The sequence below is a fragment of the Streptomyces sp. NPDC096013 genome, from assembly GCF_044763565.1.
GTDB lineage: Bacteria > Actinomycetota > Actinomycetes > Streptomycetales > Streptomycetaceae > Streptomyces.
The window spans coordinates 540099-654494 of record NZ_JBIWGK010000002.1 but is presented as its reverse complement, the minus strand read 5'-3'; the positions used below and the strand labels follow the sequence as shown (position 1 = coordinate 654494).

Sequence of the window (114396 nt, the reverse complement as noted above, 5' to 3'; positions counted from 1 at the left end):
TGGAGCTGGGCTTCCGGTCGATGGTGACCCGGTTGCCGGCGATGCTGGGGTCGAGTTTCCGGCTGGCGTGGCAGGCCGATCCGAAGGCCGCGCGGACCGTACTCGCGGCGGAGGCCGGCCGGGGCGCCACCCAGGCCGTGAGCCTGCTCGCGGTCAACAGCGTGCTCGCCCGCCTGATCGCCGGCGGTGCCATCGGCGAACGGCTGCGCGAGGCCGTACCCGCACTGGTCACGGTGGCCGCCGTGATGCTCGTAGGGGCACTGCTCCGGGCGGCGTCGACCTACGCGACCGGGCGGCTGGAGCCGAAAGTCGAGCGCGTCGCCACCGAGCTGTACCTGGAGCGCGCGGCCTCCGTGGAGCTGTCCGCGATCGAGGACCACGCGTTCCACAAGCTGCTGGACACCGCGAGTTACGGCGCTTCCTCGGCCCGCCGCATGATCTCGCAGGCCACCCGTGTGATCAACGCGCTGATCTCCCTGATCACGGCGGCGGGCGTCCTGACCGTGCTGCACCCGGCGCTGCTCCCGCTGCTGGCGACGATGACCCTGCCCAGCGCGTGGGGCGCCCTGACGAACGCGCGCCGGCAGTACGAGTCGTTCCACACCTGGGTGCAGCACGCCCGCGCCGGTCATCTCCTGAGCGATCTGCTGACGCAGCCGGAGGCGGCCCCGGAGATCCGCGTGCACGGTGTGGGGCCGTTCCTGCTGCACCACTTCCACGAGATGTCGGAGAGCGCGGAGGCGGAACAGGCCCGGCTGGCCCGCCTCGCGGCCCGCACGGGCCTGATCGCGGCGACCTGGACCGGCCTCGCGACGACGGCGACGTACGCGACGCTCGGCGGGCTGCTGCTGTCCGGTGCGATGGCGCTCTCCGTGGCGGGTACGGCGGTGATCGCGATCCGCACCGGTTCGGCGAGCCTTGACAACCTCGTCCTGGCGGTCAACCAGCTGCATCAAGAGGCCCTGTTCGTGGGCGACCTCCAGAAGCTGTACGGGGAGGCGGCCGAGCGGGCGATCCCGGTCGGCGGGGCCGCGCTGCCGGAGGAGCCACGCGAGATCCGCTTCGAGAACGTCACGTTCAGCTATCCGGGCGAGGCCACCCACCCCGCGCTCGACGACGTCACCCTCGCCCTCCCGCTGGGCCGGATCATCGCCCTGGTCGGCGAGAACGGTTCCGGCAAGACGACCCTGGTCAAGCTGCTGGCCGGGCTGTACCGCCCGGACCGGGGCCGCATCCTGTGGGACGGCGTCGATGCGGTGACCGCCGACCGGCGCCAGCTCGCGGACCGGATCGCGATGGTGGCCCAGAACTTCAAGCGCTGGCCGTTCACCGCCCGCGTCAACGTGGCCGTCGGCCGGTCCGCGGCGCCGCTCACCGACGAGCGGGTGGCCGACGCGGTCGCCGAGGCCGGCGCGCAGGACGTGGTCGCGGATCTGCCGCGCGGTCTGGACACCCTGCTGGCCCGCAACTTCAGCGGCGGCCACGAGCTGTCCGGCGGCCAGTGGCAGCGGCTGGGCATCGCGCGGGCCGCCTACCGGAAGGGCCGCATCCTGATCGTGGACGAACCGACGGCGGCCCTCGACGCCCGGGCCGAGCTGGAGGTCTTCGAGAAGATCCGGGCGCTGGCGGGCACCGGCCAGACGGTCGTGCTGATCACGCACCGGCTGGCGTCCGTACGCCACGCGGATGTGGTGCATGTGCTCGATCAGGGGCGGCTGGTGGAGTCCGGGACGCCCGACGAACTGCTCGCGAGCGGCGGTCTGTACGCGGAGCTGTACGCGCTCCAGGCGGACCAGTTCACGGTGAAGCTGCCCGCCCCGAAGGCGGGCTGACTTCTCAGGCGGCGGCGTCCACGACCTCGCCGCCGCGCACGATGACCAGGAACGCGTCGGTCGCTATGTCCATGACGACCTCAGCCTGCAGGCCCTCCAGACGGCGCGCCTGCGCGAATTCCTCCGCCGGCCACGAACCACGCGGCCCCCCGGCGGGAAAACGCTCAAGCACCATTCGCCCGTTCACCTTGTACCTCCCTGTCGTGCTGAACTCCGAGCGCTTCGTGAAGTCTCGTAGAGGAGACCGCTGAAGCCTCACTGAGTTAAACGCCGACAGTACGGTGAACGGCTCGCGAAGTGACGGTACTGAGACATAGTCGACACCCGGTCGCGTACTTTCTCCGTACTTTCCGTATCAGTCCTGGTACTCGTCGTAATAAAGCACGCGTGCGCTGCCGGCGGGCGCCCCCAGCGCCGACGCGCGCCCCTTGGGCTCCTCCCACTCCTCCTGCCGCCCCAGCGCGGTCAGGTCCAGGAAGGTGGTGGTCGAGCCGAGGCCGTCGAGCCCGCGCTCATAGGTCGAGTAGGTGTGGAAAACCCGGTCGCGGTCCCGGAGGAAGCAGCTGACACCGGGCCGCTCGACGGGCTCCCCGTCCCCGACGAGCGTCACCTCGAAGTCCCAGTTGAAGTCCCCGGCGAAGGACGAGTACCAGGGCAGCGTCCATCCCATCCGGGCCTTGAACGGCAGGATCTTCGTGTACGGCGCCCTCGACACGGCGGCGAAGGTGGTGCCGCGTGCCTTCAGATGGGAGAGGTGTCCGATCTGGTCCAGGAACGCCGAGCAGCTGCGGCAGCCCGCGTCCCACTCGGGCGCGAACATGAAGTGGTAGACGACGAGTTGGCCGCGTCCTTCGAAGAGGTCGAGCAGGGAGGCCTTCCCGTCGCCGCCCTCGAAGAGGTACTCCTTGTCGATCTCCACCATGGGCAGCCGGCGCCGCTCGGCGTTGAGCGCGTCACGCGCGCGCGTGGCCGCCTTCTCCTTGACCAGCAGTTCCTCGCGCGCCGCGCGCCACTGCGCTCGCGAGACGATCTCCGGAAGCGACATGGGCCCTCCTGTGACAACGGTCCGTTGAGGGGTGGACCGGAGGGCGGACGGGAACTCATCGCTGCCACCGAAAAAAACTTCAGAAGGACTTCCCGTACGTCACCGGGAGCGCGGCGAGTCCCCGGGCGCGCAGCGAGGGGCGCCACCGCACCTCGTCCTCCGCGACGCCCAACTCCAGCCGCGGGAACCGCTCCAGCAGCGCGGCCAGCGCGATCTCCGTCTCGGCGCGGGCGAGCGGCGCGCCCAGGCAGTAGTGGATGCCCTGGCCGAGCGCGAGATGCCCGGAGGTGTCGCGGGCGAGGTCGAACCGGTCGGGGTCGGGGAAGCGGTCCGGGTCCCGGTTGGCGGCGGACGCGGAGACCCAGACCGTCTCACCGGCCGGGATCGTGACCCCGCCGATGGTGACGTCCTCGACGGGGAAACGCCGGATGGCGAGCAGCGCGGGCCCTTCGTAGCGCAGGAACTCCTCCACGGCGGCGGGGAGTTGGGCGGGGTCCGCGCGCAACGCGGCCAGCTGCTCGGGGTGTTGGAGCAGGGCGAGCACGGCGTTGCCGATGAGCTGGACGGTGTTCTCGTACCCGGCGAAGAGGATGAGGAAGGCGAGGGACATCAGCTCGTCCTCGCTGAGCCGGTCGCCCTCGTCGCGCACGGCGATCAGGTCGGAGAGGAGGTCGTCGCCGGGCTCTTCCCGTTTGTCGGCAAGGAGCCGGGTGAAGAAGCCGAGCATCGCGACGACGGCGTGCTTGCCGGCCTCCGGCGGTGTCCCGGGGGCGGGTGCGACGAGGGTGTCGGTCCACACCCGGAAGTCCCGCCGGTGCCGGTCGGGCACGCCGAGGAGGTCGCAGATGACGGTGATGGGGAGGGGCGCGGCGTAGGCGGCGATGAGGTCGGTGTCGCCCGACTCGCCCAGCGCGTCCAGGAGTTGGTCGGCGGTGCGCCGGATCGGCTTGCGGAGCTGCTCCGTTCGGCGCGGGGTGAACGCGCGGCCGACCAGGCGGCGGATGCGGGTGTGGTCCGGCGGGTCCATGTTGAGGAGGTTCGCATCGAGCGCGGGCGGCAGCGAGAACCCCTTGTACGTCCCGGCCGTGGCATGCCTCTTGTCCAGCGAGAGACGGGGGTCGGCCAGCGCCGCCCGCACGTCGTCGTACCGGGTGACGAGCCAGGCGGGGGTGCCGTCGGGGCCGGCGATGCGGTGCACGGGGGCGCTGTCGCGCAGGCGCCGGTACACGTCGTACGGGTGGTCGAGGAGGCCGTCCGCGAGATCCATGGGACCAGCCTAGAGGCGCGGCTCAGGTGTCGTATTCCTGGATTCGCCGGCCATGGCTCCGGTCGACGAGGGCGGGCAGCCGGTCCCCCAACTCCCGCACTACGGCGGGTACATCGAGTGTGAGCAGCTCGCGGTCGCGCATGAGGACCGGCCGTCGACGATCGTGGTGCGGACGTCGGCGGAGCGGGCGCTGTGCACGAGGGTCGCGGCGAGGTCGTGCACGGGCTGGGTGTGCGGGCCGGTGAGGTCGACCAGGATGATGTCGGCCCGGCGGCCCGGTGCGACGGCCCCGATCGAGTCGCCCAGTCCGACCGCCCGCGCGCTCTGGAGGGTTGCGTGGTGCAGGGCTTGACGGGACGTCAGCCAGCGCGGGTCGCCCTCGGTGGACTTCTGGATCAGCGAGGTGAGCGTCATCGACTCCCATACGTCGAGAGAGTTGTTGGAGGCGGCGCCGTCCGTGGCGAGTCCGACGGGGATGCCGAGGGCGCGCAGGGCGCGGATCGGAGTGGTGTCCGGCCAGGCGAACTTGAGGTATCCCCGGGGCGCGGTGGCGACCGCCGTACGGCCGCTCGCGCGTTCCAGGACGGGGAGGTCGCGGTCGATGATGCCGGTGCCGTGGGCGATGAGCAGGTCGGTGGCCAACAGGCCCGCGCGGTCGAGGACTTCGATGGGGGTGAGGCCGTGGCGGGCGAGGCTGGCGTCGGTCTGGTCGCGGTTCTCGGCGGCGTGGAGGTGGACGGGGAGGCCGTGTTCCAGGGCGAGGAGGGCGGTGGCGGCGAGGTCGGCGTCGGTCACGGTGTAGGGGGCGTGCGGGGCGAGGGCGGTGGTGATGCGGCCGTCGGCACTGCCCCGGTGCCGTAGCGCGAACTCCAGTGATTTCTCCCGGCCTTGGGGACCCTGGGAGGAGAAGTAGGCCTCGCCGAGGTGGGCGCGCATCCCGCACTCGGCGACGACGGCGGCGACCGTGTCCATGGAGAAGTAGTGGTCGGCGAAGCAGGTGACCCCGGCGCGGATCATCTCGGCGCAGGCGAGCCGTGCCCCCAACTCCACGTCCTTCTCGGTGAGGTTGGACTCGACGGGCCACACGACGTCGTTGAACCACTCCTCCGTCGGCAGGTCCTCGGCGAGTCCGCGCAGCGCGACCATCGGCGCGTGGGTGTGGCAGTTGACCAGCCCCGGCAGGGCGACCTGGCCGCGCGCGTCGATGTGTTCGAGGGCCGCGAGCCCGGTGGCCGTCGTCTCCGCCGCACCGCTGACGGACTCGATGCGCCCGTCCCGTACGACGATCGCCGCGTCCCGTTCGAAGGCGATGCGCTCCTGGTCGTCGTGGACGAGGACGGTGCAGCCGGTGATGAGGAGGTCGGCGGGAGAGTGGCTCACACTCCCAACGTACGACGCCGTCCTCGCGTCGTGTGAGCCGAACCGCGCATCCGGGCGTGGCGCTGTCGCGAGCCGCCCCGGACCAGCACGCTTGCCTCACGACCAAGGCTTCTGGCGCACAGGACAGAGCCTCACGACCAAGGCTTCTGGAAGGGGCCCCGCATGCTCCTCGGCACCTGGAATCTGGAGAACCTGTACCGCCCCGGCGGTCCGTCCGGCCCCAAGGACAAGGCCACCTACGAGACGAAGCTCGCCTCCCTCGCCGCCGTGATCACGGAACTCGACCCGGTGCTGCTCGGCGTCCAGGAGGTCGGCGACCCGGCGGCGCTCGACGACCTGGCCGGGCTGCTGGACGGCGAGTGGCACACCGCCCTGTCCACGCGTCCGGACGTCCGGGGCATCCGGGTCGGCTTCCTCAGCCGTACGGAACCGCGGGTCGTCGCCGACACGAACGCGTTCCCGGCGCAGCTGCGTCCGGTGCAGTCCGACGACGCGGGCGCCGAGGAACCGGGCGCGGGCCGCGGCCTGCTGGCGGTGGAGGTGGAGACGCCGGCCGGCCCGCTGACGGCGGCGGTAGCCCACCTGAAGTCGAAGCTGCTGTCGTACCCGGGTGATCGTTTCTTCCCACATGACGAGGGCGAACGGGCCCGCTACGGCGCCTACGCCCTCTACCGCAGGGCCGCCGAGGCGGCGACCCTGCGCGCGCTGGCCGACGACCTGCTCGCCGGTGAGGGCCGCACCCGGGACGTGGTCGTCCTCGGCGACATGAACGACGAGGTGCAGGCCGCGACCACGCAGATCCTGCTCGGCCCGCCCGGTTCGGAGATCGGCACGTCCGGCTACGACCGACCCGACCAGGGCGACGCGGTCCGCTTGTGGGACGTGGCCCCGCTGATCCCCGCCGACCAGCGCTACTCCCGGATCAACTCCGGGCGCCGCGAGCTGATCGACCACATCCTGGCCAGCCATCACCTGGTCCACCGGGTGACGGCGGCGGGGACGGGCCTGCCGGGCGCGGGAGCGCCTCAACTGCCGTCGGTGGGACCCGATCCGGCGGCGCGGCGGGAGGCGCCGGGGTCGGATCACGCGCCGGTGTGGGTGCGGGTGGAGTGATCCGGCTGTGGGCCCAAGTGCCGTCCGGGGCGGCCCGGTTGCCGACCGCACCTGTTCACGTTCCTATACGGCGACGGGCAGTTCGATCGCCCGCAGTCCGACCCGTCCCCTCCCCCGCTCGAACTCCTCCAGCAGCTCGGTGAGTTGCTCGCTGTGCCGACGCGTGAGCCGGCCCGTGTCGTCGAGGTGGACGGCGCAGGCGGTGGTCGTGTCGACGAGGCGTTCGAGGACGGCGGCGACCTCGTCCGTGCCCTGCGTGTGCCGGGCGAGGGCGGGGAGTTCGGCGGCGGAGACGGCGATGGCGCCGCGGGCCTCGGCGAGGGTGCGGTAGGCCTCGCGGCGCAGGGTCCAGCGTTCGGCGCGGTCGCCGGACTCGCCCAGGACGTGCACGAGGTAGGCGTGGGCGGCGGCGCCCGCTGCCGCGAGCCGGGCGCGTACGCCTCCGCCGCGCTCCCCCGGCATGGGCAGATGCCCGACGATCAGCACGATCGCGCAGGCGAGCAGTGTCTCCCCGATCCGGCCGGCGGAGGCCTGCGGTTCCCCGCCCACCATCACCAGCGACAGCACGAGGACGGTGACGACGGCGGTCTGCGCGGCGAAGTGCCGGGTGGCGACGGGAATGAGCGCGCCGCTGAGCGCCACCAGCGCGACCAGCCCCTCGGGCCGGGGCAGTACGGCGGCCAACCCGGCGAAGAGCAGCGCGCCCAGCACGGTTCCGGCCGCCCGGCACAGCACCCGCGAGGCGAGCGGCCCGAGGTCGGGCTTGACGAGGAAGACGGCGGTGGCGGGCAGCCAGTACCAGTGCTCGTGCTGCCCGTACCAGCGGGCCTGGTGCAGCGCCTGGGCGACGGCGACGCTGGCCCCGAAGCAGAGCGCGACCCGCAGCCCGTACTCCCGCCCCCCGGCCCCAAATGCCGTACGGAACAAGGAGGTTACGGTCCTTCGGCGCGCGTGCAGATCACTCCCCCGCGCCTGGTCGAAGGCGTCGGCGGCGTGCAGCAGGGCGTCGTCGAGGGCGCGCAGCGCGGGGGCGGAACGGTTGGGCGCGGGCAGCGGTCCGGTGTGCGCGTTGTCGCGTACGGCGGCGGCCAGCCGGCGCGGCCCCTCACCGGCCCGCGCGGACACCGGCTCCCCGGCCCAGGCGAGCGCGGTCGCGGCCTCGGCCAGCGGCAGCGCGGCGGCGTACTGCCCGTGCAGCCGCCGCTCGGCCGCCGAACTGGCGTACCGCCGCAGCCGCGGCCCGGCGAGCGCGTCCTGCGCGTGATCGAGCGCGGCGGTGAGCGCGGCGCGCCGCTCCGTCGCCCGCGGCCCGCCGGTGGCGTCGAGCAGCGCGGCGATCGCGTCGTAGACGGCGGCTACGGCGTGCCGCTCGCCGTCGAAGCGGTAGTCACCGGCGATGGCACCGGGCGTGGGCAGCGCAAGCCGCAACAGGACGAGCCACGCGGCCCCGGCGAGGAAGGCGAGGGCCCGCTGCCACCCGGCTTCGGGCAGCGGCATCCCGGCGCCGATGGCGGAGGCGACGAGCAACTGCGTACCGGCACCGGAGGCGACGGGCCCAATGGCACTGAACCCGCCTGCGACCAGCCCGATCCCGGTGAGCAGCAGGGTGAGCGCGACGGCCCCCGCGTGATCCCCGGCATACGTCCCGACCAGCAGCCCACCGGCTCCCGCGAGCGCGGGCCCACCGAGCCGCTTGACCGAGGCCCGTCGGCTGCCGGGCCGGTCGTTGATCCCGGCGAACATCGCCCCGAGCGCGGCCAGCACCCCGAGAGAGGTCCGCCCGGCCAGCACGGCGGCGAGGAGCAACGGCCCGGCGGCCAGCGCTCCCCGCGTGACCGCGCTCCACGGAACCGGGCCGCGCTGAGCACGCAGCGCGTGGGCGAGCCAGGGCGGAAGCGAGAGGGCGACGGTACGACGGGACACAGGGCTCCTGTCTTGACGAGGGCGGGGTGTGCCTTCGGGCGACGGTGGCCGGGGCGGAGCGGGTGGAACGGAAGCCGGCGGCCGGGGTGGTGGCCGCGATCTCCACGGTAGTTCGCGACCTTGTGCGGAACGGGCCGGTCGTATTTCGAGGGTGTGAAGGTTGGCCGTAGCGGCGCTTTCTTTATGAACGCAACGCCGGGAAGAGCCTCGGTCCGGCGAGTTCAGGCAGCTTCTCTCCTCCGCCGTCGGTCGATTGTCAGTGGCGCGCGCTTCAATGGAGTCGTCACTGAGAGTCACTGCGGGGGTGGGGTCGATGGCGGTGTGCGAGGCGTGCGGGAGCGGGCCGGAGCCAGGGCGGTCGCGGGGGGTGTATCTCTCCGTGGCCGGGTTGCGTGCGCGGGGGTGGTCGGGCCGGATGGTGCGTCATCTGCTCGGGGAGCCCGATCTGTTACGGGTCAGTCCGCGGGTGCGGGCGGTGCCGCCGATTCGGCTGTACTGCGTCGAGCGGGTCGTGGCCGCTGAGCGGAGTGCGGAGTTCCGGGCGGTGGTGGGGGCCGCGGCGCGGCGGACGGGGGCGGCGCGGACTGCCGCTCGGCGCGGGCGGAGGGAGGTGTCGGCGCGGCTCGCGGCCGAGGAGTTGCCGCGGTGGCGGGTCTGCGCGGCTGTCGCCGGGGCGTGCCCGGAAATTCGGGTGCGGACGCCGTCGTGCGTGTGGTCGGCTGACGCCCGCGCCACGCCGCCGACCGGCTGCCTGCGCCGGCCTCCGGCCTCCGCCGTCCGCTCGAACCGACACCTGGGAGAGCCTGTGCTCGAACGCGTCACCGTCCCCACCCTCTTCCCGCCACCCACCTACTCCCACGCCACGGTCGTCGAGGCCGGCACGAAGCTCGCCTTTCTCGCCGGGGCGGTGCCGCTCGACGCCGAGGGCAAGGTGGTCGGTGCGGGGGACGCGGTGCGGCAGGCCGAGCAGGTGCTGGCGAATCTCGGGGAGCAACTGCGTGCGGTCGGGAGCGACTTGGGGCAGGTCGTCGCGTCGGACGTGTACGTCGTCGGCAGTGAGCCCTCGGTGCTGGCCGCCGTGTGGGAGGTGGTCGAGGCGTCCGCGCTCAGCACCGGGCCGCATTCGTCCACGCTCATCGGCGTCGCCTGCCTCGGCTACACCGGGCAGCTCGTGGAGATCACGGTGACGGCCGTCGTACCGGAGGAGACCGTGTCCGGAGAGCCGGGCGAGGTGGCGCGGCCGTGAGCACCGAATCCGAGGCGGCCGTCACGATCCGCCGGGCCACCGGGCCCGACGCGCGGGCCGCCGCCGATGTGTGGCTGCGGTCGTTCGCCGCCGCGCTGCCGACCGTCGTCAGCCCGCGGTCCGACGACGACATCCGGGACTACTTCCGGGACGTCGTCGTGCCGTTGCGGGACATATGGGTGGCCGACGCGGGGGACGGCGGCGGGATCGTGGGGCTGATGGTGGTCAACGGGGACGAGCTGTCGCAGCTGTACCTCGACCCGGACTGGAGGGGGCGCGGGCTCGGGGACCGGTTCGTCGAGCTGGCCAAGGAGCGGAGTCCGGAGGGCCTGGAACTGTGGACGTTCCAGGTGAACAAGCCGGCCCACCGGTTCTACGAGCGCCACGGCTTCGTCGCCGTCGAGTTCACGGACGGCAGCGGCAACGAGGAGCGGGAGCCGGACGTGCGGTACGTGTGGTCGCCCACCTCGTAGGTCAGGGGCGGGCGTTGCGCGCCAGTTCCAGGGCGTACGACGGCCACCACCGACCCGCCGCCGGGCCGCCCCGGCAGGTGCCGTCGGACTCGCCGGGGCGTTTGATCCACAGGTAGGCGTCGAGGAGGGGGTTGTCGGTGCGGGTCGTCGGCGGGGTGCCCAGGGCGCGGCCGGGCGGGTTGCACCAGGTGTCGGTGCCGGTGAGGGGGCCGTTGCCGTTGCGGCTGGTGTCGATGACGTAGTGCTTGCCCGCGAGGTCCTTGGAGAGTTGGTCGCCGTACGTCGAACTCGCCTGGTTCGTCTGGAAGTTGGAGACGTTCAGGGCGACGCCGTCGGCGCGGGCGACGCCGGACGCCTTGAGCGCGGCGACCAGTCGCCCCGCCTCGGGGATCCAGCCGGAGTTGCCAGCGTCGAGGTAGACCCGGGTGTGCGGTTGGCGTTTGAGGCGGTCCACGGCGTGGGCGAGCAGGGCGTAGCGGTCGCTCGCCGTGACCCGGGTGCAGCCGGCGACCACCTGGGCCACGGCGTCCGGTTCGACGATCACGTAGGCGCCGCGGTCCCCGAGTGCGTTCGCGAACTCGTCGATCCAGGCGCGGTAGGCGGCGTCGGTGGGGGCGCCGCCGAGCGAGTACTGGCCGCAGTCGCGGTTCGGGATGTAGTACGCCACGAGCAGCGCGGTGCGGCCTGCGCGGGTGGCGGCGGTGGTGCGGGCGCGGACGGCCGGGCCGGGGTCGGGGCCGTTGAGCCACTCCGCCTGGGGCGGGTGGCGATGCGGTCCATCAGGGTGGCGTCAGCGGTCCGCCCGGCCTCCCGCCAGGCGACCGCCTGCTGTGCGGCGCGGGAGTCGGGGGCGGTCCAGAAGGGGTCGTCCGGTACGTCGCGGGTCGCCCCGGCGCAGCAGACTCCTGCGAGGAGGGCGGCAAGGAGAACTCGGCGGGCCGGTGTCGACAAGGTGACTCCGTAAGGGTGGGTGTCCTTCCCGGAGTCTGCGGGGCGGCCGGGGTTGGCCCGGTACGTGACGTGGCTGGGCGGGGGAAGATCACCCCGACGGGGGGTTGGGGGGGGGCGGCGGGGGTGCGGTGCGGTGTGACGGGGTGGCGGCATAACAGGGGCCCGGGGCGACGGGGGCCCGGGGTGACGAGGGGCCCGGGGTGACGAGGGCGTGGCGTGGCAAGGGGGCGAAGTGTTGTGCGGCGAGGAATGCGGCGCGGTAGGGGGTGCCGGGATCTGTCATTTCGCGGGTGCTGCGCCGTCGTGGCTGGTCGCGCAGTTCCCCGCGCCCCTTGAGGCCGGACCAGCCAAGGCGCCTTTAAGGGGCGCGGGGAACTGCGCGAGCAACCCCCACGCACCCGCACTCCGAACTCAACCGAACAACCCCACCCCCACCCTCACCCACCCGCACTCCGAACCCACCCCACCAACTCCGGTCGACCTCCACACACACCCGCGCCTCCGACCTCACCCCACCAACCCCACACACCCGCACCCCCCGCCCCCCTCAACGCCCCCACCCCCTCCTCTTATCCACCGGCTTCGCGAAACTCCCCACCCGGCTCGTCGTCAACCCCAGCCCCACCAGCGACTCCGCCAACTTCACCGCCGCCCCCACCCCGTCCACCACCGGAAGTCCCAGCTTCTCCCCCACCACCCGCTGCAACCCCGTCATGCCGGCGCAGCCGAGGACCAGGACCTCCGCCCCCGCCGCACACGCGCGTTCCGCCGCCGCGAGGAACGCCGCCTCCGTGCGGGACCCGTCGCCGCTCAGGTCGAGCACGCTCAGGCCGGTGCCCACGACCGCCGCGCAGTTGCGACCGACCCCGGCCAGTTCGAGGCTGTCCTCGATCTGGCCGCAGGACCGTTCCAGCGTGGTGACGACCCCGTACCGCCGGCCCAGCAGACACGCCAGGTGGGCCGCCGCCTCGGTGATGTCGACGACCGGTACGTCCACCAGCTCCCGGACGCCCTCCCGCCCGTGCTCCCCGAAGCCCGCCATGACGACGGCGTCGTAGGCCGGACCGTCGTACGTGCGCAGCACATCCATGACCGCGGCAGCCGAGAGGTAGCTGTCGAGCCAGCCCTCCGCCGACTCGGGACCCCACGCGGGGGTCAGCCCGGTCACGGTGGTGCCCGGGCCTGCGGCGGCCCGGGCACCTCGTACGATCTCCTCGGTCATCTCCTGCGTGGTGTTGCAGTTGGTGACGACGATGCGCACTCCGCTCAGACCTCCACCGGCTCGGGGACGGACTCGGCCGACGCCCGCTCGGAGCGGCAGATCACCACGTACAGGCCCGCGCCCAGTGCCGTGCCGATGAACCAGGAGTACGGGGCCACGTCACTGAACGTCTTCACCAGTGCCAGCACCGCCGCGACCGCCGCCGAGGGCAGGAACGCCCACAGCGCCTTGGGGTTGACGCCCTTGCGGTAGTAGTAACGCGAGCCGGGGGTCGCGTCGAAGAGCTCCTGCACGTCGACCCGGCCGCGCTTGACCCAGTAGTAGTCGACCATGATCACGCCGAACAGCGGGCCCAGGAACGCGCCGAGGCCGCCGAGGAAGTAGTTGACGACGGTGGGGTTGGAGAAGAGGTTCCACGGGGTGACCACCAGCGCGGCCACCGTGCTGATCATGCCGCCGATCCTGAACGTGATCTTCTGCGGCCAGACGTTGGCCAGGTCGTACGCCGGGGAGACGAAGTTGGCGACGATGTTGACGCCCATGGTGGCGACGGCGAACGTGAACGCGCCCAGCACCATCACCCAGGTGTTGCCGACCTTGGCGACCAGCTCGGCCGGGTCGGTGATGGCCTGGCCCCAGACCTCCAGCGAACCGGCCGTCACGATCACCGAAACGACCACGAACGCGGTGGAGTTGATGGGCAGACCCCAGAAGTTGCCGCGGCGGACCGTCTTGTAGTCCGGTGCGAAGCGGGAGAAGTCGCAGAAGTTGAGCATCAGCGTGCCGTACGTCGCGAGGATCAGCCCGATCGCGCCGAACCACTGCCGCCACTGCTCGCCGAAGGAGACCGGGTGCGGGGTGGACGTGAGGGAGATCGACCAACCGGCCTTCGCCAGTACCCAGATGGCCAGCGCGATCATCACCAGCCAGATCGCGGGACCGCAGAAGTCCTGGAACTTCCGTACGGATTCCATGCCCTGACTGATGATCACCGCCTGGATCAGCCAGAGGGACACGAAGGAGACCCAGCCGAGGGCGTCAAGTCCCAGGAAGGAGTGGTGAGTCCAGGATTCCAGGCCCGGCCACGCGGCCAGCAGCATCACGTTGACGGCGACGGACGCGAGGTAGGTCTGGATGCCGTACCACATGATGGCGATCACGGCCCGGATGAGGGCGGGGATGTTGGCGCCCCAGACGCCGAAGCTGATGCGGCTGACGACCGGGAACGGGACGCCGTGCGCCTGTCCGATGCGGCCCATCCAGTTCATGCCGATGTAGATGAGCACGAAGCCGACGAGCAGGGAGGTGAAGACCTGCCAGACGTTCATGCCGAGGACCAACAGGCCTGCGGCGAACGTGTAGTTGCCGAGGTTGTGGACGTCGGACATCCACATGGCGAAGAGGTCGAAGACCTTCCAGTTCCGCTTGTCGGCGGGGGCGAGGTCTTCGTTGGTGAGCCGGGGGTCGGGGACGAACGCTGGTGTGCCGGTGGCTTCGGCATGGTCGGCGAGGGACACGGGGCCTCCAGGGCGAGGGGACGGAAGGCTGCGACCGTTTGGTATACCAAACTGCCGTCATGGTCCCGCCGTCAAGCGTTCCGACCGATGTCACGATTGTTAACGCTCGGTAAAAGACCCACGGAGTCGGCGAAGATTGTTCCATGAGCTCCATGACGAAGATCGAACCCCTGGGCGCGGTCCGCGAACGCGTCCTGGCGAACCTGCGCCAGGAGATCATCGCGGGCCGCCTCGGACCCGGCGACCGGCTGGTCGAACGCGAACTCGCCGAGCGGTTCGGCGTCTCCCGGGTGCCGGTCCGCGAGGCGATCCGCGCGCTGGTCGCCGAGGGCTTCGTCCACTTCGAGACCCCGCGCCGCGCGGTCGTACGCCCTCTCACCCCGAACGACGTGCGGGAACTCTTCGAACTGCGCGAGGCCCTGGAGGTCTACGCGGCCGGGCTCGCCGCGTCCCGCGCGACCCCGGAGGAACTGGCCGAGGTGGCGGAACTCCTCGACCGTGCGGCCGCCGCGACCGAGGCGGGAGACGCCGAGGTGATCACGGACATCAACAGCCGCCTGCACGACAGCATCGTGACGATGGCGGGCAACACGCTGCTGACCGCCGCCCTGGAACCCGTCGCGGGCCGACTGCGCTGGATGACCCGGCGGAACGAGGAGTGGCCCCAACTCCTCGTGGAACACCGCGAGTTGTACGAGGCGATCGCGTCCGGCGACCCGGACCGCGCCCGCGCGCACGCGCTGGCCCATGTGCGGACCAACTATCGTTCCACGGTCCGGCATCTGTTCGGGGACGCGCAGCCGTAGGCAAGGGGAGTCAAATGGTCAGCAGACGTGGCCTGTTGGGCGGAGCCGCCGCCCTGGTGGGGGTCGGCACGGTGGCCGGGGCGGGGGTGGCCGTGGCGGACGAACGGCTGGACACCCCGTTCACGCCGGTCGGCACGCCGCATCTGGCCCAGGCCGAGCAACTGGTCGGCTATCAGCGGCTGTTGGCGGCCGGATATCTGACGGACGGGCTGGTCGGGCACTGGGCGCTGGACGGCTCGGGCGCGGACCGCTCCGGCCGCGAGCATCCCGTCATACTCGGCTCCGGCGCGAGCTGGTCGGCGCTGCGCGCGGGCGGCGAGCTGAGTCTCGATGGGACGTCCGGGGCGTACGCGGCCACGGACTCCGTCCTGGACACCACCGCCCCCTTCTCCGTCTCCGCGTGGGTGCGGCTGGCGTCCGACGCCGACCCGGCCACCATGTACACGGCGGTGAGCCAGGACGGCTCCACGACCAGCCGCTTCCTCCTCCAGTACGACAACACCGTCTCCACCTGGGCCTTCAAGGTCCGCAGCGAGGACCAGACGGCCAAGGTGTCCGCGGTCGCCACCTCACCGGCCGGTCTCGGCAGCTGGACCCATCTGACCGGAGTCTGGGACGGCACGCAGATCCGGCTGTACGTCGACGGGCAACTGCGGGGCAGCGCGGCGACCGCCCTGTCCTGGGCGGCGACCGGCGGTTTCTCCATCGGCCGGGCCCGCTTCGACGGCGCGCCCGTCAACCGCTTCAAGGGCGCGATCGACGACGTGCGGGCATACGCCCGCGCCCTGACCGCCGATGAGATCGGCCTGGTCAGCGGCCGTACGGCCCGCCAGAACAACGTGTATCTGACCGGTTCGGCCGCCGCCCTCGCCTGGGGCACGCCCGACGACCCGGCGAGCTGGGTGGCCCGCGCCCGGTGCGCGTCCTTCGTCACCGGCGTCCTCAAGCACACCTACGGCTGGGCGGGCGACGACTACTTCCTCCAGTACTTCCAGGAGAAGGTCCCCGAGGCCGCCGACTACTGCGCCGCCTTCCTGAACGGCACCGCCGGCCCCCGCTTCCGGCGCATCCGCAAGGTCGCCGACCTCCGGCCCGGCGACATCATCGCCGTCGACTACAAGGGCAGCGACCCCGACAACACCGGCCACATCGTCATGGTCCGCGAGGTCAAGGGCGTCTTCAGCGGCACCGCCGACTTCCCCGGCGAGACGCAGTACGCCGTGGAGATCGTCGACTGCACCTCCGACCCGCACGGCGTCTACGCCCTGACGAACTACCCCGCCTACCCCGACACCCGCCTGGTCGGCGACGTCACCGGCGAGAACCTCCAGGGCGTCGGCATCGGCCACATGATGTTCTACGCCTCCGACGCGACCGGCGAGTTCTCGCGGTACCGGTGGAGCGTCAACTCCGCGAAGAGCACCGGGACTTACGACGTGACGGCACGGCCGGTGGCGGCGGCGCGGGTCGCCTGAACGCCGGGCCGCGGGGGTCGGCGGCGGGCGTACCCGTCCGTCGCCGCCACCACCGCCTCCGCGACACCGGGCGCGCTCGCGTTGTGCCCGGCCTCGTCCACGAGCACCAACTCGCTCTCGGGCCAGGCGTGATGGAGCCGCCAGACGACACCGGTCAGGTTGCCGAGGTCGAGGCTCCCCTGGACGAGGGTGCCGGGGATGCCGTTGAGGAGGGGCGCGTCCCGCAGCACGACACCTTCCTCGTTGCCCTCCCCAAGGAAGTGGTCGTTGCCGAAGTAGTGCGTGACGGTCCGCGCGAAGCACATCCTGAACTCCGCGTCCTCGTAACGGGGTTCGGAGCGCGGCGGGGCCGGGACGATCGCCGTCTCCCAGTCGGTCCAGGCACGCGCGGCCCGCTCCCGCACCGCCCGGTCGGGCGAATCGATCAGCCGGTTGTAGGCGGCGGCGAGGTTCCCTTCCCGTTCCGCGGGCGGGAGTTCGGAGACGAACGCCTCAAAGGCGGCCGGGAAGAGTTTCCCAAGTCCCCTGGTCAGCAGGGCGACTTCGGGGTTCGACCCGGTGGCGACACACGTCAGCACCAGCTCCGACACCGCGCCGGGATGCGTCTGCGCGTACCGCAGCCCGAGCACCGAGCCCCACGACGCGCCCCACACCAGCCACCGTTCGATCCCCAACTCCGCCCGCAGCAGCTCCAGATCGGCGATGAGGTGAGCCGTCGTGTTCACGCTCATGTCGGTGTCGTAGGCGCTCGCGTGCGGGGTGGACCGTCCGCACCCGCGCTGGTCGAGCAGCACGATCCGGTAGGCGGCGGGGTCGAAGTACCGCCGGGGATACGGCGAACAGCCCGACCCCGGCCCGCCGTGCAGCACGACGGCGGGCTTGCCGTGCGGGTTTCCGCAGGTCTCCCAGTAGACACGGTTGCCGTCCCCGACATCGAGCATGCCGTGGTCGTACGGTTCGATCTCCGGATACAGGCCCATCCGACGACCCTAACCTCGCCACGACACCGGCGCCCCTGCCCTCGCACACGGCTCCGGCACCCCGCTTCCGGCCTCGCTACGGCGTCGTCGGGAGCCCCGCCGCCCCGGCCGCCGTGCGCAGCACGTCCCGCAGCATCGCCGGGGTGAGCTTCCCGGTGAAGGTGTTGCGCTGGCTGACGTGGAAGCAGCCGAAGAGGTCGAGGCCGTCGAGGGGGACCCGAGTGCCGTGCCCGAACGCGGGCCGTGGGCGCGGGACGGGCCAGCCCGCCGCCGCGAACGCGGGCAGCGCCGCCTGCCAGCCGAAGGCGCCGAGCACGATCACGGCCCTCAACGTCGGCCGCAGCAGGGTGAGTTCCTCGACGAGCCAGGGACGGCAGGTGTCCCGCTCCTCCGGGGTGGGCTTGTTGGCGGGCGGGGCGCAGCGCACCGGCGAGGTGATGCGGACGCCGTACAGCTCCAGGCCGTCGTCGGCGCTCACGGCGGTCGGCTGCGAGGCGAGCCCGACGTCGTAGAGGGCCTGGTACAGGACGTCACCGGAACGGTCGCCGGTGAACATGCGGCCGGTGCGGTTGGCGCCGTGCGCGGCCGGGGCCAGGCCGATGATCAGGAGCGATGCGTCGGCGGGGCCGAAGCCGGGTACCGGGCGGCCCCAGTACGTCCAGTCGGCGAAGGCGGCGCGCTTGGTGCGGGCGACCTCCTCGCGCCAGGCGACCAGCCGGGGGCAGGCCCGGCAGCCGGTGATCCGCTGGTCGAGGTCGGACAGGTTCATGCCGCCACCGTATGCGTCCCCGCTCTGTCCCCCATCCCTCCCGGCTCAGGTGAAGACCGCGCCGAACGCCACGAACCCGCAGATCATCAGGAACAGCAGCGCCAGCAACGGCCAGACGAACCGCAGGTACTTGTCGTAGCCGACCTTCGCCAGTGCCACCCCGCCGATGGTGACGGCGGTCGTCGGCACCCACAGGTTCATCCAGCCGCTGGCGGCCTGCCAGGCGGTGACGACGACCGCGCGGGAGACCCCGGCGAAGTCGGCGAGCGGGGCGAGGATCGGCATGGCGAGGGTCGCGTGGCCGGAGGTGGAGGGGATCAGGAAGGCCAGCGGCAGGTTCACGACGAAGACGATGATCGCGAAGACGCCGGACGAGGTGCCCTTCACGACGCCCTCGATGGAGTGCAGCACGGTGTCCGTGATCTTCGAGTTGTTCATGATGACGGTGACCCCGCGCGCCAGCACGATCACCAGTGCCGGCGAGATGAAGTCGGCGGCCCCCTGGATGATCATCGAGCTGAGCTTCTGCTCCCCCAGCCGCGCCACCAGCCCGACGAGCACGGCCGCGCACACGAACAGCGCCGCCAGCTGCGGGAAGGACCAGCCGAGTTCGAAGCCGTACGGCCTGGCGTTCGCGTCGCCGGTGAGCGCGCTCGCCCAGGGCACCACCGAGAAGATCATGAAGGCGAAGACCAGGCCCATGGTGACCAGGACCGCCTTGTGCAGCCCGGTGAGTTCGGGTTCCTCGGCCTCCGAGGCGGCGTCCTGGTCCCGGTCGCCCGGCAGGAACCCGGTGAGCGACAGCTCGGGATTCCGCCGCACCCGGCGCGCGTACCGGACGACGTACGCCACCGTCACCGCCGTCAGCACCACCCACATCACGAAGCGCAGCACGATGCCGTCGCCGAGCGAGATGTCCGCGGCGGAGGAGGCGACGCCGGTCGCGAAGGGGTTCACCGTCGAGCAGAGCACGCCGATCCCGGCGCCGAGGATGATGGTGCCGACGGCGACCATCCGGTCGTAGCCGAGTGCCAGCATCAGCGGCACGATCAGGCCGTAGAAACCGAGGGTCTCCTCGGCGAAGCCCTCGACCGTGCCGAGGACCGAGAAGACCACCATGATCCCGGCGATGAGCAGCGCGCCGCGCTCGCGCAGCCGGTGGGCGAGCCGGCCGATGCCCCGGTCGAGGGCGCCGGTCGCGAACACCACGGTGATGAACGCCCCGATGGCGAGCACGAACAGGAACACACCCGCGCTGCCGTACAGGTCGCCGGCCAGATCCGGTCCGACCTGGCCACTCTTCTGGTCCTGGATGCCGTAGAGACCGTTGACGGGCGCGAGGAACAGGTCGTTCAGCCGGTCGACGAAACTCTGGCCGGAGTCGACGCGGTGGTACGTCCCCTGGATCGGGGCGCCCGACTCATTCCGGTCGTAGAGCCCGGACGGGACGAGGAACGCGAGCAGCCACACGGCGATCGTGACGGTCGCGAGGACGGTCAGCGCGCTGGGGAAGGTGAACTTCAGCTTGTCCGGCGGCTGTTCGGTGGTCCGCTGGGTGTCGGTGGTGCTCATAGGGCCGTCGCCGTCCCGCCCCGGCTCCGGAAGTCGGCCGCGTACTCCTCGACGAACGCGCCCATCGCCACGACCGTGCTCCCCAGCTCCGAGAACAGCACCCGCAGGTCGTGCGCCTCGATCACCCCCTCCTCCGGACACCCGGGAAAGGCGACGGAAGCAATCGCGGCCGACCGCACCAGGTCGCCCCGCGACCCGTCCATCAACGCGTCGACCCTCGCCGCCCAGTCCGCCACGTCCGACCCCTCGCTCCTACGGCCGCCACGGCCCCGATGACCCCTACGACCTCGACGACCTCGACGACCTCGGAAGACAGCCTCTGCGGTACGGCGAGGGGGTGCATCCGGGGTGACCCAGCGGGGTGCCTGCCGTGAACCGCCGTGGGCCTTCGCGATCAGGTCGGGGGCCGAAATCCGCCGGAGCCGACCGAAGGGAGGAACTAAAGTCGGGGCCATGGCTTCCGAGGCGATCGACGACACCGGCAAGGACGACGGAACCGGCACGTCCGCTGCCGCGCCCGCCGCCCGGCCCGCCGCAGAACCTGACAGCGACGCCGTGGCCGCCGCCAAGGCCGCCGGGCCCTCCAACGGCGGGAGCGTCCGCGTCGACAGCTGGATCTGGTCCGTCCGCCTGGTCAAGACCCGCTCCATGGGCGCCGCCGCCTGCAAGGGCGGCCACGTCCGCGTCAACGGCGAGCGCGTGAAGCCCGCGCACTCCGTCCACGTCGGCGACGAGGTGCGCCTGCGCCACGAGGGCCACGAACGCGTCGTCATCGTCAAACAGGTCATCCGCAAACGGGTCGGTGCCCCCGTCGCCGTCCAGTGCTACGTCGACAACTCCCCGCCGCCCCCGCCCCGCGAGGCCGTCGCCCCGGCCGGCATCCGCGACCGCGGCACCGGCCGCCCCACCAAGCGCGACCGCCGCGACATGGAACGCCTCCGCGGCTTCCCCGGCGCCACCCCGGACACCGCTCCCGATCCCCACAAGGACCGGGACCGAGACCGCGACCGGAACCGGGACACCCGCCGCGACACGCCACGGTGACATCCGGCCCGGACCCCCCGGCCCACCGGATGCCACCGCCGCCCTGCGCTCAGCGACAGCGTCAACCATCGCCTCGGCCGGAGCCGTAGCTATAGCTGTAGCTGTAGCTGTAGCTGTAGCTGTAGCTGTAGCTGCACGCAACGGTCACGCCCGTCGTCGTACCACCCGCAGCAACTCCGCGTTCTGCCCCCGCCGTGCCCAGGCGATCAGGGCGAGCGGGATGATCAGGATCAGCGGTGTCGCCGCGTTCTCCCCGTGGAACGCGGTCATCTGGACGACGAACGCACCCACCATCAGCGCGCTGAGCGCCGTCGCCGCGACGGACTGCAACAGCGGGACCAGCAGGGCGATCCCACCGGCCAGTTCGAGCGCGCCGATGGTGTACATCGCCCCGCTGCCCCAGCCGATCTTGTCGAAGGACTCCACGGCCGCCGGGTACGCGATCAGCTTGGGCAGCGCGCTCGCGAGGCCGTAGAACAGCGCGAGCAGCACCTGGAGGGCACGCAGCGCGATCCGGGCACGGCGACCGCGGGTGGTCGCGGACTCGGCGACGACGGTGCGGGAGGTGGCGGAAGCGGCGGAGGCTACGGAAGCGGCGGTCTCGGACATGGGGTTCTCCTGTGGGAAGCGGTGCGGAGCGCCGGCAAGCGGTCCGTGTTGCTGTCACAGGGATAGACCGGCCCTCGCCCTCGAACTCATCGCTGCCGCAGGGGATTTCCTCCACCAGTCGCCGCGGTCACCGGCACCGCCCGCACCCATATCCCGTCCGGTGTCAGATAGCTGTCCACTCTCAGTCCCGCCTCCGCCAAGGCCTCCTCGAACTGGTCCTGGGTCAACGGCCGGGCCAGGAACGTCTGGGTCCAGACCGCGTCCGGGAACACATACTCCGCGCGCACCGAGTTGACCCCGTCCCCGACCGGCTCCGACGACACCATCCGCACGGTGAAGCCGGTGGGGCCGCCGCTCCCCCAGCCTTCGGCCGGGGGGACCCCCGTCTCGCGTCGCTCGCGCGGCAGGTTCGTGTGGTAGTTCTCGCCCTCCCGCTGGATCAACACGCAGCCGCCCGGCGCGACATGGCGTACGCAGGTCCGCAGCAGCCCGCGCCGCACCTCGACGTCCCCGGCGTGCACCAGGAACGACGCGAGCATCACCACGTCGAACGTCTCACCCAGATCGAGCTGTTCGATCGGGCTGCGTATCGTCCGCGCACCCTGGACGCGCTCCAGCATCTCGGCGGACTCGTCGACCGCCGTGACCGTGAACCCGCGGTCCAGGAGGGGGTGGGTCATCCGCCCCACCCCGCTGCCCAGTTCAAGAATGTGCGCGCCCGCCGGCACGGCCGCGGCGATGATGTCCGGCTCCTGGCCGATCGGCAGCCGCGAGTACAGCTCGACCGCGCAGCCGTCCGGAGTGATCGCCCCGGGTCCTGTCCCCTCGTACCCCTCACGCATTTCGCTTCGCATGCCCGTCCAACGGACCGCGTCCGCACGCCCGTTCCCGACTCGCACTGGTTCACCCGTACGAGTCAATTCCCTTCGGAGAGGCAACGGTTGGAGCCGTGGCCGTCGGCGTGGCGGCTGTTGAGCCGTGGCCGTCGGAGGGGCGGCAGTGGGAGCCGTAGCCGTCAGCGCGACGCCTGCTGGAGCGGGAACCACCCGTGCCCGAGGTACCAGTGCCCGCCCGCCCGCAGATGATCTCCGACGGCCCGCTCCACGGACGTACGCCGAGGCAGGCTCTCCGCCGGCCGACCGGGGTGCCCGAACACGAACTGCACGGGCTCGGTGTCGGCCGGCTCCGTGTCCTCGCGGATCACCCGGAACCGCTCCTGAAAGCGGACGATGTTGGAGTCGGCGGACAGGTACCGCTTCAGCTGCGGGTCGAGCAGCCAGGAGTGGCAGGTCGCGACCTCGTGGTGCTCCTCGGGAAAGTGCCGGGCGAAGAAGGCGCGGGCCAGGTCCAGCGAGCGGTCGCACGCGGCCGGGGTGAGCGGGCCGGAGCAGTCGGGGATGTGCAGGTTCAGGCAGGGCGTCCCCGGACCGGCGTCCAGCCCGGCCTCCGTGAGCGCCACCGCGGTGCGCTCGCCGAGCCGGGCCCGCTCGAACTGGAGCCGCCCCAGCTGGTACAGCTCACCGCGGAAGTGCGGGACGAGCCACTGCGGGAACGGCAGCCCCGGCTCGCCGTACCGTCTGCGGTGCACCGCGATGTTGCGTCCCAGGTCGGCGAGGGTGCGCCGGGAGACGTCGGCGGGGATGCCGCGTTCGCGGTGGTACGCGCGCGTGTGGGGCAGCGCGGCGGCGAACACGTACACGGGGAAGTAGCCGCCGATCTCGGGCGGGGCCTCGGGCAGCCGGGCCAGAAGCAGCTCGGTGAGCCGGTCCCAGTGGCCGTGCTCCCCGATGTCCTTCACCAGCTCTCCGACGCACTCCTCCAGGAGCCGCGCCGCGTCGGTGTTCCGCGTCAACTCCCGGCGCAGTCGCACCAGTTCGTTGATGTCCTCATGGGGTACGGCGAGGTCGAGCAGGACCTCGGGCAGTTCGTCGGCGTCCGGCAGCACGGTGCGCTTTCCCCTCCCTGTGGAGAACGTCCGCCCCGAAGAGTACGTTGCAGGAAGGAGCGGTGATCCTGATGCGTACGGGCAGTGAGCCGACGACAGCGCGCAGTCCCCTGCGGGCGCGCTTCTGGCTGAGCGTGTGGGGGCTGGTCTGGTCGGTCTTCGGCACGGCGGCGTTCGCGCTCGCCGGTCGCCCCGGGTGGGCGGCGGCCTGCGGGGTGCTGTGGCTGGTCGTCACGATCGACATGACCATGATCCTCAGACACATGCACCAGGGCCCGCACTACCAGCCGGGCCGCGACATCCCGCCGTACCGTCCCCCGGAGCACCGCCATCCCTGACCGGGCGTAAACGCGCCCTAGGGGGATGCGGCTACGCGTCGAAAGAGAGGTGCGGCTACGCGTCGAACCGGGCCGCCTTCAGGTAGTCCGGATTGGGGTCGAGCGCGGCGGCCAGCCGGAAGTGGCGTTTTGCCTGGTCGGCGCGGCCCTGCCGTTCGTAGGTGCGGGCGAGCGCGAAGTGCGCGAAGGCGTTGTCCGGCTCCCGCTCCAGGACGATGGTGAACTCCAGCTCGGCGGGGCGCAGTTGCGCGGCGGCGAAGAAGGCACGCGCGCGCAGCAGCCGGGCCGCCGTGTTCTCCGGGTGCGCGTCGATGACGCCGTCGAGCAGCTTCACCGCGCCCCGCGGGTCCCGCGCGGCGAGCAGATGCTCGGCGGCGCGGAAGTCGATGACATGCGTCTCCGGAGTACGTCCGGTCGTTCCGCTGTTCTCGGGCACGGCACAGTCCTTCCCTCACTCGGACGTTTCAACGCCCGCGCGAAGGGCCGCTATTCCTGGGGTGGCTGCTGGGGCGCGTGGGCCCGGCGAACGAGTTCGGCCCATACGTCCTGGACGCGTCGCTCCAGCGCCTCCAGGGGTACGTCGTTGTCGATGACGATGTCCGCGACGGCGAGCCGCTTCTCGCGCGTCGCCTGGGCGGCCATACGCGCGCGTGCGTCGTCCTCGGTCATCCCGCGCAGCCGGACCAGCCGGTCGAGCTGGGTCTCGGGGCTCGCGTCCACGACGATCACCAGGTCGTACAGCGCGGCCAGGCCGTTCTCGGCCAGGAGGGGGACGTCGTGGATCACCACGGAGTCCTCGGCGGCGGCCGTTTCGAGCTCCCGGGACCGCCGGCCGACCAGGGGGTGGACGATCGCGTTGAGGACGGCCAGCTTCTCGGGGTCGGCGAAGACGATGGAGCCCAGCTTGGGGCGGTCCAGGGAGCCGTCCGGGCCGAGCACGTCCTCCCCGAAGGCCTCGACGACCGCCGTCAGCCCGGGAGTTCCGGGCGCGACGACCTCGCGCGCGATGCGGTCGGCGTCGATCAGCACGCCCCCGTGGCTCACGAGCAGCCGTGACACTTCACTCTTACCGGCACCGATGCCCCCGGTGAGGCCGACCTTCAGCATGGACCGAAGCCTACGGCCTGTCACCGACAGGGCACCGGGTGACCGGTGGCCGTCGCCTAGCCGTCTCCCTCGCGCTCCGCCAGGAAGCGCTCGAATTCCTGCCCGATCTCGTCGGCCGAGGGGATCTCGACCGGCTCGGCGAGCATGTTGCCCCGGCTCTCGGCCCCCGCGGCGGCGTCGTACTGGTGCTCCAGGCCCTGGACGAGCGCCACGAGCTCCTCGTCGCCCTCCTGGATCTGGCGGTCGATCTCCGTCTGGGTGCGGTGGGCCTCGGTGCGCAGCGAGTGCGCGATGCCCGGGAGGACCAGTCCGGTGCCCGCCGTGATGGCCTCCAGGACGGTCAGGGCCGCGTCCGGGTAGGGCGAGCGGGCGATGTAGTGCGGGACGTGCGCGGCGACGCCCAGGACGTCGTGACCGGCCTCCATGAGGCGGTACTCGACGAGCGCCTCGGCGCTGCCGGGGACCTGTGCCTCGTCGAAGGGGCTGCGGTGTCCCGGGACGAGGTCGTTCCGGTTGCCGTGCGGTGTGACGCCGACGGGCCGGGTGTGCGGGACGCCCATGGGGATGCCGTGGAAGTTCACGGACAGGCGGACGCCGAGCCGCTCCACGATCTGCTGGACGGCCGCGGCGAAGCGCTCCCACTCCACGTCCGGCTCGGGGCCGGAGAGGAGCAGGAAGGGGGCTCCGGTGGCGTCCTGGACCAGGCGTACGTCGAGCGTGGGCTCCTCGTACTCGGTCCACCGGTCCCGCTTGAAGGTCAGCAGCGGGCGGCGGGCGCGGTAGTCGACGAGCCGGTCGTGGTCGAAACTGGCCACGAGCTGATGGGGCAACGTGTCGAGCAGACGTTCGACGATCTGGTCGCCCGTCTCGCCCGCGTCGATGTATCCGTCGAAGTGGTAGAGCATGACAAGACCGGCCGACTCCTGTGCGAGCGCCATGTCGACGACTGCCAGGCCCTTCGGCTCCCATGCGTACAAACCCTGCGGATCAAGCACAGTGACCGCTCCTCCTCGTGTTCGTACTGCACAACGCCCTCCAGGGCATGGGCATTCCCACCCATGCCCCTGATCAGGCACCTCTTACGGGCTTTTCATGCGCCGCTCCACCGAGTCACCAGGTGGGAGTCCGCGTCACGAGGACAGCACGCGCGCGTGGAGTGCGGTCACGGCCTTGCGCGCGGAGGAGAACGCGCCGTGCTGCCAGGCGTCGGTGTAACTGAGCCAGTCGCCGGCGAAGTAGACCCGTCCGGTGGGGTCGTTGAGCGGCTTGTAGCGGGCGTCGTCGGGGCCACCGGGGGTGTCGTGCCACGCGGCCTCCAGGTGGGGCGTCTGACGCCAGTGGTGGGAGAAGGACGAGGCCAGCTCGCTGCGGTACTTCTCGCCGTAGATCTTCACGCCCGCGGCCACCGCCCGCTCTTCCCGCCCCTTGGGGGTGAGCTTCGCGTAGGAGTCCGCGTTGTCGCCGTAGTTGTAGTACCCGATCAGGACGCCCCGCTCACCGTGGAAGCCGTACGAAGGGTGCCAGATGTGGGTGACGTCCTGGTCGGTCTCGGTGATGCCGCCGTAGATCCGGTGATCCAGCTCCCACCAGCGGGACCTGTACTCCAGGCCGATCTTCGCGGCGGACGAGGGGGTGATCGCCTCCAGTGCGGTCTGGACGCCGGTGCCGAGGTTGTGCGGGATCTTGGCGAGGATGTTGGGCGGCAGCGCGCCGACGCAGTAGTCGGCCTCGATCACCCTCGTACGGCCGCCCTGGGTGTAGGTGACCGAAACACGGCTCCCCTTGTCGGTGATGTTCGAGACGGCCGCCCCGGTACGGATGCGGTGCGCGCCGACCGCCCGGGTGAGGGCCTTCGGTATCCGGTCCATGCCGCCGACCGGCTGGAACATCAGCATGGCCTGGTCGAAGCCGAATTCGAAGGAGAAGTAGCGGCCGACCCCGCTGGCGAAGACCTCGGAGGCGGTGGGTACGTCCCCGAGCGGCACACCAGGAATGCCCGCGGCGGCCGGAACGGTCGAGTACCCGCGGAAGTCACCCCCTTCGTAGGTCATCTTGTCCCCGAGGTCTCCCCAGCCCTTGAGGAACTCGACGAGCCTCTCCTGGTCGGTGGCCGTCAGCTCCTTGTCGAGAGCGCCCTTGTCGGTGGCCTTGGCGAGCAACTCCGAGACATAGCCGTAGACATCGGCCTTGGCGGTGCGGTAACGCTCCGGCTTGGTCATGCCGGTGGACTCGTTGTAGATGTACGCGTCCGCGTTGACGTTGGTGAACACCTCGATGGGGACGCCCAGTTCACGGCAGTAGTCAAGGGTGACCATCCACTGCGGGATGCGCGCGGGACCGCAGTTCATGTAGTGCCCGTCGGCGAAACGGGCGGTCTGCCGGTTGCCGTAGAGGTCGGTCGTCGTGTCGCCGCCCCGGACGGTGAAGTTGCGCCCGCCGGTACGGTCTCTGGCCTCCAGGACCGTACAGTCGTAGCCGGCCTTGCCGAGTTCGTACGCCGTGGTCAGCCCGGCGATACCACCACCGAGGACGACTACCTTGGCCGCTCCGCGCCCGGTGAGCGTGAAGTCGCCGGCGCTCAGCGCCCGGAAGGGCTGTTCCCGCTGGGCGGCCTGCGCGGTGGGGGCGAGCCCGAGGGCCCCCATGGTGGCGAACATGGTCCCCGCGCCCCCGGTGAGACCCACGTTCCGCAGAAAAGCACGACGGCTCTGGTTCCTGGCCATGGTCCAGCTCCCTTTCCCGATCACGAATGACCGGGGAAGCGTCCCAACGACCCGTTACGGCACAGCGGTTACAGCTGTATCCCACACGTTTCTGCAAGGCCCGGGGAAACGCGCCCCCAAGGGGCTCGGGGCCGTATCGACAGGCGAGCCCGCCGCGTGGGCGCGACCAGCAACAACACACCCGCGGCCGCGGTACGTCCGGACATGACTGAGGGGCCGCACCTCGAAAGGTACGGCCCCTCAGCTAATCGTCAAGCCTCAGCGGCAGCGATCAGCTCTGGCCGCCGGCCAGCTTCTCACGCAGGGCGGCGAGCGCCTCGTCGGACGCCAGCGCGCCGGAGGTGTCCGCACCCTCGGAGGAGTACGAACCGCCGCCGCCACCGGCCGCGGCCGGAGCCGCACCGGGGGTGTCGACACCCTCGGCCGCAGCCTGGGCGTCGGCCTCGCGGGACTTGATGACCTGCGCCTGGTGCTGCTCGAACCGCTGCTGCGCCTCGGCGTACTGGTGCTCCCACGCCTCCCGCTGGGTCTCGTAGCCCTCGAGCCAGTCGTTGGTCTCGGGGTCGAAGCCCTCGGGGTAGATGTAGTTGCCCTGGTCGTCGTAGGACGCGGCCATGCCGTAGAGCGTCGGGTCGAACTCGACCGAGGCCGGGTCGGCACCGAAGGACTCGTTGGCCTGCTTCAGGGACAGCGAGATCCGGCGACGCTCGAGGTCGATGTCGATGACCTTGACGAAGATCTCGTCGTTGACCTGGACGACCTGCTCCGGGATCTCCACGTGGCGCTCGGCCAGCTCGGAGATGTGCACCAGACCCTCGATGCCCTCGTCCACGCGGACGAACGCACCGAACGGAACCAGCTTCGTGACCTTTCCGGGCACGACCTGGCCGATCTGGTGGGTGCGGGCGAACTGCTGCCACGGGTCTTCCTGGGTCGCCTTCAGCGACAGGGAGACGCGCTCGCGGTCCATGTCCACGTCGAGGACCTCGACGGTGACTTCCTGGCCGACCTCGACAACCTCGGAGGGGTGGTCGATGTGCTTCCAGGACAGCTCGGAGACGTGGACCAGACCGTCGACGCCACCCAGGTCCACGAAGGCACCGAAGTTGACGATCGAGGAGACCACGCCGGAGCGGACCTGACCCTTCTGGAGGGTCGTGAGGAAGGTCTGGCGGACCTCGGACTGGGTCTGCTCCAGCCAGGCACGGCGGGACAGGACCACGTTGTTGCGGTTCTTGTCCAGCTCGATGATCTTGGCCTCGAGCTCCTTGCCCACGTAGGGCTGGAGGTCGCGGACACGACGCATCTCGACGAGAGAGGCCGGCAGGAAGCCACGGAGGCCGATGTCGAGGATGAGTCCACCCTTGACGACCTCGATGACGGTACCGGTGACGATCCCGTCCTCTTCCTTGATCTTCTCGATCGTGCCCCAGGCACGCTCGTACTGAGCGCGCTTCTTGGACAGGATGAGGCGGCCTTCCTTGTCCTCCTTCTGGAGGACCAGGGCCTCGATCTCATCGCCCACGGCGACGACCTCGTTCGGGTCGACGTCGTGCTTGATGGAGAGTTCGCGGCTCGGGATAACGCCTTCGGTCTTGTAACCGATGTCGAGCAGGACCTCGTCCCGGTCGACCTTCACGATGACGCCGTCGACGATGTCGCCGTCGTTGAAGTACTTGATCGTCTCGTCGATCGCGGCGAGGAAGGCTTCCTCGTTACCGATGTCGTTGACCGCTACCTGCGGGGTGGTGGCGGTGGTCTCGGTGCTGCTCGTCATGTGGGAAAGGGCTCCGGTACGGACATTGAAGTCGTAGGTACTGCTTACGCCGGGAGCCCGTTTCGCTTCGCTCTGTAGAAGGCCGGACAGCCAAAGAAGCACCGATCCGGAACACCAGGTGTCCGGTGGCGCCTCGAAAACCGAGGGGTCATACATACAGATGCGAGCGCAACCTGCTACGTCTGAGGTGCGCAGGCCCGCAGCGCAACTTGTAGCATACGGGGGCAGCCAGGCAGGGTCAATGCGCGAAGGCGCACACCCGGGGCGGATCGCCGCATACCCGGCACAAAACGTGTCCCGCGAGGCCACGCAGGCCTGAACCACCCCTTCAGTGACGCCGCCGGGGACAGCCGCACCGTAGAGGTGACGGAAGAGTACGACGAGGGAGCCGATCATCCAAGAGCCCGATGCGTTCGAACCGGAAGCCACCCGGCGTGACGCCGACGTCACGGAGAGTTCCCGGGCCAACCGGGGCTGGTGGGACCGGAACGCGGACGACTACCAGGTCGAACACGGCACGTTCCTCGGCGACGACCGCTTCGTGTGGGGCCCCGAGGGCCTCGACGAGGTGGAGGCCGAGCTGCTCGGCCCGCCGGAGGAACTGAAGGGGAAGGACGTCCTGGAGATCGGCGCCGGCGCGGCCCAGTGCTCGCGCTGGCTGACCGCCCAGGGTGCCCGCCCGGTGGCCCTCGACCTCTCGCACCGCCAGCTCCAGCACGCGCTGCGGATCGGCGGATCGTTCCCTCTGGTGTGCGCCGACGCGGGCGCGCTGCCCTTCGCGGACGAGTCCTTCGACCTGGCCTGCTCGGCTTACGGGGCACTGCCGTTCGTCGCCGACCCGGTGCTGGTGCTGCGCGAGGTGCGTCGGGTGCTGCGCCCGGGCGGCCGGTTCGTCTTCTCGACCACGCACCCGCTCCGCTGGGCGTTCCCGGACGAGCCGGGCCCCGAGGGACTGACGGTCTCCGCCTCCTACTTCGACCGCACGCCGTACGTCGAGCAGGACGACGAGGGCCGTGCGGTCTATGTGGAGCACCACCGGACCATCGGTGACCGCGTCCGGGACATCGTCGCGGCGGACCTGCGCCTGGTGGACCTGGTCGAGCCGGAGTGGCCCTCCTGGAACACCGCAGAGTGGGGCGGCTGGTCGCCTCTGCGCGGCAACCTCATCCCGGGGACGGCGATCTTCGTCTGCGAACGCGCCCGGTAGCGGGGCCGGAGGAACTAACGGAACGCGGGCACGCGCGCGTAGAGGCCGATCCGCCGGGCGTACGACACTGGGAGCGTGATCCGCTACGACGCCCTCGACGCGCTGCCCGTCCGCAGTGCCCTGCCCGCTCTTGAAGGCGCGTTGACGGCGCGTGGCGCGGCCGTGCTCGTCGCGCCGCCCGGCACCGGCAAGACGACGCTGGTCCCGCTCGCGCTGGCCGGGCTGCTCGACGGAGGGAACGAGGGTCCCGCGCGGCGGGTGGTCGTCGCCGAGCCGCGGCGGATCGCGGCGCGGGCGGCGGCCCGGCGCATGGCGTGGCTGCTGGGCGAGAAGGTCGGCGAGAGCGTCGGCTACACCGTGCGCGGCGAGCGGGTCGTCGGCCGGCACGCACGCGTGGAGGTCGTCACGACCGGAGTGCTGCTCCAACGCCTCCAGCGGGACCAGGAGTTGGCGGGCGTCGACACCGTGATCCTGGACGAGTGCCACGAGCGCCACCTGGACGCGGACACGGTGGCCGCCTTCCTGGTCGACGTACGGGAGGCACTGCGGCCCGAGTTGCGGCTCGTCGCGGCGTCCGCGACCACCGACGCGCAGGGCTGGGCCCGGCTGCTGGGCGATGCTCCGGTGGTCGAGGCGGAGGGCGTCGCGTACCCGGTGGAGGTCGTCTGGACCCCTCCGGGACGTCCCGTACGGCCGCCGCACGGCATGCGCGTGGACCCGGCGCTGCTCACGCACGTGGCGTCGACGGTACGGCGGGCACTGGGCGAGCGGGACGGGGACGTGCTGTGTTTTCTGCCCGGGGTCGGGGAGATCGCGCGCGTGGCGGGGCAGTTGGGCGACCTGGGCGGGGCCGAGGTGCTCCAGGTGCACGGGCGGGCACCGGCGGCCGTGCAGGACGCGGTGCTGTCCCCGGGGGCGCGGCGGAGGGTGGTGCTCGCGACGTCCGTGGCGGAGTCGTCGCTGACGGTTCCCGGTGTGCGGGTGGTCGTCGACTCGGGGCTGGCGCGGGAGCCGCGGGTCGATCACGCGCGCGGGCTGAGCGCGCTCGCGACGGTACGGGCGTCGCAGGCGGCCGGGCGGCAGCGGGCGGGGCGCGCGGGCCGGGAGGCGCCGGGGGCGGTGTACCGGTGCTGGGCCGAGGCCGAGGATTCCCGTCTGCCGCGATTTCCCGCGCCGGAGATCAAGGTGGCCGACCTGACGGCGTTCGCGCTTCAGGCGGCGTGCTGGGGCGATCCCGGGGCGTCCGGGCTGGCGTTGCTCGATGCGCCGCCGGGTGGGGCGATGGCTGCGGCGCGAGGTGTGCTGGCGGCGGTCGGGGCCGTCGACTCGGGTGGGCGGGCCACCGCTCGGGGTGTGCAGCTGGCTCGGCTGGGGTTGCATCCGCGGCTGGGGCGCGCCTTGTTGGACTCGGGTCCGGCCGGCGCCGAGGTCGTCGCGCTGCTCAGTGAGGAGGCGCCGCGGGACTACGGCGACGACCTCGCGTCCGTTGTGCGGCGCGCCCGGAGTGGGGGTGACGCCTATGCCGGGCGGTGGCGTGCGGAAGTCCGGCGGCTGCGGGCCGCAGGAGGGGAGATTTCTCCCCGGCCCGATCGTGATCCCGTTCCGGCAAAGGTGAACGTCGAGAACTCCGACGACGCCCTCGTCGGACTCGTCGCCGCCCTCGCCTACCCCGAGCGCGTCGCCCGGGCCGACGCCGGTTCGTACCTCCTCGTCTCCGGTACCCGTGCCGAGGTCGGCGAGGCCAGTGCCCTCAGGGGTGCTCCCTGGATCGCGGTCGCCGTGGCCGACCGGCCGATCGGCAAGGGGCACGCGCGGGTGCAGCTCGGTGCCGTGGTCGACGAGGACGTCGCCCGGTTCGCGGCCGGGGCGCTGCTCAGCGAGGCGGACGAGGTGCGCTGGGCCGGCGGTGACGTGGTGGCCCGGCGGGTCGAGCGGCTCGGGGCCGTCGAGTTGGCGGTACGGCCGCTGAAGGACGCCGATCCCGTCGCCGTACGGGATGCGCTGGTCGAGGGGTTGCGGCAGGAGGGGTTCGGGCTGTTGCGGTGGTCGGCGGATGCCCGAGTGTTGCGGCAGCGGCTGGCGTTCCTGCGTGTGCATGCCGGGGAGCCGTGGCCCGATGTGTCCGACGAGGCGTTGCACGCGCGCGTGGAGGAGTGGTTGGAGCCGGAGCTGGGGCGGGCGCGGCGGCGGAGTGATCTGGGGCGGATCGACGCGGGGCAGGGGCTGCGGCGGTTGTTGCCGTGGGCCTCGGGGGACGCGGGGCGGTTGGACGAGCTGGCTCCGGAGCGGTTCGTCGTGCCGAGCGGGTCCAGCATCCGGATCGACTACGGGAATCCCGAACAGCCCGTGCTGGCCGTCAAGTTGCAGGAGATGTTCGGGCTTCACGAGTCGCCGAGCGTCGCCGGGGTGCCGGTGCTCGTGCATCTCCTCTCCCCCGCCGGGCGGCCCGCCGCCGTCACCGCCGATCTCGCGTCCTTCTGGAAGGACGGTTACAAGGGCGTCCGGGCCGAGCTGCGGGGGCGGTATCCGAAGCACCCGTGGCCCGAGGACCCGGCCGCGGCCGAGGCGACGCGGTTCACCAACGCGCGGCTCAGGCGGTGACCGGTTCCGGTTCGTGGACGTCGGTGGGGGCGGGGTCCCCGGGGCGCCTGCTGCGGGCCTCCAGGTAGAGGGAGAGGGCCAGCAGGAGCAGGCCGAGGGTCAGGAAGCCCCAGGGGAGGTAGGAGACCATCAGCAGGACGAGGGTGCGGTTGGACTTCACCAGGGCGACGGTGTGCTTGATGTAGTCCTCGCGCATCTTCACGTCACCGGCGAACGCCGTCACCTTCGCGCGCCCTCCCAGGAGGGTGCCGCCGCGCAGTTCCTCCTTGTGGAGCTCCTCGCCGTAGACCGGTGCCCCGGTGACGGGTTCGACCCAGAACTTGCGGACCGTGGTGTACCAGCGGGTGGTGCCCGTCTTGGCGACCGACTCCGGAGTGATGCCCTTGACGGGCATCGTCTTCGGGAAGGGGACCTTGGTCCAGGGGATGGTCTGCTCGAAGTAGTAGACCTTGACGCCGCGGAAGTTCTCGGTGCCCTTGTAGTGGATGGGGTTGGTGGTGCGGGTCTGCGCGTCGAAGTACTCGTAGTCCCGTTTCTGCGTCAGGAACGGCCACTTGAACTCGATGCCGTCCCGCTTCACCGGGTCGCCGTCGACCATCTCGCCGGTGGCGTGGACGGGGTCCTGGCTGTGTGCGTCGAAGATGTAGCGCTCGGGGATCGAGGAGACCATCTTGCCGTCGGGGCCCTGGACGTAGGACAGGCCGTCCCAGACGACGACGTCCCGGCCGGCCGTCTTGTCGATCTTCTTCGCGGCCTCCACGCTGCCCTTGAGGGTCTGCACGATGGTGACCTTGGGGACCGTCTTGGCCCGCATCGTGCCGTAGTCGAGGAGGGTGGCGTCCTTCGCCTCCAGGACCATGTCCTGGTACTGGTTCGCCGGGATCTTGGCCAGCCGGGGGAAGGCGTACCAGCGCAGCAGCGGGGACAGCGCGGTGAAGAACACGGCGAGGGCGAGCAGGATCAGGCTGGCCTTGCGGCGCATCTCGGCCTCCTTCCCTGGGAGTTGAACGCTGTGCCGAGCCAGGCGTAAACGCTTGCGCAATCGTTTACGGGTGCGCGGGCACCGTCGTCAGCAGCGGTTTCGGGGAGGTTGTGCCCATCGGTGAGCCCATCGCGGTGATGGTCAGGGCCAGCGCGAACGCGAGCACGAGTCCGGTCGCGGCGGCGATCAGGGCACGCATGCCGGCCTCCCGACAGACAGGAACTGATAGGTCGTCAGGTCGGGCACCGTAGCAACGCACGCGCGAGATGAGAACACGTTGCACACACCCGGCGCAGGGACACGACGAGGGCGCCCGTCCGCCGTGGCGGAGGGGCGCCCTCGTGGTCTGCGGTCGTGTCCGGCGGTCGTACGACCGGGTTACGCGCTCGGCGAGGCCGACGTACTGGCGCTGGCGCTCGGGCTGGGGCTCGAGCTCGGGCCGGCCGAGGAGGTGTCGGCCGCCGTCACGGTCAGTTCGACCGTGAGGGTCGCGCCGCCCGTCGTGGTGATCCGGAGCAGGAAGGTGCCGGTGGTGTCGTCCGCGTACAGCTTCGGCAGCTTCAGGAGGCCGTCGGCGTCCGTGGCCAGGCCCGTGAGGGTGCGCACGGTCTTGCCGTCCGCGTCCTTGAAGTAGGGACCCTTGTCGTTCTCGGTGGCGTCGTCGGCGGCCTTGATGAGGGTCGCGGTGGCGGCGACCTTGTCGGCGACCGCGCCGTTCTCCGTGGCCTTCACCTCGACCTGGTCGGCGAACTCGCCGCCCGCCGTGCAGGTCAGCGCGGTGGTGCTGGTGCGGACGAGGGTGTCGGCGACGCGGGGCGTGACGCTGGCCGCGTAGTCGAGACCGGCGATCGTACGGCCGACGACGGTCGCGCGGACGGTGAAGTCACCCGTCGTCTCGCCGGCTTGGAGCGCCGGGGCGACGGCCACGCCGGAGGCGTTGGTGGTGACCGTGGCGACCTTCTCGCCGCCGGTGAAGGTGGCGTCCGTGGTGCCGGCGATCGTGAACCGGATCCTGACCTTGGCGACGGTCTTGCCCGCCGAGGTCACGGCCTTGGTGCTGATCCTCTTGCCGAACTGCTCGCCCGCGACCGCCGTGAGCTTCGCCGTGCCCGCGTCCGCGAGCTTGGCCACCGTGTCGGTGGGGGTCGGAGTCGGCGTCGGGGTGCCCGGCGTCGAGGGGGTGGACGGGGTGCCCGGCGTCGAGGGAGCCGACGGAGTGCCCGGCGTGGACGAGGTCGGCGGGGCGCTCGGAGTCGACGACGAGGGCGGGGTCGTAGGAGCGGACGGGGAGGTGTCGTCGCTGCGGCCCGACGGCAGGCTGCCCGTGCCGTCCGGGACCGAGTGGGTGCCCTTGCGGTAGTACTCCAGCCAGGACATGACCGTGTTCAGGTAGTCCGTCGAGTTGTTGTAGCTGAGGATCGCGCTGCGCAGGCCCGCGTCGGTCGACAGGTTCCAGTCGTTGCGGCACAGGTAGTGGCCGGCGGCGAGGGCGGCGTCGTAGATGTTGTTGGGGTCCTTGACCCCGTCGCCGTTGCCGTCGCGGCCCGCCCAGGCCCAGGTGGACGGGATGAACTGCATGGGCCCGACGGCCTGGTCGTACGTGCTGTTGCCGTCGTACAGACCGTGGTCGGTGTCCTTGATGAGCGCGAAGCCGTTGCCGTCGAGGGCGGGGCCCAGGATCTTGGAGATCGTGGTGCCGTTCGCGTCGACCCGGCCGCCGCGGGCCTGGCCGGACTCCACCTTGCCGATGGCGGCGAGGAGTTGCCAGGGGAGGTTGCAGCCGGGCTTGGAGGAGGCGAGTTCGGTCTCGGCCTTCTTGTAGGCGTCGAGGATGGTAGCCGGGATGCCCGCCTCGGCCTCGCCCATCGAGACCGGGGTCCCTATGGACGGCGACTGGCTGGCGCTCGGGCTCGGGAGGGGGCTGCTCAGGGGCGGGAGGTCCGTGTAGTACGGGGAGTCTCCGGTGGCGCTCTGGTCGGTGGTCGCGTCGGGCGTCGCCTGGTCGGTGGCGAGCGTTCTGTGGCCGCCGGTCACCGCCGGAGCCTGGGACGCGGACAGTGCCGCGACCGCTGCCGCGGCCACCGCCGTCGTCGCCGCACCCTTACGCAGCCGCCTGCCGAAATGCGCCGTCATGGAGTGAACCCCTCCCAGGGACGCCCGAGCGCCCGTCCTTGTCTGTTGCCTCTGCGCCTGTTGTGACGGTCGACCCGCCTCGCGGGTTGCCCTCGTGGTGCTTTTCGGATGGTGTGTACTTCTGTTCCGGTCCTGTCGTCCGCCCGCGCCACCCCGCGCGGCGGCCCAGGCGACCCTACGACAACTTGCTTTGCACGGGCACCCGTTGGTGACCGTTATTCACCGCTTGGCCATATGCCGATGTCTCCTACGGGGAGCCCCGTTGCCGTTCACATTGAGTCATGCCGCCGCCGTACTGCCCGCTGTGCGCGGCGACGGAAGGGGGCGCGGCCGTCTCGTACCGGCGGTGCTGGTGGCGGGGTCCTTCGCCCCGGACATGACGTACTACGCGGCGAGTGCGGTACCGGGAGCGATGGAGTTCGGGGAGGTGACCCACTCCTTCCCCGGCGTCTTCACGGTCGACGTCGCCATCGCCTGGGCGACGGTCGCCCTCTGGCTCCTCCTGCGCGAACCCCTGGTGGCCCTGCTGCCCCGCGCCCGGCAACCCCGGCCGGCCACCCTTCTGCGCTGCGGCACGCCACGCGCGCGTGCGACTCCGTCGCTGGCCCTGCGGTGGTACGTCTCCGCGGTCCTCGGCGCCCTGACCCACGTCGTCTGGGACGCGTTCACCCACCACGACCGCTGGGGCGTACGGCTGTTCCCCACCCTGGACCGCGAGTTGGCGGGCAGACCGCTCTTCTCGCTCCTCCAGTACGGCACTTCGGTGATCGGCGCGCTGGTGATCACCGGTTTCGTGGTCCGTGCCCTACGACGGGTACCGGCCATCGAGCCGGTGGGCGTGCCCTCGCTGTCGGTACGCGACCGCTGGGCGGCTGGCACCTTCCTCACCGCCTGCGCACTGACCGCCGCCACGGAACGCGCGTCGACGTGGTGGGCCTACTGGGGGTCCACGGCGACCCCCTGGGACCTGATCCCGACGGTGTGTTTCGGGGCGGGGGCGGGGTTGGTGCTGGGGGTGCTGCTGTACGCGGTCGGGGTGCGGGTCCGGCGGCCGGTGAGCCCGGGGGCGGCTGACGGCTCGGCGGAGGTCGGCGCGGGGTGGGGGCGCGGGGAGCGGTGATCGGGCGGGGCGGCTTGCGTTGGGCGGGCCATGCGGGGGGTTCGCGACGAGCATGGTGATGCCGTGCGGGCGGGCTGACTCGCGGTGAGCGCGGTCATGCCGTGGCGGCGGGCTGACTCGCGCTGAGCGTGGTCATGCCGGCCACCGAGCCGACTCGCGTCGAACATGGTCACGCCGAAGGGACGGACTGGCTCGCGGTGAGCGCGGGGCGGTGGAGCGCGGTTACGGGGAGCTGTCCGGTGGGGTCGCGATGAACACCGTCATGGTGTGCGCGGAGCGTGACCTCGGGAGCCGGGTGAGGACGAGGTCCAGGTAGCTGCGGCCCAGGTCGGCCCAGAGACGCCAGACCGGGGTGCCCGTGGGGGTGATGGCGGGTCCCTGCGGGTGTCTGGCCTGTTCTCGGGGGTCTACGGCCGTGTCGTCCCGGAACGTGAGGCGGCGCCGGAGGCCCGCGGCCGTGTGCCGGACGGCCATGGCGAGGTCGGCGGGGATGCGGGCGGTGCTTGCGCCGACCGAGACGGCCGGGACCGGCGGGCGGGCGCCCTGCGCCGCAGCGTCGTCCGCTGCCTGCGGCTGGGCCGTCCGGCGGTGAAGCGTGCGTATACCCATGCCCGCATCCTTACGGTCGCCGGGGGCGGGGGGCGCCTTCGCGGGGGCCACGCGGGTGACGGGCCCTCCGGGGGTTGGGGGGCTGGGGGGTGAGGTGTGGGGGGGGTTGCCCTGCGGGCGGGCGGGGAGAAGCGGGGTGGGTCCGGCATGGCCGGGTGTGAGGCGCCGGTACCGGTCCTTGCGGGCGGCCTGGGGCGAGTGAGAGCTCAGTACCGGCTGACGCCAGGGCGACCCGGCGAACCGGCGAAATGTGGTTCGGTTCGTGGAGTCACGGAATGCGCAGGTAGCGAGCCGGCCCGACAGGATCGGGTGGCGAAGCGCGGTTTTATCGGGTGGCGAAGCGCGGTGTTGATGAACGTAGGCACACCGCTCCGGCCGATCCGACCGGTACCGATCTCGACGAACCACAGGGCTCCGTCGGCGCCGGCGGTGATACCGACCGGGGCGTCCCGGATAAGCGCGGCCAAGGGCACGCCCTGAACAGGCAGGGAAGCCCGACCGAGGGCACGTCCCGGGCAGGTCAGGGAAGCTCGACCGAGGACCCGCCCCGGGCAGGTCAGGCAAGCCCGACCGACGGCCCGCCCCGGAGACCTCGCCGAAGGCCGAAGGCGGGCCCAGTCGTCCGGGCCCTCCTGCGGCATCACTCAGCCAGCCCACCCCGGCCGAATCTCCCCCGACCGGATCTCCCCGACCCGGCGACTCCCCTCCGCCCGACCGCCGGAGGCTAGTGCGCGGCCGACTCCCAGTCCGTGCCCACGCCCACCGAGACGTCCAGCGGTGCCCGGAGATGGACCGCGCCGGCCATCGCCTGGCGGACCAGCTTCTCCGTGGTCTCGCGCTCGCCGGGGGCGATCTCCAGGACGATTTCGTCATGGACCTGGAGGAGCATGCGGGACTTGAGGTCGGCCTCGCGGAGGGCGGTGTCGACCTTGAGCATGGCCATCTTGACGATGTCCGCCGCGGTGCCCTGGATCGGCGCGTTCAACGCCATGCGCTCGGCGGCCTCGCGGCGCTGGCGGTTGTCGCTGTTGAGGTCGGGGAGGTAGCGGCGGCGGCCGAAGAGGGTCGCGGTGTAGCCCGTCGCCCTCGCCTCGTCGACCGCGCGGCGCAGATAGTCCCGTACGCCGCCGAAGCGCTCGAAGTACGTGTCCATCAGGACCCGCGCCTCGCCCGCGTCGATGTTCAGCTGCTGGGAGAGACCGAAGGCGGAGAGGCCGTAGGCGAGGCCGTACGACATCGCCTTGATCTTGCGGCGCATCTCCGCGTCGACCGCGGAACCCTCGACCGAGAACACCTGGGAGGCGACCGTGGTGTGCAGGTCCTCGCCCGAGGTGAACGCCTCCAACAGGCCCTCGTCCTCGGAGAGATGGGCCATCACCCGGAGTTCGATCTGGCTGTAGTCCGCGGTCATCAGGGACTCGTAGCCCTCGCCCACCACGAAGCCCCGGCGGATCGCCCGGCCCTCGTCCGTGCGGACCGGGATGTTCTGAAGGTTCGGGTCCGTCGACGACAGTCGGCCCGTCGCCGCGACCGTCTGGTTGAACGTGGTGTGGATGCGGCCGTCGGTGGCGATCGTCTTGATCAGGCCCTCGACGGTGACGCGCAGCTTCGCCTGTTCGCGGTGGCGGAGCATGATGACCGGCAGTTCGTTCTCCGTCTGGTTGGCCAGCCAGGCCAGGGCGTCGGCGTCCGTGGTGTAGCCGGTCTTCGTCTTCTTGGTCTTCGGCAGGCCGAGTTCGCCGAAGAGGACTTCCTGGAGCTGCTTGGGCGAGCCGAGGTTGAACTCGTGCCCGGCCGCCGCGTGTGCCTCCTTCACCGCCTGCTGCACGGCTCCGGCGAACATCTGCTCCATGGCCTCCAGGTGCGCCTTGTCGGCGGCGATACCGGAGCGCTCCAGACGGGCCAGCAGGATCGAGGTGGGCAGCTCCATGTCCCGGAGCAGATCCGCCGCGCCGACCTCCTGGAGACGCTCCCCGAAGGCCACCCCCAGGTCGAGGATCGCGCGGGCCTGCACCATCAGGGCGTCCGCCTCGGCGCCGTCGTCCGTGCCGAACGCGAGCTGGCCGTCGGCCGCGGCGGCGGGGGCCAGCTCGCGGCCGAGGTACTCCAGGGAGAGCGCGTCCAGGTCGAAGGAGCGGCGGCCGGGCTTGACGAGGTAGGCGGCGAGCGCGGTGTCCATGGTGATGCCGTCGATGGTCCAGCCGTGGTCGGCGAAGACCCGCATCGCGCCCTTGGCGTTGTGGAACACCTTGGGGCGGTCGGCGTCGGACAGCCAGGCCGCGAACGCGTTCTCGTCGCTCTCGTCCAGTTCGGTGGGGTCGAACCAGGCGGCGGCTCCCCCGGCTGTGGCGAGCGCGACCTCGGTCACCGAGCCGGTGCCGAGCGCCCAGGTGTCGATGGTGGCGACGCCCAGCGGCTCGGTGCCGTAGTCGGCGAGCCAGCCGGTCAGTTCGCCGGTGCCCAGGACCGCGCCGTCGACGGCCACGCCGCTCGCGGCGGGCGGGGTCGGATCGGCCTCCTCGGCGCCCGGGTCGACGGCGAGCAGGCGCTCGCGCAGCGAGGGGTTGCGGATCTCCAGGGTGTCGAGAACCATCGCGACGCCCGTGCGGTCGTACGGGGCGCGCTCCAGGTCGACGACCGTCTTGGGCAGCTCGACGTCCTTGACCATCTCGGTCAGGCGGCGGTTGAGCTTGACGGCGTCCAGGTGGTCGCGGAGGTTCTGCCCGGCCTTGCCCTTGACCTCGTCGACGCGCTCGACCAGCTCGGCGAAGGAACCGAACTGGTTGATCCACTTCGCGGCGGTCTTCTCGCCGACTCCGGGGATGCCGGGGAGGTTGTCGGACGGGTCGCCGCGCAGGGCCGCGAAGTCGGGGTACTGGGCGGGCGTCAACCCGTACTTCTCGACGACCTTCTCCGGAGTGAACCGGGTCAGCTCGGAGACGCCCTTCGTCGGGTAGAGCACGGTGGTGTGCTCGGACACGAGCTGGAAGGAGTCGCGGTCGCCGGTGACGATCAGCACGTCGAAGCCCTCGGCCTCGGCCTGGGTGGCGAGCGTGGCGATGACGTCGTCGGCCTCGAAGCCGTCCACCGCGAAGCGGGAGACGTGCATCGCGTCGAGCAGCTCGCCGATCAGCTCGACCTGGCCCTTGAACTCGTCCGGGGTCTTCGAGCGGTTCGCCTTGTACTCCGTGAACTCCTCGGAGCGCCAGGTCTTGCGGGACACGTCGAAGGCCACCGCGAAGTGCGTGGGCGCCTCGTCACGCAGGGTGTTGGCCAGCATCGACGCGAAGCCGTAGATCGCGTTCGTCGGCTGGCCCGTCGCGGTCGTGAAGTTCTCCGCGGGCAGCGCGAAGAACGCGCGGTAGGCAAGCGAGTGCCCGTCCATCAGCATCAGCCGTGGACGGTCTCCGCCGGAGGTCTTGTCGGTCTTCTTCGATGCTGTCTCTGCCACGCCCCCGATCCTGCCACGCCCCACTGACAGTCGGGACGCACGGCCACCGCGGCAGAGCGACGAGAACGCCCCGGGAGGGGGACGGGAGCGGGAGGGACACGCGCCACGGACGCTGTCGGTGACGCGTGCGAGGATCGGAGGCGTAGTGACAGGTGCCAGCGAAGGAGGGGGCCCGCGATGGCCACGAAGCCGCCCAAGGGCGATCCGGTTCAGGACGCGCCGCAGGTCGCCGAGCCCAAGCACGCCGCGGCCGGGCTTCCGGCGATCGGGCACACGCTGCGCATCGCCCAGCAGCAGATGGGTGTGAAGCGCACCGCGTTGACGCTGCTGCGGGTCAATCAGAAGAACGGCTTCGACTGCCCGGGCTGCGCCTGGCCGGAGCCGGACCACCGGCACGCGGCGGAGTTCTGCGAGAACGGCGCGAAGGCGGTCGCCGAGGAGGCCACCCTGCGCCGGGTCACCCCCGAGTTCTTCGCCGCCCACCCGGTGGCCGACCTCGCGACCCGCAGCGGCTACTGGCTGGGCCAGCAGGGCCGTCTCACGCACCCCATGTATCTCCCCGAAGGGGCCGAGCACTACGAACCGGTCACCTGGGAGCGTGCCTTCGACATCGTCGCCGAGGAGATCGCCGCCCTCGGCTCCCCGGACGAGGCGCTCTTCTACACCTCGGGCCGCACCAGCAACGAGGCGGCATTCCTGTACCAGTTGTTCGCGCGGGAGCTGGGCACCAACAACCTGCCGGACTGCTCCAACATGTGCCACGAGTCCAGCGGTTCGGCGCTGAACGAGACGATCGGCATCGGCAAGGGCAGCGTCCTCCTGGAGGACCTCTACCAGGCCGACCTGATCGTCGTCGCCGGGCAGAACCCCGGCACCAACCACCCGCGCATGCTCTCCGCGCTGGAGAAGGCCAAGGCCAACGGCGCGAAGATCATCAGCGTCAACCCGCTGCCCGAGGCGGGCCTGGAGAAGTTCAAGAACCCGCAGACCGCACAGGGCATGCTCAAGGGCGCCGCCCTCACCGACCTGTTCCTTCAGATCCGCATCGGCGGCGACCAGGCACTCTTCCGCCTGCTCAACAAGCTCATCCTGGAGACGGACGGCGCCGTCGACAGGGAGTTCGTCGACGAACACACGCATGGCTACGAGGAGTTCGCCGCCGCCGCGCGGGACGCCGACTGGGACGAGACGCTCCTCGCCACCGGGCTGACCCGCCCGGAGATCGAGAAGGCCCTGGAGATGGTCCTCGCCTCCGAGCGCACCATCGTGTGCTGGGCGATGGGCCTCACCCAGCACAAGCACGCCGTGCCGACCATCCGCGAGGTCGTCAACTTCCTTCTGCTGCGCGGCAACATCGGCCGCCCCGGCGCGGGCGTGTGCCCGGTGCGCGGCCACAGCAACGTCCAGGGCGACCGCACCATGGGCATCTTCGAGCGCCCCGCACCCGCCTTCCTGGACGCCCTGGAGAAGGAGTTCGGCTTCGCCCCGCCGCGCGAGCACGGCTACGACGTCGTCGCCGCGATCCGCGCCCTGCGCGACGGGGACGCGAAGGTCTTCTTCGCCATGGGCGGCAACTTCGTGTCCGCCTCCCCCGACACCGAGGTCACCGAGGCCGCCATGCGGCGCGCCAGCCTCACCGTGCACGTGTCGACGAAGCTGAACCGCTCGCACGCCGTCACGGGCGCGCGTGCCCTCATCCTGCCCTGCCTGGGGCGCACCGAGCGCGATCTCCAGGGCGGCGGCGAGCAGTTCGTGACCGTCGAGGACTCGATGGGCATGGTGCACGCCTCACGCGGCCGTCTGGAGCCCGCGAGCGCCCACCTGCTGTCCGAGCCGGCCATCGTGTGCCGCCTCGCCCGCCGTGTCCTGGGTGCCCGTTCCCGCACGCCCTGGGAGGAGTTCGAGAAGGACTACGCGACGGTCCGCGACCGCATCGCGCGCGTGATCCCCGGCTTCGAGGACTTCAACGCGCGCGTGGCCCACCCCGGCGGCTTCGCCCTCCCGCACGCCCCGCGCGACGAACGCCGCTTCCCGACCGCCACCGGCAAGGCCAACTTCACCGCCGCGCCCGTCGAGTTCCCCGAACTCCCCGAAGGGCGCCTGCTGTTGCAGACCCTGCGCTCGCACGACCAGTACAACACCACGATCTACGGCCTCGACGACCGCTACCGGGGCATCAGGAACGGCCGCCGGGTCGTCATGGTCCACCCCGACGACGCCGCCCGGCTGGGCATCGCCGACGGGTCGTACGTCGACCTGGTCGGCGAGTGGAAGGACGGGGTGGAGCGGCGGGCGCCCGGTTTCCGGGTCGTGCACTATCCGACCGCGCGGGGCTGCGCCGCCGCGTACTACCCGGAGACGAACGTCCTGGTCCCCCTGGACGCCACCGCGGACACCAGCAACACCCCGGCCAGCAAGTCCGTCGTCGTACGTCTGGAACAATCGACCACCGACTGAGCGTTCGCTCAGCCGTCAGGTCCACCACGTCAGGCGCACGACGAACGGAGCCGGCCCCATGGGCGAGCAGCAGCAAGGGAAGTTCCCGCAGGACGTCATCGACGAGTACTCGGCCCTCGGGATCGACCTGGTCGCCCTGTTCTCCGCCGGGCACCTCGGCACGCGGATGGGCGTGGAGATCGTCGAGGCGTCCGCGGAGCGCGTCGTCGGCACGATGCCGGTGGAGGGCAACACCCAGCCGTACGGGCTGCTGCACGGGGGCGCGTCCGCGGTGCTGGCCGAGACCCTCGGCTCGCTGGGGTCCATGCTGCACGGCGGCAGCACGAAGATCGCCGTCGGCGTCGACCTCAACTGCACCCACCACCGCGGCGCCCGCTCCGGCCTGGTCACCGGTGTGGCCACGCCCGTGCACCGCGGCCGCTCGACGGCGACGTACGAGATCGTCATCACCGACGAGGACGACCGCCGCGTCTGCACGGCCCGCCTGACCTGCCTCCTCCGCGACGTCAAGCCGGGCGACGGAATCCCGACAGCGCCCGGGAACTGACCCCCGCAGCCACCGGGACCCGGCCGCACGCGCACCGCGCTCCGGTGGCCCGGGCGCCGGGGTCCGGTGGCATACAGGTCGTCAACTCCCGTACACCACCGAACCCCAGGCCCCCCGGACCCGGCCAAGAGCGCGGGGCCGTATCGATGTGCGGCACCGCCGCGCGGGCACGACCGGCCCCCACCGGCGCGTCACCCGCACCCCGAGCCGGAACACCCCCCGCCCCCAACCCCCCACCCCACACGCCTTGTTGAACAACGCGACCACCCCACCCCTGGTCACCACACACCCCAACGGCGCCCGAACGAACCGTCGATCCCCCGGCTCCGCCCGGAACACCCCCCGTCTTCCCCACCCCCGCCCGCTCCCCTACCGTTTCCCCATGCGGCTGACGGCAGGAACGGCATGAGCGGTATCGGGCCCGTCGAATCCGTCGATTCGGCTGACGTGGACGGGAGTTACGAGGTCATCGGGGGCGACTCGCCCCGCCTCACGGACCGTTGGCACACCCTGCCCCAGCGCACGCGCCGCACCGTACTGGCGGTGATCGCGGTCGTCGCCGCGGCCGTCGGAGCCGTACTCCTGTCCCCCGTCCACGACGGGGGACACAGCGACCCGACCCCACCCGTCCCCTGGCCCGCGAACGTCACCGCGTGGCGGTACGTCGGCCTCGCCCAGACCACCGACACCCCCACCACGACCGGTTTCTTCCGCTTCGCGGTCACCGTGGACAGCGGACCCCCCGTCGCCGTCCGCGTCATCGGCGCCGCCTTCGACGGACTCACCGCCCAGGCGGTACCGGACCCGGACTTCACCGTCCACGCCGGATCGACCCACCGCGTCACGGTCGAGATTTCCGTTTCCGACTGTTCGGGACTGCCCCTGAATGCGGACCTCGCCTTTCTGGACGTAACGCTGCGTAACACGCGCGCAATACAACACCACAGTTTCATCTTCGGCAGCGCGTACTCCGACGACCTTTCCGAGCTTCTGCACCGGGCCTGCGGCGCGACAAACGCCAGGCCAGCCCTGCGGCCAAGCGGAAGTGCAGGTTCTCAAAATGTGGACCGAGGGTGAATTCCGCCAAACCGGCCGAGACCCACCCTCCACCAAGCCCGACAAGCGGCACGTCATAACAAGAAAGTCACAAGCCAGCTCACGACGATGCCCCTGCCTACAGACCGGGCTTAGAGTCACGGCCAGTCACCGCTCCATCGGGAGTTGGGTACCAGCGCAGCACCGCGCCGCTCCAACAGGAGCGACTGTGCCTGCGGAAAGGACTGATTGTGCGACAGCGTTCTTTGGTGATACTGACCTCCGTTCTCACGACTGGAGCTCTGACCCTCACCGCGTGCGGCTCCCGGGACAGCGGCAGCAAGAGCGACAGCGGCTCGACCACCCTGACCATCGGTGTCGACGCCCCGCTCTCCGGCGAGAACTCCACGACCGGCCTCGGCATCCAGTACGGCGTCCAGATCGCCGTCGACGACGCCAACAAGAACAACTGGGTCCCCGGCGTCAAGTTCAAGCTCAAGGCCCTGGACGACAAGGCGCAGCCCGCCACCGGCCAGTCCAACGCGACCGCCTTCACCGGCGACAGCAACGTTGTCGGCGCCGTCGGCCCGCTGAACTCCGGCGTCGCCCAGTCGATGCAGCAGGTGTTCGCCTCGGCCAACATGGTCGAGATCTCGCCCTCGAACACCAACCCCGCCCTGACCCAGGGCAAGGACTGGCAGACCAGCAAGACGCGGCCGTACAAGACGTACTTCCGCACCGCCACCACCGACGCCCTCCAGGGTGCCTTCGCCGCCGACTACGCGTACAACGGCCTCAAGAAGAAGAAGGCCTTCGTCGTCGACGACAAGCAGACCTACGGCGCCGGCCTGGCCGGGATCTTCAACGGCGCCTTCAAGAAGCTCGGCGGCTCCATCGCGGGCACCGACCACGTCAACACCGGTGACACGGACTTCAGCACCCTCGTCACCAAGATCAAGAACTCCGGCGCCGACCTGCTCTACTACGGCGGCCAGTACGACGAGTCGGAGAAGATCACCAAGCAGCTCAAGGGCGCCGGCGTCAAGATCCCGCTGTTCGGCGGTGACGGCATGTTCGCCACCACCTACATCCAGACCGCGGGCAAGGCCGCCGAGGGCGACCTCGCTACCTCCGTCGGCGTCCCGGCCGACACCCTGCCGGCCGCCAAGCAGTTCATCGCGACCTACAAGGCCAAGGGCTACAAGGGTGACTACGGCGCCTACGGTGCCTACGCCTACGACGCCGCCAGCGCCATCATCAAGGCCGTCAAGGCCGTGAAGGACGCCAACGGCGACAAGCTGCCGGCCAGCAGCGACCTCCGCTCCAAGGTCGTCGACGCCGTCCAGAAGTCCGACTTCGAGGGCATCTCCGGCAAGGTCGCCTTCGACCAGTACGGCGACACCACCAACAAGCAGCTCACCGTGTACCAGGTCACCAACGGCGCCTGGAAGGCCGTGAAGACCGGCACCTTCAACGGCAGCTGACCCACACCACAGCGCCACGCACCACAGCACCACCGCACCACGGGCCGCGCGGAAGGAGGATCCCGACCGCGCGGCCCGTTGTCACACCCCCACCCCCAGGCACGCGATCTGTGCACACGACCACCAGCGACATGGAGGCCATGCGGTGAACACCCTGCCGCAGCAGCTGGCCAACGGGCTGCTTCTAGGCTCGATGTACGGGCTGATCGCCATCGGCTACACGATGGTGTACGGCATCGTCCAGCTCATCAACTTCGCGCACGGCGAGATCTTCATGACCGGGGCCTTCGGCGCCCTCACGGTCTACGCCTACATCCTGCCCGACGGCACCTCGATGGTGGTCGCCGTACCACTCATGCTGATCGGCGGCGGAATCGTCTCCGTCCTCGTCGCGGTGGGGGCAGAGCGATTCGCCTACCGCCCCCTGCGGCAAGCACCACGACTGGCGCCCCTCATCACCGCCATCGGCCTCTCCCTGGCCCTCCAGGAACTCGTCCGGAACTTCTACCCCGGCGCCGACAAGGCCCGCTCCTTCCCCAGCCTCGACGGCAACCACGGCATCGGCTCCGTCACCATCTCCGACGCCGACATCTTCCTGGTCATCGCCGCCATCGTCTGCATGTCCGGCCTCGCCTGGTTCGTCCGCAAGAGCCGCACCGGCCGCGCCATGCAGGCCACCGCGCAGGACCCGGACACCGCGCAGCTCATGGGCATCGACACCAACCGCATCATCGTCATAGCCTTCGCCATCGGCGGCTTCTTCGCCGCCGTAGCAGCCGTCTCCTACGGCCTGAAGTACGGCAACATCGACTACCGCATGGGCTTCCTGATGGGCCTCAAGGCCTTCACCGCGGCCGTCATGGGCGGCATCGGCAACATCTACGGCGCCATGCTCGGAGGAGTCGTCCTCGGCATCGCCGAGACCCTCGCCTCCGCCTACATCAACAAGATCCCCGGCATGGAACAGCTCGGCGGCTCCAGCTGGGCCAACGTCTGGGCCTTCTGTCTCCTCATCCTCGTACTGCTGTTCAGGCCACAGGGCCTGCTCGGCGAACGCGTCGCGGACAGGGCGTGATCACATGACCGAGACGACCGAGACCCCCCAGACCCCCGAGACGCCGGCCACCACGCCCGCGGCACAGCGCGGCATCATCCCGCTGCCCCTCGCCGCGGCCCGCGCCCTGCTGCTCGGCGGCGGCATCCTCACCGCCGCCTCCACGTTCCTGCGCTGGACCTGGACCTCCGACTTCCCCGGCGACCTCACCGTCAACGGCTACCCCGGCGGCCTCCAGATCCTCACCCTCGTCGCCGGCGTCATCACCGCGGTGTTCGCCCTCGCCACCTACGGCGTCCGAGGACTCGGCTGGCTCCTGCCCGCCCGCAACAACGCACCCCTCGTCCTCACCGCCCTCGGCGGCTTCGCCGTCACCTGGTACACGGTCATCGCGATCGCCGCCGAACTCGGCGGCATCGTCAACTGGGAACCCGGCACCTACATCGCCGCCGTGGCCTCCCTGCTCCCGGTGATCGGCGCCCTCGCCCTCCCGCAGGACGCCACCGACACCACCAAGGAAGCCCTCAAGGCGTCCATCGCCAAGGCCGAACGCATCCCGGCACCCCAGGACGCCGCCCCCTGGATCCAGCGACTCACCATCACCGTCGTCGCCGCCCTCGGCCTCACCGTCTTCGCCTACGGCATCGACGCCGAGAACGAACTCTTCGTCGGCTTCCTCATCGTCGTCGTCTTCACCGCCTGGGCCCTGCACACCGCCGGCCTCTTCGACCGGTTCAGCCACCTCACGGCCAACAACCGCAGCTTCGCCCTCGCCATGGGCTTCGTCGCCGCGATCGGCTTCCCCTTCACCCAGACCAACGACCACTACGCCAACCTCGGCGTCAACATCCTGATCTTCGGCACCGTCGCCCTCGGCCTCAACATCGTCGTCGGCCTCGCCGGACTCCTCGACCTCGGCTACGTCGCCTTCCTCGGCGTCGGCGCCTACACCGCCGCCCTGGTCTCCGGCTCCGAGTTCTCCAAGTTCTCCGGCGTCCAGTTCCCCTTCTGGGCCGCCGCCCTCACCGGCGCCGCCGCATCGCTGGTCTTCGGCGTCCTCATCGGCGCCCCCACCCTGCGCCTGCGCGGTGACTACCTCGCCATCGTGACCCTCGGCTTCGGAGAGATCTTCCGTATCGCCGTGAACAACATGGACGGCGTCTCGGGCCCGGACATCACCAACGGCCCCAACGGCATCCCGTCCATCCCCGACCTGTCGTTCTTCGGCTTCAACTTCGGGGACACCCACGACATCGGCGGCTTCACCATCGGCCGCTTCGCCAACTACTACCTGCTGATGGTCCTGATCATGGCGCTCGTGGTCACGATCTACCGCCGCGCCTCCGACTCCCGCATCGGCCGCTCCTGGATCGCCATCCGCGAGGACGAGACCGCCGCCACCGCCATGGGCATCAACGGCTTCCGCGTCAAGCTCATCGCCTTCGCCCTCGGCGCCACCCTCGCCGGCCTCGCCGGCACCGTCAGCGCCCACGTCACCTACAGCGTGGTGCCCAACCCGTACCAGTTCGCCGGAGCGGCCCCGCCCAACTCCGCGTTCCTCCTGGCCGCCGTCGTCCTCGGCGGCATGGGCACCGTCTCCGGACCCTTCCTCGGCGCCGCCCTGCTCTACCTGCTCCCGGAGAAGCTCGTCGCCCTCCAGGACAAGTCGCTCCTCGCCTTCGGCATCGCGCTCATCCTCCTGATGCGCTTCCGCCCCGAGGGCATCATCCCCAACCGCCGACGCCAGCTGGAGTTCCACGAGACCGGCCAGCTCGACGTACCGGAGACCACGACCCTGACCGACGAACCGGCCATCACCAAGGCAGGGGCGTAGAGAGCCATGACGACACCAGTACTCGAAGCCCGTGACGTCACCATGCGCTTCGGCGGCCTCACCGCCGTCCGCTCCGTCGACTTCACCGTGAACGCCGGCGAGATCGTGGGCCTCATCGGCCCCAACGGCGCCGGCAAGACCACCTTCTTCAACTGCCTCACCGGCCTCTACGTCCCCACCGAGGGCACCGTCTCCTACAAGGGCACGGTCCTCCCGCCCAAGCCCCATCTCGTGACCAAGGCCGGCATCGCCCGCACCTTCCAGAACATCCGCCTGTTCGCCAACATGACGGTCCTGGAGAACGTGCTCGTCGGCCGCCACACCCGCACCAAGGAGGGCCTCTGGTCGGCCCTCCTGCGCGGCCCCGGCTTCAAGAAGGCCGAACAGGCCAGCGAAGAACGCGCGATGGAGCTCCTGGAGTTCATCGGCCTCGCCCACAAGCGCGACCACCTGGCCCGCAACCTCCCCTACGGCGAGCAGCGCAAGCTGGAGATCGCGCGGGCGCTGGCATCCGAGCCCGGACTCCTCCTCCTGGACGAGCCCACGGCCGGCATGAACCCCCAGGAGACGCGCGCCACCGAAGAGCTGGTCTTCGCCATCCGCGACAAGGGCATCGCCGTCCTCGTCATCGAGCACGACATGCGGTTCATCTTCAACCTCTGCGACCGCGTCGCCGTCCTCGTCCAGGGCGAGAAACTCGTCGAAGGCACCTCCGACGTCGTCCAGGCCGACGAACGCGTCGTCGCCGCCTACCTCGGCGAACCCTTCGAAGGCGGCTCCGACGAAGGCGTCTCCGACGAAACGGCACCGGCAGCCGGACCCACCGATGCCGCACCCACCGATGCCGGGACCACGGAAGCGGAGAGCACCACCAGCACCAAGGGAGAAGCCCAGTGACCGCACTGCTAGAGGTCGAGGACCTCAGGGTCTCCTACGGCAAGATCGAAGCCGTCAAGGGCATCAGCTTCAGCGTCGAAGCCGGCCAGGTCGTCACTCTCATCGGCACCAACGGCGCCGGCAAGACCACGACCCTGCGCACCCTCTCGGGCCTGTTGCAGCCCTCCGGCGGCAAGATCACCTTCGACGGCAAGCCGCTCGCCAGCGTCCCCGCCCACAAGATCGTCGCCCTCGGCCTGGCCCACTCCCCCGAGGGCCGGCACATCTTCCCCCGCCTCACTATCGCGGAGAACCTCCAGCTCGGCGCCTTCCTCCGCAAGGACAGGGAAGGCATCGAGAAGGACATCCAGCGCGCCTACGACCTCTTCCCGATCCTGGGGGAACGTCAGAAGCAGGCCGCGGGAACCCTCTCGGGCGGCGAGCAGCAGATGCTGGCCATGGGCCGCGCCCTGATGTCCCAGCCGAAGCTCCTGATGCTGGACGAACCGTCCATGGGCCTCTCCCCGATCATGATGCAGAAGATCATGGCGACGATCGTGGAGCTCAAGGCATCGGGCACAACGATCCTCCTGGTCGAGCAGAACGCCCAGGCAGCGCTCTCGCTCGCCGACCAGGGCCACGTCATGGAGGTCGGCAACATCGTCCTCTCCGGCACCGGCGAGGACCTCCTGCACGACGAATCGGTCCGCAAGGCGTACCTCGGCGAGGACTGATCCGTCGCCGCAGGCCGCTGCTCCACGACGAGGCCCGCGCCCCCCGCATCGGGGGGCGCGGGCCTCGTCGTGGATAGCGTCCGCGGAGTCAGCCCTTCGCGGACTTCTTCTCGTCGGCGTCCTGGATGACCGCCTCGGCGACCTGCTGCATCGACATCCGACGGTCCATCGACGTCTTCTGGATCCACCGGAACGCGGCCGGCTCGCTCAGGCCGTACTCGGTCTGAAGGATCGACTTCGCCCGGTCGACCAGCTTGCGGGTCTCCAGCCGCAGCGTGAGGTCGGCGACCTCCTGCTCCAGCTGCTTCAGCTCCGTGAACCGTGAGACGGCCATCTCGATCGCCGGTACGACATCGCTCTTGCTGAACGGCTTCACGAGGTACGCCATCGCACCGGCGTCCCGGGCCCGCTCCACGAGGTCGCGCTGCGAGAAGGCGGTGAGCATCAGCACGGGCGCGATGGACGCCGCGGCGATCTTCTCGGCGGCGGAGATGCCGTCCAGCTTGGGCATCTTCACATCGAGGATCACCAGGTCGGGCTTGTGCTCACGGGCCAGCTCGACGGCCTGCTCACCGTCACCGGCCTCGCCGACGACGGTGTACCCCTCTTCTTCGAGCATCTCTTTGAGATCGAGCCGAATCAGGGCCTCGTCCTCGGCGATGACGACACGGGTCGTCAGCGGAGGCACGTGCGACTTGTCGTCGTCGGGCGCGTCTACGGGCTGGGGCGACTCGGGGGCGGTCACGGGGGCTCCTCGTTCAGGGCACGGGGGTAGTGCTGACAAGAGCCTACCTAGCTGCGATAAGGTAGGGGCACAGCGGGACACCGCTGACCTTGGTTTCAAAGGGGCCCCGGTAGCCCAGCGGTAGAGGCAATGGATTCAAAACCCATCCAGCGTCGGTTCGAATCCGACTCGGGGTACTTTTCCTTCGCATCGAAGGCAGTTATTTGGCGGAGGTTCACGTTCGCGTGAACCTCCGCTTTTTGCTGCGTGTCGTCGAGATCACTCTCGCAGAGTGCCCACATGTACAACATCAGCACGCGCAAGCGAGCACTCGCACTGCTCGGTCAGGGCCGCAGCCTCACCTCCGTGAGCCGTGAGACGGGCATCTCACGCGCGGCGATCCGCTCCTGGCGGACCCGTCTCGAACCCCTCCCCGGCATCACGGCTCCGGCCCCCGGACCGCCCGCCGACGACCAGGCCTACGCCTACCTCCTGGGCCTGTATCTCGGCGACGGCTGCCTCAGCGCCCACCCGCGCGGCACCGGCCACTACCTCCGGATCGCGTGCGCCGACGCATGGCCCGGGCTCATCCGCCTGTGCCGCGAGGCCATAGCGAAGGTGCGCCCCGGAGTCGGCGTCTTCACGGTCCAGAAGGAGGGCTATGTGATGGTCACCAGCTACTACCGGCACTGGCCCCAGCTCTTCCCCCAGCACGGCCCCGGCGTGAAGCACCGTCGCCGCACAGTCCTCGAACCCTGGCAGCAGGCCATCGTGGACGCGCACCCCTGGGACTTCATCCGGGGCCTTGTGCACTCCGACGGCTGCCGTGTCACCAACTGGACGACGCGTCTCATCGGCGGTGAGACGAAGCGCTACGAATATCCCCGGTACTTCTTCACCAACCTGTCGGCGGACATCAGGCGGCTCTACACCGACGCCCTCGACAAGGTCGGCGTCAGCTGGAAGCAGGCGAACGCCCAGAACATCTCGGTCGCCCGCAAACCCTCAGTCGCCCTCATGGACGCCCACGTAGGCCCCAAGCACTGAGCCTCCCCCCGCGGTCACGTCACCTCGATGCTTCCTCCCGTCGCCGGTCGTCGCCGGCCGCCGCGGGCAGGGCGTTGTCGATGAGGACGGCGGCGATGGCGGCGGCGGTGGGGAAGGCGTCCGCGTTGAGGACGCGGGTGCGGGCCGCGGCGCCGTCGAGGAGCAACGCGAGCTGCTCGCCGAGCTGTTCGGGGTCGGCGGCGCCGGCTTCGCGGGCGGCGTCCGCGAGCCGCACGGCGACGGCCTTCTTGTAGTCGCGTGCGTACTGGGACGCGGGGTGCTCGGGGTCGTGGAGCTCCACGGCGGCGGCGATGTAGGGGCAGAGCGGGGTGCCGGGGTCGATGTCGAAGGCGGCGAGGAGCCGTTCGCGGGGCGTGAGGTCGGGGCGGTCGAACACGCCGGACAGCACGGAGGGGTCAAACCGCCGCAGGTACTCGGCGACGAGCTCGTCCTTGCCGCCGAAGTGCTGGTAGGCCGTGCGCTTGGACACCTCGGCCGCCGCGCAGAGCTGGTCCATGCCGGTGCGGTTGATGCCCTGTTCGCGGAAGAGCCGCTGGGACGCGCCGAGGATGCGCTCGCGGGCGCCCCGGCCGCGGCGACTGCCCGTGGGGCCCTTCTCCAACTCCGTCATGGCGCCATCGTACCCGAGTCGGGTAACGACCGGTGTACATAGTTGCGCCCCGGCCGCCCACCTCGTACGGTACGTACACAGGACGGTGTACTTAACCCCGTCACCGCAGGTGCGTACGGCACCACCGACTCAAAGGAACGACCATGGGAAAGCTCGACGGCAAGGTCGCGGTCATCACCGGCGGCACCAGCGGCATGGCGCTGGCCGGCGCGAAGCTGTTCGTCGACGAGGGAGCGCACGTCTTCATCACCGGCCGCCGCCAGGACGCCCTGGACGCGGCCGTGAAGGAGATCGGCCGCAACGTCACCGGCGTCCGCGGCGACGCCGCCGATCTGGACGACCTGGACCGCCTGTTCGACACCGTGAAGCGGGAGAAGGGAAGCCTCGACGTGCTGTGGGCCAGCGCCGGCGGGGGTGAGCCCGCGCTGCTCGGTGAGATCACCGAGGCCCAGTTCGACACGTGGTTCGGGCTCAACGCCCGCGGCACCCTGTTCACCGTCCAGAAGGCCCTCCCGCTCTTCAACGACGGCGGCTCCATCCTCATGACCGGCTCGAACGCCTCACTCGGCGCCTTCCCCGGCTGGAGCGTCTACGCCGGCAGCAAGGCCGTCCAGCAGGCCTGGGCCCGCGTCTGGCTGAACGAGCTCAAGGACCGCCGCATCCGCGTCAACGTCCTGACGCCCGGTCAGGTCGCCACCGCCAAGCAGGCGGAACTCTTCGACGAGGCCACCAAGCGTCAGTTCGAGTCCCTCATCCCCCGCGGCCGGATGGGCAGCCCCGACGAGATCGCCACCGTCGCCCTCTTCCTCGCGTCCGACGACTCCAGCTACGTCAACGGCATGGAGCTCGTCGCCGACGGCGGCACCATCGCCGTCTGAACCGGACCACACACGACCAGGGCGGGACATCACATGAGCAGCATCAGCATCATCGGCACCGGCAACATGGCCCGCGCCATCGGCGCACGGGCGGTGGCGGGCGGCAACACCGTCGAGGTCATGGGCCGCGATCAGTCCAAGGCCGCCGGCCTGGCCAAGGCTCTCGGCGGCGGCGCGACGACGGGAGAGTGGGGCACCGCCCCGGCCGGGGACATCGTCATCGTGGCCCTGTTGTACGACGGTGTCGTGCCGGTCGTCGCCCAGTACGGAGACGCTCTCGCGGGCAAGGTCATCGTCGACATCAGCAACCCCTTCAACTCCACGTTCGACGGGCTGGCCCACCGCGAGGAGACCTCCGTCGCGCAGGAAGTCGCCAAGGTGGCCCCTGCCGACGCCCACGTGGTGAAGGCGTTCAACACCGTCTTCCGCCATGTCCTGGAGAAGGGGCGGCCCGATGTCTTCATCGCCGGCGACAGCGCACAGGCCAAGGCAGGTGTGGGGACGTTCGTCGAGAGCCTCGGGCTGCGCCCGCTGGATGTCGGCGGCCTGAAAATGGCGCACTGGCTGGAGGGAGCGGGCGTGGTCACGGTGGGCCTCGCCAACCACGGGGTGGGCAACCTGGACTTCGCCCTCGGCGTCACCGAACTGCCCGTCTGAAGGGGAATTATCGGCGGTACTCGGGCCGGTTCGATACCGATCCGGCGCGCCTTTGAAAGCGACCTCCGGCCGCGGAGGCGAAACGGTGTGCGAAAGCGCTCGGAGGATCTGCCGTCGCCGTATCAAAAGCGTGGGATTTCGTCGGCGCCGCGATCTCCGTTTCGCCGCGACTCTCCTCGCCCATTCCGTATTCTCCGAGCCCTGGCGGAAGAAAACCGAGGCAACTCCTCGCCCAGGTCCGCGAAAAGCCGGCGTACGCGACGGAGAAAGCGGATGTCGCTGCCTCGCCCCGCACCCTCCGCCGGGCTGACGCTCACCATGAACAGGGTGCGGTTGTCGCGGCTGTTGGGCGGGGAGAGGGCGGGGGCGATTCGGTCGTTCGGGGATGCAGGCCCAACTATGTACCGCCTGGGGCTACTTGGGGCTGTCGTCCTCGCCGACGTGGTGGACGCGGACGAGGTTCGTGGAGCCGGCGACTCCGGGCGGGGAGCCCGCGGTGATGACGACGATGTCGCCCTTCTGGCAGCGGCCGTACTTGAGGAGGAGTTCGTCGACCTGGTCGACCATCGCGTCGGTGGAGTCGACGTGCGGGCCGAGGATGGTCTCCACGCCCCAGGTGAGGTTGAGCTGGGAGCGGGTGGCCGGGTCGGGGGTGAAGGCCATGACCGGGATGGGCGAGCGGTAGCGGGAGAGACGGCGGACGGTGTCGCCGGACTGAGTGAAGGCGACGAGGAACTTCGCGCCGAGGAAGTCGCCCATCTCGGCGGCGGCGCGGGCCACGGCGCCGCCCTGGGTGCGGGGTTTGTTGCGCTCGGTCAGCGGCGGGAGGCCCTTGGCGAGGATGTCCTCCTCGGCGGCCTCGATGATGCGGGCCATGGTGGTGACGGTGGCGATGGGGTACTTGCCGACGCTGGTCTCGCCGGAGAGCATCACCGCGTCCGTGCCGTCGATCACGGCGTTGGCCACGTCGCTCGCCTCCGCGCGCGTGGGGCGGGAGTTCTCGATCATCGAGTCGAGCATCTGGGTGGCGACGATGACCGGCTTGGCGTTGCGCTTGGCCAGTTTCACGGCGCGCTTCTGGACGATCGGGACCTGTTCGAGGGGCATTTCGACGCCGAGGTCGCCGCGGGCGACCATGATGCCGTCGAAGGCGGCGACGATGTCGTCGATGGCCTCGACCGCCTGGGGTTTCTCGACCTTGGCGATGACGGGGAGGCGGTGGCCTTCCTCGTCCATGATGCGGTGGACGTCGTCGATGTCCTTGCCGCTGCGGACGAAGGACAGGGCGATGACGTCGAAGCCGGTGCGCAGGGCCCAGCGGAGGTCGGCCTCGTCCTTGTCGGAGAGGGCCGGGACGGACACGGCGACTCCGGGGAGGTTCAGGCCCTTGTGGTCGGAGACCATGCCGCCCTCGACGACCTCGGTGTGGACGCGGGGGCCGTCGACGGAGGTGACTTCGAGGCAGACCTTGCCGTCGTCGACGAGGACGCGCTCGCCCGGGGTCACGTCCGCGGCGAGGCCGGCGTAGGTCGTTCCGCAGGACTGGCGGTCGCCTTCGGCGCCTTCTTCGACGGTGATGGTGAAGGTGTCCCCGCGTTCAAGGAGTACGGGTCCTTCGGTGAAGCGGCCGAGTCGGATCTTCGGGCCTTGAAGGTCGGCGAGCAGTCCGACACTGCGGCCGGTCTCCTCGGAGGCCTTTCGTACGCGCTGGTAGCGCTCCTCGTGCTCGGCGTGGCTGCCGTGGCTGAGGTTGAAGCGGGCTACGTCCATTCCGGCCTCGACCAGGGCTTTGATCTGGTCGTACGAGTCGGTGGCGGGGCCCAATGTACAGACGATTTTCGCTCGGCGCATAGGGCGAGCCTAGACCTTACCGACAGGTAGGGAATTGGCCGTGCATGACTACTCAACAACCTTTGGGTGAAGGGTTATTGACAAGGCTTGAATGTGCGGCGGGGTGCTCCAATGAGCGTTCGAATCACCGAATTGCGGATGCATGTCAAAGGCGCGGGGGTGCCATCGTGAAGCGTGCGTTGACCTGGGCGTAGATGTGCTGCCGCTGGGGTTCGAGGTCGAGGGGTGCGGCGGCGGTGTCCTCACCTCCGCCGCCGACGAAGGACATGGAGCGCATACGGGCCTGGGGGGCGCCGTAGGCCTGGGCGTTCTCGGCGCCGATGTCGGCGAGTTCGACGAGTGCGGCGAGGGTGGTGCCGAGGGCTTCGGCGTATTCGCGGGCGCGTTGGACGGCTTCGCGGACGGCTTGCTGGCGGGCCTGGCGGTGGACGGGCGAGTCGGGGCGCAGGGCCCACCAGGGGCCGTCGACGCGGGTGAGGTCGAGGTCGGCGAGGCGGGTGGTGAGTTCGCCGAGGGCGGTGAAGTCGGTGAGTTCGGCGGTGATGGTGACCCGGCCGTGGTAGCGGTGGACGCGTTCGCCGCGGCCGTGTTTGGTGAGTTCGGGGGTGATGGAGAAGCCGCCGGTCTCCAGGCGTTCGACTGCTTCGCCGTAGCTTTTGACCAGGTCGAGGACGGTGGCGTTGCGGCGGGTGAGGTCGTCGAGGGCGGTGCGGCGGTCGCTGCCGCGGGCGGCGACGGTGATGCCGATGCGGGCGATCTCGGGGTCGACTTCGAGGCGGGCCTCGCCGCGGACGGCGATGCGGGGGGCGTCGGGGGTGCCGTAGGGGACGGGGGGTTGGGGGTCGTCCGGGGTGGGGGTGGTCATACGTCCCACTCTGTCAGGTGGGCCGCCTGGTGGTCATCAGATCGAAACCTGCGGGACCTGTCGCGTGCGGTGAGAAGCGGGTAAGAATCTACGCGCGTTGTTGACCGTTTCCCGAGGAGATCCAGAGATGCCCTTGAACCGCCGGAAGTTCCTGAAGAAGTCCGCCGTGACGGGTGCGGGGGTCGCGCTGGCCGGTGCGGCGGCGGCTCCGGCGCGGGCCGCGGAGAAGAAGAAGCCCGGCCGTCCCGCCAAGCGGTACTCGCTGACGGTGATGGGCACGACGGATCTGCACGGGCATGTCTTCAACTGGGACTACTTCAAGGACGCGGAGTACGCGGACGCGGCGGGCAACGCCATGGGTCTCGCGCGGGTGTCGTCCCTCGTGAACCAGATCCGTCAGGAGAAGGGCCGTCGCAACACGCTGTTGCTGGACGCGGGCGACACGATCCAGGGCACCCCGCTGACGTACTACTTCGCGAAGGTGGACCCGATCACCGCCGCGCACGGTCCGGTGCACCCGATGGCGCAGGCGATGAACGCGATCGGGTACGACGCGGCGGCGCTGGGCAACCACGAGTTCAACTACGGCATCGAGACGCTGCGGAAGTTCGAGGACCAGTGCCGCTTCCCGCTGCTCGGGGCGAACGCGCTGGACGCGAAGACGCAGAAGCCGGCGTTCCCGCCGTACTTCATCAAGAAGTTCCAGGTGCCGGGGGCGCCGCCGGTGAAGGTGGCGGTGCTCGGGCTGACGAACCCGGGTATCGCGATCTGGGACAAGGCGTATGTGCAGGGGAAGTTGACGTTCCCGGGCCTTGAGGAGCAGGCGGCGAAGTGGGTGCCGAAGCTGCGGTCGATGGGCGCGGACGTCGTCATCGTGTCGGCGCACTCGGGGTCGTCGGGGACGTCGTCGTACGGTGACCAGCTGCCGTACGTGGAGAACTCGGCGGCGCTCGTCGCACAGCAGGTGCCGGGGATCGACGCGATCCTCGTGGGCCACGCGCATGTGGAGATCCCGGAGTTGAAGGTTACGAACAAGGCGACGGGCAGGACGGTCGTGCTGTCCGAACCGCTGTGCTACGCGGAGCGGTTGAGCGTGTTCGACTTCAACCTGGTTTTCGAGAAGGGGCGTTGGACGGTCGAGTCGGTGGCGGCCTCGCTGCGGGACGCGAGGACGGTCGCGGACGACCCGAAGATCACGCGGCTGCTGAAGGACGAGCACGCGCTGGTCGTGGAGTACGTCAACCAGGTGGTCGGTACGGCGAAGACGACGCTGACGACGGTCGACGCGCGGTACAAGGACGCCCCGATCATCGACCTCATCACCAAGGTCCAGGAGGACGTGGTGAAGGCCGCGCTTGCGGGTACGGCGTACGCGTCGCTGCCGGTGATCGCGCAGGCGTCGCCGTTCTCGCGGACCTCGGAGATCCCGGCCGGCGAGGTGACGATCCGGGATCTGTCGGGTCTGTACGTGTACGACAACACGCTGGTCGCCAAGGTGCTGACGGGTGCTCAGGTGCGGGCGTACCTGGAGTACTCGGCGGAGTACTTCGTCCGGACCGCCGCCGACGCGGCTGTCGACACGGAGAAGCTGACGAACGCGGGCGGCCGTCCGGACTACAACTACGACTACGTGTCCGGGTTCTCGTACGACATCGACATCGCGCAGGCGGCGGGTTCGCGGATCAAGAACCTGACGTACGGCGGTGCCGCGCTGGACGACGCGCAGCAGTTCGTGCTGGCGGTGAACAACTACCGGGCGAACGGCGGCGGTGCGTTCCCGCATGTGGCCGCCGCGACCGAGGTGTGGTCGGAGTCGACGGAGATCCGGACGCGGATCGCGGAGTGGGTGACCGCGAAGGGTGTGCTGGACCCGGCCGACTTCGCCTCCGTGGACTGGAAGTTGACGCGGAACGGGACGCCCGTCTTCTAGCCCACGGGATTCCGGCGCCGCCCGGGCCGCTCACCTGCCTTCGACGAGCGGGGTGAGGGTCCGGGCAGCCTGCCGGGCCGGGGGGATCTGCGGCTGCGGGTCGAGCCCGAAGGTCGTGAACGCCGTCCGGTCCGGCAAGGGGTAAGGCTCCTTCCCCGTGAGGGAGTTGAGGATGGTCGCGCTGCGCCAGGCGGCGAGGCCGAGGTCGGGGGCGCCGACGCCGTGGGTGTGGACCTCGGCGTTCTGGACGTAGACCTGGCAGCCGGAGCCGGTGACGCAGGGGTCCAGGACGAGCCTGAACTGCGGGTCGATGCGCGGGCGTTCGGCGCTGTCGCGGCGCAGGTAGGGGTCGAGTCCGGCGAGGATGCGGCCGAGGGGGCGTTCGCGGTAGCCGGTGGCGAGGACGACGGCGTCGGTGGTGAGCCGGGAGCGGGTGTTCTGCTGGAGGTGTTCCAGGTGGAGCTCGACCTTGGTGGTCGCGATCCGGCCCGCGGTGCGGACGCGGACGCCGGGGGTGAGGACGGCGTCGGGCCAACCGCCGTGCATCGTACGGCGGTAGAGCTCGTCGTGGATGGCGGCGATGGTGTCGGCGTCGATGCCCTTGTGGAGCTGCCACTGCGAGTCGACGAGGCGGTCGCGGACCGGTTCGGCGAGGGCGTGGAAGTAGCGGGTGTAGTCGGGGGTGAAGTGCTCCAGGCCGAGCTTGGAGTACTCCATGGGCGCGAACGCCTCGCTGCGGCCGAGCCAGTGGAGTTTCTCATGGCCCGCGGGGCGGTGGCGGAGCAGGTCGAGGAAGACCTCGGCGCCGGTCTGGCCCGAGCCGACGACGGTGATGTGCTCGGCGGCGAGCAGTGTGTCGCGGTGGGTGAGGTAGTCGGCGGCGTGGATGACGGGGACGCCGGGGGCCTCGACGAGGGGTTTGAGCGGGTCGGGGACGTAGGGGGCGGTGCCGACGCCGAGGACGATGTTCCTCGTGTACGTCCGTCCGAGGGCTTCCGCTTCCCCGTCGCTGTCGAGCTGGGTGAAGTCGACCTCGAACAGCTCGCGTTCGGGGTTCCAGCGGACGGCGTCGACCTGGTGGCCGAAGTGGAGTCCGGGGAGGCTGGAGGCGACCCAGCGGCAGTAGGCGTCGTACTCGGCGCGCTGGATGTGGAAGCGCTCGGCGAAGTAGAAGGGGAAGAGCCGGTCGCGGTCCTTGAGGTAGTTGAGGAAGGACCAGGGGTTCGCGGGGTCGGCGAGGGTCACCAGGTCGGCCAGGAAGGGGACTTGGACGGTGGCGCCGTCGATGAGCAGGCCGGGGTGCCAGTCGAAGCCGGGGCGCTGTTCGTAGAAGACGGTGTCGAGTGCGGTGAGCGGGTGGGCGAGCGCGGCCAGCGAGAGGTTGAACGGCCCGATGCCGATGCCGACCAGGTCGCGCGGTGGATCGGGTTCGTGGCGTGGGGGGTTGGGGGTCCGGGGGTGACCCGTCGGGGGGTGGCTCATCGGGGGGTGTTTCCTTCCACCAGTTTCAGGAGGGCGGCCAGGTCGTCGGGCCGGATGTGGGGGTTGAGGAGGGTGACCTTGAGCCAGAGCCGCCCGTCGAACGCGGCCCGGCCGAGGACGGCCCGTCCGTCGGTGAGGAGTTGACGTCGTACGGCGGCCACGGCGTCGTCCGATGCTCCGGCGGGCCGGAACAGGACGGTGCTGATGACGGGCGGGGCGTACAGCTCGAAGCCGGGGTGGTCGCGGACGAGGGCGGCGAACTCCCGTGCGCGGGCGCAGACGTGGTCGACGAGGGTGCCGAGTCCGCTGCGGCCGAGGGTTTTCAGGGTGACGGCGATCTTGAGGACGTCGGGTCTGCGGGTGGTGCGCAGGGAGCGGCCGAGGAGGTCGGGCAGGCCGGCTTCGGTGTCGTCGTCGGCGTTGAGGTAGTCGGCGCGCTGGGTGAGGGCGGCGAGGTCGCGGGGGCGGCGGACGGCGAGGATCCCAGCGGCGACGGGCTGCCAGCCGAGTTTGTGCAGGTCGAGGGTGACGGTGTGGGCGCGGTCGAGACCGGCGAGGCGGTCGCGGTGGCGATCGCTGAAGGCGAGGCCTCCGCCGTAGGCCGCGTCGATGTGGAGGCGGGCGCCGTGGGCCGCGCACAGGCCGGCGATCTCGGGCAGCGGGTCGATGAGGCCCGCGTCCGTGGTGCCCGCGGTGGCGGCGACCAGGACGGAGCCGCGGGCGCCGGGCAGGGCGGTGAGGGCCTCGTCGAGGGCGGCGGGGTCGAGGGTGCCGGTGGGGGCGGGGACGACGACGGGGTCGGGCAGGCCGAGCAGCCAGGCGGCGCGGGGCAGCGAGTGGTGGGCGTTGCTTCCGCAGACCAACCGCACGCTGCCGCCCTGGGCTTCACGGGCGAGCAGCAGGGCGAGCTGGTTGGCCTCGGTGCCGCCGGTGGTCACGAGGGCGTCGGCGAGGCCGATCGCGTGGGCCAGCGTGCGGGTGACGAGTGCTTCGAGCGCGCTGGCGGCGGGGGCCTGGTCCCAGGAGTCGAGCGAGGGGTTGAGGACGCTGGCGGCGAGGTCGGCGGCGGCGCTGACGGCGAGCGGCGGGCAGTGCAGGTGCGCCGCGCACAGCGGATCGGCGGGATCGGCGGCACCCTGGGCGAGCGCGTGCACCAGGGTGCGCAGGGCGTCCGGGTCGCCCTCGTCGGGGAGTACGTCCCCTACGGCGTCCCGCACGCGGGCGGCGACCGTGTCGGGGCCGCCCGCGGGGATGGGGCCGCCGCGGGCCCGGCGGCCGGTGTCGAGGGCGTCGAGGACGGTGTCGAGCAACGGCCGCAGGGCGCTGGTTCCTTCGGGACCTGAGGCCAGGGGTGCGCTGCTCATGCTGTCCTCCGGGGCGCGTGGCATGCGGGGTTCCAGCTTGGACCCGGATGAGTCGACGCGCCCGGGGAGAACAACGATCAGAACCCGAAAGGGTGTTGTTCGGTGCGGGTGAAGGGTGTTGTTCAGTGCCCGGTGTTGGTGCGGGGGTCTGGTGGCTGCGCCCCCGGGCCCCCGCTTCGGCCCCGAAAGGGCCTCGTCCTCAAACGCCGGACGGGCTGGTCTGTGCCTCCCTGTTGGATTGTGACCCTCGTACCCGCAACGCCCGCTCCAGGTCGTCGAGTTGGTCGACCAGTTTGCGGCGGAGGGAGGGGATGAGGTCGGCGTCGCGGAGGCATTCCTCGCCGAGGCGGAGGGTCTCGGGGTCGACGGCGTGGGCGGGGAAGGCCCAGCGGCCGGCGGCGTCGGCGATGGCGGGGCCCCGGCGGGCGGCGAGGGCCACCGCGTCGGTGAAGAAGCGGGGCACGTACTCCCGGACCAGATCGGCCTGTTCGGGCTGCCAGAAGCCCTGGGCGGTGGCGGTGAAGAGGTAGTTGGAGAGGTCGTCGGTGGTGAACATCGCCTCCCAGGCCGTGCGCTTGGCCTCGGGGTCGGGGAGGGCTGCGCGGCAGCGGGCGGCGCCTTCCTGGCCGGTGGCGGACGGGTCGCGCTCCAGCTCGGCGGCGATCGCGGGCTCGTCGGTGGCGCCGAGGGCGGCGAGGCGGGCCAGGACGCGCCAGCGGAGTTCCGGGTCCAGCTCGGGGCCGCCGGGGACGGTGCCCTCGGTGAGCCAGGCGGCGATGGTCTCCGGGTGCGCGGCGACGTCGATGAAGTGCCGTACGGCGATGAGGCGCAGGCCGGCGTTGGAGCCGTCCTCGGTGCGGCGGATGAGGTCGCGGCACAGGGCGGTGAGGGTGGCGAGGGCGACCGGCCGGGCCTCGGGGGTGAGGAAGCGGTCGGCGACCTGCACGGAGGCGAAGGCGAGGACGCCCTGGACGAGGGCGAGGTCCGTCTCGTGCGGGAGGTGGGCGCGGGCGGCGTCCAGGTAGGCGGAGGCGGGGAGTTCACCGTCGCGGACGGCGTCACGCAGGGCGTTCCAGACGACGGCGCGGGTGAGGGGGTCGGGGAGGCCGGAGAGGCTGGTGCGGACGGCCTCGAAGGAGTCGGGGTCGAAGCGGACCTTCGCGTAGGTGAGGTCGCCGTCGTTCAGGAGCAGCAACGCCGGGCGCTTGCCCAGGGGTTGGGGCTCGCTCTGGGGCACGTCGAGGTCGAGGCGCTCGCGCAGGGTGAGGCGGCCGGTGTCGCCGGGGTCCTGGTCGTAGAGGCCCACGGCGATGCGGTGGGGGCGGCTGCCCGCGCGGTCGACGGTCAGGGTGTAGGTGCCGTCGTCGGCGCGGGTGACGGCCGGGGAGAGCGTGTCGACCCCCGTCGTCCGCAGCCACGCGTCCGCCCACGCGTGGACGTCGCGTTCGGTGCCGGAGGCCAGGGAGTCGATGAAGTCGGCGAGGGTGGCGTTGCCGAACTTGTGGCGGGCGAAGTGGGTGTTGATGCCGGCGAGGAAGTCCTTCTCGCCGAGCCAGGCCACCAACTGCCGTAGCGCGGAGGCGCCCTTGGCGTACGAGATGCCGTCGAAGTTGAGGAGGGCGGAGGCGGTGTCGTCGACGTTCTCCGGGGCGACGGGGTGGGTGGAGGGGCGCTGGTCGGCGTCGTAGCCCCAGGCCTTGCGGACGACGCCGAAGTCGGTCCAGGTGTCGGTGAAGCGGGTGGCTTCGGTGAGGGTCTGGTAGCCCATGTACTCGGCGAAGGACTCGTTCAGCCAGATGTCGTCCCACCACTGGAGGGTGACGAGGTCGCCGAACCACATGTGGGCCATCTCGTGGGCGATGACCATGCCGCGGGTCTGCCGCTCGGTGTCGGTGACGGCGGAGCGGTAGATGAATTCGTCGCGGAAGGTGACGAGGCCCGGGTTCTCCATGGCGCCCGCGTTGAACTCGGGGACGAAGGCCTGGTCGTAGGAGTCGAAGGGGTAGGGCTCTTCGAACTTCTCGTGGTAGCGGTCGTAGCACTGGTGGGTGATGTCGAGGATCTCCTCGGCGTCCGCGTCGAGGTGGGGGGCCAGGGAGCGGCGGCAGTGGATGCCGAAGGGCAGGCCGCGGTGTTCGGTGCGGACGGAGTGCCAGGGGCCGGCCGCCACGGCGACGAGGTAGGTGGAGATCAGAGGGGTCGGGGCGGCCTGCCAGCGGCCTTCGCCGAGGTGTTCGGTGATGCCGTTGGCGAGGACGGTCCAGCCTTCGGGGGCCGTGACGCTCAGGTCGAAGACGGACTTGAGGTCGGGCTGGTCGAAGGCGGCGAAGACGCGCTGGACGTCCTCCATGAAGAGCTGGGTGTAGAGGTAGGTCTCGCCGTCGGTGGGGTCGGTGAAGCGGTGCATGCCCTCACCGGTGCGGGAGTAGCGCATGCTCGCGTCGACACGCAGTTCGTGCTCGCCGGCGGTGAGGCCGGGCAGCGGGAGCCGGTTCTCGACGAGGTGCTCGGGGTCGAGGGGGCGGCCGTCGAGGGTGACGGAGCGCAGCTCGGCGGGCTTGAGTTCGACGAAGGTGTCCGCGTCGGCACGAGCGGTGAACGCGATGACGGTGCGGGAGTCGAAGGTGTCTTCGCCCGTCGTCAGATCGAGTTCGATCGTGTAGCGGTGGACGTCGAGGAGCCTGGCACGGGTCTGCGCTTCGTCGCGCGTCAGTACGGACATGCAGGACATGCTGCCTGATGGCACCGACATGGCACAGGGGTGGCTGGGGACAGGACACCGACGCGGCCCGGTACGCGGCTTATGTCCGGTCCGGGGCGGAGGTGGGTGCGGGGGCCGCGGTGTTCTGGGCATCGCGCTGGCTGGGCACGCGCGTGTCCGGGTGGGGCAGGGCGGGGCCGGGCTCGGGCGGGTCCTTGAGGAGGGCGCGGAGTTCACGGACCTCCTGTTCGAGGGCCCGGTGGCGCTGGTGGGCGTCGTAGAGGTAGCGGACCTTGGTGCGCAGGGTCCAGGGGTCCACGGGCTTCATGACGAGGTCGGCGACGCCGAGGGAGAAGGCGGCGGCGGTCAGTTCGGGGTCGGTGCCGAAGCCGGTGAGCAGGAGGACGGGGATGTGCTGGGTCTGCTCCAGGCGGCGCAGGTAGCGGACCACGTCCAGGCCGCTGACGCCGGGCATGCGCACGTCCAGCAGGAGGAGGCCGACCTGTCCGCGGAGCACCTGCTTGAGCGCCTCGTCGCCGCTGGTGGCGCGGGCGAGCCGGTAGCCCAGCGGGGCCAGTGCGCTCTCCAGGGCATACAGGGTGTCCTCATGGTCGTCGACGATGAGGATCTTGGCATCCGACGGCATGGCCCGACGTCCCTCCCGCGTGGGACAACCAGCTTATGACGCAGGCACTGACAGGGCGTGCCCGTCAGTTGACATGGAGTGCACAGGGAGTGCGCAGGGAGTGCACAGGGAGTGCACAGCGCAGCATGGTCCCGAACTCGCCCCGCTGTCACGCCCATTACAGGACCCGTGAGGTCAGTTCGCCGTGGGTGAACCGCCGTTCACGGCGTCCTCCGCGATGCGCTCGTGGTGGCGGATGACCTCGCCGATGATGAAATTGAGGAACTTCTCAGCGAACGCCGGGTCCAGCTTGGCGTTTTCCGCCAGGGTGCGCAGCCGCTCGATCTGGCGGGCCTCGCGGGCCGGGTCGGCGGGCGGCAGCCGGTGGGTGGCCTTGAGGATGCCGACCTGCTGGGTGGCCTTGAAGCGCTCGGCGAGCATGTGGACGACGGCGGCGTCGATGTTGTCGATGCTGTCGCGCAGCCGGGCGAGCTCCGCGCGCACGGCGGGGTCGACGTCACCGGTTCCGTTGGTGCTGGTGGTCATGGGCGACAACCCTACGTGGCATACGGCCACTCGATCATCGGGATTGCGGGAAGTACGGCTGCTCGGCCATCGGGACTGTGTGGTGGGCCACCAATTGATCGCCGGGATCGTGTGGTGGGCGACCACTCGCTCGCCGGGGCTATGTGGCGCGCGGCCACTCGATGATCGGCGGATCGGCCGGATCGGGCACCTGGTCGCTCCAGCCGCCGGGGACGGTACGGCCCTGCTGGGCGCGGAAGCGGACCGGGGGCATGCCGACGCGGCGGGTGAACAGGCGGCTGAAATAGGCGGGATCGTCGTAGCCGACGCGGCGGGCGACGGCGGCGACGGGCAGTTCGGTGGCGGCCAGCAGCTCCTTGGCGCGGCCCAGGCGGATGCCGAGGACGTAGTCCTTGGGGCTGCATCCGGCGCCCTGGCGGACGGCGGCACGCAGGGCGGCGGGGGTCATGCCGTGCCGGGCCGCGTGGTCGGCGACGGTCAGCGGGAGACAGGCGTCCCGGGCGAGGGCCTGGAGGACGGGGTCGCCGTCGGGGGCGAGGTCGGCGCGAGCGCGGCGCAGGGCGACCAGGAGTTCGTGGACGGCGGCGCCGGTCTCCACCTCCAGGAGGGGGTTGCCGCGCCGCGCGGCGCGCGCCATGCGCCCGATGACCGCGCGGGGTCCGGCCGCGTCCGAGAGGGGCACCACGGGCCGCTCCGGCTCGATGTAGCCGAGTTCGGTGTACGTCGCCGTCGCGGGCCCGGTGAAGTCGACGAACCCCTCGTCCCAGCCGCCGCCGGGGTCGGGCGCGTAGTGGTGCGGCACTCCGGGGGTGAGCCACAGCAGCGCGGGCGCGGTGACGGTCGTACGGCGGCCGTCGGGGGCCAGGTACCAGCCGCCGCCCGCGCTGATCACGACGGCGACGTGGTGATCCAGGGTGCGGGGGCCGACGGTGGGCAGGGCGCCGTACTGGAGGCCCACGCCGAGGCAGGCGAGGCCGAGGCGGTGGTGGGCGGGTGTGGGCGTGAAGAACCGCATCCAGGTGTGGTACGTCCCCGCCTCCTCCCCCGGTGCCCGCGCCCCCTCTCCGACCGCCCGCGCTCCCTCGCCCACCGCCCGCGTCCTCTCGTCCACCGCTCGGTCCAAGTAGTGGTGATCTTTGTCCATGGACGTGATCGCCGCCAAGGGGCGAGAGTCGGGGCATGGGCGAGTTCACGGTGGGTGACAGGGACTTTCTGCTGGACGGGCGGCCGGTGCGGCTGCTGTCCGGGGCACTGCACTACTTCAGGGTGCACGAGGCGAGCTGGGGACACCGGCTGGCGATGCTGCGGGCGATGGGCCTCAACTGCGTGGAGACGTACGTCCCGTGGAACCTGCACGAGCCGGCGCCGGGCGACTTCCGGGACGTCCAGGCGCTCGGCCGGTTCCTGGACGCGGCGCGGGAGGCGGGCCTGTGGGCGATCGTGCGCCCGGGGCCGTACATCTGCGCGGAGTGGGAGAACGGCGGGCTGCCGCACTGGCTGACCGGCGAACTGGGGCCACGCGCGCGTACCCGTGACGCACGCTTCCTGGGCCATCTGGAGCGCTGGTTCAGGCAGTTGCTGCCCGAGATCGCGTCCCGGCAGCTCGACCGCGGCGGCCCGGTGATCATGGTGCAGATCGAGAACGAGTACGGCAGCTACGGCTCCGACGCGGTGTATCTGCGGCGCGTGGAGGAGTTGTTGCGGGACCAGGGGGTCACGGTCCCGCTGTTCACCTCGGACGGTCCCGAGGATTTCATGCTGAGCGGCGACTCGGTCCCCGGTGTCCTCGCGACCGTGAATTTCGGGTCCCACGCGCGCGTGGCCTTCGAGACGCTGCGCGGGCACCAGCCCGAAGGGCCGCTGATGTGCATGGAGTTCTGGTGCGGCTGGTTCGACCACTGGGGCGGCGAACACGTCGTCCGGAACGCCGGGGACGCGGCGGACGCGCTGCGCGAGATCCTGGAGTGCGGCGCCTCGGTCAACCTCTACATGGCACACGGCGGCACCAGCTTCGCCGGCTGGGCGGGCGCCAACCGGGGTGGCGGCGCCCTGCACGAGGGCCCGTTGGAGCCCGACGTGACGTCGTACGACTACGACGCGCCGATCGACGAGTACGGGCGCCCCACGGACAAGTTCTGGCGCTTCCGCGAGGTCCTCGCCGCCTACGCCGACGGCCCGCTGCCCGAACTCCCGCCCGCACCAGCCGTGTTGGGCCGCCCGGCCGAGGTGCGCCTGTCCGGATGGGCACCCCTGGACGACGTCCTGGAGACGCTCGGCGGACCGGAGACCTCGGGTCCCGTGCCGCCGACCTTCGAGGAACTGGACGTGGACCGCGGAATCGTCCGCTATGAAGTGACCGTTCCGGGACCGCGCGCACCGTATCCGCTCACCGCGCGCGGGCTGCGGGACCTCGCGGTGGTGTACGTCGACGGGGAGCGGGCCGGGGTCCTCACGGAGGGCGACGAGCAGCTCAAGGAGCCCGTCGCCGGGCACGCGCGTGTGCGGTTGTGGGTGGAGTCCCTGGGGAGGGTCAATTACGGGCCGCGGCTCGGGGAACCGAAGGGCATCACCGGCGGCCTGTTGCACGAGCGGCAGTTCCTGCACGGCGTACGCGCGCGTGGGCTGCGGTTGGACACGCTGGACGCGCTGGACGACGTCGGGGCGGTCGCCCTGCGGGAGTTGCCGCCGGACGACTCCCCCGGGCTGTACCAGGGCACCGTCGAGGTGCACGGCACCGGGGACGCCCTGCTCGAACTGCCGGGCTGGACGCGGGGGTTCGTGTGGGTCAACGGGTTCAACCTGGGGCGGTACTGGTCGGCGGGGCCGCAGCGGGAGCTGTACGTCCCCGGTGCGGTCCTGCGCGAGGGCGTGAACGAGGTGTGGCTGCTGGAGCTCCAAGAGGCGCCGGTCGACTCGGGGTTCACCCTCGCGCTGCGGGGTTGCTGACGGGCGCCGGGGGGTTGGTGACGGGCGCCGCGGGGTTGGTGACGGGCGCTGCGGGGTTGGTGAACTGTCGAGCTGTAGAGCTGCCGAGCTGCCGAGCTGCCGAAAGGAGCCGCTGAGGGCTCATCGGTTGATGGGGGCGGACCCGATCTCGACCACCCGTGCCCAGTCGGGCGGGGTGTCCGGCACGTAGTCGGGGTCGTCCTCGGCGTACTCCCCGGTCTCGTGGCGGCGCGGGAAGAGGCCCACCACCGTCCGGCACGGTGGCTGGGTCGTTGGCCACTTGGTCTGGCCGTCGGTGAGGACGACGACCGCGTCCGGCCGGGGCTGGGTGCGCAGCGCCTTGGCGAAGCCGGTGCGCAGGTCCGTGCCGCCGCCGCCCAGCAGCGGGATGTCCTCGGCGCCGCACAGCGAGTGCGCGATCCCCGCCGCCGCGTCGCACGGCACCACGGTGACGAGGTCGCGGCGACCGCCCACCGCCCTTGCGATCGCGGCGACTTCGAGGAGCGCGCTGCCCAGCTCGGCGTCGCTGACCGACCCGGAGGTGTCGATGACCACGCACACCCGGGGCGGTCTGCGGCGCAGGCTCGGCAGCACGACGCCGGGCAGCGAGGCCGAACGGCGCGAGGGCCTGCCGTAGACGTAGTCCTCGCCGGCACCCGGCGCGGAGACCGCCGAGCGGATGGCCGCGCCGAGCAACTGCCGCCAGGGCTGCGGCGGATGGAACGCCTCCTCCGCCCACCGCCGCCACCCGCTGGGCGCGCTGCCGGGGCGGCCGGTGATGCCCTGCGCGACCCGGAAGCGGACGGCGTCGCGCTGCTGCTCGGTGAGACCGTCGGCGCCGTCCGGGCCCAGGTCCCAGTCCCGGTCGAGCCCGTCGGCGCCGCTGCCGCAGTCCAGCCACGCCAACTCCTGCGTGCGCGGGCCGAGTCTGAACCAGCGCAGGTAGTCCTCCATCAGGTTCCCCGCGGGCAGGCCCAGCGCCTCCGGCCGGATCGCGCCCGCCGGGGTGACGAGGCCGTCGCCGTACGCGTCGTCGTTGATCTCGAAGTCGGCGGCGATGTTCATCCGCAGCCGCTCCCCCGGGCCGGTCAGTCCGCGCTCACGGGCGACCCGGTCGCTGCGCCCGTGGTGGTCCCGGAGCAGATGCGACACCTCGTGGACCCACACGCCGGCCAGGTCCTCGACGGACATCCGGTCCACGAAACCCGGCGACACATAGCAACGCCAGTGCCGGTCGACGGCCATCGTCGGCACGTGCCGCGACTCGACGGTGTGCAGCGCGAAAAGCGCCGTGGCGAGGTAGGGGCGGACCCGGGCGGCGTAGAGGCGGGCGGCGAAGAGTTTGTCGCGGTCGAGTGTGGGGGTGGGGGCTGGGGCTGGGGGCGCGGGGACTCGGGTGTTCGGGGCGTTCACAGCGGCACTGCCGCTCTGCGGGTTCACGGCGGGGCGAGTGTTCGCGGGGTTCACGGCGGCTGGCCTGTCCGGCGCGTTCACGGCGCCCCTGTCGCCCTGCGCGTTCACGGCGCCCCGAGCGTTCGAGGAGTTCACAGCAGCCTCGCCGCCCGCCGGGTTCACAGCGGCCGACCTGTCCCGCGCGTTCACAACATCCCGAGCGTTCGCGGAGTTCACAGCAGCGCCACCGCCCTGCGCGTTCACGGCGGAGCGAGTGTTCGCGGGGTTCACAGCACCCGGCCCGACCGGCGCGTTCACAACATCCCGAGCGTCCGCGGAGTTCACAGCACCCCCGCCGCCCTGCGCGTTCACAGCGGCGCGAGTGTTCGCGGAGTTCACACCGGCCGGCCTATCCAGCGCGTTCACAGCACCCCGAGCGTCCACGGAGTTCACACCACCCCCACCGCCCAGCGGGTCCACAGCGATGCCAGTGTTCCCGGTGTTCACAGCGCCCTGCCTGCCGGACGCGTTCACGGCGCCCCCAGCATTCGCGGAGTTCACAGCGCCCCCGCCGCCCAACGCGTTCACAACATCCCGAGCGTCCACGGCGTTCACACCACCCCCACCCCCCACCACGTTCACACCCCCCGGCATCCTCATCGGCCCCCCTTCCCGCTGGTCGCCGCCGTGCGTGCCTCCGCCAGGTCCGCCCGTTGTGACAGGGAGACCACCCCGGCCAGCCGCTCGATGGACGCGGGGACGGCCCAGTCCTCCCGGCGCAGCGACGCGAGCGTGGTCGCCGGGACGACGACCAGGTCCGGGGCGCCGGTCTCCAGCGCCCGGACCAGGAGCGCCCAGGCCGCGTCCCAGCGGGCCCGGTCGGGACGGTTGCGGACGGCGGCCACCACGCCGTCGAGCACGGCCTGCCGCAGGTCCCCGCGCTCGGGCAGCTCACCGGCCGTCGGATCGGCGAGGAAGATCTCCGGGTCGGGCAGGTCCATGCGGTCGACGCAGGCCAGCAGTTCGAGCCCGGGTCCGTCCCCCACCGTCCCTCTGACCAGCAGCGACAGCACCTCGCGGGAGGACCCGGCCGCCGTAGCGAACGCGATCAGGCTGATCGCCATCTCCCAGCTGCGGGGCGACGGCCAGGCACCACCGCGCCGCGTCTCGTTGCCGGGCAGTTGGTGGACGAGCTTGGGCCGGCCGGTGAGCAGCCCGCACACCGCGCGGCGCGCGAAGTCCACGGCCTCGGGCAGCTTCTCCGGGTCGAGCCGTGGCAGGGTCGCGCGCGGCCAGGTGCCGGCGAGTCCGCGCACGACGACCTCGTGGTCGTGGGTCCACCGCAGGTGTACGAACCGGTTGGCCAGCGGCGGGCTCAGCTCCCAGCCGTCGGCCGCCGAGGAGCGCGGGTTGGCGGCGGCCACGATCCGTACCCCCGGTGGCAGCCGCAGCGCGCCGATCCGCCGTTCCAGCACCAGCCGCAGCAGCGCGGCCTGCACGGCAGGGGGCGCGGTGGACAACTCGTCCAGGAACAACAGCCCTTTGCCCGCCCGTACGAGCCGTACGGCCCAGTCCGGCGGGGCCATCGGGATGCCCTCCTCGGCGGGGTCGTCGCCGATGACGGGCAGCCCGGAGAAGTCGGACGGCTCGTGCACGCTGGCGATCACCGTCGTCAACGGCAGGTCCAGCGCGTCGGCGAGCTGGGTCAGCGCGGCCGTCTTCCCGATCCCCGGCTCGCCCCACAGCAGCACGGGCAGGTCGGCGGCCACGGACAGGGTGAGGGCCTCCAGCTGGATGTCGGGGCGCGGTTCGGTGGTGGTGTCGCGCAGCAGGGTCAACAGGTCCCCGGCGACGTCGAGTTGGGTGCGCGGGAGGGTGGGGTCGAGGGCGGCGTACAGGGTGCGTGTGGGCATGGCGGATCACCTTTGGGGTCGAGGCGGGACATGGGTGAGGGCAGGCTCAGCGGTCGGCTGCGGTGCCCGGTGCGGTCAGCGGGCGAGGGTGTGGCGCGGGCGCGAGGCGGGACGGAGCCGGGGATGCGGACGCCCCGGGGCGAAGTGGCCGGTTCGCGGACCGGGATCGGCGAGGCCGGCCCTGAACAGCCCGTAGGCGAGCCGCCGTTCGGCCGCCGCCCGCAGTTCGTCCCGCAGCGCGCCACCGCGCAGCACGGCCTCGGTCCCGAGCAGCCCTTCTACGACGGCCAGCGCACCGGCGGTGTCGCCGTGGACGAGCCGTTCGCTGACGCCGGTGAGGCAGTCGGGGCGGCGATGGGCGTCGTCGATGGCCCGCAGGCAGGGCAACGGCGTACCCGTCAGCGCGGCCAGCAGCTCCTCGCGCCTGACCTCGCCCGGATCGTGGTCCAGGGGCGCCAGGACGCCGTCCACCAGACCGATCCGGTGCAGGGCGCCCCGGCATTCGATCAGGTGCGGCTGGACCGCACCGTCCGGCACGGGCGCGGAATCCTCCGGTGGCGGACGGTCCGGTACGAGCGCGGCGGCGACCAGCGGATGCAGCCGGCCGGCGTCGATCTCGCCGGTGCGGAGCAGTTCCAGGTCGGGCAGGACCCAGGTCGCCGCGTCGGGCAGGACCGGTAGCGCGGCGGCGCTGCCGTCCGTCGGCGCGGGGGCGATCCGCAGGGTGTCCCCGGCCGGTTCCGGGGTCAGCGCGAGCCGGTGCCGGGAACCGAGCCGTACGACGACGGGACCGGTCGTGCGTCCTTCCGCGCGGAGCAGGATCGCCGCCTCGGCGGCCCATCGGCCGACGGCGCAGTGGAGCCCTTCCGGCATCTCCAACTGGTCCGGAATCTCGGGTAGTTCGGCCCCGGACCGGTCCCGCAGCTCACCGCTTCTCCCCGCGTCCCACAGGTGCCGGTGCAGGTCGAGGCGGAAGGAGCGGCTGGGCCGGGGATGGGGATGCCGGCGGGCGTCGGCGTCGCGGTGGGTGCCGTCCCACAGGGCGAGGCTGATCCGCTGCCCGCCGTCCGCCCAGGCCGGTGGTGTCCGGACCACGAGGTGCGGCGGGCCGGTGGCGTCGTCGCCGTAGCGGGCCAGTGTGAGGGTCAGTCCCGGGCGGAGCAGGCCGTCCGGGGCGATCCGCGGGAGGTGCCAGCGGAGCAGGTCGGGGGCGAGGGCGCGGAGGTCGGCACGGACCCGGGCGGCGAGTTCCCGGCCGTGGTCGCGCGCTACGGATCGTAGGTCGAGATCGATGTCGACTCGGGCGGCGGCGCAGGCGCCCGCCCAGTCACCGGCGTCACGGCGGGCCGTGGCCGTCTCGATCATGGAGGGCGGCACGGCGAACTCGCGCACGCGCGGCCAGAAGGAACGCGGGGAATCCTCGTTCGCGGGGTGAAGGTGCATCAGCACTCACCTTGCGCGGACGGGACCCCCATTCTGTGAACAGAGTGAGTGGTCATCGCGGGGAGCATAACCGCCCCGTCCGCGATCTGCCAGGGATTTACGGGGGCGTGCTTCGGCGGGCACCGGCATAGAGTGGATGCGGGTTCAGGGCGTCTCTGGGGGTTGTGGACGTGGCGGACGACGGACCGGTCGAGCACGGCTACCCGCACCTGGCGACGGTGCGGGACGCCATCACCGCGCTCTACAGACGGCTGTCCTACGACACCGTCCAGACGTTCGCGACCAGCGTGGCGCCGGTCGACGTGGCGTTCGCCGACACGGACGACCTGCATCTGGGCGCGCAGCGGGTGGCCCGCGAGATGGTCCGGCACTACCGGCTCCCGGATGCCCGGCCGATCATCAGCTTCCGCGAGATGACGCACGCGGCGAACGTCGAACTCACCGCGGGGCCCGAGTACTTCATCGAGTTGAACGACCGGTTCCGTACGCATCGGCGGGACATCGGCGCGGCTCTCGCGCACGAGGTCATGCACGTCTATCTGCACCGGCTCGACCTGTCCTTCCCCGGCACCCGGGAGAACGAGATCCTCACGGACACGGCGGCGACGTATCTGGGCGCCGGGTGGCTGCTGCTGGACGCGTACCGGGAGGACTCGGCGTCCTCGCAGAAACTCGGGTATCTCACACCGGAGGAGTTCGGGTACGTCCTCGCCAAGCGGGCCCTGGTCTTCGGCGAGGACCCCTCCGTGTGGTTCACCAGCCCCCAGGCCTACACGGCGTACGTCAAGGGCATGGCCCAGGCCCGTCGCGACGAGCAGCAGCCTCCGCTGACCGCGGCGGGGTGGGCGGGGCGGCGCCGGTACGCCCATGACCGGCGGCACGGGCCGGGGTCGCAGCAGGGTGTGCCGTACGCCTTCAGCGGGGACGGAGCGGGCAGCCTGCGGGTGTCGTTCCCGTGCCCCACGTGTCATCAGCGGATCAGGGTGCCGGTGCGGGGGCGGGTCAGGGCGAGGTGCTCCTTGTGCCGGACGGTGCTGGAATGCGACACGTAGGTTGCACCGCCCGTCGCGGTCAGCCAAGAAGCGGACGTAAAACCCCCGCTACGCCCCGTACACCGCCCCCGGAATCTCCGCCTCCCCCAAGAGCTTCACCACCACCTCCCCCACTTCCGCCGCACCCCACCGCGCCCCCTTGTCGACACCCGGCCCCGCCCGCCACCCCTCCATGACGGTGATCCGCCCGCCCTCGACCTCGAACACCCGCCCGGTGACGCCGGCCCTCTCCCCCGATCCCAGCCAGACCACCAGCGGCGAGACGTTCTCCGCCGCCATCACATCGAACCCGGAGCCCGGCGCGGCCATGGTCTCCGCGAAGGTGTGTTCCGTCATGCGGGTCCGCGCGGCGGGGGCGATCGCGTTGACCTGGACGCCGTAGCGGGCGAGTTCGGCCGCCGCGACCAGGGTCAGGGCGATGATCCCGGCTTTGGCGGCGCTGTAGTTGCCCTGGCCGACCGAGCCCAACAGCCCTGCTCCGCTGCTGGTGTTGATGATGCGGGCGACCGGGGTGCGACCCGCTTTCGTCTCGGCCCGCCAGTACGCGGCGGCGTGTTTCAGGGGCAGGAAGTGGCCCTTCAGATGGACCCGTGTCACCGCGTCCCAGTCGTCTTCGTCGAGGTTGACGAGCATCCGGTCGCGCAGGTAGCCCGCGTTGTTCACCAGGGTGTCGAGCCGGCCGTAGGTGTCGAGCGCGGTCGCGATCAGGGACGCGGCACCGGCGGTCGTGGCGATGTCGCCGCCGTGGGCGACCGCCTCGCCGCCCGCCGCGCGGATCTCGGCGACGACCTGTGCGGCCGGGCTGTCGGGGCCGGGGGTGCCGTCGAGGCCGACGCCGAGGTCGTTGACGACGACCCGGGCGCCCTCGCCCGCGAAGGCGAGGGCGTGGGCGCGGCCGAGTCCGCGGCCCGCGCCGGTGACGACGACGACCCGTCCGTCGCAGATTCCACTCATTCCGCTCACCCTTCACGTCACGTGTCCTGGCCGGCGGTTCTTCAACTCACGCGTCTTTGTTGCCGGCTCTTCAACTCACGCGTCTTTGTTGCCGGTTCCTCAACTCACGCGTCTTTGTTGCCGGTTCCTCAACTCACGTGTCCTTGTTGGCGGTTGCCGCGTCCAGGAACGCGGGCCGCTCTCCGCCCCCGTGGACGAGGAGGCTCGCCCCGCTGATGTAGGCCGCCGCGTCGGAGGCCAGGAAGACCGCCGCCGCGCCGACGTCGGTGGGGTCGGCGAGGCGGCCGAGCGGGACGGTGCGGGAGACGGCGGCGATGGCGTCCTCGTCGCCGTAGTGGAGGTGGGACAGCTCGGTGCGGACCATGCCGACGACGAGGGTGTTGACGCGGATGTCCGGCGCCCACTCCACCGCCATCGAGCGCGCCAGGTTCTCCAGCCCGGCCTTGGCCGCCCCGTACGCCGCCGAACCGGGCGAGGGCCGGCTGCCGCTGACGCTGCCGATCATCACGACCGAGCCCCTGGCCCGCCTGAGGTGTTCGTACGCGGCGAGGGAGGCGGTGAGCGGGGCGAGGAGGTTCAACTCGATGATCCGCGCGTGCCGTTCGGCCTCCGCGTCGACGAGGGGGCGGTACGGTGCGCCGCCCGCGTTGTTGACGAGCACGTCGAGCCGGGGCAGCACGGCGAAGAACTCCCGTACGGCGTCCGGGTCCCGGAGGTCGAGGGGCCTGAACTCGGCTCCCTCGAACGGGACTTCGGGCGGTCTGCGCGCACAGGTCAGCACCTCGGCACCGGCCTCGGCGAAGGCCCGTGCGATACCGGCGCCGACGCCTCGGGTGCCGCCGGTGACGAGGACGGTCCGGCCCTTCAGGGGGTGGTCGGGCGAGTTGTCCACAGGGCCTCCCGCTCGGATTGTCCGGCTGCTAGCTTCGAAGCCTCGCACCTAACAAATGTTTGGTGGAAAGGTAGCTGATGCGTCCATGGGTGTCTCCACCTCGTCCCCGAAGTCGTCGAAAAAGGGCCCGGGAAAAAGCGGCATCGCCGTCGTCACGGTCGACTACCCGCCGGTGAACGCCCTGCCGGCTGACGGCTGGTTCGCCCTGGCCGACGCCGTCCGCACGGCGGGCCGCGACCCCGACGTGCGCTGTGTGGTGCTGGCGGCGGAGGGCCGTGGGTTCAACGCGGGGGTGGACATCAAGGAGATGCAGGCGCGCGGCCGTTCGGCCCTGGCCGGGGTGAACCGCGGCTGTTTCGAGGCGTTCGCGGCGGTGTACGAGTGCGAGGTGCCCGTGGTGGCGGCCGTGCAGGGCTTCTGCCTGGGCGGCGGCATCGGGCTGGCGGGGAACGCGGACGTGATCGTGGCGAGCGAGGATGCCACCTTCGGCCTGCCCGAGCTGGACCGGGGCGCGCTGGGCGCCGCCACCCATCTGGCCCGGCTGGTCCCCCAGCACCTGATGCGCGCCCTGTACTACACCTCGCGCACGGCGACAGCCGCCGAGCTGCACGCGCACGGCTCGGTGTGGCGGGTCGTCCCGCGCGCCGAACTCCTGCCCTCCGCACTGGAGTTGGCGGCCGAGATAGCCGCGAAGGACGGCGAGCTGATCCGCCTCGCCAAGTCCGCGATCAACGGCATCGACCCCGTCGACGTCCGCCGCAGCTACCGCTTCGAACAGGGCTTCACCTTCGAGGCCGACGTCACCGGGGTGGCCGACCGGGTCCGCGGCACTTTCGGCACATCGGCGAGGAAGGGGGCGTAGGTGAGCGACAAGACGATGACGGCCGACGAGGTCGTCTCCCGGCTGCACAGCGGCATGACCCTCGGCATCGGCGGCTGGGGCGCGCGCCGCAAACCCATGGCCCTGGTGCGGGCGTTGCTCCGCTCGGACATCACCGACCTCACGGTCGTCTCCTACGGCGGCCCGGACGTCGGCATGCTCGCGGCGGCCGGCCGCATCCGCGCACTGGTCGCCCCGTTCGTCACCCTGGACTCGATCCCGCTCGAACCGCACTACCGCGCGGCCCGCGAGCGCGGGGCCTTCGAGCTGACGGAGGTCGACGAGGCGATGTTCATGTGGGGCCTGCGCGCCGCCGCGAACCGGCTGCCGTTCCTGCCGGTGCGCGCGGGGATCGGTTCGGACGTGATGCGGGTCAACCCCGGGCTGCGGACGGTGACATCGCCGTACGAGGACGGGGAGACGTTCGTCGCGATGCCGGCCCTGCGGATGGACGCGGCCCTGGTGCACCTGGGCCGCGCCGACCGACTGGGCAACGGACAGTACCTGGGCCCGGACCCGTACTTCGACGACCTGTTCTGCGAGGCGGCGGACTCCGCCTATCTCTCCTGCGAACGGATCGTGGACACGGCCGAGTTGACGAAGGAGGCAGCACCGCAGTCCCTGCTCGTGAAGCGGCTGCACGTGACCGGGGTCGTCGAGGCCCCCGGCGGCGCCCACTTCACGTCCTGCTCGCCGGACTACGGCAGGGACGAGGACTTCCAGCGGCTGTACGCGAGCACCCCGTGGGCGGAGTTCTCCGGGCGCTTCCTGGCCGGTGACGAGCAGGCCTACGCGTCGGCGGTGCGTGACTGGCAGGAGGAGCAAGGGTGATGAGCGGACCGCGGACGGACGTGCGGCGTTCCGAGTACTGCGTGATCGCCTGTGCGGAGGCCTGGCGCGACGCCGGGGAGATCCTGGCCAGCCCGATGGGGTTCGTCCCGTCGGTGGGCGCGCGGCTGGCCCGGCTCACCTTCGCACCCGACCTGCTGCTGACCGACGGCGAGGCGGTGATCGTCCGGCCGGACGGGACACCGGAGGGCTGGTTGCCGTACCGGCAGCATCTGGCGCTGGTGGCGAGCGGGCGGCGGCACGTGATGATGGGCGCGAGCCAGATCGACCGGTTCGGCAACCAGAACATCTCGTGCATCGGTGACTGGGCGCGGCCGAGGCGACAGTTGCTCGGGGTGCGCGGGGCGCCGATCAACACGCTGAACAATCCGACGAGTTACTGGGTGCCGAGGCACTCTCCCCGGGTGTTCGTGGAGAAGGTCGACATGGTGTGCGGGGTGGGGTACGACCGGGTCGCCGAGCACCCGGGGACGGCCCGCTTCCACCGGATTCCCCGGGTGGTGTCCGACCTCGGCGTGTTCGACTTCGCGACCCCCGACCGCTCGATGCGGCTGGCCTCGCTGCACCCGGGCGTCACGGTGGAGCAGGTGCGGGAGGCGACGGGCTTCGAGCTGGCCGTGCCGGACGAGGTCCCGTCGACGCGTGAACCGACCCCGGAGGAGCTGCGGCTGATCCGTGAGGTGATCGACCCGGCCGACAGCCGTTCCAGGGAGGTGGGTTCGTGATGGAGACCGCGCTGACCCGGCTGGTCGGGGTCCGGCATCCGATCGTGCAGACCGGCATGGGGTGGGTGGCGGGACCGCGTCTGGTGTCGGCGACGGCGAACGCGGGCGCACTGGGCATCCTGGCTTCCGCGACCATGACGACCGACCGGCTCCGGGACGCGATCCGCGAGGTCGGATCCCGTACGCGGGAGCCGTTCGGGGTGAATCTGCGGGCGGACGCGACCGACGCCGGCGACCGGGTCCGGATCATGATCGAGGAGGGCGTACGGGTCGCGTCCTTCGCGCTCGCGCCCTCCGCCGAGCTGATCGCCGAGCTGAAGGAGGCGGGCGTCGTCGTGATCCCGTCCGTCGGGGCGCGGCGGCACGCGGAGAAGGTCGCGGCGTGGGGCGCGGACGCGGTGATCGTGCAGGGCGGGGAGGGCGGCGGGCACACCGGGGAGGTGGCGACGACGGTGCTGTTGCCGCAGGTCGTGGACGCGGTGGACATCCCGGTCGTGGCGGCGGGCGGCTTCTTCGACGGCCGGGGCCTGGTCGCGGCGCTGGCCTACGGCGCGGCGGGCGTCGCCATGGGCACCCGTTTCCTCCTCACCTCGGACTCGACGGTCCCCGACGCGGTGAAGGCGGCGTACCTGGCGGCGACGGTCAAGGACGTCACGGTCACCAGAGCGGTCGACGGCCTCCCCCACCGCATGCTCCGCACGGAGCTGGTCGACACCCTGGAGAACTCCGGCCGCGCGAGAACGCTGCTCCGGTCGGTACACCGGGCGGCGGGCTTCCGCCGTCTGTCCGGGCTGAGTTGGCGGCGGATGATCACCGACGGCCTGGCGATGAAGCACGGGAAGGAGCTGACCTGGAGCCAGGTGCTGATGGCCGCGAACACGCCGATGCTGCTGAAGGCGTCGATGGTGGACGGGCGGACGGACCTCGGGGTGATGGCCTCCGGCCAGGTCGCGGGGGTGATCGAGGATCTGCCGTCGTGCGCGGAGCTGGTGGCCGGGATGATGGATCAAGCAGCGGCGATCGTGGGCGAGTTGGCGTCGGGTGGTGCTTCGATGCGCGCATGACCCCGGGGTCGTCCCGCCCCGCTCAGAGCCGTTCGATGATCGTCACGTTGGCCTGGCCGCCGCCCTCGCACATGGTCTGGAGGCCGAAGTGGCCGCCGGTGCGCTCCAGTTCGTGGAGGAGGGTGGTCATGAGTCTGACGCCGGTCGCGCCGAGGGGGTGGCCGAGGGCGATCGCGCCGCCGTTGACGTTGACCCTGTCCGGGTCGGCGCCGGTCTCCTTCAGCCAGGCGAGGACGACGGGCGCGAAGGCCTCGTTGATCTCGACGAGGTCGATGGCGTCGATGGTCAGGCCGGTCTTCTTCAGGGCGTGGGCGGTGGCCGGGATCGGCGCGGAGAGCATGCGGAGGGGGTCCTCGCCGCGGACGGAGAGGTGGTGGACGCGGGCGCGGGGCGTCAACCCGTGTTCGCGGACGGCCCGTTCGGAGGCGAGCAGCATCGCCGCCGCGCCGTCGGAGACCTGGGAGGAGCAGGCGGCGGTGATGGTGCCGCCGTCGACGACCGGTTTCAGGCCCGCCATCTTCTCCAGTGACGTGTCCCGGCGCGGGCCCTCGTCGACCGCGACCGGGCCGTAGGCCACCGTCTCCCGTTCGAAGCGGCCCTCGTCGATGGCGCGCAGGGCCCGCCGGTGCGAGCGGAGCGCGAACTCCTCCTGGTCCTGGCGGCTGATCCCCCACTTCGCGGCGATCATCTCGGCGCCGGCGAACTGGTTGACCGGCTGTGTCCCGTACCGCGCGCGCCAGCCCTCGCTGCCGGTGAAGGGGCCGTCGGTGAGGCCGAGCGGTACGGCGGCCTGGCGGGAGGCGAAGGCGATGGGGATCAGGGACATGTTCTGGACGCCGCCCGCGACCACCAGGTCCTGTGTGCCGGACAGCACGCCCTGTGCCGCGAAGTGCACGGCCTGCTGGGAGGAGCCGCACTGCCGGTCCACCGTCACGCCCGGCACTTCCTCGGGCAGCCCGGCCGCCAGCCAGGCGGTCCGCGCGATGTCCCCGGCCTGCGGCCCCACCGCGTCCAGACATCCGAAGACGACGTCCTCGACGGCGGCGGGATCGATCCCCGAGCGCGCGACCAGTTCCTTGAGGACATGCGCCCCGAGGTCGGCCGGATGCACCGCGCCCAGCCCTCCCCCGCGCCGCCCGACGGGCGTACGGACCGCTTCGACGATGTAAGCCTCGGCCATGTCAACTCCCCATGCAGAGCTGTGAGTTATGTGCGTACGGCGATCCCGTCCAGCACCATCGACAGGTACTGCCGGGCGATCTCCTCGGCGCTGTGCTGTCCGCCCGGCCGGTACCAGGACGCGGCGACCCACACCGTGTCCCGCACGAACCGGTAGGTGAGCCGGACGTCGAGGTCGGCGCGGAAGACCCGGGCTGCAACCCCGCGCTCCAGCGTGGACAGCCACGCCTTCTCGAACTTGCGCTGCGACTCGGCGAGGAACGCGAACCGCTCCTGCGCGACCAGCTGCTTGCTCTCCTTCTGGTAGATCGCGACGGCGGCGCGGTGCCGGTCGATCTCCCGGAACGACTCGGTGACCAGTGCCTCAAGCGTCTGGCGCGGCCCCAACTCGGCGTCCAGGACGGTGTCGTAGCCGCCCCACAGCTCGTCGAGGAAGGTCCGCAGGATCTCCTCCAGCATCGATTCCTTGGAGTCGAAGTGGTAGTAGAGGCTGCCCGCGAGCATGCCCGCGTGGTCGGCGATCTTCCGGACGGTGGTGGCGTTGTACCCCTGCTCGGCGAAGACCTCGGCCGCCGTGTCGAGGAGTTCGCGGCGGCGGGCCGGAGCGGCGGTCACCGGGGGTTTCTTCTTGGTCGGCACGGCACCATTCTCGTGCCCCGGCGCCGGCCGCCCGCTCCCGCCCTCGCACGGCTAGGCATGCTGGCTGCTCACGGCCACGACCTCGCCGGTCATGTACGAGGAGTAGTCCGAGGCCAGGAACACGATCGCGTTGGCGACCTCCCAGGGCTCCGCGTACCGGCCGAAGGCCTCACGGGCGGTGAGGTCCGCGAGCAGTTCGGGGGTCGTCACCTTCACCAGGTGCGGGTGCATGGCGAGGCTCGGCGAGACCGCGTTGACACGCACCCCGTACGCGGCGGCCTCGATCGCCGCGCACCGGGTCAGCGCCATCACGCCCGCCTTGGCCGCCGCGTAGTGCGCCTGCCCGGCCTGGGCACGCCAGCCGACGACGGAGGCGTTGTTGACGATCACCCCGCCACCCGTCTCGCGCATCGCGCGCAGGGCCGCCCGGCTGCAGCGGAAGGTGCCGTTCAACGTCACGTCCAGGACCTTCGACCACTGCTCGTCGGTCATGTCGACGAGGTCCGACGTCCCGCCCAGGCCCGCGTTGTTGACGACGACGTCCAGGCGGCCGTGCGCCGCGACGGCCGCGTCGAACAGCGCCCGCACCTGCGCCTCGTCGGTGACGTCGCACGGCAGCGCGGCGACCGCCTCCGGCCCGAACTCCCGGGCCAGCTCGGCCTCGTACTCCTTCAGCCGGCGCGTGTGCGCGTCGCTGATCAGCACGCGCGCGCCCTCCTCCAGGAAGCGGCGCGCGGTGGCGCCGCCGATGCCCGCGCCGGCGGCGGCGGTGACGACGGCGGTGCGTCCCTTCAACAGCCCGTGCCCGGGGACGTATGCCGGACTCTCGACGCCTGTCATGGGCCCACGCTAACCTACCAAACACTTGTTAGGGAAGGACTGTTGAGGAGGGACGGCCGCATGGACCTCGACTTCACGTCCGCCGAGGAGGCGTTCCGCGCCGAGGCCCGCGCCTGGCTGCGCGCGCACGTGCCCGCCGAGCCCCTGCCCTCCCTCGAAACGGAGGAAGGCTTCGCCGCGCATCGCGGCTGGGAGGCCCGACTCGCCGCGGACCGCTGGTCGGTGGTGTCCTGGCCCGAGGAGTACGGCGGCCGGGGCGCGGACATCGTGCGGTGGCTGGTCTTCGAGGAGGAGTACTACGCGGCGGGCGCCCCGGGCCGGGTCGGCCAGAACGGCGTCAGCCTGCTCGCCCCGACGCTCTTCGACCACGGCACGCGCGAGCAACGCGCGCGCGTGCTGCCCGCGATGGCGACCGGCGAGGTGGTGTGGGCGCAGGCGTGGTCGGAGCCAGAGGCGGGGTCCGACCTGGCCTCGCTCACCTCGCGCGCGGTGCGCACGGACGGCGGCTGGCTGCTGAGCGGGCAGAAGACGTGGTCGTCGCGGGCGGCCTTCGCGGACCGCGCGTTCGGCCTGTTCCGCAGCGAGCCGGACACCCCGAAGCCCCATCAGGGCCTGACCTACCTGATGTTCGACCTGCGCGCCCCCGGTGTCACGGTCCGCCCGATCGGCCGTCTCGACGGCAAGCCGGCCTTCGCGGAGCTCTTCCTGGACGATGTCTTCGTCCCCGACGAGGACGTGATCGGGGAGCCCGGCCAGGGCTGGCGGGTCGCGATGTCGACCGCGGGCAACGAACGCGGGCTCACCCTCCGCTCCCCCGGCCGTTTCCTCGCCTCCGCCGACCGGCTCCTCACCCTCTGGCGGGCGCGCGGGAGTTCACCGGAGCTGCGGAACCAGGTGGCCGACGCCGTGATCGGCGCCCGCGCCTACCAGCTCTTCACCTACGCCAACGCCTCCCGTTTCCTCGACGGCGAGTCCATCGGCCCGGAGTCCAGCCTGAACAAGGTCTTCTGGTCCGAGTACGACATCGCCCTGCACGAGACGGCCCTCGAACTGCTCAGCGAGGAGGGTGAGTTGGCGGACTCCGCCTGGGCCGAGGGGTATGTCTTCTCCCTCGCGGGGCCCATCTACGCCGGTACGAACGAGATCCAGCGCGACATCATCGCCGAGCGCCTGCTCGGCCTGCCGAAGGGCCGCCGCTGATGCGCTTCCTCCTGGACCCCGAACAGCGGGCGTTCGCCGACTCGTTGAACGCGATGCTGACGGCGGCGGACACCCCGTCGGCCATCCGGGCGTGGAGCCGCGGCGAGCACGCGAGCGGGCTGGCGCTGTGGCGCCGTATCGCCGAGGCCGGGGTGTTCGCGCTGGCGGTGCCCGAGGCCTACGAGGGTTTCGGCCCCCGGCCCGTCGAACTCGCCGTGGCATTCGTGGAGTTGGGGCGGCACGCGGTGCCGGGGCCCGTGGTGGAGACGGTCATGGCGGCCGCGCTGCTGACCGAACCCGGGCCGGCCAAACGGTTGTTGCCCGCGCTGGCGGCGGGCGAGGCGATGGCCACGGCGGCGCCCGCGGGGTCGTACGCACTGGACGGTGACGTGGCGACGGTCCGCCTGGCCTGGGACGCCGACGGGCTGCGCAGCGCGCCCGGCCACGGTCCCGTACGCGCGTCGCTCGACCCGGCACGCCGTCTCACCCGTCTGCTCCCCGGTGGTGAACTCCTCGGCCCGAACCCGCCGTTGGCTCTCGCCCTGACCTGGGCGCGGCTCGCGACCGCCGCCCAGGCGCTCGGGGTGGGGCTCGCGTTGCTCGACAGGACCGTGGCCTATGTGAAGCAGCGGACCCAGTTCGGGGTGGCCGTGGGCTCCTTCCAGGCGGTCAAGCATCAACTGGCCGACACCAAGCTCGCGTTGGAGTTCGCGCGTCCACTGCTCTTCGGTGCCGCGCTCGCCATGGACCCCGCCGACGTGGCCGCCGCGAAGGTCACCGCGTGCGAGGCGGCGTACCGGGCGGCCCGTACGGCGCTTCAGCTGCACGGGGCGATCGGCTACACCGCCGAGTACGACCTGTCCCTGTGGCTGACCAAGGCCCGTGCGCTGCGGGCGAGTTGGGGCGGCCCGGGCGAGTGCCGGGCCGCCGTGCTCGACGGGCTCAGTGGTGGTGGTCGCCGCTCGTGAGTTCCCTGTACTCCTCCGCCGTCGGCTTCGGGATGTGCGCCTCGGGTCCGAACATCGCCTTCGCGAGCCGGGCCCGCACCCGCTGACCGCCCTTGACCTGCCGCTGGACACCGTTCCCGTCGACGAGCGGGCCGATCGCGTACGGCGGTTCCTGCTCGTGCTGGGTGAGCCGGAACCGCTCGTCCTGGGTGAGGGGTTCGTGCACCTCGACGTACTCGCCGTGCGGCAGCATCTTGATCAGGCCGGACTCGCGACCGTGCAACACCTTGTCCCGGTCCCGGCGTTGGAGCCCGAGGCAGACGCGTTTGGTGACCAGGAACGCGACGACGGGCATGACGAAGACGGAGACCCGCACGAACCAGGTGATCGCGTTGATCGACAGGTTCAGATGCGTGGCCACCACGTCGTTGCCGCCGCCGATCAGCAGCACCCCGTACAGGCTCAGCCAGGCCACCCCGAGCCCGGTGCGCACGGGCATGTTGCGCGGCCGGTCCAGGATGTGGTGTTCGCGTTTGTCGCCGGTGATCCAGGCCTCGATGAACGGGTAGGCGCCGATGGCCGCGAGGATCAGCGGGAACAGCGTGAAGGGGATGAAGACGCCCAACTCCAGTGTGTGGCCCCAGGCGTTGATCTCCCATCCCGGCATCACCCGGATCAGCCCCTCGGAGAAGCCTAGGTACCAGTCGGGCTGGGCACCGGTGGTCACCAGGTCCGGCCGGTACGGTCCGAAGGCCCACACGGGGTTGATGCTGGCGATTCCGCCCATGACCGCGAGGACGCCGAAGACGAGGAAGAACATGCCGCCCGCCTTGGCGGTGTAGACCGGCAGGAACGGGCTGCCGACCACGCTCTTCTCGTCGCGTCCGGCGCCGGGGTACTGCGTGTGCTTGTGGTAGAAGACCAGGATCAGATGCGCGACCACCAGGCCCAGCATGATCCCCGGCAGCAGCAGGACATGGATCGGGAAGAGCCGCGAGATGATGTCGTGGCCCGGGAACTCCCCGCCGAACAGGAACATCGACATGTACGTGCCGACGATCGGCACGGACAGCATCGCGCCGTCGGCGAAGCGGATACCGGTACCGGACAGCAGGTCGTCGGGGAGCGAGTAGCCGGTCAGTCCGGTGAGGATGCCGAGGAACAACAGGGTCCAGCCGAACACCCAGTTGACCTCGCGCGGCTTGCGGAACGCGCCGGTGAAGAACACCCGCATCATGTGGGTGAGCATGCCGGCGATGAACACCACGGCCGCCCAGTGGTGGATCTGCCGGATCAGCAGCCCGCCCCGCACGTCGAAGCTGATGTCGAGCGCCGACTCGTAGGCCCGGGTCATCGGGATGCCGTTCAACGGCGTGTACGAGCCGTGGTAGATGACCTCGACGCCGCTCGGCTCGAAGAACAGGGTGAGGTAGATGCCGGTGAGGATCAGGACGAGGAAGCTGTAGAGGCAGATCTCGCCCAGCATGAAGGACCAGTGGTCCGGAAAGACCTTGCGCATATTGGACTTGGCGATGGCGTACAGCCCGAGCCGTCCGTCCGCCCAGTCGGCGAGCTTCTCCCCTTTGCCGGGCTCGGGTCGCCGGCCGCCGGGATCAGGACGCCGGCCGCCCGGCTCAAGGCGCCGACTGCCGCCGTCCGCCGAGCCGTTGACCGGCGGCGCGGCACCCCCGGCACCGTTCGCCGCTCCGTTCGCCGATCCGTGCACCGAGCCGTTCGCCGGTCGTGCGCCGTCCATGGGTGGGCCGCCCTCCCCTTCGGTTCACCGACAGCGTGCCACGGTGGACCGGCTAAGCCAACGGTGCGTCAGCAGGGAGATCCAGCCCGCCGATTCCGATCACCGCACTCAGGCCGTGCGCGTCCAGCACCGCGTCCTCACCGGCCAACTGGACGGCGTCATAAGGCCGGAGGGCCACTCCGGCCACCTCGGCGGTCCCGTCCAGCGCCACCACCAGCACGTCCGCGCCCAGCCGCAGCCGCCCCCGGACGACGGCCACCGTGGGTGCCGTGGGGCAGGCGCCTTTGCGCCACATCACGTTCAGGTTGACCACGGGGCCGTCCAGGAGCACGCAGTCGGTCGGCACGTCGCCTCTGAAGTCCCTTGGTGCGTAACGGGTGTCGACCAGCCGCCGGGCGCCGTCCACCGTCAGGTCCATGCCGGCGCCCTCGACCACGGTGAGGGTCCGGTCGACGTCGGGAAAGGCCGAGAACGGACCGTCCGCCGCGACCTCGGCGAGGCTCACCCGGCACACGAAGTCGGCCATGCCCGCACCCTCGGGCCAGGCGGCGATCTCGCGCGTCACACCGCCACCGTTCTTCCAGGGCACGGCGGTTCGCGCCGAGGCGGGCAGCACGCGGATCACTGGACGACCCCCTGCTCGCGCGCCGCCGCCAGCCACTGCGGGAACTCGCCCACGAGCCGGTCGTAGAGTTCCGCGTCGGTCATCCTCAGCGGGTCCGAACCGGCGTGGAAGAAGCCCGCGTTGTCGATCGGCCGCTTCTGCGGTACCGCCAACTCGTCGAGTCTGCGCAGGAATTCGAATTGCTTGCTCTTCCGGTCGCCGAACCCGACGAACTGCCAGAACATCGGGAGTCTCGCCGCCTTGCACACATACCGTTCCGCGGCGAGCTTGTTGATGGGGCCGCCGTCGGTCTGGAAGACGACGAGGGCGGGGTCCGTGGCGCCGCTGTCGAGGTAGTGGTCTATGACGGCGTCCATGGCCAGGTGGTAGCTGGTCTTGCCCATGTGCCCGAGCCCGGCGACGATCCGCTCGATCCGGCCCTCGTGGTCGGCCAGTTCGATGTCCGTGACCGCGTCGACGTCCGTCGAGAAGAAGACGACCGGCACCGTCCCGTCGTCGTCGAGGTGCGCCGAGAGGCCCAGCACCCGGTCCGCCAGGGCCTGCACGCTGCCGTCCTTGTAGTACGGCTTCATGGAACCGGAGTAGTCGACCACGAGATAGACGGCGGCCCGCTGCCCGTCCAGCCCGTGCTTCCGGAGCGAGACCCCGGCACTCTTGTACAGGCTGACCAGCGCGGGCGCGGTCTCCTCGACCTTGCTGAGCGAGATCGCGGCCACAGGGGCTCCCTTCGGACCGGGGCAAGAATTCCGAGATCGAAAAGGCCGAGATTACGCCACGCGGGCCCCGCAGGTTCAATGTCCCCCCAACCCCCGGAATAGGGACGTAACCGCACCTACGCTGGCCCCATGAAACGCGCCGGCGTCCTGATGCTCGCCGCCGTACCCGTCGCCCTCGCCGCGACGGCCTACGGCATCTCGCCCTCCACCCACGACGACCCGCGCCCCGCGCCCCCGGCCGCCTCCACCCAGGACGAGCCACGCCCCTCGCGCCCGGCCACCGCCTCCACCCACGACGACCCGCGCCCCGCACACCCGTCCCCGTCCGCCGCTACGCCGGACAGAGCACCGGAGGACCTGGCCGCGCCGGCCCTGAAGAACCTCGCCCAGGAACTGGTGGCCAGCGCCGAGAACTCGACCCTCGACTGGCGCAGCGCGTACGGCTATGTGCAGGACATCGGCGACGGACAGGGCTACACCGCGGGCCTCATCGGCTTCTGCACCGGCACCCACGATCTGCTCGTCCTGGTCGAGAACTACACCGCGGCCCACCCCGGCAACGGCCTCGCCCGCTACCTCCCCGCCCTGCGCGCGGTCGACGGCACCGACTCGCACGAGGGCCTGGACCCCGGCTTCCCGGCCGCGTGGCGCGCCGAGGCGAAGGTCCCGGCCTTCCGGGCGGCGCAGGAAGCGGAGCGCGACCGCATCTACTTCGACCCGGCCGTCAGCACGGCGAAACGCGACGGCCTGGGTCCGCTGGGCCAGTTCATCTACTACGACGCCATCGTCTTCCACGGCCCGGGCACGGACGGCTTCTACGGCATCCGGGAGCGCGCGATGGCGCGGGCCAGGACGCCTGCCGAAGGGGGTTCCGAGAAGGCCTACCTGAGCGCGTTCCTCGATGTCCGCCGGGCCACGATGCGGGCCAAGCGCCCCGGCATCGACACCACCCGGATCGACACGGCCCAGCGGAAGTTCCTGGAGGAGGGGAACCTGGAGCTGCGGACACCGCTGGTGTGGCAGGTGTACGGGGAGACGTACAAGGTGCCGTAGAGGAGCGGGAGTCGGGCCCGGGGGAAGAGGGGGAGCCGAATCCGGACATGCGGCGGCGCCTGCCGTGTCCGGTCGGGGACTGGGCAGGCGCCGTCTCGTGTACCGCACGCCTTTGTGCGGGACGCTTTATGCCGAACCGTCAGACCATCAACGCGCGGTCCGTCGGCCGGATGGGGGCGGGCAGTTCGCTGGCGCCGGCCAGGAAGCGGTCGACACCGCGGGCGGCCGAGCGGCCCTCCGCGATCGCCCACACGATGAGGGACTGGCCGCGGCCCGCGTCACCGGCGACGAAGACGCCGGGGACGTTGGTCTGGAAGTCGGCGTCGCGGGCGATGTTGCCGCGCTCGTCGAGTTCCAGGGCGAACTGCTCGACCAGGCCGTTCTCCCGGTCGGTGCCGGTGAAGCCCATCGCCAGCGTGACCAGTTGGGCGGGGATCTTGCGCTCCGTGCCCGGCTTCTGGGTCAGCTTGCCGTCGACGAACTCGACCTCGACGAGGTGCAGCCACTGGACGTTGCCGTCCTCGTCGCCCTCGAAGTGGGTGGTGTTGACGGAGTAGACCCGCTCACCGCCCTCCTCGTGCGCGGAGGTCACCTTGTAGAGCATCGGGAAGGTCGGCCAGGGCTGCGCGACCGCGTTCCGCTCGTCGCCCGGACGGGGCATGATCTCCAACTGCGTGACGGAGGCGGCCCCTTGGCGGTGCGCCGTACCAACGCAGTCGGCGCCGGTGTCGCCGCCGCCGATGACAACAACGTGCTTGCCCTCGGCCGAGACCGGGGCGGTGACGTAGTCGCCTTCCTGGACCTTGTTCGACAGGGGCAGGTACTCCATCGCCTGGTAGACGCCGGTCAACTCCCGCCCGGGGACCGGGAGATCGCGGGCGGTGGTGGAGCCGGCGGCGATGACGACCGCGTCGTAGCGCTTGCGCAGGTCGGTGGCCTTGAGGTCGACGCCGATCTCGATGCCGGTGCGGAAGCGGGTGCCCTCCGCGCGCATCTGCTCGATACGGCGGTTGATGTGCCGCTTCTCCATCTTGAACTCGGGGATGCCGTACCGGAGAAGGCCCCCGATGCGGTCCGCGCGCTCGTAGACGGCGACGGTGTGGCCCGCCCGGGTGAGCTGCTGGGCGGCGGCGAGGCCCGCGGGGCCCGAGCCGACGACCGCGACGGTCTTGCCGGAGAGCCGCTCGGGGGCCTGCGGGGCGACGTCACCGGTCTCCCACGCCTTGTCGATGATGGAGACCTCGACGTTCTTGATGGTGACCGGCGGCTGGTTGATGCCCAGCACACAGGCCGCCTCGCACGGCGCGGGGCACAACCGCCCGGTGAACTCGGGGAAGTTGTTGGTGGCGTGGAGGCGCTCGGAGGCGGCCGTCCAGTCCTCGCGGTAGGCGTAGTCGTTCCACTCGGGGATGAGGTTCCCCAGCGGACAGCCGTTGTGGCAGAACGGGATACCGCAGTCCATGCAGCGGCTGGCCTGCTTGCTGATGATCGGCAGCAGGGAACCGGGGACGTAGACCTCGTTCCAGTCCTTGAGACGGACGTCCACGGGACGGGACTTGGCGACCTCGCGCCCGTGGTTCAGAAAGCCCTTCGGGTCAGCCATTGGTCGCCGCCTCCATCATCTTCTCGGTGATCTCGGTCTCGGAGAGACCCGCTCGCTCGGCGGCGTCCTTGGCGGCGAGCACTGCCTTGTAGGCACTGGGGATGATCTTGCTGAAGCGCTCCACGGACACGGTCCACTCGGCGAGCAGCTTCTCGGCGACCGTCGAGGCGGTCTCCTCGGCGTGCCGGCGCACCACGTCGTGCAGCCACTGCTTGTCGGTGTCGTCCAGCTCCTCGACGGCGCCCGCGTTCCCGACGTTCACGTTGTCGGGGTTCAGGTCGATGACGTAGGCGATGCCGCCGGACATGCCCGCCGCGAAGTTGCGGCCGGTCTCGCCCAGGACGACCGCCCGGCCGCCGGTCATGTACTCGCAGCCGTGGTCGCCGACACCCTCGGAGACCACGGTGGCACCGGAGTTGCGGACACAGAACCGCTCGCCGGTACGCCCGCGCAGGAACAGCTCGCCGCCGGTCGCGCCGTAGGCGATGGTGTTGCCCGCGATGGTGGAGAACTCGGCGAGGTGGTCGGCGCCCCGGTCGGGGCGGACGATGACCCGGCCGCCCGAAAGGCCCTTGCCCACATAGTCGTTGGCGTCGCCCTCCAGGCGGAGCGTGACACCGCGCGGGAGGAAGGCACCGAAGGACTGGCCCGCGGAACCGGTGAAGGTGATGTCGATGGTGTCGTCGGGCAGACCCGCCCCGCCGAACTTCTTCGTCACCTCGTGGCCGAGCATGGTGCCGACCGTGCGGTTGATGTTGCGGATCGCGACCTGCGCGCGGACCGGCTGGGCGTCGGTGGCGCTGGACGCGGCGAGCGCGTCGGCGGCGAGCTTGATCAGCTCGTTGTCGAGCGCCTTCTCCAGGCCGTGGTCCTGCTTGATGACCTGGTGGAGGGCGGCGCCGTCCGGGAGTTCGGGGACGTAGAAGAGGGGGGCGAGGTCCAGGCCCTGCGCCTTCCAGTGGTCCACGGCCCGCTCGACGTCGAGCGTGCCGGCCTGGCCGACGGCCTCCTCGATGGTGCGGAAGCCCAGCTCGGCGAGGATCTCGCGGACCTCTTCGGCGATGAACTGGAAGAAGTTCACGACGTATTCGGCCTTGCCGGCGAACCGGTCGCGCAGCACCGGGTTCTGGGTGGCGATGCCGACCGGGCAGGTGTCGAGGTGGCAGACGCGCATCATGACGCAGCCGGAGACGACGAGCGGCGCGGTCGCGAAACCGAACTCCTCGGCGCCGAGCAGCGCGGCGATGACGACGTCACGGCCGGTCTTCAGCTGGCCGTCCGTCTGGACCACGATCCGGTCCCGAAGTCCGTTGAGCAGCAGGGTCTGCTGGGTCTCGGCGAGGCCCAACTCCCAAGGCCCACCCGCGTGCTTGAGCGAGGTGAGCGGGGACGCGCCCGTGCCGCCGTCGTGGCCGGAGATGAGGACGACGTCCGCGTGCGCCTTGGAGACACCGGCGGCGACCGTGCCGACACCGACCTCGGAGACCAGCTTCACGTGGATGCGTGCCTGCGGGTTCGCGTTCTTCAGGTCGTGGATCAGCTGGGCGAGGTCTTCGATGGAGTAGATGTCGTGGTGCGGCGGCGGCGAGATGAGACCGACACCGGGCGTCGAGTGACGCGTCTTGGCGACCCACGGGTAGACCTTGTGGCCGGGCAGCTGGCCGCCCTCGCCGGGCTTGGCGCCCTGGGCCATCTTGATCTGGATGTCGTCCGCGTTGACCAGGTACTCGGAGGTGACGCCGAAGCGGCCGGAGGCGACCTGCTTGATGGCGCTGCGCCGGGCCGGGTCGTAGAGCCGGTCCGCGTCCTCGCCGCCCTCACCGGTGTTGGACTTGCCGCCCAGCTGGTTCATGGCGATGGCGAGCGTCTCGTGCGCCTCCAGGGAGATGGAGCCGTACGACATGGCGCCGGTGGAGAAGCGCTTGACGATCTCGGAGACGGGCTCGACCTCGTCGATGGAGATCGACGGGCGGTCCGACTTGAAGCCGAAGAGGCCGCGCAGAGTCATCAGCCGCTCGGACTGCTCGTTCACGCGGTCCGTGTACTTCTTGAAGATGTCGTAGCGGTTGGTCCGCGTCGAGTGCTGGAGGCGGAACACCGTCTCCGGGTCGAACAGGTGCGGCTCGCCCTCGCGGCGCCACTGGTACTCGCCGCCTATGTCGAGGGCGCGGTGCGCGGGCGCGATGCCGCTCGCCGGGTACGCCTTCGCGTGGCGGGCGGCGACCTCCTTGGCGATGACGTCGATGCCGACGCCGCCGATCTTGGTGGCCGTACCGCTGAAGTAGGCGTTGACGAACTGCTCGTCCAGGCCGACCGCCTCGAAGACCTGGGCGCCCCGGTAGGAGGCGACCGTCGAGATGCCCATCTTGGACATGACCTTGAGGACGCCCTTGCCGAGCGCGTAGATCAGGTTGCGGATGGCCTGCTCGGCCTCGATGTCGGTGAGGAACGTGCCCGCGCGGACGAGGTCCTCGACGGACTCCATCGCCAGGTACGGGTTCACGGCCGCGGCGCCGAAGCCGATGAGCAGGGCGACGTGGTGGACCTCGCGGACGTCACCGGCCTCCACCAGCAGGCCCACCTGGGTGCGCTGCTTGGTGCGGATGAGGTGGTGGTGGACGGCGGCGGTGAGCAGCAGCGAGGGGATCGGCGCGTGCTCGGCGTCGGAGTGCCGGTCCGAGAGGACGATCAGGCGGGCGCCGTTCTCGATCGCGGCGTCGGCCTCGGTGCAGATCTCGGCGAGGCGGGCCGCGAGGGCGTCGCCGCCGCCGGAGACCCGGTACAGGCCGGAGAGGGTCGCGGCCTTCATGCCGGGCATGTCGCCGTCGGCGTTGATGTGGATGAGCTTGGCCAGCTCGTCGTTGTCGATCACCGGGAAGGGCAGGGTGACGCTACGACAGGAAGCGGCCGTCGGCTCCAGCAGGTTGCTCGCGGGGCCGAGGGACGACCGCAGGCTGGTGACCAGCTCTTCGCGGATCGCGTCCAGCGGCGGGTTGGTGACCTGCGCGAACAGCTGGGTGAAGTAGTCGAAGAGCAGCCGCGGGCGGCTGGAGAGCGCGGCGATGGGCGAGTCGGTGCCCATCGAACCGATGGGCTCGGCACCGGCCTTGGCCATCGGCGCGAGGATGACGCGCAGCTCCTCCTCGGTGTAGCCGAAGGTCTGCTGGCGGCGGGTGACCGAGGCGTGGGTGTGCACGATGTGCTCACGCTCGGGCAGGTCGGACAGCTCGATCTCACCGGCTTCGAGCCAGTCGCCGTACGGCTTCTCGGCGGCGAGGGCGGCCTTGATCTCGTCGTCCTCGATGATGCGGTGCTCGGCGGTGTCCACGAGGAACATACGGCCGGGCTGGAGGCGGCCCTTGCGGACGACCTTCGCGGGGTCGATGTCGAGGACGCCGACCTCGGAGCCGAGGACGACGAGGCCGTCGTCGGTGACCCAGTAGCGGCCGGGGCGCAGGCCGTTGCGGTCGAGGACCGCGCCGACCTGGGTGCCGTCGGTGAAGGTGACGCAGGCCGGGCCGTCCCAGGGTTCCATCATCGTGGCGTGGAACTGGTAGAAGGCGCGGCGGGCCGGGTCCATGGAGTCGTGGTTCTCCCACGCCTCGGGGATCATCATCAGCACCGAGTGCGGCAGCGAACGGCCGCCGAGGTGCAGGAGTTCGAGCACCTCGTCGAAGGACGCGGAGTCGGAGGCGTCCGGCGTGCAGATCGGGAAGACGCGGTCGAGCTTGTCCTGGTCGCCGAAGAGGTCGGAGACGAGCTGGGACTCGCGGGCCGCCATCCAGTTGCGGTTGCCCTTGACCGTGTTGATCTCGCCGTTGTGCGCGACGAAGCGGTACGGGTGGGCGAGCGGCCACGACGGGAAGGTGTTCGTGGAGAACCGGGAGTGCACGAGCGAGATCGCGGAGGCGAAGCGCCGGTCGGACAGGTCCGGGAAGAAGGGCTCCAGCTGACCGGTGGTGAGCATGCCCTTGTAGACGATGGTCCGCGCGGACAGCGACGGGAAGTAGACGCCGGCCTCGCGCTCGGCGCGCTTGCGCAGCGCGAAGGCCTTGCGGTCGAGGTCGATGCCCTGGCTCCGTCCGTCGCTCACGAAGAGCTGACGGAAGAGGGGCATGGTCGAACGGGCGGTGGCGCCGAGGAGTTCGGGCGCGGTCGGCACCTCGCGCCAGCCGAGAACCGTGAGGCCCTCCTCGGCGACGATCGTCTCGACCTGCGAGACGATCGCGTCCGCGCCGTCCATGGGCAGGAAGGCGATACCGACCGCGTACCCACCGGCGGCGGGCAGATCGAATCCGGCCACCTCACGGAAGAAGGCGTCCGGCACCTGGGACAGGATGCCCGCGCCGTCGCCCGAGTCGGGCTCGGCCCCGGTCGCACCGCGGTGCTCCAGGTTGCGCAGCACTGTGAGCGCCTGCTCGACCAGCGCGTGGCTCGCCTCGCCGGTGAGGGTGGCCACGAAGCCGACGCCACAGGCGTCGTGCTCGTTGCGGGGGTCGTACATACCCTGCGCGGCAGGGCGAGCATCCATGAAGGACCAGTTCTGGCCATTCGTGGTGTGCTGGGACGGCTGGCGCGGCGTACGCATCGGCTCTCCCGTCGTCGTCGTGACATATGCGTGTGCATAGGGACGACGCTGGCCCTCTGCGGAGTGAGTGCAAAATTTCGTGCAGGTTACATGATGGAGCGGTTCTCGGGAACCGGATACTCCGTTCCAACATGCGGACGCCGCAGGGTGGCGGCGCGGCACCGCACAGGCGGTGGAAGTTAAGGGGACCTAAGCGGACAGATCGATGTCCGTCGGTCCGGGGCAGAGGGAGCGTCGTCGCCCATCCCGCGGGTGCGCCACAGGCGTCATTGCCCACAGCGCTTACGGCTCATGCCCGGTGGTTAAGCGTTCGAAACCAGCGAGTAACGGCTACTTATGCGACCCACCGCATAAGTGCGCGTCGAGCTATCCTACGACCGTCCCGAACAGGGTGCCCAGGGCGTACGTCACACCGGCCGCCGCACCGCCCAGCGCGAGCTGACGCAGCCCGCTGAACCACCAGGACCGCGCGGTCACCCGGGCCACCACGGCACCGCACCCGAACAGTCCGACCAGCGCGAGCAGCAGCGCGGGCCACAGCGTCGCCGCCCCGAGCAGGAACGGCAGTACGGGAAGGAGCGCGCCCAGCGCGAAGGCGCCGAAGGACGAGACGGCGGCGACGAGCGGGGAGGGCAGATCCCCGGGATCGATGCCCAGCTCCTCCCGGGCATGTATCTCCAGGGCCTGCTCGGGGTCACGGGACAACTGCTTCGCGACCTCACGGGCGAGCGCGGGCTCCACTCCGCGGGACACATACAGGGAGGCGAGCTCCCCTTCCTCGTCCTCCGGGTGCTTGCGCAGCTCGCGCCGCTCGACGTCGAGCTCGGCCTCGACCAGCTCGCGCTGGGAGGCGACGGAGGTGTACTCGCCGGCCGCCATGGAGAAGGCGCCGGCCGCGAGTCCGGCGAGCCCGGTGATGACGACGGTCTGGTGACTGACGGCGCCGCCGACGACACCGGTCATCAGGGCGAGGTTGGAGACGAGACCGTCCATCGCTCCGAACACCGCGGGGCGCAGCCAGCCGCCGTTCACATCACGGTGGGTGTGGTTGTCGCGGTGCGCCTCGTGGAGCGTCGCCTCGGTCTCGATGATGGCCATGCGGTGATCCCCCAGAAGGCTAAGGTAAGGCTAAGTTTGGATGAGTTCTACTCTTCGACAACACTCAACATAAGCCTTTCATTTCCCGCTCACCAGCAAGGAAAGGCTGGGCTAACCTGCGGCTTTACGCTCGAACGCTCATCCGTGACAAGGCTTGATCAGATGTCGACCGGGTGATGCTGCGCTCCGTCAGGCTCTGCCGAAGGCCCCTCGTGGGAGACATCCGTAAAGGGTTCCGCGCCCTGAGGCGCCCTGAGGGAACCCCGTAGGAGAGGCCGCGTATGGCATCGATCGCCTGCATTCCCCCGGTCCCGGCGCCCAAGAACGCCGCCGAACTCCGCGAACGGGCGCGCGGCGCGCTGCTCGGCCTCGCGGTGGGAGACGCCCTCGGCGCACCGGCGGAGAACATGAAGCCCTCGGAGATCCGGGCCCGTTGGGGCCGCATCACGGGTTACGTCGCGGAGAACCCGGCGGGCACCGACGACACGGAGTACGCGATCTTCTCCGGGCTCCTCCTGGCCCGCCACGGCTCGGCCCTCACGCCGACCCATGTGGAGGCGGCCTGGCACGAGTGGATCGCGGACCGCGACGAGGGCCCGTTCCGGGGCGCGGGCTTCAGCGAACGCGGCACCCTGGAGAACCTCAGAAGGGGACTCGCCGCCCCGATCTCGGCCCAGCACCGCCATGCCTGGAGCGACGGCCTGGCCATGCGGGCGGCCCCCTTCGGCGTCTTCGCGGCGGGCCGCCCCGCGGAGGCGGCCCGCCTGGTGGCGATCGACGGTTCGGTGAGCCACGACGGCGAGGGCATCTACGGCGGCCAGGCGGTGGCGGCGGGTGTCGCGGCGGCGATGGCGGGCGCCCCCACCATCGCGGTCGTCGCCTCCGCCCTGGCGGTCGTCCCGGACGACTCCTGGACCGCGCGCTCCCTCCGCCGGGCCGTGGCGGTGGCCCACCGAGGCGAACGCGCGGTCCGCTCCGCGGTCGTCATCGGCGGCTACCCGTGGACCGATCTGGCCCCCGAGGCGGTAGCGCTCGCCTTCGGCGCGTACGCCGCGGCGGACGGCGACTTCGTGGAATCGGTCCTCACGGCGGTCAACATGGGCCGCGACGCGGACACGACGGCGGCGGTCGCGGGCGCCCTCGCGGGCGCGACCCGGGGCGCCTCGTCCATCCCGCCCGACTGGACGACGGCGATCGGCCCGGCACGGGGAAGCTGCCTACCGGCGATGGCCGGCCATCACGTGCTGGACATCGCGGAGTTGCTGGTTCCCGGGGAGGGCGGGAAGTGGGGGGCGGGGAGCGCGCCACGAGAAGAACAACGGGATCAGCGGGAGTACGTGCTGGCCGCGGATGAGGACGAGGTGCGGCTGTGAGGGGGCGGGAGAGCGGGGGCGATGCCTCGGGGCCGATGGCGTACGGGGCTGAACTCACTTCGGTGGCAGGCGAGTTGGCCACACGGCCACGACCCGCAGCCACCCCCGACATCCGCGCGCCCCACCGCACCCCGCTCAACGAGCCGGCGACGAACGGCGAACCCGCGCCCGCTCCCGATGGCGACGCACGCCACGAAACCCTCCTCAACGGGGCGACCGCCAACGGCGATCCCACGCCACAGGCGGCCCCCGCACCCGCCCTCCATCGCGACGCACGCCACCCCGCCCCCCTCAACGGAACAGCCGCCAACGGCGATCGCACCCCACAAGGGCCACCCGCACCCGACGACGAAAGTTGTACGGGTGGTGCGGGTGGGAGACAGGAAGCCGATGGCGGAGGCGAGGCGAGGCGGGTCGAGGGGCTGCTGCTCGGGCTCGCCGCGGGAGACGCCGCGGGTTGGCCCGCCGCGCGCCACCGCGCCACCCGGATGCCCGAGTGGACCCGCCGCCTCACCCGCGAACTGGACACCTTCGCGGAGCAGAACGCGACCACCACCCTCCCCGTCCCCATCGCCCTGAATCAACCCCCCGAGCCCCTGCGCCTGGGCCCCTCCGACGACGCCGAATGGGCAGCCTTCGCCGCAGAGGCCGTACTGAAGGCGGGCGACGACACAGTCCTCGGCGACCTCAGCAGAGAACGCCGCACCCGCGCCGCCATCGACCTCACCTGGAACGCCATCGCCAGCGAGGTCGCCGCCGCGGCGGACCGCGCCCCCGAGGTCGAATCCGCCGTACTCCCCCTCAGAGCACGCATCTCGGTCAGGGCAGGCCTCGGCAACCTCGCGGCAGGCCTGCGCCCACCCGCGACAGGCCACGACAACCCCCACTACTTCGACGACGCGGCCTGCGTCAGAGCCTGCGTCCTCGCGGTGGCCCACCCCGGCGACCCCCAACGCGCCGCCGCGCTGGCCGAGTTCGATGCCCACTACACCCAGGACGGCGACGGAGTCCACGGCGCGAGAGCGATGGCCGCGGCCCTCTCCCTCGCCCTGGTGGGCACGGCCGTGGACGACTGCGTGGCGGCGGCCCTCGCCGAACTCCCGGACGCCACGGAGATCGGCCGCAACGCCCGCCACGCACTGAAGTTGGCCCAGCACAGCGACAGCGCCTTCGCCCTGATCCCCCTCCTGGAACACCAGATCGTCGACCACGTCTACAGCTACGGCATCGCGGCGGCCGAAACCGTCCCGGTGGCCCTGGCGTTGGCGACGGCGTCCCGGGGCCGTATCGCCGAAGCGGTGCCCGCCGCGGCCTGCCTCTCCCGGGTCGCCGACTCCGCCCCGGCCCTCGTGGGCGCCCTCACCGGAGCACTCGGCGGCGGCCGGGCGATCCCCGAAACCTGGCGGGACGCCTGCCGCACCCTCTCCGGCTGCGCCCTCCCCCGCCTCACCGGCACCGACCTCGTGGAACTCGCCGAACTCCTGGAAGCGACACAACCGGCCCCACCAGGAGGATGATTCGGTGCATGCCACCCAAAGAACCCAAAGGACCTGAAGAGCCAGAAAGCAGCCTTCAGGAGAGGATCACCGGCGCCCTGGTCGGCGCGGCGGTCGGCGACGCCCTCGGGGGTCCCGTCGAGGGCTACTCCCCCGACCAGATCCTCGAACGCCACGCCGGTCGCGTCCACGGCATCGTCGGCCCCTGGAACGGCGACGCCTGGCGCACCGCCCGCCCCATCGCGCCGTACCACAAGGGCGACGGCCACGTCACCGACGACACCTTGATGACCCACGCCCTGGTACGGGTCTACGCGACCGTCCGCGACCACCTCGACGCGTACTCCGTCGCCGACCACCTCGTCCCGGATCTGATGCAAAGCCCGCGCTGGATCCCGGAGTTGGAGGCGGAAGCCATCCCGCTCCAGCGCGTCTTCCTCGCGGAGAAGTGGCTCGCGGCCCGCCTGCACTACGGCCACGTCGACCCCCGCGAGGCCGGCGTCGGCAACATCGTCAACTGCGGTGCCGCGATGTACATGGCGCCGGTCGGCCTGGTCAACGCGGCCCATCCGGCGGGCGCTTACGCCGAGGCCCTCGACATCGCGGGCGCCCACCAGTCGTCGTACGGCCGCGAGGCAGCCGGTGTCTTCGCGGCGGCGGTGGCCGCGGCCTGCGTGCCGGGCGCGACCCCGGACTCGGTCGTGGCCGCCTGCCTCTCCCTGGCGAAGGACGGCACCCGCACCGCCATCGAGAAGGTCTGCGAAGTGGCCGCCGCCCACTCGGACTTCGAGTCGGCGCTCGGCCCGCTGCGGGAGGCCGTCGCGCCGTACGACACCGTCGGCCCCGACTACCGCGCTCCCTCCCTGGACGCCCGCCGTCCCTCCCGCACCAAGGCGATCGAGGAACTCCCCGTCGCGCTGGGCATGTTGGTGGTCTCCGGCGGCGACTTCCGGCACGCGGTGCTGGGTTCGGTGAACTACGGCCGGGACTGCGACTCGATCGCGACGATGGCCGGCGCGGTGGCGGGCGCCCTGGGTTCGGCGGTCCCGCAGGACTGGTCGAAGACGGTCGCCGAGGCCAGCCGCCTGGACCTGTGGGAACCGGCGACGGTCCTCACCGCCGTGACCCGCGAGGTCTTCGAGCGCGACGTCCTGCGACGCCGGGCCCACGAGGCGGCGTTCAGCGAGATCGGGGGGCCGCGGTGCTCCGACTGACCTGGGTCCAGCCGGAGGACCTGCTCGGCCACGAGCTGCGCCAGGCCGCCCAGGACGGGCGCGAACCGTCGGCGATCGCGGCGCGCTGGCGGGCGGCGGGCGGTGCGGAGGCACCGGAACGGGCGGGTGCGTCCGCCGGCCTCCCCTCCCGCTACCTCCGGTTGCTCGCGGAGGACCTGCTGGACGAACTGGCCGACCTGCCCAGCGGGTTGGCGGACCAGGAGCCCACTGACCTGGCACGCGTCAAAGCCCTGTGCCCCAACTGGCCCGCCCCGCAAGCCGCTTCCCCACCCCGCCCGGCCCTCTTCGAGGCCGCCTGGCTGGGCCGCGCCGTCGGCTGTCTGCTCGGCAAGCCCGTCGAGAAGATCACCCTCGACGGCATCCGCCAACTCGCCCGCGCCACCGGCAACTGGCCCCTCACCACCTACTTCACCGCCCGGGGCGTTCCCGCCGACCTCCTCGCCGCCCACCCCTGGAACCGCCGCTCCGCCCCCACCTCCCTGGCCGAGAACATCGACGGCATGCCCGAGGACGACGACCTCAACTACCCCCTGTTGAACCTTCTGTTGCTACAGCGCCACGGCAGGGACTTCACCACCGCCGACGTGGCGAAGCTCTGGCTCGACGAACTCCCCGCAGGCCGCACCTTCACCGCCGAACGCATCGCCTACCGCAACCTCCTCACCGGCCTGGAACCCCCGCGCACGGCCCGCCACCGCAACCCGTTCCGCGAGTGGATCGGCGCCCTGATCCGTGCCGACGTGCACGGCTGGACCAACCCCGGAAACCCGGGCGCCGCCGCCGAACAGGCCCATCGCGACGCCACGTTGACCCACACCGCGAACGGCGTCTACGCGGCGATGTTCACGGCCGCCGTCATCGCCACCGCGACCACCGGCACCCACGACATCCACACCTGTCTGCGCACGGGACTGACCGTCGTCCCGCCCGCCTCCCGCCTCGCCACGGCGATCCACCACGCCCTCCGACTGGCCAGGAAACACTGGGACTTCGACGAGGTGGTGGACCACCTCCACGCCGCCTACGGCCGAACCCACCACTGGGTGCACGCGATCCCCAACACCGCCCTGATCACCGCCGCCCTCACCCACGCGGACGGTGACTTCACCGGCTCCATCTGCCGTGCCGTGTCCGGGGGTTGGGACACCGACTCCAACGGCGCCACGGTCGGCGGCATCGCCGCGCTCGTCTCGGGCACCGCGCTCCCCGACCGCTGGACGGCCCCGCTCAAGAACCGGCTCGCCACCTCTGTGGGCGACTTCAACGGCATCGGCTTCGACACCCTCGCCCGGCTCACCCATCAGGAGACCGTCCGCCCATGACCCACATCGCCGTGCTCGGCAGCACGAACATGGACCTCGTCGCCTACGTCGAGAAGGCCCCGCAGCGCGGAGAGACCGTGACGGGACGGGAGTTCCGCACGATCCCCGGCGGCAAGGGCGCCAACCAGGCGATCGCCGCGGCCCACGCGGGCGCGACCGCCGTCACGATCGTCGGCGCGGTCGGCAACGACGCCTACGGCGCCCAACTCCGCGCCACCTTCGAACACTCCGGGGTCGACACCGACCATCTGCGCACCGTCGAGGGCCCGTCCGGCACCGCGCACATCGTCGTGGACGACGAGGGCGGCAACGCGATCGTCGTCGTCCCCGCCGCCAACGGCACCGTCGACCATCTCGCCCCCGGCGACGAGGCGACGATCGCCACGGCCGACGCCCTGCTCCTCCAACTGGAGATCCCCCTGGTCGCGGTGGTCGCGGGCGCGGAGGCGGCCCGCCGCCACGGCGTCCGGACGATCCTCACCCCCGCCCCGGCCCAGCCCCTGCCGCCCCAACTCCTGGCCGCGGTGGACCTGTTGGTCCCGAACGAACACGAGGCCACCACCCTCACCGGCCGCACCGACCCGCACGAGGCCGCGGCGGCCCTGCTCGACCAGGTGCCCGAGGTGATCGTCACGCTGGGCGCGGCGGGCAGTCTGTACGCGGCCAGGGGCGCGGAGCCGTTCCTCGTGCCCGCACCTCAGGTGACCGCCGTGGACTCGACGGGCGCGGGCGACACCTTCGTCGGCGCGCTCGCGGTGGCGCTCGCCGAGGGCCGTCCGATGCGGGACGCGCTGGCCTGGGCGGCAGCGGCGGCGGCCCTGTCGGTGCAGCGGCCGGGGGCGACGGCGTCGATGCCGTTCCGCGCGGAGATCGACAAGCAGTACGCCTCATGACCGAGCCGACCTCAACCCCCCTGTCGGGGCTGCGTGTTCTCGACCTCGCGACGCTCTTCGCCGGGCCTCTCGCCGCCACCATGCTCGGTGACTTCGGCGCCGAGGTCATCAAGGTCGAGCACCCCACCAAGCCGGACCCGTCCCGGGGGCACGGCCCCTCCAAGGACGGCATCGGCCTCTGGTGGAAGCTCCTCGGCCGCAACAAGCGCGCGATCACCCTCGACCTGTCGAAGCCGGGCGGGCGCGACACCTTGCTCCGGCTGGCCGCGACCGCCGATGTGATCATCGAGAACTTCCGCCCCGGCACCCTGGAGAAATGGGACCTCGGCTGGGCCGAACTCTCCGCCGTCAACCCGCGGTTGGTGCTCGCCCGGGTCACCGCATTCGGTCAGTTCGGCCCTTATGCGCATCGCCCCGGCTTCGGCACCCTCGCCGAGGCGATGAGTGGTTTCGCCGCGATCACCGGCGAGCCGGACGCGCCCCCGACGCTCCCGCCGTTCGGTCTCGCCGACTCGATCGCGGGCCTGGCGACGGCGTATGCCGTGATGACCGCTCTCGCCGCACGTGACCGCACCGGTGAGGGGCAGGTGGTGGACATGGCGATCATCGAACCGATCCTCACCGCGCTGGGCCCGCAGCCCCTCTGGTACGACCAGCTCGGTCACGTCCAGCCGCGCACCGGCAACCGCTCCCAGAACAACGCCCCGCGCAACACCTACCGTACGGCGGACGGCAGTTGGGTCGCCGTCTCCACCTCGGCGCAGTCGATCGCCGAGCGCGTGATGCGCCTGGTCGGCCGCCCGGAACTGATCGACGAACCATGGTTCGCGACGGGCGCGGACCGGGCCCGGCACGCCGATGTCCTGGACGCGGCGGTCGGCGACTGGATCGCGCGGCGCACCCGCGCGGAGGTGCTCGCCGCGTTCGAGAAGGCGGAGGCCGCGGTCGCCCCGATCCAGGACGTACGGGACGTCATGGCGGACCCGCAGTACCAGGCCCTCGACACGATCACCACCGTCGACGACCCCGAACTCGGCCCGCTCCGCATGCAGAACGTCCTCTTCCGTCTCTCCGCCACCCCCGGCGCGATCCGCTGGACCGGCCGCCCGCACGGCGCCGACACGGACCCGGTCCTGACCGAACTCGGCCTGACCGAAGCCGAGTTGACCGCTCTGCGGCAGGCGGGCGCCCTGTGACCCCGCACCCCCTGACCTGGCTCTACGTCCCCGGCGACCGCCCGCCGGTGGTGGCCAAGGCGCTCGCGGCCGGCGCGGACGTGGTCGTCGTCGACCTGGAGGACGCGGTCGCCCCGGACCGCAAGGAGTACGCCCGCGCGGCCACGGCGGAGCTGCTCTCGGAACCCCGGCCCGACGTCCACGTCCGCGTGAACGCCCTCGACACCCCCTGGGCCGCCGACGATCTCCGGGCGCTCGCACCCCTCCCGGGCGTGTCCGGCCTACGGCTCCCGAAGGTGACAGCGGCGGAGGACGTCGTCACCGTGGCGGAGCAGACCCGCGACCTCCCCCTGTACGCCCTCCTGGAATCGGCCCTCGGTATCGAGCGGGCCTTCGCGATCGCCGCCGCGCATCCCGCCGTGCACGGGGTAGCGCTCGGGGAGGCGGATCTCCGGGCCGACCTGGGGGTACGGGAGGACGCGGGGCTGGACTGGTCGCGTTCCCGGGTGATCGTCGCCGCGCGGGCGGCGGGGCTGGCGCCGCCGCCGCAGTCCGTCCATCCGGACATCCGCGATCTGGACTCCTTGGCGGCCTCGTGCGCGCACGGCCGTGCCCTGGGCTTCCTCGGTCGTGCGGCGATCCATCCCCGTCAGCTCCCGGTCATCGAGAGCGCGTTCCTGCCGACCGAGCGGGAGATCGAGGAGGCCGAGACGATCGTCAAGGCGGCCATGGCGGAGGAGGGCGCGCAGGCGCTGGCCGACGGGCGGTTCATCGACGCGGCGGTGGTGGCGGCGGCCCGGCGGACCCTGTCGCTGGCCCGCCGCACCTGACACACGACGAGGGCGCCCCGTCGGACACGGGGCGCCCTCGTCGTCGTAGAACCCGCCGTCAGCTCTTCTTCGCCGACTCCGGCTCGTCCTTCTTGATGTCCTCGGTCTCGGTGTCCGGGGCGTCGTCCTTGGCCTCGGGCTCCGGGGTGTCGGTGGCCGCGGTCTCCTCGGTGTCGGCCTTCGGCTCGGTGTCGCCGTCGGTCCCGTCGGCCGGGGTGTCCGTCTCGGGCTCGACGATCTCCTCGCGGCCGGGACGCTTCTTCGCCGAGACGATCATGTAGACCACCGCGAGGACGAAGACGACCATCGCGGTCCAGTCGTTCAGCCGCAGGCCCAGGAAGTGGTGGGCGTCGTCGACGCGCATGTACTCGATCCAGCCGCGGCCCACACAGTAGGCGGCGACGTAGAGCGCGAACGCCCGGCCGTGGCCCAGCTTGAAGCGGCGGTCGGCCCAGATCACGAGGAAGCCGACGCCGACGCACCACAGCGACTCGTACAGGAAGGTCGGGTGGTAGTAGCCCGGCACCCGGCCGTCCGTGGAGGACGTGATGTGCAGCGCCCAGGGGAGGTGGGTCTCGCGGCCGTAGAGCTCCTGGTTGAACCAGTTGCCCCAGCGGCCGATGGCCTGGGCGAAGGCGATGCCGGGGGCCAGCGCGTCGGCCCAGGCGGGCAGCGGGATGCCACGGCGGCGGCAGCCGATCCACGCGCCCACCGCGCCGAGCGCGATCGCGCCCCAGATGCCGAGGCCGCCCTGCCACACCTTGAAGGCGTCCACCCAGTCACGGCCCTCGCTGAAGTACAGCTCGTAGTCCGTGATCACGTGGTACAGGCGACCGCCGACGAGGCCGAACGGCACGGCCCAGACGGCGATGTCGGCCACCGTCCCGACCTTGCCGCCGCGGGCGACCCAGCGTTTGTTGCCGAGCCAGACGGCGACGAAGACGCCGATGATGATGCAGAACGCGTAACCGCGCAGCGGAATGGGGCCGAGGTGGATGACCCCGCGCGACGGGCTGGGAATGTAGGCAAGTTCCATGGCAGGGTCGACGCTACCGTGCCGGACCGTGACCACGGCAAGCGGCCCGGCTACGGCTCCATAACGGGCCGGTGTGAAAACCGGCCCGCGCCTTACCCCTTGTTCGCCGCCTGGACCAGCTGCTTCAGCTTCGCCGGGGTCATCGTCTGGTCCGCGTAGATGTTCTTGCCGTCGAAGAGGACGGTCGGGGTGCCGGTGAATCCGCCCGCCTGGAAGGCCGCGGCCGACTTCTGGACCCAGCTGTCGTGCGCACCGCTGTTGACGCACTTCCTGAAGGCGGGCGTGTCGAGGCCGCTGACCTTGCCCGCCAGCTCGATCAGCTTGGCGTTGCTCGCGTAGGCGTCGTCCGTCTCCTTGGGCTGGTTCTCGTACAGCACGTCGTGGAAGTCGCGGAACTTTCCGGCGTCCTGGGCGCAGGCCGCCGCGTTCGCCGCGCGCTTGGAGCCGGTGCCGCCGAGGTTGCCGTCGATCAGCGTGACCAGGTGGTACTGCACCTTGAGCTGGCCGGAGTCGGTCAGCTCGCGGAGCGTCGGGCGGTACGCCGTCTCGAAGGCCTGGCAGGCCGGGCAGCGGAAGTCCTCCCACACCGTGAGCGTCGGCTTGGCGCTGTCCTTGCCGACCTGGATCGCCAGGCTGTCCTTGCCGGTCGCCCCGGAGGGCGCGACGACCGGGCCCGCCTTGCTGCTGCCGCTGTCCTTGCCGTGGTTCGCGGCGAGGACGCCGACCACCGTCGCAAGACCCAGCACGCAGACCACGCTCGCGGCCACGATCAGCGTGCGCCGCCGCCTCTCCGCGGCCTTCTGCTTCTCACGCTCGACCGCCAGCCGCTCGCGGGCGGTGCGCTTTCCGTCACGGTTCTTCTCGCTCACACCCCGCAGAACGAACCGGGGAGGCGCAGCGCGCCTCCCCGGTCCCAGGTCCACCCGTTCGAGTGACCACATGTTCTGTTCCGTGCCGAGCAGCTTCTACGACTGTCCGCGCACGCCCTTCGCGAGGTCGCCCGCGAGCGCGCGGACCGCCTCGACGCCGGCCGCGTCGTCCGGCGCGTCCAGCATCCGCTTGACGAAGGCCGAGCCGACGATCACGCCGTCCGCGAAGCGGGCCACCTCGGCGGCCTGCCGGGCGTCGGAGACACCGAGTCCGACGCACACGGGCGTGTCGGTGGTGGCCCGGGTGCGCTCGACGAGGTCCTGGGCCTGCGCGCCGACCGACTCACGGGTGCCGGTGACGCCCATCAGCGAGGCGGCGTAGACGAAGCCGGTGCCGACCTTGGTGATCTCGGCGAGGCGGGCGTCCTTGCTGCTGGGCGCGACCACGAAGACCGTGGCGAGCCCGTGCTTCTCCGCGTGCTCCCTCCACAGGCCCGCCTCCTGGACGGGCAGGTCGGGCAGGATGCACCCGGCGCCGCCCGCCTCGGCCAGCTCGGCGGTGAAGCGCTCGACGCCGTAGCGGTCGATGGGGTTCCAGTACGTCATGACGAGCACCGGCTTGCCGGTCGCCGCGTGGGCCTCGCGGACCGTGCGCATGACGTCGGCGATCTTGACGCCGCCGCGCAGGGCGATGTCGTCGGCGGTCTGGATGACGGGGCCGTCGAGGACGGGGTCGCTGTGCGGCAGACCCACCTCCACGATGTCGGCGCCGCCGTCGAAGGCCGCCTTGATCGCCGCGATGCCACCGTCCACGGTCGGGAACCCGGCCGGGAGGTAGGCGATGAGCGCGGCGCGTCCCTCGGCCTTGGCGGCGGCGAGGGTGTCGCTCAACAGCCGGATGTTGCCGCTCACTTGGCGTCCCCCTCGATCTCGGCGGTGTCGGCCGCGTCGGCGGCGACCTCGGCGTCGGTGTCGTACAGGCCGAAGTAGCGCGCGGCCGTGTCCATGTCCTTGTCGCCGCGCCCGGACAGGTTGACGACGATCAGCCCGTCCTTGCCCAGCTCCTTGCCGACCTCCAGCGCGCCGGCGAGCGCGTGGGCGCTCTCGATGGCCGGGATGATGCCCTCGGTGCGCGACAGCAGGCGCAGGGCCTGCATGGCCGCGTCGTCGGTGACCGCGCGGTACTCGCCCCGGCCGCTGTCCTTGAGGTAGGAGTGCTCGGGGCCGATGCCCGGGTAGTCCAGACCGGCCGAGATCGAGTACGGCTCGGTGATCTGGCCCTCCTCGTCCTGGAGGACGTAGGACCGCGAACCGTGCAGGATGCCGGGCTCGCCCGCGGTCAGCGTGGCCGCGTGCTCGCCCGTCTCGACGCCGTGCCCGGCGGGCTCGCAGCCGATGAGGCGTACGTCGGTGTCCGGGATGAACGCGTGGAAGAGGCCGATGGCGTTCGAGCCGCCGCCGACGCAGGCGATCGCCGCGTCCGGGAGGCGTCCGGCGCGCTCCAGGATCTGGCGGCGGGCCTCGACGCCGATCACGCGGTGGAAGTCGCGGACCATGGCGGGGAAGGGGTGCGGGCCGGCGACCGTGCCGAAGAGGTAGTGCGTGCGGTCGACGTTGGCGACCCAGTCGCGGAACGCCTCGTTGATCGCGTCCTTCAGGGTGCGGCTGCCGGACTTCACGGCGATGACCTCGGCGCCGAGCATGCGCATGCGGGCGACGTTGAGGGCCTGGCGCTCGGTGTCGATCTCGCCCATGTAGATGGTGCATTCGAGGCCGAACAGGGCGCAGGCGGTGGCGGTGGCGACGCCGTGCTGACCGGCGCCGGTCTCCGCGATGACCCGGGTCTTGCCCATGCGCTTGGTGAGCAGGGCCTGACCGAGGACGTTGTTGATCTTGTGGGAGCCGGTGTGGTTCAGGTCCTCGCGCTTGAGGAAGATCCGCGCACCGCCCGCGTGTTCCGCGAAGCGGGGCACCTCCGTGAACGCGCTCGGCCTGCCGGTGTAGTTGACGAGGAGGTCGTCCAGCTCTCGGGCGAACTCCGGGTCGTGCTTGGCCTTGTCGTACTCCACGGCGACCTCGTCCACGGCGGCGACGAGGGCCTCCGGGATGAACTTGCCGCCGAACGCCCCGAAGTAGCCCTCGGGGCTGGGGACTTGACCGTCGGGGTCGGGAATGAAGAACTCGCTGGGCATGCGGAAACCTCACGGTGAGTTTGTGGGAAAACGGATCGCCGTGGGGGCGGAGCTTGTCGTACGACCTCAGGCCGTGTGTGGCTGGTCGCGCAGTTCCCCGCGCCCCTGAGGGGCGCGCTGCCATCGGCGACCGTTCACCTGCCCAGGTTCGTCACCGATGACGTAACGCACGCGACGGCCGTGGACCCGCCTCGCGGGCGCACGGCAGCCCCGCGGACGGCAGCCGCGCGCGAGGCGGGCGTGCCGGTCCATGGGCGTCAGGGTGAGGGTCATCGGGCGTCAGCCTAGCGGGTGATCAGCCGCGGCCGTGGCGGAGTGCGGGGTGTTCGCCCGCCGCCACCAGATCCGAGACCGCCGACTTGGGGTCGCGGCCGGTGACCAGGGACTCGCCCACCAGGACCGCGTCGGCGCCCGCGTTGGCGTAGGCGATGAGGTCGTGGGGGCCGCGGACGCCGGACTCGGCGATCTTGACGATGTGGGCCGGGATCTCGGGGGCGACGCGCTCGAAGGTGCCGCGGTCGACCTCGAGGGTCTTGAGGTTGCGGGCGTTGACGCCGATGATCTTCGCGCCGGCGTCGACCGCGCGGTCGACCTCGTCCTCGTCGTGGACCTCGACGATCGGCGTGAGGCCGATCGACTCGGCGCGCTCGATGAGGGACTCCAGGGCGGGCTGGTCCAGGGCCGCGACGATCAGCAGGGCGAGGTCGGCGCCGTAGGCACGGGCCTCCCAGAGCTGGTACGACGTGACGATGAAGTCCTTGCGGAGGACGGGGATGTCCACCCGCGCGCGGACGGCCTCCAGGTCGGCCAGCGAGCCGCCGAAGCGGCGCTGTTCGGTGAGGACGGAGATGACGGCGGCGCCGCCCGCCTCGTAGTCCGCGGCGAGGCCCGCCGGGTCGGCGATCGCGGCCAGCGCGCCCTTGGAGGGGCTGGAGCGCTTGACCTCGCAGATGACCTTGACGCCGTCGCCGCGCAGGGCGGCCACGCCGTCCTTGGCCGCGGGAGCCTTCGCCGCGCGCTCCTTGAGCTCGTCGAGGCTGACGCGCGCCTGCCGTTCCGCCAGGTCGGCACGGACTCCGTCGATGATCTCGTCGAGCACACTCACGCGAGCGGCCCCCTTCCGGACGGTGGAAAAGCCATGGTCACATCTGACCTCGATGGTATCCGGAGGAAGGCGTAGGCCTCGCATCCGGTTGACACCGGTCCCACTACCTGGACATGTGTCGGTTGATCAAGGATGTAGCCAGCCACCGAACGGCAGGTTCCGGACAACCGTGAAGACCAGCGCCGACACGCCCAGGCTCCACAGCTGGACCCGGCCGAGTTCGATCCGGGCGGGCCGGCCGCGCGCCGCACGGACCACCCAGACGGTCCATACGACCGTGAAGGCCAGATAGCCCACCACGGCGATCGCGTTGTCCTGGAGCGCCGCCAGGAAGTCCCCGTGGATGAACTCGTGCGCGCTGCGCAGACCGCCGCAGCCGGGGCAGTACAGGCCGGTGAGGCGGTACAGGGGGCAGACGGGGTAGTGGCCCGGCTGGTTCGGGTCGACGGTGCCCACATAGGCGAAGGCTCCGGCGACGGCCGCGAGGACGCCGGCGGGCACGGCCACGCGGTTCAGCACGGACGCGGCACCGGGCGTGGTGCCGGGGGCGCGCGTCTTCGGCGGGCTCTGGCTGTCGGCGTTCACGTCTCGCATTGTGCCCCTGGTCCTCGTGTGCGGCACGCGCGCGTGAGGGGCGGCCCCGGGTGCTCAGCGCACCGGGGACGCCCCTCACGGGGTGGCTGACAGCTACGGCTCAGTTGTCGGCGTGGGCCGTCTTGCCGAGCAGCGGGGTCAGGTCCTGGGGACGGTCCTTGGGCATGCCCATCCCCATCGCGCTCATGACCCAGCCGACGATGCCGCCGACGACCACGAGGGCCATGCCGGCCCAGAAGCCGGCCGGCTGCGCCATCACCATGAAGGCGCCCGCGACGCAGAATCCGATGAAGGCGATCGTGACACCGGTCCAGGCGGCCAAAGTGTGACCGTGGCTGTTGCCCGCCATGACTTGCTCCTCGTTGCTGTGTACGTGTGTGAGCAGACGCTCACGCTTCATTGTTCCGCACGCGAGCGGAAGCGATGCTCCGGGGTGGCACCGTGTCCGCCGCGGTTCGAGAGCGCCTCCGAAGGGGCGCGGGGCTGTGTCCAGGTGCGGCTCCGCCGACGGGCGCGACCGGCCGGGACGGTGCCGGGGCCGCCGCGGCGGACGCTTCCGCGGTCCGAACGGCCGGAGCGCCTACGCCCCGGTGGGGTCCTCGCCCCGGTCCAGGGCCTTCCAGATGTCCTCGGGGCGGTCAGGGTCCCCCACGGGAGCCCGCCGGGGGCGAGGCGCGCCGTTGCGTTCGTAGCGGCCCGACATCGCGGGCCAGCGGCGGCCGTAGAGCAGGGCGAGCAGACCGGCCAGCAGGATCAGGCCGCCGCCCACCGCGGCCACGTACGGCCAGGCCGTGTGGTCGAAGGCGTGGACGACGGACGAGGTGTCACCGGAGGCCTGGGCGGCCTTGTCGTCGAGCGCGGAGCTGTCGGTGGCGCCCAGCAGGGCGGCGGCGACGATGCCCGCGCCGGAGAGCGCGAGGAGGGCGGAGACCGCGAAGCGGCCGGTCCTGCGGACGGCGAAGACGGCGACGAGCGCGGCGAGGCCCACTATGGCGAGCGCCGCGGGCACGCCCGTGACGTCACTGCCCTTGGCGGACAGCGGGAACGCGTCACCGGCCACCGTCGCGGTCCCCATCGACCAGCGCTGACGGGTGGCCAGCAGGGCCACGGCCGCGCCGAGCGCACCGCTGAGCAGGGCCACGGCGAGGCTTCGGCGGCCGGCGCGCGCGGGGCCTTCGCCTTCGGAACGGGGGTGAGGAACAGCAGCAGTCACGGAGTCCACTATCGCTCCAACCCCGGGCGAACCGTCACCCGGGGTTCATATGACCCTCGTCCTATTTCCCGAGCCGGTTCGCCGTGTGCACGGCGCGCAGGACCGCCGCCGCCTTGTTCCGGCACTCCTGGTCCTCCAGTTCGGGGTCCGAGTCGGCGACGATGCCGGCGCCCGCCTGGACGTAGGCGGTGCCGTCGCGGAGGAGGGCCGTACGGATGGCGATGGCGGTGTCGGAGTCGCCCGCGAAGTCGAGGTAGCCGACGCAGCCGCCGTACAACCCCCTTCTGGACGGCTCCAGTTCGTCGATGATCTGCATCGCGCGGGGCTTCGGCGCGCCGGAGAGGGTGCCGGCCGGGAAGCAGGCCGTGAGGACGTCGAAGGCGGTGCGGCCGGGTGCCACGCGGCCGGTGACGGTCGAGACGATGTGCATCACGTGGGAGTAGCGCTCGACGGACATGAAGTCGACGACCTCGACCGAGCCGGGCTCGCAGACGCGTCCCAAATCGTTACGTCCGAGGTCGACGAGCATGAGGTGTTCGGCGCGCTCCTTGGGGTCGGCGAGGAGTTCGTCGGCGAGGGCCTGGTCCTCCTGCGGGGTCGCGCCGCGGTGCCGGGTCCCGGCGATGGGGTGGACCATCGCGCGCCCGTCCTCGACCTTGACCAGGGCCTCCGGGGAGGAGCCGACGACGTCGAAGCCGTCGAAGCGGAACAGGTACATGTACGGCGAGGGGTTGGTCGCCCGGAGCACGCGGTAGACGTCCAACGCGCTTGCCGTGCACGGGGTTTCGAAGCGCTGCGAGGGGACGACCTGGAAGGCCTCGCCCGCGCGGATGCGCTCCTTGATGTCCTCGACGGCCACCTTGAAGTCGGGGCCGCCCCACAGCGCGGTGTACTCGGGCAGCTCGGAGGGCGGGAGCTGGGCGGGCGGCTGGGCCACCGCGCGGGAGAGGTCCGCCTCCATGGTGTCGAGGCGGGCGATGGCGTCCGCGTACGCCTCGTCGACACCGGTGTCGAGGTCGTTGTGGTTGATCGCGTTGGCGATCAGCAGGACCGAGCCCTCCCAGTGGTCCATCACGGCGAGGTCGCTGGTGAGGAGCATGGTCAGCTCGGGGAGCTTGAGGTCGTCGCGCTCGCCGGGGCCGATCTTCTCCAGGCGGCGGACGATGTCGTAGCCGAGATAGCCGACCATGCCGCCGGTGAAGGGCGGCAGGTCCTCCTGGTGGGGGGTGTGCAGGGTCTCGATGGTGGCGCGCAGGGCGGCGAGGGGGTCGCCGTCCACCGGGACGCCGACGGGCGGGGTGCCGAGCCAGTGGGCCTCGCCGTCACGGGACGTGAGGGTGGCGGCGCTGCGGACGCCCACGAAGGAGTACCGGGACCAGGAGCGGCCGTTCTCCGCGGACTCCAGGAGGAAGGTGCCGGGGCGCTCCGCGGCCAGTTTGCGGTAGAGCGCGACCGGGGTGTCGCCGTCGGCGAGGAGCTTGCGGGTGACCGGAATGACGCGACGGTCGGTGGCCAGCTTGCGGAACGTCTCGAGGTCCATGGCGGCTGACCTTACTGATCCGAGGCGGGGGCGCTGGAGACGCCGCCGTCCGTGGGGAGACCGGCTTCGAGGAGCACGTCGGCGTCGAAGCAGGTGCGGTCGCCGGTGTGGCAGGCGGCGCCGACCTGGTCGACCTTCACGAGGACGGTGTCGGCGTCGCAGTCCAGGGCGACCGACCTGACGTGCTGGACGTGGCCCGAGGTGTCGCCCTTCACCCAGTACTCCTGGCGGCTGCGGGACCAGTACGTGCAGCGGCCCGTCGTCAGGGTGCGGTGCAGCGCCTCGTCGTCCATCCAGCCGAGCATGAGCACCTCGCCGGTGTCGTACTGCTGGGCGATCGCGGGGACGAGCCCGTCGGCGCCGCGCTTGAGGCGGGCGGCGATCTCGGGGTCGAGGCTGCTGGACGGAACACCGCGGCGCGAAGCGCCTCCCTGAGGGGTGGAGGCCGGGGGGCGGGCGGGAGTGCTGGTCATGGGTGCCATTGTGCCGCGCCCGACTGACAGTCACGGCCGGGCGTCCACTGTGCGGACCCCGCACGCGGTCGTAGGCTGACGGTATGTCGACCTTCGCGAAGCGTGAACGACTTCTGCTCGCCGATCTCCTGGAGACCGCGGGCCCCGACGCCCCGAC

The 114396-nt window shown here is 71.3% G+C and carries 98 protein-coding genes, 1 tRNA gene and 2 pseudogenes (2 of these 101 running past the window's edge); 41 read left to right on the top strand and 60 right to left on the bottom strand.

Annotated features, from left to right (window positions below; all coding sequences use genetic code 11):
• Positions 1-1832 carry the 3' portion of an ABC transporter ATP-binding protein gene (locus ACIRB1_RS10425; protein WP_403465387.1) on the top strand. Its footprint begins 31 nt before the window's first position, so only the last 1832 of its 1863 coding nucleotides appear in the window; its start codon lies beyond the left edge, outside the window; its stop codon occupies positions 1830-1832.
• Between the two features lie 4 nt (positions 1833-1836).
• Here ACIRB1_RS10425 and ACIRB1_RS10420 read toward each other — a convergent pair whose 3' ends face one another.
• From ACIRB1_RS10420 to ACIRB1_RS10405, 4 genes and pseudogenes are all read right to left on the bottom strand, one after another.
• Positions 1837-2019, bottom strand: a complete 183-nt coding sequence (locus tag ACIRB1_RS10420) for a hypothetical protein (RefSeq protein WP_352183808.1) — start codon at positions 2017-2019, stop codon at positions 1837-1839.
• Between the two features lie 168 nt (positions 2020-2187).
• Positions 2188-2877, bottom strand: a complete 690-nt coding sequence (locus ACIRB1_RS10415) for a DUF899 domain-containing protein (RefSeq protein ID WP_403465246.1) — start codon at positions 2875-2877, stop codon at positions 2188-2190.
• A 79-nt stretch (positions 2878-2956) separates the two neighbouring features.
• Entirely contained in the window at positions 2957-4144 is a 1188-nt protein-coding gene (locus tag ACIRB1_RS10410; RefSeq protein ID WP_403465245.1) for a cytochrome P450, read from the bottom strand.
• 22 nt (positions 4145-4166) lie between these two features.
• A pseudogene (locus ACIRB1_RS10405) lies at positions 4167-5524 on the bottom strand (amidohydrolase).
• A gap of 162 nt (positions 5525-5686) precedes the next feature.
• On the opposite strand from ACIRB1_RS10405, the gene ACIRB1_RS10400 reads away from it, so the two are divergent.
• Positions 5687-6637: an endonuclease/exonuclease/phosphatase family protein gene (locus ACIRB1_RS10400; RefSeq protein WP_403465244.1), complete on the top strand. Its 951-nt coding sequence runs from the start codon at positions 5687-5689 to the stop codon at positions 6635-6637.
• 63 nt (positions 6638-6700) lie between these two features.
• Here ACIRB1_RS10400 and ACIRB1_RS10395 read toward each other — a convergent pair whose 3' ends face one another.
• Positions 6701-8560: an FUSC family protein gene (locus ACIRB1_RS10395; RefSeq protein ID WP_403465243.1), complete on the bottom strand. Its 1860-nt coding sequence runs from the start codon at positions 8558-8560 to the stop codon at positions 6701-6703.
• A gap of 805 nt (positions 8561-9365) precedes the next feature.
• On the opposite strand from ACIRB1_RS10395, the gene ACIRB1_RS10390 reads away from it, so the two are divergent.
• Both ACIRB1_RS10390 and ACIRB1_RS10385 read left to right on the top strand, forming a co-directional pair.
• A complete protein-coding gene (locus ACIRB1_RS10390) occupies positions 9366-9806 on the top strand; it encodes a RidA family protein (protein WP_403465242.1) in 441 nt (146 codons plus the stop codon).
• A complete protein-coding gene (locus ACIRB1_RS10385) occupies positions 9803-10279 on the top strand; it encodes a GNAT family N-acetyltransferase (protein ID WP_403465241.1) in 477 nt (158 codons plus the stop codon). The genes ACIRB1_RS10390 and ACIRB1_RS10385 overlap by 4 nt, the downstream gene beginning before the upstream one ends.
• A 1-nt stretch (position 10280) precedes the next feature.
• Here the strand turns inward: ACIRB1_RS10385 and ACIRB1_RS10380 are convergent.
• The 3 genes and pseudogenes from ACIRB1_RS10380 to ACIRB1_RS10370 all read right to left on the bottom strand — a co-directional run bounded on the left by ACIRB1_RS10380 (position 10281) and on the right by ACIRB1_RS10370 (position 13969).
• Positions 10281-11230: pseudogene (locus tag ACIRB1_RS10380) on the bottom strand (glycoside hydrolase family 6 protein).
• Positions 11231-11777: 547 nt separating this feature from the next.
• Entirely contained in the window at positions 11778-12491 is a 714-nt protein-coding gene (locus ACIRB1_RS10375) for an aspartate/glutamate racemase family protein (protein ID WP_403465240.1), read from the bottom strand.
• Positions 12492-12496: 5 nt separating this feature from the next.
• Positions 12497-13969: an NCS1 family nucleobase:cation symporter-1 gene (locus tag ACIRB1_RS10370; protein ID WP_403465239.1), complete on the bottom strand. Its 1473-nt coding sequence runs from the start codon at positions 13967-13969 to the stop codon at positions 12497-12499.
• 143 nt (positions 13970-14112) lie between these two features.
• On the opposite strand from ACIRB1_RS10370, the gene ACIRB1_RS10365 reads away from it, so the two are divergent.
• Both ACIRB1_RS10365 and ACIRB1_RS10360 read left to right on the top strand, forming a co-directional pair.
• On the top strand, positions 14113-14775 hold the full coding sequence (locus ACIRB1_RS10365; RefSeq protein WP_352183797.1) for a GntR family transcriptional regulator: 663 nt from the start codon (positions 14113-14115) through the stop codon (positions 14773-14775).
• 14 nt (positions 14776-14789) lie between these two features.
• On the top strand, positions 14790-16250 hold the full coding sequence (locus tag ACIRB1_RS10360; RefSeq protein WP_403465238.1) for a LamG domain-containing protein: 1461 nt from the start codon (positions 14790-14792) through the stop codon (positions 16248-16250).
• Here the strand turns inward: ACIRB1_RS10360 and pip are convergent.
• The 4 genes from pip to ACIRB1_RS10340 all read right to left on the bottom strand — a co-directional run bounded on the left by pip (position 16205) and on the right by ACIRB1_RS10340 (position 19807).
• On the bottom strand, positions 16205-17230 hold the full coding sequence (pip, locus tag ACIRB1_RS10355) for a prolyl aminopeptidase (RefSeq protein WP_352183795.1): 1026 nt from the start codon (positions 17228-17230) through the stop codon (positions 16205-16207). The two genes, ACIRB1_RS10360 and pip, sit on opposite strands and share 46 nt — an antisense overlap.
• A gap of 76 nt (positions 17231-17306) precedes the next feature.
• The gene (locus ACIRB1_RS10350) at positions 17307-17999 is read right to left on the bottom strand and encodes a uracil-DNA glycosylase (protein WP_352183794.1); all 693 of its coding nucleotides are present in this window, start codon (positions 17997-17999) and stop codon (positions 17307-17309) included.
• A gap of 45 nt (positions 18000-18044) precedes the next feature.
• On the bottom strand, positions 18045-19571 hold the full coding sequence (locus ACIRB1_RS10345) for a YfcC family protein (RefSeq protein WP_403465237.1): 1527 nt from the start codon (positions 19569-19571) through the stop codon (positions 18045-18047).
• Positions 19568-19807: a hypothetical protein gene (locus ACIRB1_RS10340; protein ID WP_403465236.1), complete on the bottom strand. Its 240-nt coding sequence runs from the start codon at positions 19805-19807 to the stop codon at positions 19568-19570. The genes ACIRB1_RS10345 and ACIRB1_RS10340 overlap by 4 nt, the downstream gene beginning before the upstream one ends.
• A gap of 217 nt (positions 19808-20024) precedes the next feature.
• Between ACIRB1_RS10340 and ACIRB1_RS10335 the strand changes: the two genes are divergently transcribed.
• Positions 20025-20615, top strand: a complete 591-nt coding sequence (locus ACIRB1_RS10335) for an RNA-binding S4 domain-containing protein (protein WP_403465235.1) — start codon at positions 20025-20027, stop codon at positions 20613-20615.
• 144 nt (positions 20616-20759) lie between these two features.
• Here the strand turns inward: ACIRB1_RS10335 and ACIRB1_RS10330 are convergent, their stop codons facing one another.
• The 3 genes from ACIRB1_RS10330 to ACIRB1_RS10320 form a co-directional block, all read right to left on the bottom strand.
• Positions 20760-21224, bottom strand: a complete 465-nt coding sequence (locus ACIRB1_RS10330; RefSeq protein ID WP_352183790.1) for a DoxX family protein — start codon at positions 21222-21224, stop codon at positions 20760-20762.
• An 86-nt stretch (positions 21225-21310) separates the two neighbouring features.
• Complete coding sequence (locus tag ACIRB1_RS10325; RefSeq protein ID WP_403465386.1) at positions 21311-22066, bottom strand: class I SAM-dependent methyltransferase; 756 nt, start codon at positions 22064-22066, stop codon at positions 21311-21313.
• Between the two features lie 173 nt (positions 22067-22239).
• Positions 22240-23169 carry an acyltransferase domain-containing protein gene (locus ACIRB1_RS10320; protein ID WP_403465234.1) on the bottom strand — a complete coding sequence of 310 codons (930 nt, stop codon included), beginning with the start codon at positions 23167-23169 and terminating at the stop codon, positions 22240-22242.
• 71 nt (positions 23170-23240) lie between these two features.
• Here ACIRB1_RS10320 and ACIRB1_RS10315 point away from each other — a divergent pair, with 71 nt between their 5' ends.
• A complete protein-coding gene (locus ACIRB1_RS10315; RefSeq protein WP_403465233.1) occupies positions 23241-23507 on the top strand; it encodes a DUF6343 family protein in 267 nt (88 codons plus the stop codon).
• Between the two features lie 55 nt (positions 23508-23562).
• On the opposite strand, the gene ACIRB1_RS10310 is transcribed toward ACIRB1_RS10315, so the two are convergent.
• From ACIRB1_RS10310 to rpsA, 5 genes are all read right to left on the bottom strand, one after another.
• The gene (locus tag ACIRB1_RS10310) at positions 23563-23943 is read right to left on the bottom strand and encodes a tetratricopeptide repeat protein (RefSeq protein ID WP_352183787.1); all 381 of its coding nucleotides are present in this window, start codon (positions 23941-23943) and stop codon (positions 23563-23565) included.
• Positions 23944-23993: 50 nt separating this feature from the next.
• Complete coding sequence (coaE, locus tag ACIRB1_RS10305) at positions 23994-24614, bottom strand: dephospho-CoA kinase (RefSeq protein WP_352183786.1); 621 nt, start codon at positions 24612-24614, stop codon at positions 23994-23996.
• 56 nt (positions 24615-24670) lie between these two features.
• Positions 24671-25609: a PAC2 family protein gene (locus ACIRB1_RS10300; protein ID WP_352183785.1), complete on the bottom strand. Its 939-nt coding sequence runs from the start codon at positions 25607-25609 to the stop codon at positions 24671-24673.
• A gap of 135 nt (positions 25610-25744) precedes the next feature.
• On the bottom strand, positions 25745-27337 hold the full coding sequence (locus ACIRB1_RS10295) for an NAD(P)/FAD-dependent oxidoreductase (RefSeq protein ID WP_403465232.1): 1593 nt from the start codon (positions 27335-27337) through the stop codon (positions 25745-25747).
• Positions 27338-27608: 271 nt separating this feature from the next.
• Positions 27609-29114, bottom strand: coding sequence for a 30S ribosomal protein S1 (gene rpsA, locus ACIRB1_RS10290; RefSeq protein WP_328832092.1), 1506 nt, complete (start codon positions 29112-29114; stop codon positions 27609-27611).
• A gap of 391 nt (positions 29115-29505) precedes the next feature.
• Here rpsA and ACIRB1_RS10285 point away from each other — a divergent pair, with 391 nt between their 5' ends.
• Together ACIRB1_RS10285 and hrpB are read left to right on the top strand one after the other, a co-directional pair.
• The gene (locus ACIRB1_RS10285) at positions 29506-30321 is read left to right on the top strand and encodes a class I SAM-dependent methyltransferase (protein ID WP_403465385.1); all 816 of its coding nucleotides are present in this window, start codon (positions 29506-29508) and stop codon (positions 30319-30321) included.
• A gap of 75 nt (positions 30322-30396) precedes the next feature.
• Positions 30397-32922 (top strand): ATP-dependent helicase HrpB, encoded by a 2526-nt coding sequence (hrpB, locus tag ACIRB1_RS10280; RefSeq protein ID WP_403465231.1) that lies wholly within the window; start codon positions 30397-30399, stop codon positions 32920-32922.
• Here hrpB and ACIRB1_RS10275 read toward each other — a convergent pair.
• The 3 genes from ACIRB1_RS10275 to ACIRB1_RS10265 all read right to left on the bottom strand — a co-directional run bounded on the left by ACIRB1_RS10275 (position 32912) and on the right by ACIRB1_RS10265 (position 36037).
• On the bottom strand, positions 32912-33904 hold the full coding sequence (locus ACIRB1_RS10275; protein ID WP_352183783.1) for a DUF3068 domain-containing protein: 993 nt from the start codon (positions 33902-33904) through the stop codon (positions 32912-32914). The genes hrpB and ACIRB1_RS10275 overlap by 11 nt on opposite strands.
• A 64-nt stretch (positions 33905-33968) precedes the next feature.
• Positions 33969-34103: an SPW_0924 family protein gene (locus tag ACIRB1_RS10270; protein ID WP_403465230.1), complete on the bottom strand. Its 135-nt coding sequence runs from the start codon at positions 34101-34103 to the stop codon at positions 33969-33971.
• Between the two features lie 179 nt (positions 34104-34282).
• A complete protein-coding gene (locus ACIRB1_RS10265; protein ID WP_403465229.1) occupies positions 34283-36037 on the bottom strand; it encodes a lytic transglycosylase domain-containing protein in 1755 nt (584 codons plus the stop codon).
• A gap of 262 nt (positions 36038-36299) precedes the next feature.
• Between ACIRB1_RS10265 and ACIRB1_RS10260 the strand changes: the two genes are divergently transcribed.
• On the top strand, positions 36300-37157 hold the full coding sequence (locus ACIRB1_RS10260) for a DUF4184 family protein (RefSeq protein ID WP_403465228.1): 858 nt from the start codon (positions 36300-36302) through the stop codon (positions 37155-37157).
• A 222-nt stretch (positions 37158-37379) separates the two neighbouring features.
• Here ACIRB1_RS10260 and ACIRB1_RS10255 read toward each other — a convergent pair whose 3' ends face one another.
• Both ACIRB1_RS10255 and polA read right to left on the bottom strand, forming a co-directional pair.
• Positions 37380-37766, bottom strand: a complete 387-nt coding sequence (locus ACIRB1_RS10255; RefSeq protein ID WP_403465227.1) for a hypothetical protein — start codon at positions 37764-37766, stop codon at positions 37380-37382.
• A gap of 724 nt (positions 37767-38490) precedes the next feature.
• Complete coding sequence (gene polA / locus ACIRB1_RS10250; protein ID WP_403465226.1) at positions 38491-41217, bottom strand: DNA polymerase I; 2727 nt, start codon at positions 41215-41217, stop codon at positions 38491-38493.
• Positions 41218-41394: 177 nt separating this feature from the next.
• Between polA and ACIRB1_RS10245 the strand changes: the two genes are divergently transcribed.
• The 8 genes from ACIRB1_RS10245 (at position 41395) to ACIRB1_RS10210 (ending at position 51238) form a co-directional block, all read left to right on the top strand.
• Positions 41395-43674, top strand: a complete 2280-nt coding sequence (locus ACIRB1_RS10245) for an FdhF/YdeP family oxidoreductase (protein WP_403465225.1) — start codon at positions 41395-41397, stop codon at positions 43672-43674.
• Positions 43675-43732: 58 nt separating this feature from the next.
• Positions 43733-44221, top strand: coding sequence for a PaaI family thioesterase (locus ACIRB1_RS10240; RefSeq protein ID WP_403465224.1), 489 nt, complete (start codon positions 43733-43735; stop codon positions 44219-44221).
• Positions 44222-44626: 405 nt separating this feature from the next.
• Positions 44627-45298 (top strand): hypothetical protein, encoded by a 672-nt coding sequence (locus ACIRB1_RS10235; protein ID WP_403465223.1) that lies wholly within the window; start codon positions 44627-44629, stop codon positions 45296-45298.
• A 224-nt stretch (positions 45299-45522) separates the two neighbouring features.
• Positions 45523-46740, top strand: coding sequence for a branched-chain amino acid ABC transporter substrate-binding protein (locus ACIRB1_RS10230; protein ID WP_352183859.1), 1218 nt, complete (start codon positions 45523-45525; stop codon positions 46738-46740).
• Positions 46741-46885: 145 nt separating this feature from the next.
• Positions 46886-47815 (top strand): branched-chain amino acid ABC transporter permease, encoded by a 930-nt coding sequence (locus ACIRB1_RS10225; protein WP_352183774.1) that lies wholly within the window; start codon positions 46886-46888, stop codon positions 47813-47815.
• Between the two features lie 4 nt (positions 47816-47819).
• The gene (locus tag ACIRB1_RS10220) at positions 47820-49628 is read left to right on the top strand and encodes a branched-chain amino acid ABC transporter permease (RefSeq protein ID WP_403465222.1); all 1809 of its coding nucleotides are present in this window, start codon (positions 47820-47822) and stop codon (positions 49626-49628) included.
• A gap of 6 nt (positions 49629-49634) precedes the next feature.
• A complete protein-coding gene (locus tag ACIRB1_RS10215; protein WP_352183772.1) occupies positions 49635-50525 on the top strand; it encodes an ABC transporter ATP-binding protein in 891 nt (296 codons plus the stop codon).
• Positions 50522-51238 carry an ABC transporter ATP-binding protein gene (locus ACIRB1_RS10210; protein WP_352183771.1) on the top strand — a complete coding sequence of 239 codons (717 nt, stop codon included), beginning with the start codon at positions 50522-50524 and terminating at the stop codon, positions 51236-51238. Before ACIRB1_RS10215 ends, ACIRB1_RS10210 begins: the two co-directional genes overlap by 4 nt.
• 88 nt (positions 51239-51326) lie before the next feature.
• Here the strand turns inward: ACIRB1_RS10210 and ACIRB1_RS10205 are convergent, their stop codons facing one another.
• Positions 51327-51983, bottom strand: coding sequence for an ANTAR domain-containing response regulator (locus tag ACIRB1_RS10205; protein ID WP_403465221.1), 657 nt, complete (start codon positions 51981-51983; stop codon positions 51327-51329).
• A gap of 103 nt (positions 51984-52086) precedes the next feature.
• Here ACIRB1_RS10205 and ACIRB1_RS10200 point away from each other — a divergent pair.
• Both ACIRB1_RS10200 and ACIRB1_RS10195 read left to right on the top strand, forming a co-directional pair.
• A tRNA-Leu gene (locus tag ACIRB1_RS10200) sits at positions 52087-52159 on the top strand.
• A gap of 103 nt (positions 52160-52262) precedes the next feature.
• A complete protein-coding gene (locus tag ACIRB1_RS10195; RefSeq protein ID WP_403465220.1) occupies positions 52263-53009 on the top strand; it encodes a helix-turn-helix domain-containing protein in 747 nt (248 codons plus the stop codon).
• Positions 53010-53028: 19 nt separating this feature from the next.
• Here the strand turns inward: ACIRB1_RS10195 and ACIRB1_RS10190 are convergent, their stop codons facing one another.
• Positions 53029-53640 carry a TetR/AcrR family transcriptional regulator gene (locus tag ACIRB1_RS10190; RefSeq protein ID WP_403465219.1) on the bottom strand — a complete coding sequence of 204 codons (612 nt, stop codon included), beginning with the start codon at positions 53638-53640 and terminating at the stop codon, positions 53029-53031.
• Positions 53641-53783: 143 nt separating this feature from the next.
• Here ACIRB1_RS10190 and ACIRB1_RS10185 point away from each other — a divergent pair, with 143 nt between their 5' ends.
• Both ACIRB1_RS10185 and ACIRB1_RS10180 read left to right on the top strand, forming a co-directional pair.
• Positions 53784-54518 (top strand): SDR family NAD(P)-dependent oxidoreductase, encoded by a 735-nt coding sequence (locus ACIRB1_RS10185; RefSeq protein ID WP_403465218.1) that lies wholly within the window; start codon positions 53784-53786, stop codon positions 54516-54518.
• 33 nt (positions 54519-54551) lie between these two features.
• Positions 54552-55175: an NADPH-dependent F420 reductase gene (locus tag ACIRB1_RS10180; RefSeq protein WP_403465217.1), complete on the top strand. Its 624-nt coding sequence runs from the start codon at positions 54552-54554 to the stop codon at positions 55173-55175.
• 414 nt (positions 55176-55589) lie between these two features.
• Here ACIRB1_RS10180 and pyk read toward each other — a convergent pair whose 3' ends face one another.
• Complete coding sequence (gene pyk, locus ACIRB1_RS10175) at positions 55590-57026, bottom strand: pyruvate kinase (protein WP_352183764.1); 1437 nt, start codon at positions 57024-57026, stop codon at positions 55590-55592.
• 145 nt (positions 57027-57171) lie between these two features.
• Entirely contained in the window at positions 57172-57891 is a 720-nt protein-coding gene (locus ACIRB1_RS10170) for an SIMPL domain-containing protein (RefSeq protein WP_403465216.1), read from the bottom strand.
• A 127-nt stretch (positions 57892-58018) separates the two neighbouring features.
• Here ACIRB1_RS10170 and ACIRB1_RS10165 point away from each other — a divergent pair, with 127 nt between their 5' ends.
• Positions 58019-59821 (top strand): bifunctional metallophosphatase/5'-nucleotidase, encoded by a 1803-nt coding sequence (locus tag ACIRB1_RS10165; RefSeq protein ID WP_403465215.1) that lies wholly within the window; start codon positions 58019-58021, stop codon positions 59819-59821.
• A 30-nt stretch (positions 59822-59851) separates the two neighbouring features.
• On the opposite strand, the gene ACIRB1_RS10160 is transcribed toward ACIRB1_RS10165, so the two are convergent.
• The 6 genes from ACIRB1_RS10160 to ACIRB1_RS10135 all read right to left on the bottom strand — a co-directional run bounded on the left by ACIRB1_RS10160 (position 59852) and on the right by ACIRB1_RS10135 (position 67554).
• Entirely contained in the window at positions 59852-61303 is a 1452-nt protein-coding gene (locus tag ACIRB1_RS10160) for a lysine N(6)-hydroxylase/L-ornithine N(5)-oxygenase family protein (protein ID WP_403465214.1), read from the bottom strand.
• On the bottom strand, positions 61300-62667 hold the full coding sequence (locus tag ACIRB1_RS10155) for a pyridoxal phosphate-dependent decarboxylase family protein (protein ID WP_403465213.1): 1368 nt from the start codon (positions 62665-62667) through the stop codon (positions 61300-61302). Before ACIRB1_RS10155 ends, ACIRB1_RS10160 begins: the two co-directional genes overlap by 4 nt.
• A gap of 199 nt (positions 62668-62866) precedes the next feature.
• The gene (gene pepN / locus ACIRB1_RS10150) at positions 62867-65389 is read right to left on the bottom strand and encodes an aminopeptidase N (RefSeq protein WP_403465212.1); all 2523 of its coding nucleotides are present in this window, start codon (positions 65387-65389) and stop codon (positions 62867-62869) included.
• A 79-nt stretch (positions 65390-65468) separates the two neighbouring features.
• Complete coding sequence (locus tag ACIRB1_RS10145) at positions 65469-66014, bottom strand: response regulator (protein WP_352183758.1); 546 nt, start codon at positions 66012-66014, stop codon at positions 65469-65471.
• A 174-nt stretch (positions 66015-66188) separates the two neighbouring features.
• Positions 66189-66539, bottom strand: a complete 351-nt coding sequence (locus ACIRB1_RS10140; protein WP_369187125.1) for a chorismate mutase — start codon at positions 66537-66539, stop codon at positions 66189-66191.
• Between the two features lie 139 nt (positions 66540-66678).
• Positions 66679-67554, bottom strand: a complete 876-nt coding sequence (locus ACIRB1_RS10135; RefSeq protein WP_403465384.1) for a helix-turn-helix domain-containing protein — start codon at positions 67552-67554, stop codon at positions 66679-66681.
• A gap of 164 nt (positions 67555-67718) precedes the next feature.
• Here ACIRB1_RS10135 and ACIRB1_RS10130 point away from each other — a divergent pair, with 164 nt between their 5' ends.
• Positions 67719-69485, top strand: coding sequence for a beta-galactosidase family protein (locus ACIRB1_RS10130; RefSeq protein ID WP_403465211.1), 1767 nt, complete (start codon positions 67719-67721; stop codon positions 69483-69485).
• Positions 69486-69605: 120 nt separating this feature from the next.
• On the opposite strand, the gene ACIRB1_RS10125 is transcribed toward ACIRB1_RS10130, so the two are convergent.
• From ACIRB1_RS10125 to ACIRB1_RS10115, 3 genes are all read right to left on the bottom strand, one after another.
• On the bottom strand, positions 69606-70898 hold the full coding sequence (locus tag ACIRB1_RS10125) for a VWA-like domain-containing protein (protein WP_403465383.1): 1293 nt from the start codon (positions 70896-70898) through the stop codon (positions 69606-69608).
• Between the two features lie 635 nt (positions 70899-71533).
• Positions 71534-72790: an AAA family ATPase gene (locus tag ACIRB1_RS10120; RefSeq protein ID WP_403465210.1), complete on the bottom strand. Its 1257-nt coding sequence runs from the start codon at positions 72788-72790 to the stop codon at positions 71534-71536.
• Positions 72791-72865: 75 nt separating this feature from the next.
• Positions 72866-74233, bottom strand: a complete 1368-nt coding sequence (locus ACIRB1_RS10115; RefSeq protein WP_403465209.1) for a hypothetical protein — start codon at positions 74231-74233, stop codon at positions 72866-72868.
• A gap of 170 nt (positions 74234-74403) precedes the next feature.
• Between ACIRB1_RS10115 and ACIRB1_RS10110 the strand changes: the two genes are divergently transcribed.
• Positions 74404-75285 carry a hypothetical protein gene (locus ACIRB1_RS10110; RefSeq protein ID WP_352183753.1) on the top strand — a complete coding sequence of 294 codons (882 nt, stop codon included), beginning with the start codon at positions 74404-74406 and terminating at the stop codon, positions 75283-75285.
• 48 nt (positions 75286-75333) lie between these two features.
• Here ACIRB1_RS10110 and ACIRB1_RS10105 read toward each other — a convergent pair whose 3' ends face one another.
• Together ACIRB1_RS10105 and ACIRB1_RS10100 are read right to left on the bottom strand one after the other, a co-directional pair.
• A complete protein-coding gene (locus ACIRB1_RS10105; protein ID WP_403465208.1) occupies positions 75334-76239 on the bottom strand; it encodes an SDR family oxidoreductase in 906 nt (301 codons plus the stop codon).
• Between the two features lie 133 nt (positions 76240-76372).
• On the bottom strand, positions 76373-77131 hold the full coding sequence (locus tag ACIRB1_RS10100) for an SDR family oxidoreductase (RefSeq protein WP_403465207.1): 759 nt from the start codon (positions 77129-77131) through the stop codon (positions 76373-76375).
• Positions 77132-77216: 85 nt separating this feature from the next.
• Between ACIRB1_RS10100 and ACIRB1_RS10095 the strand changes: the two genes are divergently transcribed.
• Genes ACIRB1_RS10095 through ACIRB1_RS10080 form a run of 4 tightly spaced genes read left to right on the top strand, consistent with a single transcriptional unit; the run spans position 77217 to position 80649 of the window.
• Positions 77217-77993, top strand: coding sequence for an enoyl-CoA hydratase family protein (locus ACIRB1_RS10095; protein WP_403465206.1), 777 nt, complete (start codon positions 77217-77219; stop codon positions 77991-77993).
• Positions 77994-78842: a CoA transferase subunit A gene (locus tag ACIRB1_RS10090; protein WP_403465205.1), complete on the top strand. Its 849-nt coding sequence runs from the start codon at positions 77994-77996 to the stop codon at positions 78840-78842. It abuts the gene before it with no gap.
• The gene (locus ACIRB1_RS10085; RefSeq protein ID WP_403465204.1) at positions 78842-79585 is read left to right on the top strand and encodes a CoA-transferase subunit beta; all 744 of its coding nucleotides are present in this window, start codon (positions 78842-78844) and stop codon (positions 79583-79585) included. The genes ACIRB1_RS10090 and ACIRB1_RS10085 overlap by 1 nt, the downstream gene beginning before the upstream one ends.
• Positions 79585-80649, top strand: a complete 1065-nt coding sequence (locus ACIRB1_RS10080; RefSeq protein WP_403465203.1) for an NAD(P)H-dependent flavin oxidoreductase — start codon at positions 79585-79587, stop codon at positions 80647-80649. Before ACIRB1_RS10085 ends, ACIRB1_RS10080 begins: the two co-directional genes overlap by 1 nt.
• 22 nt (positions 80650-80671) lie before the next feature.
• Here ACIRB1_RS10080 and ACIRB1_RS10075 read toward each other — a convergent pair whose 3' ends face one another.
• Genes ACIRB1_RS10075 through ACIRB1_RS10065 form a run of 3 tightly spaced genes read right to left on the bottom strand, consistent with a single transcriptional unit; the run spans position 80672 to position 83307 of the window.
• Positions 80672-81829, bottom strand: a complete 1158-nt coding sequence (locus ACIRB1_RS10075; protein ID WP_352183746.1) for an acetyl-CoA C-acetyltransferase — start codon at positions 81827-81829, stop codon at positions 80672-80674.
• Positions 81830-81855: 26 nt separating this feature from the next.
• A complete protein-coding gene (locus ACIRB1_RS10070; RefSeq protein ID WP_328832047.1) occupies positions 81856-82467 on the bottom strand; it encodes a TetR/AcrR family transcriptional regulator in 612 nt (203 codons plus the stop codon).
• A 51-nt stretch (positions 82468-82518) separates the two neighbouring features.
• Positions 82519-83307 (bottom strand): SDR family oxidoreductase, encoded by a 789-nt coding sequence (locus tag ACIRB1_RS10065; RefSeq protein ID WP_403465202.1) that lies wholly within the window; start codon positions 83305-83307, stop codon positions 82519-82521.
• 60 nt (positions 83308-83367) lie between these two features.
• Between ACIRB1_RS10065 and ACIRB1_RS10060 the strand changes: the two genes are divergently transcribed.
• Positions 83368-84507, top strand: a complete 1140-nt coding sequence (locus ACIRB1_RS10060) for an acyl-CoA dehydrogenase family protein (protein WP_403465201.1) — start codon at positions 83368-83370, stop codon at positions 84505-84507.
• Positions 84507-85475, top strand: a complete 969-nt coding sequence (locus ACIRB1_RS10055; RefSeq protein ID WP_403465200.1) for an acyl-CoA dehydrogenase family protein — start codon at positions 84507-84509, stop codon at positions 85473-85475. The genes ACIRB1_RS10060 and ACIRB1_RS10055 overlap by 1 nt, the downstream gene beginning before the upstream one ends.
• Here the strand turns inward: ACIRB1_RS10055 and ACIRB1_RS10050 are convergent.
• Genes ACIRB1_RS10050 through ACIRB1_RS10040 form a run of 3 tightly spaced genes read right to left on the bottom strand, consistent with a single transcriptional unit; the run spans position 85450 to position 88551 of the window.
• The gene (locus ACIRB1_RS10050) at positions 85450-87210 is read right to left on the bottom strand and encodes a cytochrome bc complex cytochrome b subunit (RefSeq protein WP_403465199.1); all 1761 of its coding nucleotides are present in this window, start codon (positions 87208-87210) and stop codon (positions 85450-85452) included. The genes ACIRB1_RS10055 and ACIRB1_RS10050 overlap by 26 nt on opposite strands.
• Before the next feature lie 52 nt (positions 87211-87262).
• Positions 87263-87835 carry a HutD family protein gene (locus tag ACIRB1_RS10045; RefSeq protein ID WP_403465198.1) on the bottom strand — a complete coding sequence of 191 codons (573 nt, stop codon included), beginning with the start codon at positions 87833-87835 and terminating at the stop codon, positions 87263-87265.
• Positions 87832-88551, bottom strand: coding sequence for a VWA domain-containing protein (locus ACIRB1_RS10040; protein WP_352183740.1), 720 nt, complete (start codon positions 88549-88551; stop codon positions 87832-87834). Before ACIRB1_RS10040 ends, ACIRB1_RS10045 begins: the two co-directional genes overlap by 4 nt.
• Positions 88552-88680: 129 nt before the next feature.
• Between ACIRB1_RS10040 and ACIRB1_RS10035 the strand changes: the two genes are divergently transcribed.
• Positions 88681-89604 (top strand): chitosanase, encoded by a 924-nt coding sequence (locus tag ACIRB1_RS10035; protein ID WP_403465197.1) that lies wholly within the window; start codon positions 88681-88683, stop codon positions 89602-89604.
• A 139-nt stretch (positions 89605-89743) separates the two neighbouring features.
• Here ACIRB1_RS10035 and ACIRB1_RS10030 read toward each other — a convergent pair whose 3' ends face one another.
• The 3 genes from ACIRB1_RS10030 to ACIRB1_RS10020 all read right to left on the bottom strand — a co-directional run bounded on the left by ACIRB1_RS10030 (position 89744) and on the right by ACIRB1_RS10020 (position 96893).
• Positions 89744-91207, bottom strand: coding sequence for a glutamate synthase subunit beta (locus ACIRB1_RS10030; protein WP_403465196.1), 1464 nt, complete (start codon positions 91205-91207; stop codon positions 89744-89746).
• Entirely contained in the window at positions 91200-95795 is a 4596-nt protein-coding gene (gltB, locus tag ACIRB1_RS10025) for a glutamate synthase large subunit (protein WP_403465195.1), read from the bottom strand. Before gltB ends, ACIRB1_RS10030 begins: the two co-directional genes overlap by 8 nt.
• 366 nt (positions 95796-96161) lie before the next feature.
• Positions 96162-96893 carry a VIT1/CCC1 transporter family protein gene (locus ACIRB1_RS10020; protein ID WP_352183736.1) on the bottom strand — a complete coding sequence of 244 codons (732 nt, stop codon included), beginning with the start codon at positions 96891-96893 and terminating at the stop codon, positions 96162-96164.
• A 281-nt stretch (positions 96894-97174) separates the two neighbouring features.
• On the opposite strand from ACIRB1_RS10020, the gene ACIRB1_RS10015 reads away from it, so the two are divergent.
• The 7 genes from ACIRB1_RS10015 (at position 97175) to ACIRB1_RS09985 (ending at position 105217) form a co-directional block, all read left to right on the top strand.
• Complete coding sequence (locus ACIRB1_RS10015; protein WP_403465194.1) at positions 97175-98266, top strand: ADP-ribosylglycohydrolase family protein; 1092 nt, start codon at positions 97175-97177, stop codon at positions 98264-98266.
• Positions 98267-98328: 62 nt separating this feature from the next.
• Positions 98329-99783, top strand: coding sequence for an ADP-ribosylglycohydrolase family protein (locus ACIRB1_RS10010; protein WP_403465193.1), 1455 nt, complete (start codon positions 98329-98331; stop codon positions 99781-99783).
• Between the two features lie 8 nt (positions 99784-99791).
• Positions 99792-100976 carry an ADP-ribosylglycohydrolase family protein gene (locus ACIRB1_RS10005; protein WP_403465192.1) on the top strand — a complete coding sequence of 395 codons (1185 nt, stop codon included), beginning with the start codon at positions 99792-99794 and terminating at the stop codon, positions 100974-100976.
• A complete protein-coding gene (locus ACIRB1_RS10000) occupies positions 100964-102319 on the top strand; it encodes an ADP-ribosylglycohydrolase family protein (protein WP_352183732.1) in 1356 nt (451 codons plus the stop codon). Before ACIRB1_RS10005 ends, ACIRB1_RS10000 begins: the two co-directional genes overlap by 13 nt.
• Positions 102316-103212: a ribokinase gene (gene rbsK, locus ACIRB1_RS09995; RefSeq protein WP_352183731.1), complete on the top strand. Its 897-nt coding sequence runs from the start codon at positions 102316-102318 to the stop codon at positions 103210-103212. The genes ACIRB1_RS10000 and rbsK overlap by 4 nt, the downstream gene beginning before the upstream one ends.
• Entirely contained in the window at positions 103209-104408 is a 1200-nt protein-coding gene (locus ACIRB1_RS09990) for a CaiB/BaiF CoA transferase family protein (protein ID WP_403465191.1), read from the top strand. The genes rbsK and ACIRB1_RS09990 overlap by 4 nt, the downstream gene beginning before the upstream one ends.
• On the top strand, positions 104405-105217 hold the full coding sequence (locus tag ACIRB1_RS09985) for an HpcH/HpaI aldolase/citrate lyase family protein (RefSeq protein WP_403465190.1): 813 nt from the start codon (positions 104405-104407) through the stop codon (positions 105215-105217). Before ACIRB1_RS09990 ends, ACIRB1_RS09985 begins: the two co-directional genes overlap by 4 nt.
• Before the next feature lie 58 nt (positions 105218-105275).
• Here the strand turns inward: ACIRB1_RS09985 and lgt are convergent, their stop codons facing one another.
• From lgt to hisI, 11 genes are all read right to left on the bottom strand, one after another.
• Positions 105276-106253, bottom strand: a complete 978-nt coding sequence (gene lgt, locus ACIRB1_RS09980; RefSeq protein ID WP_352183728.1) for a prolipoprotein diacylglyceryl transferase — start codon at positions 106251-106253, stop codon at positions 105276-105278.
• 92 nt (positions 106254-106345) lie between these two features.
• Positions 106346-107122, bottom strand: a complete 777-nt coding sequence (locus ACIRB1_RS09975) for a thioredoxin domain-containing protein (RefSeq protein WP_352183727.1) — start codon at positions 107120-107122, stop codon at positions 106346-106348.
• A 96-nt stretch (positions 107123-107218) separates the two neighbouring features.
• A complete protein-coding gene (gene trpA / locus ACIRB1_RS09970) occupies positions 107219-108034 on the bottom strand; it encodes a tryptophan synthase subunit alpha (RefSeq protein ID WP_403465189.1) in 816 nt (271 codons plus the stop codon).
• Positions 108031-109314 (bottom strand): tryptophan synthase subunit beta, encoded by a 1284-nt coding sequence (gene trpB, locus ACIRB1_RS09965; protein ID WP_352183725.1) that lies wholly within the window; start codon positions 109312-109314, stop codon positions 108031-108033. Before trpB ends, trpA begins: the two co-directional genes overlap by 4 nt.
• Positions 109315-109380: 66 nt before the next feature.
• Positions 109381-109566: a tryptophan biosynthesis modulator TrpM gene (gene trpM / locus ACIRB1_RS09960; protein ID WP_403465382.1), complete on the bottom strand. Its 186-nt coding sequence runs from the start codon at positions 109564-109566 to the stop codon at positions 109381-109383.
• Positions 109567-109609: 43 nt separating this feature from the next.
• Positions 109610-110419, bottom strand: a complete 810-nt coding sequence (gene trpC, locus ACIRB1_RS09955; protein ID WP_352183724.1) for an indole-3-glycerol phosphate synthase TrpC — start codon at positions 110417-110419, stop codon at positions 109610-109612.
• 126 nt (positions 110420-110545) lie between these two features.
• Positions 110546-111013 (bottom strand): DUF2752 domain-containing protein, encoded by a 468-nt coding sequence (locus tag ACIRB1_RS09950; protein ID WP_403465188.1) that lies wholly within the window; start codon positions 111011-111013, stop codon positions 110546-110548.
• A gap of 100 nt (positions 111014-111113) precedes the next feature.
• Positions 111114-111362, bottom strand: coding sequence for an HGxxPAAW family protein (locus ACIRB1_RS09945; protein WP_352183722.1), 249 nt, complete (start codon positions 111360-111362; stop codon positions 111114-111116).
• 231 nt (positions 111363-111593) lie between these two features.
• Positions 111594-112235 (bottom strand): TIGR02234 family membrane protein, encoded by a 642-nt coding sequence (locus tag ACIRB1_RS09940; protein WP_403465187.1) that lies wholly within the window; start codon positions 112233-112235, stop codon positions 111594-111596.
• Between the two features lie 52 nt (positions 112236-112287).
• A complete protein-coding gene (locus tag ACIRB1_RS09935; protein WP_352183721.1) occupies positions 112288-113766 on the bottom strand; it encodes an anthranilate synthase component I in 1479 nt (492 codons plus the stop codon).
• Positions 113767-113777: 11 nt separating this feature from the next.
• Positions 113778-114239, bottom strand: coding sequence for a phosphoribosyl-AMP cyclohydrolase (gene hisI / locus ACIRB1_RS09930; protein ID WP_352183720.1), 462 nt, complete (start codon positions 114237-114239; stop codon positions 113778-113780).
• 83 nt (positions 114240-114322) lie between these two features.
• Here hisI and ACIRB1_RS09925 point away from each other — a divergent pair, with 83 nt between their 5' ends.
• Positions 114323-114396, top strand: the beginning of a protein-coding gene (locus tag ACIRB1_RS09925; protein WP_352183719.1) for a TIGR03085 family metal-binding protein. Its footprint extends 562 nt past the window's final position; 74 of the gene's 636 nt are visible here — the first part of the coding sequence; it begins with the start codon at positions 114323-114325; its stop codon lies beyond the right edge, outside the window.

Excerpts from the sequence above, each read along its gene's own strand:
- ACIRB1_RS10415 (WP_403465246.1), bottom strand. The coding sequence starts at position 2,877 with ATGTCGCTTCCGGAGATCGTCTCGCGAGCGCAGTGGCGCGCGGCGCGC.
- ACIRB1_RS10410 (WP_403465245.1), bottom strand. The coding sequence starts at position 4,144 with ATGGATCTCGCGGACGGCCTCCTCGACCACCCGTACGACGTGTACCGG.
- ACIRB1_RS10400 (WP_403465244.1), top strand. The coding sequence starts at position 5,687 with ATGCTCCTCGGCACCTGGAATCTGGAGAACCTGTACCGCCCCGGCGGT.
- ACIRB1_RS10365 (WP_352183797.1), top strand. The coding sequence starts at position 14,113 with ATGAGCTCCATGACGAAGATCGAACCCCTGGGCGCGGTCCGCGAACGC.
- ACIRB1_RS10360 (WP_403465238.1), top strand. The coding sequence starts at position 14,790 with ATGGTCAGCAGACGTGGCCTGTTGGGCGGAGCCGCCGCCCTGGTGGGG.
- pip (WP_352183795.1), bottom strand. The coding sequence starts at position 17,230 with ATGGGCCTGTATCCGGAGATCGAACCGTACGACCACGGCATGCTCGAT.
- ACIRB1_RS10350 (WP_352183794.1), bottom strand. The coding sequence starts at position 17,999 with ATGAACCTGTCCGACCTCGACCAGCGGATCACCGGCTGCCGGGCCTGC.
- ACIRB1_RS10345 (WP_403465237.1), bottom strand. The coding sequence starts at position 19,571 with ATGAGCACCACCGACACCCAGCGGACCACCGAACAGCCGCCGGACAAG.
- ACIRB1_RS10335 (WP_403465235.1), top strand. The coding sequence starts at position 20,025 with ATGGCTTCCGAGGCGATCGACGACACCGGCAAGGACGACGGAACCGGC.
- ACIRB1_RS10330 (WP_352183790.1), bottom strand. The coding sequence starts at position 21,224 with ATGTCCGAGACCGCCGCTTCCGTAGCCTCCGCCGCTTCCGCCACCTCC.
- ACIRB1_RS10325 (WP_403465386.1), bottom strand. The coding sequence starts at position 22,066 with ATGCGTGAGGGGTACGAGGGGACAGGACCCGGGGCGATCACTCCGGAC.
- ACIRB1_RS10315 (WP_403465233.1), top strand. The coding sequence starts at position 23,241 with ATGCGTACGGGCAGTGAGCCGACGACAGCGCGCAGTCCCCTGCGGGCG.
- coaE (WP_352183786.1), bottom strand. The coding sequence starts at position 24,614 with ATGCTGAAGGTCGGCCTCACCGGGGGCATCGGTGCCGGTAAGAGTGAA.
- ACIRB1_RS10295 (WP_403465232.1), bottom strand. The coding sequence starts at position 27,337 with ATGGCCAGGAACCAGAGCCGTCGTGCTTTTCTGCGGAACGTGGGTCTC.
- rpsA (WP_328832092.1), bottom strand. The coding sequence starts at position 29,114 with ATGACGAGCAGCACCGAGACCACCGCCACCACCCCGCAGGTAGCGGTC.
- ACIRB1_RS10275 (WP_352183783.1), bottom strand. The coding sequence starts at position 33,904 with ATGCGCCGCAAGGCCAGCCTGATCCTGCTCGCCCTCGCCGTGTTCTTC.
- ACIRB1_RS10270 (WP_403465230.1), bottom strand. The coding sequence starts at position 34,103 with ATGCGTGCCCTGATCGCCGCCGCGACCGGACTCGTGCTCGCGTTCGCG.
- ACIRB1_RS10265 (WP_403465229.1), bottom strand. The coding sequence starts at position 36,037 with ATGACGGCGCATTTCGGCAGGCGGCTGCGTAAGGGTGCGGCGACGACG.
- ACIRB1_RS10255 (WP_403465227.1), bottom strand. The coding sequence starts at position 37,766 with ATGGGTATACGCACGCTTCACCGCCGGACGGCCCAGCCGCAGGCAGCG.
- ACIRB1_RS10245 (WP_403465225.1), top strand. The coding sequence starts at position 41,395 with ATGGCCACGAAGCCGCCCAAGGGCGATCCGGTTCAGGACGCGCCGCAG.
- ACIRB1_RS10240 (WP_403465224.1), top strand. The coding sequence starts at position 43,733 with ATGGGCGAGCAGCAGCAAGGGAAGTTCCCGCAGGACGTCATCGACGAG.
- ACIRB1_RS10235 (WP_403465223.1), top strand. The coding sequence starts at position 44,627 with ATGAGCGGTATCGGGCCCGTCGAATCCGTCGATTCGGCTGACGTGGAC.
- ACIRB1_RS10220 (WP_403465222.1), top strand. The coding sequence starts at position 47,820 with ATGACCGAGACGACCGAGACCCCCCAGACCCCCGAGACGCCGGCCACC.
- ACIRB1_RS10215 (WP_352183772.1), top strand. The coding sequence starts at position 49,635 with ATGACGACACCAGTACTCGAAGCCCGTGACGTCACCATGCGCTTCGGC.
- ACIRB1_RS10195 (WP_403465220.1), top strand. The coding sequence starts at position 52,263 with ATGTACAACATCAGCACGCGCAAGCGAGCACTCGCACTGCTCGGTCAG.
- ACIRB1_RS10190 (WP_403465219.1), bottom strand. The coding sequence starts at position 53,640 with ATGACGGAGTTGGAGAAGGGCCCCACGGGCAGTCGCCGCGGCCGGGGC.
- ACIRB1_RS10185 (WP_403465218.1), top strand. The coding sequence starts at position 53,784 with ATGGGAAAGCTCGACGGCAAGGTCGCGGTCATCACCGGCGGCACCAGC.
- ACIRB1_RS10180 (WP_403465217.1), top strand. The coding sequence starts at position 54,552 with ATGAGCAGCATCAGCATCATCGGCACCGGCAACATGGCCCGCGCCATC.
- pyk (WP_352183764.1), bottom strand. The coding sequence starts at position 57,026 with ATGCGCCGAGCGAAAATCGTCTGTACATTGGGCCCCGCCACCGACTCG.
- ACIRB1_RS10170 (WP_403465216.1), bottom strand. The coding sequence starts at position 57,891 with ATGACCACCCCCACCCCGGACGACCCCCAACCCCCCGTCCCCTACGGC.
- ACIRB1_RS10165 (WP_403465215.1), top strand. The coding sequence starts at position 58,019 with ATGCCCTTGAACCGCCGGAAGTTCCTGAAGAAGTCCGCCGTGACGGGT.
- ACIRB1_RS10160 (WP_403465214.1), bottom strand. The coding sequence starts at position 61,303 with ATGAGCCACCCCCCGACGGGTCACCCCCGGACCCCCAACCCCCCACGC.
- ACIRB1_RS10155 (WP_403465213.1), bottom strand. The coding sequence starts at position 62,667 with ATGAGCAGCGCACCCCTGGCCTCAGGTCCCGAAGGAACCAGCGCCCTG.
- pepN (WP_403465212.1), bottom strand. The coding sequence starts at position 65,389 with ATGTCCGTACTGACGCGCGACGAAGCGCAGACCCGTGCCAGGCTCCTC.
- ACIRB1_RS10145 (WP_352183758.1), bottom strand. The coding sequence starts at position 66,014 with ATGCCGTCGGATGCCAAGATCCTCATCGTCGACGACCATGAGGACACC.
- ACIRB1_RS10140 (WP_369187125.1), bottom strand. The coding sequence starts at position 66,539 with ATGACCACCAGCACCAACGGAACCGGTGACGTCGACCCCGCCGTGCGC.
- ACIRB1_RS10135 (WP_403465384.1), bottom strand. The coding sequence starts at position 67,554 with ATGCGGTTCTTCACGCCCACACCCGCCCACCACCGCCTCGGCCTCGCC.
- ACIRB1_RS10130 (WP_403465211.1), top strand. The coding sequence starts at position 67,719 with ATGGGCGAGTTCACGGTGGGTGACAGGGACTTTCTGCTGGACGGGCGG.
- ACIRB1_RS10120 (WP_403465210.1), bottom strand. The coding sequence starts at position 72,790 with ATGCCCACACGCACCCTGTACGCCGCCCTCGACCCCACCCTCCCGCGC.
- ACIRB1_RS10115 (WP_403465209.1), bottom strand. The coding sequence starts at position 74,233 with ATGCACCTTCACCCCGCGAACGAGGATTCCCCGCGTTCCTTCTGGCCG.
- ACIRB1_RS10105 (WP_403465208.1), bottom strand. The coding sequence starts at position 76,239 with ATGAGTGGAATCTGCGACGGACGGGTCGTCGTCGTCACCGGCGCGGGC.
- ACIRB1_RS10095 (WP_403465206.1), top strand. The coding sequence starts at position 77,217 with ATGGGTGTCTCCACCTCGTCCCCGAAGTCGTCGAAAAAGGGCCCGGGA.
- ACIRB1_RS10085 (WP_403465204.1), top strand. The coding sequence starts at position 78,842 with ATGAGCGGACCGCGGACGGACGTGCGGCGTTCCGAGTACTGCGTGATC.
- ACIRB1_RS10080 (WP_403465203.1), top strand. The coding sequence starts at position 79,585 with ATGGAGACCGCGCTGACCCGGCTGGTCGGGGTCCGGCATCCGATCGTG.
- ACIRB1_RS10075 (WP_352183746.1), bottom strand. The coding sequence starts at position 81,829 with ATGGCCGAGGCTTACATCGTCGAAGCGGTCCGTACGCCCGTCGGGCGG.
- ACIRB1_RS10065 (WP_403465202.1), bottom strand. The coding sequence starts at position 83,307 with ATGACAGGCGTCGAGAGTCCGGCATACGTCCCCGGGCACGGGCTGTTG.
- ACIRB1_RS10060 (WP_403465201.1), top strand. The coding sequence starts at position 83,368 with ATGGACCTCGACTTCACGTCCGCCGAGGAGGCGTTCCGCGCCGAGGCC.
- ACIRB1_RS10055 (WP_403465200.1), top strand. The coding sequence starts at position 84,507 with ATGCGCTTCCTCCTGGACCCCGAACAGCGGGCGTTCGCCGACTCGTTG.
- ACIRB1_RS10050 (WP_403465199.1), bottom strand. The coding sequence starts at position 87,210 with ATGGACGGCGCACGACCGGCGAACGGCTCGGTGCACGGATCGGCGAAC.
- ACIRB1_RS10035 (WP_403465197.1), top strand. The coding sequence starts at position 88,681 with ATGAAACGCGCCGGCGTCCTGATGCTCGCCGCCGTACCCGTCGCCCTC.
- ACIRB1_RS10030 (WP_403465196.1), bottom strand. The coding sequence starts at position 91,207 with ATGGCTGACCCGAAGGGCTTTCTGAACCACGGGCGCGAGGTCGCCAAG.
- gltB (WP_403465195.1), bottom strand. The coding sequence starts at position 95,795 with ATGCGTACGCCGCGCCAGCCGTCCCAGCACACCACGAATGGCCAGAAC.
- ACIRB1_RS10020 (WP_352183736.1), bottom strand. The coding sequence starts at position 96,893 with ATGGCCATCATCGAGACCGAGGCGACGCTCCACGAGGCGCACCGCGAC.
- ACIRB1_RS10015 (WP_403465194.1), top strand. The coding sequence starts at position 97,175 with ATGGCATCGATCGCCTGCATTCCCCCGGTCCCGGCGCCCAAGAACGCC.
- ACIRB1_RS10005 (WP_403465192.1), top strand. The coding sequence starts at position 99,792 with ATGCCACCCAAAGAACCCAAAGGACCTGAAGAGCCAGAAAGCAGCCTT.
- rbsK (WP_352183731.1), top strand. The coding sequence starts at position 102,316 with ATGACCCACATCGCCGTGCTCGGCAGCACGAACATGGACCTCGTCGCC.
- ACIRB1_RS09990 (WP_403465191.1), top strand. The coding sequence starts at position 103,209 with ATGACCGAGCCGACCTCAACCCCCCTGTCGGGGCTGCGTGTTCTCGAC.
- lgt (WP_352183728.1), bottom strand. The coding sequence starts at position 106,253 with ATGGAACTTGCCTACATTCCCAGCCCGTCGCGCGGGGTCATCCACCTC.
- trpB (WP_352183725.1), bottom strand. The coding sequence starts at position 109,314 with ATGCCCAGCGAGTTCTTCATTCCCGACCCCGACGGTCAAGTCCCCAGC.
- trpM (WP_403465382.1), bottom strand. The coding sequence starts at position 109,566 with ATGGACCGGCACGCCCGCCTCGCGCGCGGCTGCCGTCCGCGGGGCTGC.
- ACIRB1_RS09950 (WP_403465188.1), bottom strand. The coding sequence starts at position 111,013 with ATGCGAGACGTGAACGCCGACAGCCAGAGCCCGCCGAAGACGCGCGCC.
- ACIRB1_RS09945 (WP_352183722.1), bottom strand. The coding sequence starts at position 111,362 with ATGGCGGGCAACAGCCACGGTCACACTTTGGCCGCCTGGACCGGTGTC.
- ACIRB1_RS09935 (WP_352183721.1), bottom strand. The coding sequence starts at position 113,766 with ATGGACCTCGAGACGTTCCGCAAGCTGGCCACCGACCGTCGCGTCATT.
- hisI (WP_352183720.1), bottom strand. The coding sequence starts at position 114,239 with ATGACCAGCACTCCCGCCCGCCCCCCGGCCTCCACCCCTCAGGGAGGC.